Origin of the sequence: Sporanaerobium hydrogeniformans (assembly GCF_002735925.1) — a bacterium.
GTDB classification, from domain to species: Bacteria; Bacillota; Clostridia; order Lachnospirales; family Cellulosilyticaceae; genus Sporanaerobium; species Sporanaerobium hydrogeniformans.
The window spans coordinates 1-115,343 of the sequence record NZ_PEDL01000011.1 but is presented as its reverse complement, the minus strand read 5'-3'; the positions used below and the strand labels follow the sequence as shown (position 1 = coordinate 115,343).

Genomic DNA, 115,343 nt, shown 5'->3' with positions numbered 1-115,343 from the left:
CAAAAGCATAAGCTTTTTAGGATAGATAAAAACAATTTATTAGGAGGAAGTAAAAATGATATTAGAAAAATTACAACAAATCGTAGCAGACAAATTAGGAGTAGATACAAGTGAAGTAGTATTAACAGCAAGTTTTCGTGATGATTTAGGAGCGGACTCTTTAGACCTTTTTGAAATTGTAATGGGTCTTGAAGAAGAATTTGGTATCGCTATTTCAAATGAAGATGTAGAAGGAATTCAAACAGTAGAAGACGCTGTAAATTATATTACTGCAAGACAATAAGGAGTCAAGAAAGGAATTTAATTATGAATAGTATAGTAGATATGCTAGGCATTAAATATCCAATCTTTCAAGGTGGAATGGCGTGGATTGCAACCCACACCATCGCTGCGGCAGTTTCAAATGCAGGAGGCTTAGGCATTATTGCCGCAGGGAATGCTCCTTGTGACCTAGTAAGAGAGGAAATTAGAGCTTGCAAAAAATTAACAGATAAACCCTTTGGTGTGAATGTCATGCTTCTTAGTCCTTATGCTGATGAAGTGGCTACCATGATTGCCGAAGAAGGCATAGCAGTTGTTACAACAGGAGCTGGTAACCCAGGTAAATATATGGAGCTTTGGAAGTCAAAGGGCATTAAGGTAATACCAGTTGTACCATCTGTGGCACTTGCTAAAAGGATGGAAAAAGCAGGAGCAGATGCACTTATTGCCGAGGGGATGGAATCAGGAGGTCATATAGGTGAACTTACAACCATGGCACTGGTACCACAAATCGTAGATGCGGTAAACATTCCTGTTATTGCAGCAGGTGGAATTGGTGATGGAAGAGGTTTTGCAGCAGTGCTGATGTTAGGTGCTCAGGGCATACAGCTAGGAACACGTTTTTTAGTGGCTAAAGAGTGTAGTGTACATGAAGCTTATAAAGCGCGTATTATCAAAGCAACAGATATTGAAACAGTAGTAACTGGAAGAACGACAGGACATCCTGTACGTTGTCTTAGAAATCAGCTTACACGCCAATTTACAAAGTTAGAGCAATCAGGTGCGCCAGTAGCCGAATTAGAAGCCTTAGGTGCTGGTGGCCTTAGAAGGGCTGCACTTGAAGGGGATGTATTAGGTGGGACCGTCATGTCGGGACAAATTGCCGGACTTATTAAAAAGGAACAAACAGCAAGTGAAATCATTGAAGAACTTGTCACAGAAATGAAAGCAATTATTACAAATCAACAAGTGAATATATAAAAACAATCGCAATTATAAATGATTATTTAAGTAAGAAAACAGAACTTATAACATAAAAGTATACACACAATATATTTTTCAATCGTAGGGGTGGATTCCATATCCACCCGCTATGCTAAAAAAGTATAAAAGGTTTAAAATAAACCAGTAGTTAGAGAAAGAAGGAGTGGTAAAGATGAAGTGTGCATTATTATTCCCAGGGCAAGGTGCTCAATATGTAGGGATGGGTAGAGAAGTTTATGAAAAGCTAAGTGAAAGTAGAGTATTATTTGATAAAGCCAGTGAACTTCTCGATTGGGATATAAAAGAAGTTTGTTTTGAAGATAAAGAAGGTAAATTAAATCAAACACGTTATACCCAAGCGGCACTCTTTACCACTAACTGTGCCATTTATGAAGCACTTAAGACCAAAGGCATACAAATAGATGCCATGTTAGGTTTTAGCTTAGGCGAGTATAGTGCGCTTATGGCAAGTGGCATAGTAGACTTTGAAGAAGGCTTAAAATTAGTAGAGAAGAGAGCGTGCTACATGGAAGAATGCAGCCAGAGACATCCTGGTGGTATGGTAGCCGTAATCGGACTTTCCATAGATCAAATAGAAGAAGTATGTACAAAAGTAAATAGTCAGTGTCAACTGGTTCAAGTCGCTAATGACAACTGTGAAGGTCAGGTTACCTTATCAGGAACTAAAGAGGCGTTAAACCTAGCTACCGAAGAGCTTAAATTAAAAGGTGCTAAGCGTATTGTCCCTTTACAAGTAAGTGGTGCTTTTCATAGTGCCTTAATGGAAGAGGCAGCTACAAAGCTTCAAGGCGAACTGGGTACCATCACTTTTAAAGAAGCGGAGTACCCAGTTGTAAGCAATGTAACAGCAACCTTTATGAACAGTAGAGAAGCTAGAGAAAATATTCCTCTTCAAATTGTAAAAGGTGTACGCTTTAGAGAGAGTATCCTTTATCTCATTAAGGAAGGGTACGATACCTTCATTGAAGTAGGACCTAAAAAAACATTGACAAATTTAGTGAAAAAAATAAATAGGGATGTAACAGTCCTTCAAGTAGAGGATGAAAAAAGCTTGCAAGAAGCTATTAAAGCCTTAGGAGGTGGAACATGTTAAAGGATAAAGTTGCCCTTATCACTGGAAGTGTAAGAGGAATAGGAAAAGAAATTGCTAAGTTATTTGCTAGAAATGGTGCAAAGGTTGTGATTAACTATTCTTCACCTAATAGGCAAGAAGAAGCAAATAAGGTAGTAGCTGAGATAGAAGAAGAAGGCGGGATTGCCTATGCCCTTTGCGGGAATGTAGCGAGTTCTGAAGAAGCAGAAAAGCTTGTAAAAGAAACAGTAAGTTATTTTGGTAAGTTAGATATATTAGTAAATAATGCAGGTATTACAAAGGATATGCTTCTTCTTCGTATGAGTGAAGAAGAATTTGACAAGGTCATTGAAGTGAACTTAAAAGGGGTTTTTAACTGCACCAAGCCAGCTGTGCGCGCCATGCTTAGGACGGGAGGAAGTATTATTAATATGACTTCCGTTGTAGGGGTTATGGGAAACAAAGGGCAATGCAATTATGCTGCTTCTAAGGCTGGAATTATTGGCTTTACAAAATCAGTAGCAAAAGAGATGGCAACTAAAAATATTCGTGTTAATGCTATTGCTCCAGGTTTTATTGCTACAGATATGTCTGATCAGCTTCCAGAGAGTGTAAAGGAAAAGGTATTAGAAAATATTCCTATGCAACACTTTGGGGAGGCAAAGGATGTAGCCAATGTAGCACTATTTCTAGGAAGTGAACTTTCAAGCTATATCACAGGAGAAGTCATAAAAGTAGATGGCGGTATGGTGATGTAAATCCATCATAGAGAAGGAGAATAAGATGAGTCAAAGAGTTGTTATTACAGGAATGGGGGTCGTATCCCCTATAGGAAACAAGGTAGAAACTTACTGGGAAAGCTTAAAACAAGGTGTATGTGGTATTAAACCTCTTTCACCTCAAAATAAATTAGAAGATTTAAACATTCATGTAGCAGGTGAAGTAACAGACTTTGATGCCAGTTGTTACTTAGATAAAAAAGAACAACGTCGTCTTGCCCGCTTTTCTCAATTTGCCATTTACGCAAGTAAAGAAGCTCTTGCTCATGCGGAGATAGATATGGAGAAAGAAGATGCAACGCGCGTAGGTGTCATTATAGGAAGTGGTATTGGTGCTCTATCTATTATAGAGGAAGAAGCAGCAAAACTAAGAGAAAAAGGGCCTAAACGTGTATCCCCTCTTTTTGTACCTATGACTATTGTGAATATGGCAGCAGGAAACGTGTCTATTTATACAGGAGCTAAGGGGATTTGCAGCACCGTTGTCACAGCATGTGCTTCAGGGACACACTCTATTGGAGAAGCCTTTAGAGCTATTCAAAAGGGTGTAAATGATGTGATTTTAGCAGGGGGAGCAGAAGCGTGTATTACACCACTTGGTATTGCCGGTTTTAATGCACTTACTGCCCTTAGTACTTCTGAAAATCCAGACAGAGCATCCATTCCTTTTGATAAAGAAAGAAATGGGTTTGTTATGGGAGAAGGTGCAGGAGTGGTAGTGCTTGAATCCTTAGAACATGCACAAAAAAGAGGTGCCAAAATCCTAGCTGAAGTTGTAGGTTATGGTGCAACAGGTGATGCCTACCATATTACAGCCCCAGCAAGTGATGGGGATGGGGCAAGAAGAGCTATGGAAGAAGCAATTAAAGATGCAGGTATTACACCAGCAGACATTGACTATATTAATGCACATGGTACAAGTACACCTATTAATGATAAAGTAGAGACACTTGCTATTAAGTCTGTATTTGGAGAAGAGACGAAGGTAGCCATTAGTTCGACCAAATCTATGACAGGACACCTTTTAGGTGCAGCAGGTGGTATTGAGGCTATTGCGATCGTAAAAGCAGTAGAAGAAGATTTTATGCCTCCAACAATTGGCTATGAGGTAGCAGACGAAGAATGTCATTTAGACTATATTCCTAATAAAGGAAGAAGTAGTAAAGTACGTTATGCTATGAGTAACTCTTTAGGATTTGGTGGACATAATGGGACCATAATTGTGAAAAAGTGGGAGGAATAGACATGGAAGTAAAGGTTATAAAAGATTTGGTAAAAGAATTTACAGTAGCAGGACTTACTAAAATGTCTCTTAAATGTGAAGACTTTGAATTAGTTCTAGAAAAACAAGAGGCCAAAGAAGTTTATATGCCTGCACCTATGCCAGAGGCTAGTATAAAAATAAATACGATATCAGCTTCCTCAGAAAATAAGAGTGAAAGTAACAAGCAAGTGGCAGAAGAAAAAAAGACACTCAATTCACCAATGGTAGGTACTTTCTATGCAGCAAGCTCACCACAAGCTGAGCCATTTGTAAAAGTAGGAACGAAGGTAAAGAAGGGCCAGGTTATTTGTATTATTGAAGCGATGAAACTCATGAATGAAGTAGAAGCAGAGATGGACGGAGAAGTGATTGAAGTCTTAGCTTACAATGAACAAATGGTGGAATTTGGTCAACCCCTCTTCGTAATCAAATAAATCCCGTAGGGGTGGATTCCATATCCACCCGTTGTTTAATGGATTCCATATCCACCCGATATTTTAATGGATTCCATATCCACCCGATATTTTAATGGATTCCATATCCACCTATAATTTTAATCGTAGAGATCAAAATCATAAAGTATGTCATTTAGGATATGAAATAGGAGAATATGAAATAGGACGATAAGGAAGGGGACGATATGGAATCGTCCCGTACAGAAAGAAGGAGAGCTCGTTTTCTTTTTGAAGGGAGAAAGGGCTAGGTGATAACTTGTTATAAAAAGGAGTGAAACTATGTTAAATGCCAAGGAGATTATGGAGATTATCCCCCATCGTTACCCTTTTTTACTTGTAGATAAAGCTGAATTAATGGAGGATGGAAAAGGAGCTATTGGTTATAAAAACGTTACTATTAATGAACCTTTCTTCCAAGGTCATTTTCCAGGAGAGCCTGTTATGCCAGGTGTACTTATTATAGAAGCCTTAGCACAGGTAGGTGCCATTGCCCTTCTATCACAAGAAGAGCATAAAGGGAAAATTGCTTATTTTGGTGGTATTAAGGAAGCTAAATTTAGAAATAAAGTGTTACCAGGCGATACACTTAAGCTTGAATGTACAATTATTAAGCAAAGAGGCCCTATAGGCGTAGGCAAGGCCATTGCAACTGTAGAGGGTAAAAAGGTTTGTGAAGCAGAGTTGATGTTTGCTATCGGAGATTAAGGAGGTGAAAGTAGTGATTCAAAAAGTACTTGTGGCTAATCGAGGTGAAATCGCTGTTCGTATTATACGTGCCTGCCAGGAGATGGGGATTGAAACGGTAGCTATTTATAGCACAGCAGATAAAGAAGCTCTTCATGTCAAATTAGCGGATGAAGCAGTTTGTATAGGAAGACCTCTTCCAAAAGAAAGCTATTTACACATTGAAAATATTATTAGTGCAGCAGTACTTACAGGTGCTGATGCCATTCACCCAGGTTTTGGATTTTTATCTGAAAACACTAAGTTTGCTGAAATTTGTGCAGGCTGTGGCATTAAATTTATTGGTCCTACAGCTGAGATGATTAGCCTAATGGGAGATAAAGCAAGAGCAAGAGAGAAAATGATAGCATCAGGTGTACCTGTAGTACCAGGTTCAGAAGGAAAGTTGACAGATAGTAAAGAAGCAGTCTATCTGGCTGATCAAATTGGCTATCCCGTAATCCTTAAAGCTTCAGCAGGTGGCGGTGGTAGAGGCATGCGTATTGTCTGGAAAGAAGAAGACCTAGAAAAGGCCTTTTTAGCAGCCAGTAGTGAAGCGGCAAATGCTTTTGGAGATGGAAGTATGTACCTTGAAAAATACATCGTAAAGCCAAGACATATTGAGTTTCAAATACTTGGTGATAGCTATGGACATGTGGTGCATTTAGGAGAAAGAGATTGTTCTATGCAACGACGCCACCAAAAGGTATTAGAAGAAGCACCCTCTGCCTTTTTAAGTGAATCTTTAAGAGAAGAGATGGGAAGGGTTGCAGTTATGGCGGCTCAGGCAGTTCACTATGAAAATGCAGGAACCATTGAATTCATTGTAGATGCAAAGGGGCATTACTACTTTATAGAAATGAATACACGTATTCAAGTAGAACATCCCGTTACAGAAATGATTACTGGTGTTGACCTTATAAAAGAACAAATACGTATTGCTAGTGGAGAAGCATTAAGCTTTAGGCAAGAGGATATTCGTTTTAAGGGGCATGCTTTAGAGTGCCGAATTAATGCAGAGAATCCACATAAACAATTTAGACCTTGCGCAGGAACCATTGAGAAGTTACATCTTCCAGGAGGAAGAGGGGTACGTGTTGAAACTGCTCTTTATGAAGGATATCAGATACCACCTACTTATGATTCGATGCTTGCTAAAATCATTACCTATGGAGAGACAAGAGAAGAAGCCATTGCTATAATGGAAAGAGCCTTGGGGGAAATTGTTATAGATGGTATTGATACAAACCTTTATTTTGAATATCAGCTTTTAGGTACTGAAGCTTTTAGAACAGGAAATTTTGATACGGGATATATAGAAGCGAATTTAGCAGCTATCTTGGAAGAGGGAGTTGGAAGTGTATGACAATGTTAAGTAAATTACTCCCTAAAAAGAAACGGTATGCTATAGTTGGAGAGAAAGCTAAAAAGGAAGTTACTGTACCTGATGGATTATATATTCAGTGTCCCAAGTGTAAGAAAAGCCTTTATAAGCAAGATTTACATGCATCACTTGGCGTGTGCCCAGGCTGCCAGTACTATTATCCACTTTCACCTAAAGGGCGACTTTCTATTTTAGTTGATAAAGGAAGCTTCAAAGAGATGGATGCAGATATGGCAAGTAGTAATCCATTAGATTTTCCAGACTATGATAAAAAGCTTTCTATAAGTCAAGAAAAGACGGAGCAAAATGAAGCTGTTTTAACTGGTGAGGCGCAAATTAAAGGTAAAAAATTAATAATAGGTATCATGGATTCCCGCTTTATGATGGGAAGTATGGGCTCTGTAGTAGGTGAAAAGCTTACTCGGGCTATAGAAAGAGCAACTGAGGAAAAATTGCCATTGGTTATTTTTAGTGCTTCAGGAGGGGCTAGGATGCAAGAAGGGATTTTTTCTCTTATGCAAATGGCTAAGACCAGTAGTGCCTTAGCAAAGCATGATGAAGCAGGGTTACTTTTTATAAGTGTTTTGACAGACCCAACAACAGGTGGAGTTACTGCTAGCTTTGCTATGTTAGGGGATATTATTTTAGCAGAGCCAGGAGCATTAGTAGGCTTTGCAGGGCCCAGAGTTATCGAACAAACTATCAAACAAAAATTACCTGAAGGTTTTCAAAGAGCAGAGTTTCTCTTAGAGCATGGTATGATAGATGCAGTAGTACCACGTGAGCAGCTAAGAGATATACTGGGTCAACTTCTAGAATTACACCAAAAGGAGGAGACAGATAATGAGTAAGCTTAGTGAACGTATTGAGGCGATTTACAAGGCCATTAATGAACTCAGCCTATTGGAACAAACCAAGGAAATAGCAGAAGAGATTAATCGTTTAAAGGTATTAGTTTATAGTTTAGAAAAGCAAGCAGCTGATGAATATGAACCATGGGATAAGATTGTTATTGCTAGAAAGGCAGAAAGACCTCGCAGTCAATTTTATATACAGGAAATCGTTACTGATTTTATGGAACTCCACGGAGATAGAGCCTTTAAAGATGATCAGGCTATTATCGGCGGGATAGGTAAAATAGGAAAGCATAAAGTAACAATTATTGCTCATAATAAAGGCACTCATGTGAAAGAAAATATTGAACGAAATTTTGGAATGCCCCACCCAGAAGGATATCGTAAGGCATTAAGGCTTATGAAGCAAGCTGAGAAGTTTGGTAGGCCTATTGTTTGTCTCATTGATACGCCAGGAGCCTATTGTGGCTTGGGAGCAGAAGAAAGAGGTCAAGGAGAAGCTATAGCTCGTAATCTCATGGAAATGGCTCGTCTTAAAGTGCCTATTATTTCAGGGATTATTGGCGAAGGAGGAAGTGGAGGTGCCTTAGCACTTGGTATCTCTGATCGCTTCTTTATGCAAGAGAATACTACTTACTCTATTCTTTCACCAGAAGGGTTTGCTAGTATTTTGTGGAAAGATAGTACAAGGGCTAAAGAGGCTGCAAGCTATATGAAGCTTACGGCAAAAGATCTTCTTGAACAGGGGATCATTGATAAGGTTTTAGAAGAACCTGTAGGTGGAGCACATAGGGACCCACATTTAGCAGCTCATTTGCTTAAAAGCTATCTCATTAGTGAGCTAGAGAGTTTAAAAACACTCTCGATAGAACACAATTTAGAAAAACGGTATAGTCGTTTTAGAACAATTGGAGAATTTATTTAAGTATCAAGTCTCAGCTATAGGAAAATAAGACTTTCTTGTAGGTGAGACTTTTTAGAATAAGATTGTGAAAAAATAATCTATTCATTAACTTTTAAATAAATTTAAAATTTAATCTATTATATAATGTATTGTATTCTTTCTAATAAATAGGTTTAATAGATATATACTTATTACATACTTGGAGGTAAAAATCATGATTAGGGGAATGAGAAATACCGAAGAAGAAGTACGTGCTATTATGTCTATTTGGGAGGAAGCCAATATGAAGGCACATTCCTTCATACCAAAGGTCTACTGGAAAAGAAACTATAGCTTAGTAAAGGAAACTTATTTACCACTTGCAGTCACTTATGTGTATGAAGAGGAAGGGAAAATCAAAGGCTTTGTGAGTATTTTAGCTAAAAAATATATTGGTGCATTATTTGTAGCAAACGAATGCCAAAATCAAGGCATTGGTAAAAAGCTACTAAACTATGTAGCTAAAGAACATGGGCCACTGACTTTGTCAGTTTTCAAGAAGAATGAAAGGGCTCTTAAATTTTATCTTAATAATGGGTGTCAGTTAGGTGAGTTAGACATTAATGAAGATACCTTAGAAGAAGAGTATACTTTATATCTATCATAAAGGATAATAATTTTTTAAACGTACGAAATAGGAACTAAAAAACCCAAGGTCTATAAGTGACCTTGGGTTTTTCTATTAATGAATGTAAAGAGAGCTAACTAAAAGAGGCTCAATAACTTCTGTAGGAATTTCAAATTCTTGAATCCCCATAAAGCCAGGACTTACCTCATATTTATCAAAAGAGATAATAAGTTTACCTTCAGCTGTAATATAAAAGGGTTGATGCACATTAATACGGTCAAAGCCTTCGAGAGCACCTTCATCCCCTTCAATCCAGTAGACAAGATTTTCGTCTTGCTTCATACGCTCTTTCATTTGTGTTTTAATATTCTCAGAAATAATAGAGATATATTCTTCATCTATAAAGAGACTAGGAAGTGTAATCAGTATTTCATTTTTTTTGTCGATGGTATCATAGGTCATTGTTGTAGAAGAAGAACCAACTGTATTAACTACATAACGGGCAATAGAGAGGATATCTTCAGTATTTGTTTTTATTTCAAAGCCTGAATCAACACCTAAATGTCCAGGTGAGTCAAATTGCTCCATCTTAGCCACATCCTTTTCAAAGGCCTCATAGAGTTTTTTATTTTCCTCCAAGTATTTAGTGTTAAGAGATTTCTGTAATGCTTCATCCTCTAGACCTTCAATAACAGGTGCTTCTAAAGTAGCATTATAAGTGGATGCTTGGTATTCAAATTGCCTAAGATTTACAACCTTTACAAGGGAGCCTAGTAGAGGTAGGTCACTGATGGAACTGGCAAAAGTAGGACTTAGATTGACACTTCCTACAAAGCCCATAAGTCCAATAAAAGATGCGGCAATGGTATGTTTGGCGAATTTTTTCATATTCATATTCCTTTCTTTAAGGGGCTTAGTACGTTGAATAGCAGAATCAACTATAGCATTTAATTCTTCTGGGATTTCAATTTGATCGAGATAATCTGCAAAGGTTTCTGATAAGTCAGCTTGATTTTTTTGTTTAGACATAAGGTTCACTCTTTTAATCCTTTTCTAATAAAAGTTGTAATTTTCTTTGTGTGCGGTATAAGGTAGATTTCACCGTACTAAGATTTTGATGTAAGAGCTTTGCAATTTCACGAAGCTCTAAATCTTCTATGTAGCGAAGAAAAATAATTGTTTTTTCGTTATAGGACAAATGATTAAGCGCTTCTTCTAATAAAAGATTATAAGTAGGTTTTTCAGAATGTGAGGGCAATTTTTCTGGTGAAACTTCGTCAAGAGGAATAAAATGCTTTTGTTTTTTGAGAAAGGTTTTAGCTGTATTAATGAGAATACGGCAAAACCATGGGTGAAGCGCTTCTTTACTTTTTAAAGTATTTTGATAGTGAATAGCCTTAACGATACTATCTTGTACAATATCTAAGGCATCCTCCTTGTTTCTAGTATAACTATAAGCAAGGCGATAATGTAGTTCCTTGTGGGTAAGGATATAGTGAATAAGTTCTGTTTCCATGTTTTTTACCTTCTATACATATAGAAAAATTTTAGATCTATTTATTAGACTAATGAAGGAGAGGGAAAGTTTCAATACAAACTCACTTTATAAGATGAATAGGTAGGTAATGCTATTTTGTTTTAGGAGGAAATAACATCTTTTTCTTTAAGAGAAGTTATAAGTGAAATCATCTATTTGACAAGATGAATCACTTTATCTATAATAAAGGTATAGGTAGAATATCAAAAATAACGAGGTGTTTGATGAGCGCGGTAGTATCTAAATAGATAAATGAATACAGTAAATAGGATAAAAATGGAGGGGGACAGAGTCCCTTTATTTGAGTTATACCTATTTACCCATCTATAAAGATACGTCCTCTAATCCACTTTGTACCTAATAGGCTAGTCTATTAGGCATAAAATGTTAAATCATGCAGCGTGTAGGAAGTATAGGCTGCTTTTTTGTTGCCCAAAATAAGATGAAGGATAGTCTACCTCTTGGAGTCTGAGGGTTCTTTATAGACGTTTAGAAACAATAGTAAGGAAATAAAAACGTTAAGGAGACCAATCAAACTATGAATAATCACACCTTAGAAAAATTACAATATAATGAGCTTAAAGAAAGTATTAAAAGCTATTGTACCAGCAGTCTTGGTAAGAAGCTAATCGATAGGCTAAGTCCTGTTGGAAATAAAGGTATTGTTAAAAAACGTTTACAGGAAACAACTGAAGCAAAAGCATTACTTGCCTACTCAGGGAGTATTCCTCTTCAAGGGATTGTGCATATAGGAGGATTACTTGAGAAAATAGAAAAGGATATGATTTTAGATGCTGAAGAACTAAGTCATGTGGCTACCTTTCTTAGAGGATGTAAGAAAATTAAAACCTATATGAAGGATAAAGAGTTTTATGCTCCTACCCTTCAGAGTTATAGTTTAGGTATACAAGAGCTTCCTCATGTAGGGGAAGAAATTGAAAGGGCTATTCGTAATAATAAAGTAGATGATAGTGCCAGTAGTGAACTTAAAAAAATAAGAAGACATCTTCTACTTACAGAAGCAGAAGTAGAAGAAAAGCTTGATAAATTTTTAAAAAATCCTCATCATAAGTCTTATATTCAGGAATTTTTCATTTCAAGAAGGCAAGGAAGATTAACTATTCCTATTAAAGCGGCCTATAAAAATAAGATAGAAGGGACTGTGGTAGAGAGCTCTAATAAAACTGTTTTTATCGAACCACAAGTAGTCAGCAAATCAGCTGCATCACTTCTTACACTGAGAGTAGAAGAAGAAATAGAAATATACAAGGTGCTTAGTTATTTAACGGGTCTTATATATGATAATCTTATGGCACTAAAAAGCAATGTAGAAATCATGGGAGAGTACGATATGATTTTTGCTAAAGGCAAATATAGCCAGGCTATAGATGGTATCTCTCCAAAACTTAATGACTATGGGAAAATTCACTTGGTAGAGGGTAAACATCCTCTTTTACAAGGAAGAGTTATACCTCTTGATTTAGAAATAGGTACAGGTTTTAGAAGTCTTATTATTACAGGGCCTAATGCAGGAGGCAAAACATTAGTGCTTAAAACGATAGGACTAATGACACTAGCCATCCAATCAGGCTTTCATATAGCAGCAAAAGAGGGGACAGAATTTTCTGTTTTCGACAAAGTCTTTGTAGATATAGGAGATGATCAGAGCATTACTAATTCTCTTAGTACTTTTTCTTCTCATGTGAAGAATTTAGCTTCTATTATTAAGGAAACAGATAAACAAACTCTTTTGCTTTTTGATGAGATTGGAAGTGGTACAGAACCTAGCGAGGGAGCAGCCCTAGCCATTGCTATTTTAGAGGAGCTTTATCATAGGGGAGCTATCACCCTTGCTACTACTCACTATAATGAAATAAAAAACTTTTCTCAAGGACATCCCGATTTTGAGAATGCAGCCATGAAATTTAATCCAGAAACCCTCGAACCTCTTTATAAACTGATTATTGGAAAATCAGGGGAAAGTAATGCCTTATGGATCTCAAGGAAAATGGGAGTAGAAGATAAAATTTTGAAAAAGGCAAAGATGTATATGGAGACCAAGGATTATGGTAAAGAGTTAGTAGCTTTAGGACGTATTCGAACGAGGCAGGCTGAAATAGCAATAGAAGGTAGGGTAACTCCAGAAGATAAAAACTTCCAAAAGGGTGATAGAGTGTATCTTACAGAATATAAAGATTATGGTCTTATCTATATAGGGATAGATGAACATAACAATTGTCAAGTATTCTTTAAAGGAGAAATCATTGAGGTGCATCAAAGGCAGTTACGACTTAGTCTTAAAGCAAAAGATCTTTATCCTCCAGATTATGATTTAGATAGCCTCTTTATTAGCTTTCGTGAGAGAAAGTTAGAAAAGGATATTGCAAGAGGCTCTAAAAAAGTTTTGAAAAAAATTAGAAAGTATGGAAAGGTAGGGGACGATTCTATATTACCCTGAAATGTTTAAGGGTATGAGACAGGAGGTGGATATAGAATCCACCCCTACGATTATACGCATTTGAAGAGGAATAAGATGAAAACAAGAGTAGCATCGTATAGCTAAGTGAGAAAATGGACTATTGACATTTAAGAAGATTTATAAGACAATAAAAAAGTATGTTGTTAAGATGATTTATAATCTCAGTAAATAAAATAATAGAAAATAAAATAATAAATAATAAAAGGCAGATGGGCGGCTCCAACAACCCATTTGCTTTTTTATTGGATTTATTAAAGAAAAGGAGAATAGGGATGAAAAAGGTGTTTCAGGATCATGCGTTTTAAAAACGTTATGGCTATTAGCGGTACCTATTACTTTGCAAAGCTTTATTACTTCCTCTCTTAACTTAGTAGATAATATGATGGTAGGAAATTTAGGGGAGGCTTCTATTGCAGCAGTAGGTCTAGCTAATCAATATATATTTATTTTTACATTGTGTCTAATGGGAGTTAACGCAGGAGCCAGTGTTTTTATGTCTCAGCTCTGGGGGAAACAAGAGCTTAAAGGGATTAAGACCTTTTTAGGGGTTGACATGACTGTAGGTTTTATGGCCTCTTTGCTTTTTGGGATAGGTGCTTTTAGCTTTCCGGAAGTTATTATGGGGGTTCTATCAAAAGATAGAGAAGTTATTCGGCTAGGAGCAGATTACCTCCGTATTGTAGCGATGAGCTGCTTATTTATGAATTTTACACAAGGTTATTCCTCTGCTCTTAGGAGTACAGAGCAAACAAAAGTACCTATGTTTGCTAGTTTAATAGGGGTACTTGCTAATGCATTTTTAAACTGGGTATTTATTTTTGGAAATTTAGGAATGCCTAAAATGGGAGTAAAAGGTGCAGCGCTTGCGACTACTTTAGCACGTTTACTTGAAATGACCTTTATTATAAGTGTAGTGTACTTCAGCAAAAACAAAGTAGCAGCTCATATTAAGGAGCTGTTTAGTTTTAATATGGAATGCCTTAAAAAATACTTTATCACCTCTTGGTCTGTTATTGCTAATGAGCTTATTTTTTCTATAGGACTTACTTTTTACTCCATTGCTTATGCACGTATTGGTACCAATGCTGTAGCTACGATGCAGATAGCAACAACTCTTAATAATATGTTTATGATTTTCCTCATAGGGATTGCCACTGCAGCTGCTATTATGATAGGGAATAGCATTGGAGCAGGTAAAGAAGAAAGAGCAAGAACTTATTCTGTACATGTTGGTAAGCTGACACCACTTGTGGGAGTATTACTTGGCGTTTTCATCTGGTTTTTAGCACCTTTTATTGTAAGCTTTTTTAAGGTGCAACCAGAAACTTATAGGGATACTGTAAGTGTTCTAAGAATTATGGCTCTTTTCCTTCCTCTGCGTGCCTTTAATATGGTGATGATTGTGGGAGTCTTTAGAGGAGGTGGTGATACGCTTTATTCCATGCTTGTACAAGCAGGTACTATTTGGTTATATAGTGTACCACTCTCTTTTATAGGTGCATTGATATTAAAACTTCCTGTATATGGTGTTTTTTTCCTCATCTGTACAGAAGAAATTATTAAGATGCTATTTGAACTAAGTCGATTAAAATCAGGAAAGTGGCTAAAGAATTTAGTATAAGGAAACCTATTTAATAGTAAAAGGGCTATAAAGTGAGACTGGAAATTCTCACTTTATAGCCTTTTTATTTATCAACATCAAAAAGCCTATGCGTTATTTTTAAAATGAGTGTATTTCTATAATTTTAGACATAAAAAGAGCTAGTGACATAGAGAAAAATAGAATAAAACAATGATACTATTTTATTTGAAAAATTCATAAGCTATATGGATTAGAAATTAATTAAAAAATTTGCTAGTTATAATTTGGAATAACGCATTTCGTACAAAATTTATAAATGTTTATCGTATCAAAATTGCTATTTTCAACTAATTATTATAAAATATTAAGATAATAATTTTATAGAAAGAAGTGAGTGCGTGCAAAACTTAAGTGAAATATTTTTAGAAAGCATGCCTTATCCTTTATGGATTACAGATTTGGATTCTAATATATTATTTTTAAATAGTCCTTTTGAAGAGCTGTTTCATGTGAAATTTAATAGAGTAAAAGGAAGGAAAAGTAGCGAAATTTTTGGCCAGGAACAAGCAAGGCTCTATGAAGAACAAAAAATACAATGTATTCAGACGGGAAGGCTTTCGATTATAGAGGTACAAAATAATAGTGAGACAATAGGAGGATATATTTTTCCTTTAAAAGACAGGCTAGGTCAGATACAGGCTGTGGCAGGGATAGTAATGAATGTAAATGAAAGAAAAAGGCGAGAAGCTCAAATAGAACAGCAAAAAGATATACTACGAACCATTATTGATGCCATGCCACAGGCTATTTTTTATAAAGATGAAGAAAGTCGATTTAAAGGTTACAATAGAACTTTTGAACAGTTTTATAAAGAAAAAGGGATAACAGAAATACAAGGAAAAACAGACCTTGATATTTTAGAGGATAAAATACAAGCTAAAGTATTTATGGAGCAAGACCAAGAGATTCTACAAAGTAAGCAAACGAAGTGTTTTGAGTGTACAACTAAAAATGCCAAGGGCCAACTTCGCATAGAAGAAAATGTTAAAATTCCTGTCTTAAATAGCAAAGGTGAGGCCTATGGTATAGTCGGAGTATCACGTGATATTACCCAGCAAAAAACCCTTGAAGAAAAACTAAGATATTTAAGTGAAGTGGATATACTAACAGGACTTTACAATCGTCATAGTTTTGAGGAAAAAATAGAAGAACTTAATAAAGAAGAGTATATGCCTTTAGGAATTATAATGGGAGATGTAAATGGACTTAAGCTTGTAAATGATACCCTTGGTCATATGGAGGGAGATAAATTAATAAAAAGCATTTCAGAAGTGCTTTATAAAGTATGTGAAGGAAGAGGTTATGCTTTTAGATGGGGAGGAGATGAGTTTATTATCCTCTTACCGAATCATGATGAAAGTCAATGTGAGGAAATTATCAATACCATTTTAGAAGAGTGTAATCGTTATGAATATGAGTTTGTACAGCTTAGTGTGGCATTGGGGGAAAGTATAAAGCAAAAGGTAGATGAGGATATTTATACATGTATTAAAAAAGTTGAAGATAAGGTATATCGCCAAAAGCTTCTTGAGAAAAAAAGTATTCGTAGTTCAGTTATGTCTTCTTTACAAAAAAGTCTAGAAGAAAAAAACATGGAGACAGAGATCCATACAGAGCGAGTCACTGCTTATGCTCAAGCTATTGGTAAACTGCTAAATCTAAAAATTTCTGAGTTAGATGAACTGACGTTAGCAGCGCAGCTTCATGATATAGGTAAGATTGGTATCAGTGAAGAGATATTGTTAAAGGCAGAGCCGTTGACTGAAGAAGAGTTTAGAATTATGAAAACCCATGCAGAAAAAGGGTATCGTATCATCAATGCTTCCAGTGAACTTGTAAACGTAGCAACCTGTGTTCTTACACATCATGAAAGATGGGATGGTAAGGGGTATCCACTAGGGTTAAAAGGAGAAGAGATTCCACTACTAGCACGTATTATTCATATAGCTGATGCTTATGATACGATGATGCAAGAGCGAGTTTACAAAAAAGCAATGAGCAAGGAAAAAGCAAAAGAAGAACTTAAACGATGTGCAGAGACACAATTTGATCCTGGAATTGTAGGAAAATTTATAAATTATCTTGAAAATCAAGAATGAAAAAATATATAAAAAATCTTTTGTCTAAATAATTAGAAAAAACATCTGATAGATTTAAAAAAGAAAATAGAGTTATGTAAAATGAAAAATGGTAAGATTATTTCCTGGTATTTATTATAAATAATAAGGAAATAAGAACCATAGAAAGTTTTTACAAACTCTCTTTTTATTTATTTTTTTAAAATAAGGTTTACATATATCGACAAAAAATGTTATAGTAAATAAGAAAAAGAAATTTGAATATGAAAGATATTAAAATTATCAATCTATATTCTTGAAATTTGACACAATTTGACTGGAGATGAAGACATGAGAGAAATTTTACAAAAGATGATTTTACCAGAAGAAGTAAAAGCATTATTAAATTATAAAGAGAATTATATCATACCTACAAGTCGTGAACATTTATTTGAGTTAGCCATGGGGAAAGAAGGTCATACTACTTTTGAAGTGGCTTATGAAATAGAGGCAGGTAAAAGTATTACTGAGGCAGACGTTGTTAAATGTAAGAATGGTATCGCTGTTAACTATAGAGAGATGTATATGAGAAGAAGAGATCCAGATTGTGTCGTTATTGGAGATCAAGGTGAAACAGATAAGCCTACCTATGAAGCAAGATATGGCGAAAGCTTTGAAGGTATTAGAAAAGAAACCTTTGCTTGGTTAGCAAAGCAAGAGCTTATAGTTCTTCCTTTTATGGCTGGCGGAAATAAACTTGGCTATGAAGCATTAATGATTGGTCCTAAAAATGCAGCTTTTTTTGCAGCAGCTTTAGGGGACTTACAAGGTTTTGTAGCAGCTAAAGAAGTAAGGCAAGGCTTTACCCCACGAGCTATTGTTTATGTAGCACCGCCTTTTAGACACACGCATTTTAATGGCAAACAAGTCGTTGTTCATAACCGTTTAAAAGATGTGCATGAAGTTTTCTCTTACAATCTTTATCCAGGACCAAGTGCTAAAAAGGGGATTTATGGCGTACTTTTAAATATAGGGGAACAAGAAGGATGGGTAACACTTCATGCTTCAACTGTAAAAGTAATTACACCTTATGAAAATGTATTAACTATTATGCATGAAGGCGCCAGTGGTGGTGGAAAAAGTGAGATGGCAGAGCAAATGCATAAGGATAGTGAAGGACGTACTCTTTTAGGAAAAAATAAGATAACAGGAGATAAAACTTATATTAGTTTATCAGCAAGTTGTGAGCTTAAACCTGTTACAGATGATATGGCAATGTGTCGTCCAGATTTACAAGGTGAAAGTAATAAACTAGTGGTAGCAGATGGCGAAGAAGGGTGGTTTCTTCGTGTGAACCATATTAATGAATATGGGGTAGACCCACATTATGAAAAGCTGTGTACACATGCTAAAGAGCCGTTAATTTTCTTAAATATAGAGGCTATTCCCAATGCAACGTGCTTGATTTGGGAACATATTATGGATAAAGAGCTTGGAAAGCCTTGTCCAAATCCACGTGTGATTATGCCAAGACGTTTGGTTCCACAGATTGTGGATGAAGCGGTGGAAGTTGATATTCGTAGTTTTGGAGTACGTGCACCCCTTTGTACGAAAGAAGAGCCAACTTATGGGATTATGGGTCTTTTTCATATCCTGCCACCACCTCTTGCATGGCTTTGGCGTTTAGTAGCACCACGTGGTCATGCCAACCCTAGTATTTTGGATAGTGAAGGAATGAAGAGCGAGGGGGTAGGTTCTTATTGGCCTTTTGCAACAGGTAAGCGTGTAGATCAAGCCAATCTCCTACTTGAGCAAATGAAGGCTACACCAAGTACACGTTACATTCTCATTCCTAACCAACATATTGGAGCTTATGAAGTCGGTTTTATGTCCCAGTGGATTACAAGAGAATATTTAGCAAGACGTGGAAGTGTCAAATTTAATGAAAGCCAATTAGAAGAATCAAGGTGTCCTTTACTTGGTTACTCCTTAGAAAATCTTAAGGTAGACGGAACAGATTTACCTAAAGTATTTCTAAGAACACATCTTCAACCAGAAGTAGGTATAGAAGGCTATGATAAAGGTGCAAAAATCTTACAGGATTTCTTTAAGCAAGAATTAAAACAGTATTTAACACCAGAGCTTCATCCACTAGGTAGACAGATTATCGAATGTTGCCTAACAGATGGTGATTTACAAGCTTATAATGATTTATGGCCTATTCGTTTTTAATAGAATAAGCATGAAATAAATAAAAAAGGTAAATGCTAGAGTTATAAAGAAATAATAACTAAAGGAGCATTTTAGATGGAGCAAGATAAATTTAAAGAACTAAAAGATAAATATGCTGAGGGCTACCGTTGCATTTACCAAGATAAGAAAGAGGATGGTTTAACTTTAGAACTTAAAAATTTTACTTTAGAAAAGCTTTATACCATTCAAGTTAAAAACGATATGGAGATTGGAGAGATAGCAGATTTTCTTGACAAAATAAGTAAAGAGTCTCAAAAGTATGGTACGGATTGCTATGGTACAGAGAGAAATTTATAAAGCATATGGCTATATATTTTAAAATAAAAAAGAAGTTTGCAGGCATTTTTAGTTACAGCAGTAACCCTATTATATAGAGTTGCTGCTTTTTATTATTCTTAAGAAACCGTAAGAAATTCATGAAGTTATCTGTAAGATTTAGTAATTAAAATAAGGGAGAAAGAGAAAAAATGATGTATAATATTAAAGAGAGAAAGAGGAATGGGGAGATGTCATATGATTTATACACTATTAGTATGCGACGATGATGAGTTGATTGTGAGCTCTTTAGCAATGCACCTTCAAAAAGCTGGCTATCATGTTTTGAAGGCATATAATGGGGAACAGGCCCTAGAACTATTGGAAAAACAAGAAGTGCATCTAATACTTCTTGATGTCATGATGCCAAAGCTAGATGGGCTTTCAACAACATTACGAATAAGGCAGGAGAGAAACATTCCTATTATTATTTTATCTGCTAAAAGTGAGGAAACAGATAAAATAGCAGGTCTTAATTTTGGAGCAGATGACTACATAACAAAACCTTTTAATACCCTTGAACTTTTGGCAAGGGTTAAATCTCAACTAAGACGTTACACGACGTTAGGAAGCTTTAAGCAGGATGAAGAGGTATTAATAAATGGGGGATTATGGGTAGATACACGCAACAATAAAGTAACAGTAGATGGAGAACCAATTAAGCTCACCCCAACGGAGTATAAAATACTTGTTTACTTACTTAGGAACAGTGGACAAGTTTTATCCATTCATCAAATATACGAACAGGTATGGCAGGAGACAGCTTATTCACCAGAAAATACAGTGGCTGTACATATTAGAAGATTAAGAGAAAAAATTGAAATCAATCCAAAGGAACCAAAATACATAAAGGTAGTATGGGGGAGTGGTTATATTGTGGAGAAATATTAAAAGCAAGTTATATCTTATAATTCTTTTTTGTCTTGTATCATCAGTTATTTTTACATTGATAAACTGTACCTTAGGCTTTATGGAATATGGTATGTTACCTCAAAGTTACTATAATAGTCCCATTTGCAAAGAAGAGCTTTTAAATATAGGAACCTTTATGCAGCGTATACTCGTATCAAGCGATAAGCAAGGGGGCTTTGATGAAGAGAAGGTAAGCCAAAAAGAAATAGATGCTTATTATAGCAAGCAAACCTTCAAAGTAAAGCAAGAGACAGCTATAAAAGATATATTAGAAGCTAAAAAGCAAAGCTTTGAACAGTTGATAGAAAAGATAAGTAAGCTTGAAGGAGAAGTAACTAACCTAGAATACTGGGTTATTAACGAGGCTGAGGGAAGGATTATCAGTAATTTGCAAGAAGGTAACCTTTTAAAAGAAGCTCAGGTGACGGAATACTTTAAATCAAAGAAGGCTTATATTATAGGGAATGGACAATATATTTTAGAGCAAAATGGTAAAAGGCAAAAACTAAGTTGGGGAAATTTGCAAAAGTCCTTAGAGGAAGGTGAACTAGCAGAAAATTATAGACTCTATATAGGGTTAAAGCAACCTCTTCAAAGTAAAGATGACTTTTATAAGGCTAAAAGCTTTTACGATGAAAGAAATGCTAAAATCAATCTTTATTATAAATGGGGAGTGACTGCTTTTCTTCAATTAGTTGGTATAGGCATATGTTTAATGTGGAGAAAGAAGCTTCAAGGACCATCAAATAAGGAGCTTGAAACGCAAGAAGCAGGAAGTAAAATAAGAGAATGGATTTTACCTATAGATAGAGTAGGTCTAGTGGCACTCGTGAGTTTGAGTGGAGTACTATATCTTTATTTTAGTTGGAAACAGATTAACTATTGGGAGGGAAGTTGGCTACCTGCTGAGTTAGAGAAAGGTTATGAAGTAGAGAATATAAGTTTATTGGGTATAAGTGCCCTGGGAGCAGGAATAGGTCTAATGATACTTTCTCTGTTTAAAAAAGCTATAAAAAGGCCTGGATGGTATGAAGCAATCTATATTTATAAACTATGGGAGTGGAGTAAAAATAAAATAGTAGTTAAACAGTTTAGAGTAAAAGAAATAAAAGGAGCTTTAAAAAAGTGGCAACAAAAGATATCCAGTTACCTGCATTCGGAAAAGAACTATGTTAAATTAACTGTGCTAGTAGGTATTGGCATATTAGGGATAAAAGGGATACTGGTATATACTTTATTTAAAGAAAGCTTTAGCTATATAAATTTAACGGATAACAAGCTTGTATACATAAATAGTGTTTTGCTTATTCTTATAGAAATCTTTATAACAAGTATTATTATAAAGAGTGCAGTAGATTTTAGTAAGGCAATGGGTGTGGCAAAAAAAATAGAAAAGGGAGAGTTAAAAACTCAATTTAAACTTTCTTTAAGCTTACCTGCCTTAAAAGAGCTGAGCTATTGTTTAGGTCATATAGGTGATGGTTTAGAACGGGCAAAAGAAGAGAGTATTAAAAATGAACGTCTCAAAACAGAGCTGATTACGAATGTATCCCATGACCTTAAAACGCCACTTACCTCTATTATAAGTTATATTGATCTATTAAAAGAAGAAAAAATAGAAAACAAGGTAGCAAAAGAATATATAGAGGTTTTGGATGAGCGAAGTAATCGGTTGAAGCAACTGGTAGAGGATTTAGTGGAAGCCTCAAAGGCAATGTCTGGCAATATAAAGGCAGAACCAGAAAAAATTCAGTTTCATCAATTAGTAGAACAGGCTGTAGGAGAATATAGTGATCGCTTAGCAAGAAATAATTTAGAGGTAATCATTCATCAATTACAAGAGGCATATATTGAAGCTGATGGAAGACATCTTTGGCGCATTATTGAAAATCTTCTTTCAAATGTTAATAAATATGCAATGCCACATACACGGGTTTACATAGATGTGCTTAATAAAGGAGAGCAAGCTCAGTTTATTTTAAAGAATACATCTAGAGATTATCTTAATATTTTACCAGAGGAGCTTTTTGGTCGCTTTACTAGAGGGGATGCAGCAAGAAGTACAGAAGGTTCAGGATTGGGCTTAGCTATTGCACAGAGTTTGACAGCTATTCAAGGTGGTACCTTAGAAATTTTTATTGATGGCGATTTATTTAAAGTCATCTTAAGTTTTCCGATTAGTGTATAAAGTGAAGGTTTTATAAAAGCAGGCAATATAATTCCAATATTGAATTTTAGGATAAAATAAGATAACATAATAAAAAGAGGGGTTCTTGCAAAAGAAATGAAGCTACATTTATAGAGGGGAGAGAGAATGAAAAAATTTTTATTATGTTGGGCAAAAAGGCTCTTTGGCTATTTTTTAGGGCTTGGTATTGCTTGTGCTATAACGATACTTGGGACAAATGCGTGGATTTTATATATGAGCAAAGAGCGTATTGTAACGATTAGTGAAGTTGAGGATGCAGATTGTATCATGGTATTAGGAGCTTATGTGCGTCCTAATGGTGAACCTAGTAGTATGCTAACAGACCGACTGGAAAAGGCTTATGAAGTTTACGAAAATACCAATATTCCAAAGGTTCTACTTACTGGAGATCATGGTCAAAAAGAGTATGATGAAGTGAATAGTATGAGACGATTTATGGAACAAAAAGGTATCGCCAAGCAGGATATATTTTTAGATCATGCAGGTTTTAGTACTTATGAAAGTATTTATAGGGCATGTGAGATTTTCAAGGTGCATAATATGGTCATTGTGACACAAGAATATCATTTACCACGTGCACTCTATATGGCACAAAAATTAGGTATCGAAGCCGTTGGCGTAGCCGCTGAGCCTTATCCCTATCCAGGGATGTCACGCTATAAATTAAGAGAATGCCTGGCACGAACGAAAGATTTTATGCTTGTTAATTTTATAAAAACAAAGCCTACTTATTTAGGGGAAGCTATTCCAGTTACTGGAGATGGTAGGTTAAGCCAAGATAAAGACTAGTCTAAAAATTTAGTTGGTGCTCTGCATAAAGCTATGCTATACTAAATATAATAGGATAATGAAACTAATGAGCAACTGCTTATTAGCATAAAAGAATGGGTTTGATTTTTAATCAATTAAAAGAGAAGCTGGGTGTAAATCCCACACGGTCCCGCCGCTGTAAAAGAGGAGTCTTTTTTAGGATGCCACTGGGTAACTGGGAAGGCAAAAAAGATGATGAGACTTGAGTCAGAAGACCTACCTATTCAAAGAATACTAAAACTCTACGAGAGATAGGGGGTATTGTAAATGAAAATTATACAAGATGCGTATTTTAGCAATGTATAAAGCCCTTAACTCATTAAAAGTTAAGGGCTTTTTAATGCACAAAATAAGTGAGTTCATTGATGCTAAGACAGAAAGGAAGAAGAGGATGAAAAATAAAGTAAATAAAAATCTTCAAATTTTATCAGTATTTTGTGTGATGTCAGGTATTGCTACAAGTAGCTATGGAATGCATATTATGGAGGGATTTTTACCACCATTATGGAGCTTGTCCTGGAGCGTTATATGTATCCCTTTTTTTATAGCAGGTCTTTTATCTATGAAAAAAATTATAAATGAAGATAAGAAAAGTAAATTAATTTTAGCGATGGTGGGTGCTTTTGCTTTTGTACTTTCTGCATTAAAAGTACCTTCTGTAACAGGAAGTTGTTCCCATGCAACTGGGGTAGGCTTAGGAGCTATTTTATTTGGCCCCATGGTAATGGCTGTAATAGGTGCCATTGTTCTCTTGTTCCAAGCTCTTTTACTAGCTCATGGAGGAATTACAACACTAGGAGCTAATGTTTTTTCCATGGCGATTGTAGGGCCTATAGCTGCTTATGGCATTTATAAATTATGTAGAAAACTTAAAGCACCTCAATGGTTAGCTGTTTTTATGGGAGCTATGTTAGGCGATCTTTTAACTTATGTAACGACATCTATTCAGCTCTCACTAGCTTTCCCAGCAGAAGTGGGAGGTGTAGAGGCATCACTTATAAAATTTTTAGGTATTTTTGCCTTAACCCAATTACCACTTGCTATAAGTGAAGGACTTCTTACTGTGGTTGTGGTAAATAGTTTGAAAAAATATAGCGAACAAGGTCTTATTAATCTTGGCAGGTTATCTAAGGAGGGAAAAATATGTTAAAAGAGAAAAAAACATTTTGGATAAATGCAGGACTTATTTTATTAGTTGTTTTAATAAGTATACTTCCCTTATTTATTGTAAAGGATGCAGAATTTGGTGGAGCAGATGGTGAGGCTGAAGTAGCTATAACTGAAATAAATGCAGAGTATGAGCCTTGGTTCGAGCCATTTATAGAACCTGCTAGTGGGGAGATTGAAAGTTTACTTTTTGCACTACAAGCAGCAGGAGGAGCTGCTGTAGTAGCTTATGGCTTTGGCTATCTTAAAGGACGAAGTCAAAAAGAGAAGAAGGTTTCCTAAGATGAGAGAACTTGATTACTATGCTTACCACTCTCGCCTTAGAAGGTTTTATCCTGAGCAAAAGGTAATTTTTGCTAGTATGCTCCTTCTTACAACATTAATGACCAAGAGTTTTTTGCTTTTTATAAGTGTGAGTGTCTTAACTATGTACATAAGTATTCTAAAGGGGGGAATGCCTATGAAGCTTTATTTAAAGCTTCTAGGGCTTCCCCTTGGATTTTTATGCATAAGCGTATTGACACTCATGGTAGAACGAGCGGCAAGTCGTGAAGGGCTTCTGTTGGCACTACAGCTTCAAACGATCATAATAGGTATTTCAAAGGAAGGCTTAATAAAGGGAAGCCAACTTTTTCTTAAAGCCATAGCATGTGTGAATGTATTGTATTTTTTATGTCTATCAACGCCTTTAAATGATATCCTTCATGTCCTTCAAAAAGCAAAGCTTCCACAGCTTCTTATAGAAATGATGCAGCTGATTTATCGCTTTATTTTTATTTTAATGGATATGGCACTCACGACTCAACTGGCACAAGCTTCTAGATTAGGGTATAAGGATTTAAAAACAGGGCTGCGTTCCATGGGACAGCTTCTTTCTACCTTGCTTTATCGTGCTCTTAAAATGAATGATAAGGTATATACAGCTTTAGAGGCAAGAGGATACAATGGAACGCTTAGAGTATTAAGTAATGAACAGTATGAACGACTTAGCTTAATAAAGTTAGTTGCCATAGAAGTTATTTTAATAGGAGTAGCTATTTTGGAAAATTTATTAATAAGATAGGAGCATAAGATGGAAGAAATGCTTATAGAAGTCAAAAATGTGAGCTTTGATTATCCGGATGGGACACCAGCTCTCCAAAACATAGAGTTACATATTCCAAAGGGAAAGGTGATTGCTTTATTGGGGGGCAACGGGGCAGGTAAATCCACACTTTTTCTCCATCTCAATGGCATTTTAAAGCCTAAAGAAGGGGAAGTGTGTTATAAAGGAGAGGCCTATTCCTATAAGAATAAAGATTTGCATAAACTCAGGCAAAAGGTAGGGATTGTTTTTCAAGACCCAGACAGTCAACTTTTTTCTGCAAGTGTTTATGAAGATGTATCTTTTGGGGTGGTTAATCTTGGAATAGAGGAAAAGATAGCAAGAGAACGGATAGAAAGAGCATTAGAAAGAACAGGAATTAGTGCTATTAGTCAAAGACCTACACATAGTTTAAGTTATGGGCAAAAGAAGCGAGTAGCCTTAGCAGGTGTAATAGCTATGGAACCAGAGGTGCTTATATTGGATGAACCTACAGCGGGTTTAGATCCAGAAGGGATTAGTGAGATCATGGGGCTTATCGAAGAGCTGCAAAAAGAACTAAACATATCAGTTATCATTGCTACACATGATATCGACCTAGTTCCCCTTTATTGTCAATATGTTTATGTTCTAGAGAAAGGGACTATTCAATTAGAAGGAAGTCCAGAAGAAGTATTTAGTAAGCCACAAGAGCTTAGAAAAGTACATTTACGTTTGCCGCGTATTGCCCATCTTTTGGAAATACTAAGGAATAAAGATAAGCTTTCTATAAAAGAGGGAGCTACGACTATTTCACAGGCTAGACGAGCCATTTGTGAAATGATAAATCATATAAAATAATGGCTGTGTTAGACAAATGTGTTAATACTCAAATATAGTAATAGGACTTCCTAATGATCTAGGAAGTCCTATTACTATATAAAATAACTATTTGATTAAAAATTTAGCTTATCGACAACTTTGTATTATACTCATTTGACTTGCTATAAGATTAGTTGTGGATTAAGGTATTATATATTTATGGGGTGAGGTGGAATAGCCATTTTCATATCTAACAGTCATATACAAAGTTTTATCTCCATTTTCTAGTTTAACATAGCAGATATTGTTTTCAAATTTATCTGTAATATCAATCTTTTGATTGAACCAATACACCCAAACAGAACCATCTTCTTCATAGACAACATCAGGAGCTGCCATTTGTTCCATGAGTTCTTCTTCCGTCAAGGGACGTTCGTTGCCAAAAACATCAAATGCCACACCGCCACCACCTTGATGTTTACTGTTCCCCTCATCATCGATATAGTTCAGATCATAATTTCCATTTCCGTCAAATTGAATAGTTGCATTTGTTTGCTCTCCATGTATCCAGAGCTGTAAAGTACGCTGAATTCCGCAAAAATCAGTAGCGTATGCCATAGTGGCACTGCCTACAATCAATACAAAGGCAGCAATACTTGCAACCAATCGATTTAATTTTGGTTTTTTATTAGTAGTTATCATTTTTTTTACCTCCACAGAAAATTCATCAGAGATATGCATTGTAGAAAATGCTTGTTTGTATTTTTCTTTATTTGTCATCTTCCCATACCTCCTTCAATGTATTTTTAAGTAACATCCTTCCACGTGACAGTCGAACTTTTACATTACTTTCCGATATTCTTAGAATATCGGAAATTTCTTTTACAGAGTAGTCTTCATAATAAAATAGATGGATTACAATACGAAATTTTTCTGGTAGCTTCATTACCGTTTCAAACAATTCAGAGGACTCGTGAGATTCAAAAGTTAATGTCTCCATATACTCTTCTAAAGGAACTATGTTTCGTCTGAAAAAAGTCATATTCTTATTTTTAGCTTTATTAATTGCTACTCGTATAAGCCATGCACGGATGTGTTGCTCTGTTTCAAAATCCTTTTTTAATGATATGTATTGAATGAAAGTATCTTGAACCACATCTTCTGAGTCTTGCATATTTTTACAAATATTGAATGCAATTACAAACAAGTTGTTCTTGTACTTCTCAATCAGCACGTCTACTGATTCTCTCATAAAATCCTCCTTTACATTTGAAAAGCCTTTCACTAATAGTACAAATACGAATAGCAAGAGGTTACACAAAAAATAAAAATACTTAAAAAAAGCTGTTGCTGGGATAATAATTGGATTGCTTCTTTAATTTCTGCTGTACGTTTCATCATTTCTTCTCCTAAATAAGTATAATAGTTAAATTATACCAGAAATAGAGAGTTTTAAACAATGGCAACACTAATGTCTAATACAGTAAAATAATAAATTTATATAATATATTGAAAATTATATAAATTAATACTAATATAGATAATAGATAGTCTTAAGAAGAGGATGATGGGGATGCAAAAAGAGAGATATCTAGAAAACATTTCAGAGAAGTTAGCCTATTATTGTACAATAGAAAGAGAGAAACAAATAGGAAAAGAAATGCTAGATTTGTATGGGAGTTGTAGTTTAATGCTAGGCAGAACTCTCTTAAGTCCCAAAGATATCATTGACAAGTTTGAAACCAATGAACATATTTTGATTAAAACCTATGAAGAAATTGGACAAGAAGAAGTCAATCAATTTTTAGATTATTTAAAAGAGCTTCCTTCAGAATTAGTAAAACCACATGCATTTCATAAAAGTACATATATTAATGGAATAATGGTAGGAAGCACCTTGGGGGCGTCACTGGATAAAAAATTAGTAAAAAGGTTTAAATATGAGAAAATCTACACTTATTACTTAAAAGGGTTTTGCGAAATTCGTCTCATTGTTATTACATTAGATAATCAAGAATTTTTAACCAATAGGGCAGGTAAAAGGGTTAAAAGGATGTATCTACCTACATCTTTTTATAAATAAACTAATTATAGGGGGAAAGTTTATGAATTCTTTATTACTTCTTGTGCTAGCTGTTGTTATTTTTGGAGTAGCCTACATAGTATATGGGGGATGGCTTGTAAAAAAATGGGGGATTGATGTCAATAGGGAAACACCGGCAAAGACTAAATTTGATAATGTAGATTATGTACCCACTGATGCTAAAGTGTTAGTAGGTCACCATTTTTCATCTATAGCAGGAGCAGGTCCTATTACGGGTCCTATATTAGCCGCTGTATTTGGGTGGTTACCTGTTTATTTGTGGATTATTATAGGTTCTATTTTTATCGGTGGTGTACATGACTTTGGGGCACTCTTTGCCTCTATTAGGCATGATGGAAAAAGTATTGGGGAAATAATTAAAATCAATATTGGTAAAAGAGGGAAAATACTTTTTAATATCTTTGCTTATGCTACGCTTATCTTAGTAGTGGCAGCCTTTACAGATATTTGTGCAACAACATTTGCTTTTGATGCTACGCAAGCAGATAAACTTACAGGAGCACAATCAGGTACAGCATCTATTTTATTTATTTTTTTAGCAGTCTTTTTTGGAGTAGCAGTCTACCGTAAAAATGTACCTATCAGTATTGCTACTGTTGCAGGTGTCACTTTACTTTTCTTATGTATTTTAATAGGTTATTATTTCCCAATTCTTAAATTATCTAAGGGTATGTGGAATGTTATTTTAATTATTTATATTGCAGCAGCTTCTATTTTACCAGTATGGATTTTATTACAGCCTAGAGATTATCTTTGCTCTTTCCTCCTTTATGCGATGTTAGCAGGGGGGGTTATTGGTGTTATCCTTTATAGACCTCATCTTGTAACGAGTGCTTATAATGGTTTTACTGTTGGGGGACAAACCTTATTTCCATTTTTATTTGTAACAGTAGCTTGTGGTGCTATTTCTGGTTTTCACTCTTTAGTAAGCTCAGGGACAACAGCTAAACAAATCAAAAATGAAAAGGATGCCCAGCTTATTGGTTATGGTTCCATGCTCATTGAAGGTATTGTAGCTGTTATTGCACTCATTACCTTTGGATATATTTCTAATGCCAGTGAGTTAGGTGCACCAGCAGCTATTTTTGCAGCAGGACTCGCACAATTTATGAATCAATTTGGTCTTCCAGTGAATGTAGGGGTCGTATTTGTGACTTTATCTTTTTCTGCTTTTGCCTTAACAAGTCTAGATACAGCAACGCGTATTGGACGTTATTTGTTCCAAGAGATTTTTGAAGATTCGAATGAGAGGGTAAGAAAGTTCTTTGGGAATAGCGTAGTAGCCACAGTGATTACCGTAGCTCTTGCTAGCATACTTTTAGGCTTTGGCTATAAAAATATTTGGCCAATCTTTGGTGCGTCTAACCAGTTATTAGGGTCTCTAGCTCTTCTTGCCATTACTGCATGGCTTGCAAAATCTAATAAACAAACATTAATGACAGTTATTCCTATGGTGTTTATGTTCTGTGTGACAATAGTAGCCCTTATCTTAGTTGTTAAGAATAATATTTTAGCAGAAAAGCCTAATTATTTATTAGCCATAATTGCTGTTATTTTATTTGTGCTTGCCATTCTTATTGTTATAGAAGGTATTTCTAAACTGTTTAAAAAAGAAAAAGGAATAGAAAGTGTAGAACAAGTTACTGAATAAAGACTATTACTTTTTTAGAAGAGGAGTTAAAGGTTGTAAGTAAGGAAAAAAGCAAAAAATAAAAAATAAAAAAGGAATGATGCAAAACAAGTTAGTTAAGAGTTGCATCATTCCTTTTTTATTTATAAAAAGAAGTATCGTATTATCAAGGTTTTGTTCTAAGTTGATAGCATAATATGATTATTATTAATAATATAATAAATTAATTGAAATAATGTAAAAATATGGTATAATTGTCTCAAATAGTACGAATGATGAGGTGGGGAGAAAATATGTTAAAAGATGATTTTTTAACAGTAAAAGATGTGGCAGAGATGCTAGATACAGAACCATATGTGCTTAGATTTTATGAGAAAGAGTTAAATCTTGATATTAAACGTAATACAAAGGGACATCGGATTTATACGATGGAAGATGTAGAGCTATTTAAACAGGTTCAAGAGATGCGTGAACAAGGTTTGCAGTTAAAAGCGATTGAAAATATTGTTCATGAAGGCATAGACGAAGAAACAAAAGAAACGTATAGTCAACTTACCAGTGTACAACTTACACCCGTTAATAGTGTAAAGAAAACAGATACAACTATGTTAGAGGATGTGACAGGTGAGCAAGTCAAGCAGTTTTCTTTAATGATGAAGGATATGTTTAAAGAGGCTTTAATAGAGTATAAGGAGTTGACACAAAATGAAATACATAAAGAAATAGAGCAAAAGGTAGAAAATGTGGTAGATGAAAAATTAGAAGCTTTAGAAGCAAGACAAAAGGAAAAGGATGCAGAGTACTATAAGAAGTTAGATGAAACCATGCGTGAAGTGCAAAGAATGAGAAAAGAAATGGCAGAGAACTTTACTGAACAACCTAAAGTAAAGAGTTCTTTTTGGAATCGCCTTTTTAAAGAGAAAGCACAGTCTACACAGGTATAAAACAATTTTATAAATTAAAAAGGCTGATAGGGAAGTTATTAGGGGATTCTCTATCAGCCTTTTTGTTTTATAAATATACAAGGAGAGTTAGTGAACAGGAAGGTTATATTTTAGGAAAATTTCACGTGCTTTATTTACTTCAACTTGAGTAGGTTCTAGTGTATCAGTAAGTTCATAAGTATAACCTAATTGTTCCCATTTATATTCCCCCATCTTATGGAAAGGAAGAATATCCAAACGCTCTATATTAGGAAATGTGGCTAAAAATTTAGCTAACTGCTCAATGTCTTCTTGGACGTCTGTAAGTCCTGGCACCAATACATAACGTAGCCAAATAGGGATATTACGTTTGGCAAGATGCTGGGCGAATTGTAATGTAGGTTCAAGTGGCACACCTGTGAGTGTCTTGAAAGACTCAGGATTATAGCATTTAATATCAAGGAGAACAAGATCTACAAAATCTAAAACAGGATCAGCCTTTTCAATACTTACAAAACCTGAAGTATCTATTGCAGTATGCAGATTATTAGCTTTACATTTCTCTAGTAAATCTTTAATAAATTCAGGTTGTAAGAAGGGTTCGCCGCCACTAATGGTGACACCACCTTTTGAAAACTGCATAAAGGATTTATATTTTACAATGTCTTGGATTAAATCCTCTGTGTCTGCATCTTGCCCATCTTGCATTTTCCAAGTATCAGGATTATGGCAATATTTGCATCTAAGAGGACAGCCTTGAGTAAAAACAATATAACGGATACCAGGTCCATCTACTGTTCCACAAGTTTCAATTGAATGTATTTTGCCTTTCATGTCATACCTCCTGATTTTAATGTACTTTGAGTAATAAAGAGGACTCCAAGAATCCTCTTTATTGACTAATTATTTCAATATTTTTAATTAAACTCTTTCGTGGAAGGTTCTATTAATGATATCTAATTGTTGTTCTCTTGTCAAACGGATAAAGTTAACAGCATATCCAGATACACGTACAGTAAGTTGTGGGTATTTTTCAGGATGATCCATTGCATCAAGTAATGTTTCACGATCAAATACGTTTACATTTAAATGGTGAGCATTTTGAGCAAAGTAACCATCTAATAAACCAATAAGGTTAGTTACACGTTCGTCTAATGTTTTACCAAGTGAACCTGGAATGATAGAGAATGTATTAGAGATACCATCTTGAGAATCTTGATAAGGAAGTTTTGCAACGGATGCCAAAGAAGCAACAGCGCCTTTTGTATCACGTCCATGCATTGGGTTAGCACCTGGTGCAAAAGGTTGACCAGCTTTACGTCCATCTGGGGTATTACCTGTTTTCTTACCATAAACAACATTAGAAGTGATAGTAAGAACGGACATGGTTGGGTAAGAGTTTCTATAAGTTGGGTATTTTCTAATTTTAGCCATGAAGGTTTCAACAACTTTAATAGCAAGTTCGTCTGCTTCTTCAATATTGTTACCATAAGCTGGGTATTCACCTTCGATTTCATAATCAGTTACAAGACCAGCCTCGTTTCTAATGGTTTTAACTTTAGCATATTTAATAGCTGAAAGTGAGTCAGCAACTACAGAAAGTCCAGCGATACCTGTTGCAAAGGTACGAAGAATTTCTTTATCATGAAGTGCCATTTCTAATTTTTCATAGCAGTATTTATCATGCATATAATGAATTACATTTAGTGCATTTACATAAACACTAGCAACCCAATCCATCATTTGATCAAATTTTTCCCATACTTCATCAAAGTCCAGATATTCAGAGGTGATAGGAGCAAATTTTGGAGAAATTTGTTCATTATATTTTTCATCCACACCACCATTGATAGCATATAATAATGTTTTAGCAAGGTTAGCACGTGCACCAAAGAATTGCATTTGTTTACCAATTCTCATAGCAGATACACAACATGCAATACCGTAATCATCTCCCCAATAACCTCTCATTAAATCATCATTTTCATATTGGATAGAGCTTGTTTGGATAGACATTTTAGAACAGTAGTTTTTAAAGCCTTGTGGAAGACGAGTAGACCAAAGTACTGTTAAGTTTGGTTCTGGAGCAGGACCTAGAGTTGTTAAAGTATGAAGGAAACGGAAGCTTGTTTTAGTAACAAGTGGACGACCATCGATGCCCATACCACCTATAGATTCTGTTACCCATGTTGGGTCTCCTGAGAATAATTCATTATATGCTGGTGTACGAAGGAAACGTACCATACGAAGTTTCATGACGAAGTGATCCATTAATTCTTGAGCTTCTTCTTCAGTGATAATACCTGCTTTAAGATCTCTTTCGATATAAATATCAAGGAAGGTAGAAGTACGTCCAAGAGACATGGCAGCACCATCTTGTTCTTTAACAGCACCAAGGTAGCCAAAGTATACAGCTTGAATAGCTTCTTTAGCAGTTTGAGCTGGATTTGAGATGTCGATGCCATAACTCATAGCCATCGCTTTAAGTTCTTTTAAAGAAGTAATTTGTTCTGTAATTTCTTCACGAAGACGAATAACATCTTCAGACATAATACCTACTTCAAGAGAATCTTTTTGAGCCATTTTGTCTTTAATTAAGAAATCAACTCCATATAAAGCAACACGACGGTAGTCACCAATAATACGACCACGGCCATAAGCATCAGGTAGTCCAGTAATAACACCTGAGTGACGTACTTTTCTCATATCTGCTGTATAAGCTGCAAATACACCATCATTGTGTGTTTTACGATATTTTGAGAAAGTTTCAAGAGTCTGAGGATCTAACTCATAGCCATAAGCTTCAAGTGCACTTTTAACAGTACGTATTCCACCATTTGGCATAATATTTCTTTTTAAAGGAGCATCAGATTGAAAACCAACAATTTGTTCTAAATCTTTGTCTAGGTAACCAGGACCATGAGAAGTAATAGTAGATGGGATTTTAGTTTCAACATCTAAGATTCCTTTTTCACGTTCTTTTTTCATTAATTCTAAAGCTTCAGCCCATAATTTTAAAGTTCTTTCAGTAGCACCAGCTAGGAAAGAGTCATCACCTTCATAAGGTGTATAGTTTTTTTGAATAAAATCTCTTACATTAACTTCTCTTGACCATTCACCTTGTACAAAACCATTCCATTGCTCAAACATGAATATCATCTCCTTGTTGTGTTAAATAATATCTATAACATATAGTTATATACAAAATAATAAGACAGAATACTTTGGTTAAAGTACATTTACATTATACAATGTATACTGTATACACGTCAATAGTTTTTGATATTTTTTTAACAAAGAAAAAATATTAAAAATATATCAATTTTTGGTGTATTTTTGTGCAAAAACCCTATCAAAAAGTAAGTAATTTTTAATATATCAAAAATCTATTATATAAAGTAGGTAAAATAATATAATTTATTAAATGAATCCATATAATATAGATAACACATAGTAGCTGTTTGGGTACAAAAAAATTTTAAGCTTGCTACTTAAGGAGTGAGTGAACGTAATAGAACGAGGAAGAGAGTATCATAATAATTACAAATATTAGACTCTTTACATAGTAGGGGTATCTACATTATACTAGTCTATATAGCATGTAAAGAATGAAGTAAAAGAAAAAGTTAAAGGATAATGAAAGGATGTGATTTGAATGAAAATAGAAAAGATTAGCGACACGCAAATCCAAGTCACTTTAAATCACTCAGACCTTATGGATAGAAATATTAAGATTAGTGAACTAGCATATGGCTCTAAAAAAGCACAAGCGCTTTTTAAAGACATGATGGCACGAGCTTATGAGGACTTTGGTTTTGAAACAGAGAATGTACCTTTGATGATAGAGGCTGTGCCCCTTTCTACAGACAGCATCATGATTGTAGTAACAAAAGTGGAAGATCCCATGCAAATTGAACAAAAGCTAGATGCTATTGGCGAAAGGCCTACTCATCGTACCTTTAAGGAGCCGGAGGAGGATCGGATGACTGACCTAGCACTTATGGGTAGAGATGAGAAGTCTAATGACAAAAAGGAAAGTATAAATAAAGTAAAGTCACTGACTTATTTATTTGGAGACTTTGATACAGTGTGCATGGCTTCACATAGATTGCAGTCTTTGTTTATAGGTGATAGTTCGCTTTATAAATACAATGATAAATATTTCTTAGTTTTAAACAAAAACAAAAAGGCACATATGAAAGCCGAGGGTCTAGTAGGTATACTTGATGAGTTTGCATTAAGGTGTCAAAATACCGATTTAAATGAGTTGTTTTTAAAAGAACATGGGCAAGAGCTTATTCGTTTACATGCGATAGACGTCTTAGCAAAATATTTATAATAAGTAAAGCTAACTAAGGTTATTTAAGGGGAAAAAAGGTTTTAGAATGCAGGGCATTCTAAAACCTTTTTTTATTGCAGTAAGTAGACTTATTTACTACTATAGGAGAATAAATAGTCACATTTTTAGGAAAATAAGCCTGTATAGAATACTGGAACAGTTAAGGATAAGTATGCATAAGATGTACAAACATCGTTAATGTATAAGGTGGTGGAGTTAGTTGGAAAATGTAAATTTTAGTATTAACCTATCCAAAGAAGAAGGGCAAAAAGACAAATACCTCTTATTTTACTTAGGAAAAGGCCAATACATGCTAGAGATTCGGTATATTAAAGAGCTTATTAAGCTTCAACCAATCCTTTCTATGCCAGGGGAAGATTCAACTATGAAAGGGGTTATTAATCTAAGGGGGCAAGCTATTGTTATTAAAGATTTACACCAGAAGCTAAGACAAGAAAAGATACCTCTTACGCATGCAGGATGTATCATTATTGTACAGGTAGAGAAAAAACAAATGGGTTTTATCGCAGATAGAGCAGTTGAAATTATTGGTGTGGAAGAAAAAAATATTGAAAGTTTTTTGGATAGCCAACGTAATGAAAGTAAAGAAATAATTAGAGGAATAAGTATTATAAAAGATAAAATGAGTTTAATTATAGATGCTAAAAAATTAGTAGAGGGCTAATTAAGAATACGAAAGACTTATTAAGACATAAAAAAGTGCGTGAAGAGTAGTTAAAATAAGGGGATAGAAAATGAAAAGATTAAAGGATTTAAAGCTAAGTGTAAAGTTGATATTAAGTTTTGGGGTTATTATTTGCTTGAGTTCTTTGGTAGCATTATTAGGAATTAAGAATATAGCTGGCTTAGCAAAAGGAGATTTACAGCTTTATGAAGAGAAAATGGTTCCACTTGTTTGGTTAGGAGAGTTAACCACCTCTTTTCAAGAACAACGCGTACAAATAAATGAGCTCATTATTGAAAAGGTAGGTAAAGAAAAACAATTAAAATATGAGGCAATACTAGAAACACAAAAAAAAGTAGATGAACTTATAGAAAAATTAGATAATGCTTATTTGGATAGTACAAATAAGCAAAGATTCGAGGAATTTAAGGCCTTAAATAAAGCGTATGAAAAAGAGATAGATAAAGAGGTTTACTTTTTTTTAGAAAATGATGTAGGTACTATTCAAGATTATCTAACTCAAAATACAGAAATGCTTAAGATGACCAGTGAGGTGCAAGAGCTTATAGGTAAGATAAGAGATCATAAATTAGAGGATGCAAAATTAAAGGTAGTTAACAATCAAAATATTGCTCATAAAGCGCAGTTATTTATGACTGAAGCTCTAGTAGGTATTGCTTTTATTTCTATTTTACTTAGTCTTGTTTTGGGAAGAGCTTTAACAAAACCTTTAAATAAACTTGTTAGGGGAGCAGATAAAATAGCAGAAGGAGATTTAAGCATAGCTGTTGAAAGTGATGCAGAAGATGAAGTAGGTAAACTAGCAATTGTTTTTAATCATATGTCTCGTAATATAAGTAATATTATGCAAGATATTAATGGGGCAGCAAAGCAGATAAGAGAAGGGTCTAAGCAGGTAGCAGATGCGAGTGAGGCCCTATCACAAGGGACAATTGAGCAAGCTAGTGCTGTTGAAGAACTTAAAAAATTAATTACTTGTATTAAAGCAGACACTCAAAGAAATGCTGAAAATGCTAATAAGGCAAATACTTTAACAAGTGATGTAGAAACCAATGCTCTAAAGGGGAATGAACAGATGCAACAAATGCTGAATGCTATGGAAGAAATTTTAGCAGCTTCTAAAGACATATCTAAAGTTATTAAGGTGATTGATGAAATTGCTTTCCAAACTAATATACTCTCTCTTAACGCAGCAGTAGAGGCAGCTAGAGCTGGACAACAAGGGAAAGGTTTTGCAGTAGTAGCAGAAGAGGTACGTAATTTAGCAGATAGAAGTGCAAGTGCAGCCAAGGAAACGACTCTCTTAATAGAGGGATCTATGCACAAGTCAGATATAGGTATGAGGCTTGCTCGTGATACAGCAGAAGCACTAAAAAATATTGTTGAAGGTGTACAGCGCACAGCACGTCTTGTGGAAAATGTAGCAGAGGCATCAAATGAACAAGCAAAGAATATTACACGTATTAATAAAGGCATTGAACAAGTAGCAGAAGTGATACAGACAAATTCAGCCACAGCTGAAGAAAGTGCAGCAGCTAGTGAAGAACTTTATGGTCAAGCTGAAATTTTAAAGAGTAGGGTAGATCAATTTAAACTAAAAAATGAATAGATAAGGCCAACTAGGATTTTACTATAAATAAAGAAGAAGTGAGACTTGAAAATACTCACTTCTTCTTTTTTAGGAGAATGCTATTTAGCTTTGAGCTGCAATCATAAGTTTAGGGATGATTTGTTTTTTACGTGAATAAACATCTGCTAAGAAAATACTTTCATCTGACTTAGAGAAATCAAAAGCACGCTCAGCTAACCAACGTTCATTCCCAACGGCCATTATCTCAGTTCCACCTATAATGATATCTGTTACCATTAAAATAGAAAGATCTAAACCTTCTCTAGTAGCTAATTCACGCATTTCAACTAAGAGATCAGCTTTCATAGAAAAGAGGCTTTTGAAATCTCCAGTATTAACTTGAGAAACAGAAATATTATATTTACCAAGTGTGAAATTCTTTTTATCAATATAAAGAATTTCAGAAGCGGAAACACCTTCTAAGGAAGAACCAGCAATGAGTAATGCACGCCCATATTCATAAAGATCGACTTCAGCAATTTGTGCCAGCTTCTTAGCCATATGAATATCATCAGGGGTACAGGTAGGTGACTTAAAGATAAGGGTATCTGATAAAATAGCACTGAGCATAAGTCCAGCAATTTGCTTAGGGGGCATCATATTATTAAGTTCATACATTTTACCAATAATAGTGCTTGTACAGCCTACAGGCTCAGCACGTAAATAAACAGGTGCACCTGTATCAATATTAGCAATGCGGTGATGGTCAATGATCTCAAGTATTTCAGCTTGTTCAATACCAGAGGCACTTTGAGATTTTTCATTATGGTCTACCAAGATGACTTGCTTCTTTTGAATATCGATTAAATGCCTTTTTGAGATAACCCCTTTTACTTTGCCTTCTTCATCTAAAATAGGGAAGTGACGATGGGCTGTATCAAGCATCACTTCTTTTACTTCATCAAGGCGGTCATCCGTTTGGAAATAAACTACATCTTGATTTCTAATGAGATTTTTAACAGAAATACTTTGAGAAATTAATTTAATCGTTTCAAAGAAGGAGTAGCCTGTACACATGATGGCACAGTTTGTAGGTTCAGGTAAATCTAATTTTAAAAGCTCCATATTTTGGTCTGTAATAATAATACAACCTGCGCCAGAATGAAGAGCAAGGTCAATATGCACCTTATTACTACCTGCAATAACAATATCTGTTTCAGAAAGCATAGTATCTTCGGTCATTGAAGCTGTGGCATAGACGTTTCCAGAGACATAAGCATCTGGATAACTTCCTTTAACAATTTTACCATTTAAAACAGCTGCGATATTGATAAAGGGAGTTTTATGTTTTTTGAGAACACTCTCATCCGTAAGACCGATATATGTTTTTGCAATATCAGAAATAGAGATAACACCTGCTAATTTTTGATCATGGTAAAGCACAGGAATCATTTGTCTTTTATGAGAAGTCATAATGTCCCAAGCTTTTTTTACCGAGTCTGCTAAATAGATGGGAGGAACAGTGTAAAAGTCCATATCTCCAACTTGAGGTTTAACATTGTCGATAAAAAGAGGAGTTTCTACTCCAAAATAATCAAGAGCATATTGTGTTTCTTTATTAAGTTTTCCTAAACGTGCGGCAACTACATGAGGGGTTCCTAAGGCTCTTTTAAGATGAGCGTAAGAAATAGCAGAGCAAATGGAGTCCGTATCAGGATTAATGTGGCCAAAGACATAAATTTTTTTTTCCATAAGGTTACCTCCTGGATTGTACATATCGAAGGAATGCTTCAGATTGTCAATAAGTTTATTTTAAGTAAATATCCAGTAATTTATTACATTCATTTATAAAGAAAAAGTAAATTAACTTCTTCTATGAATATTTAGATGAGAATGAATGTAAAATAAACATAACAATAGGAAGAGAAGTTGTCAACTCATAAATGGCATAAACTTGTAGAAACTAATCCATCGAACATTAATATATAAAAACATAAAAACGTTCGATAAATCTCTTGATTTATGGTCTTCAATTTGTTATGATAAACATGTTTCAAAAATAAATGGAATTTTAAGGATACGAAAGGACGTGTAAGCCATGCCAACTAAAGTGATAATAGGTGCCCAATGGGGAGATGAAGGAAAAGCAAAAATCATAGATATTTTATCTGAGAAAGCAGATGTTGTTGTACGTTGCCAAGGTGGTAACAATGCAGGACATACTGTAGCAGTAGATGGAGACGTTTATAAGTTCCAACTTATACCTTCGGGCATATTATACAGTGGCAAAAAATGTGTAGTAGGCAATGGTGTAGTTATCGATCCAGAAGGTATCTTAAGTGAAATAGATGGCTTAGTTGCCAAGCACATTGATGTAAGTACTTTAAGAATAAGTTCAAGAGCACATCTTGTTATGCCCTACCATAAAGCACTTGATAAAGCAAAAGAAACGATTGCTGCTCAAGATGGCAAAGATATTGGAACAACCATGAAGGGAATTGGGCCTTGCTATATGGATAAAGCAGAGCGTTCAGGGATTCGTGTGTGTGATTTGTATCATGAAGAAGTATTTGCACAAAAGGTAAGAGAAAATGTAAAAGTAAAAAATGCTATGCTCAAATATGTTTATAATCAAGAGATACAATTTGATGCAGAAGAAATCATCACAAATTATAAAAAGTATGCAGAGCGTTTAAAACAATATGTAGATGATACCACGGTAACAGTGTATGAAGCTATTAAAGAGGGCAAAGAAGTATTATTTGAGGGCGCACAAGGCACACTTCTGGACCTTGACCTTGGGACGTATCCTTATGTAACTTCCTCACATCCCATTACAGGTGGTGCTTGTATAGGGGCAGGGATTGGCCCCACTATGATTGATGAATGTATAGGTGTTATGAAAGGGTACATTACCCGTGTAGGGAAAGGACCTTTTCCTACAGAGCTTCATGATGAAATTGGTGACCGCATTAGAGAAGAAGGACATGAGTTTGGAACGGTAACAGGTAGACCTAGAAGATGTGGATGGTTTGATGCAGTTATTGGGGAATTTGCTGTAAGAACAAGTGGTTTGACACAAATTGCACTTAATAAAATAGATGTCCTTAAAGATTTGGAAAAAGTTAAAATCTGTGTAGCTTATGAATTCAATGGTGAAAGAATTAAGTATTTTCCAGCAAGTCTTGAAGATTTAGAGCTTTGTAAACCAGTTTACGAAGAGTTGGAGGGTTGGGGAGATATTTCTCATATCCGTACGTATCAAGAACTTCCAGAGTCAGTTAAAAAGTATTTAACAAGAATTGAAGAGCTTTGTGGGTGTAAAATTACAATGGTAGGTGTAGGACCTAATAGAGATCAAAATATTATAATCGAATAAAAAGAGCAAACAAAGAGCCTGGTACTTCACGAGTGTTATGAGAGTACCAGGTTCTTTTTTAGTGTAGACCTATGAATTTAAGATTGGAAATATAAAATATATGGTATACTACATAGGTGAGGAGGAAGAGATATGCTGAAAAAATTATTAATAGGTGGTATTTTGGTAGTAGGGGCTATTTTTATAGGTATAAAAATGATGCCTGTGGGAGAAAAAATAGATCCACTTGTATATTTTGACGAATTTAAAAATAATGGAATCAATCTAGTATATAAAGATCAACGTATTGATTTAGAGGAACCAGTATTATTAGAAGATGCTAAGATTTATGTTTCTTATGACTTTGCTAGAAATTATGTAAGTGACACCATTTACTATGATAAAACAGAAAAGATACTGACTATCACAACACTTGAGGAGCTTTTACGTATGACTCCGGATAGTAAAGAAGGGGTATTAAATGGTGAAACGATTAGTTTAGAAGCACCTATTATCGAAAGAGGTGGAAAGCTCTATTTACCAGAGAGTTTATTGGAAGAACGTTTTAAAGTGGATGTGTATGTCACTTTAGAAGATCAATTATTTGTAGCAGTAGATTTAAAAGAAGCGAGGGAAACAGCTAAAGTAAAAAGTAAAACAGAACTTAGAACGCATCCACAGTATAAATCGACTTATATGGATAACCTCCAAAGGGGAGAGCAAGTCGTTATTTATAAAGAAGAAGGGGAATTTTTAAGAGTACAAAGTGAAAAAGGCTTTATAGGTTTTATCCCAAAAGGAGCTGTGAAAGAGAGGACTCAGCAAGCAGGTTTAACTGTAGAAGAGGAAATCCTTCCTAAACCATCTAATCCTCTTAATGAAAAAGTTAAGCTTGTATGGGATCAATTAGGAAGTAAAAACCCAGGTAATTGGGGAACTTCTAAATACGATCATGTTACACAAGCGAATGTGATTTCACCTACTTGGTTTGAATTTGCAGATGAAAAAGGGAACTTAATAGATAGAGGCACTGTGGAATATGTGCAAGAAGCTAAAAAAAGAGGGCTTCAAGTATGGCCACTTATAAGTCATAATTTTACAGAACCGGCTCTTACACGAACGATCTTAACGAGTACCAAAAAGAGACAGCATGTCATTGATCAACTTATAGAAAAGGCTGAATTTTATGGTGTAGATGGACTTAACATTGATATTGAAAATGTGCAGTCTGACTTTAGTGCAGAATGGATTCAATTTATGAGGGAGCTTTCTGTTCAAGTTAAAAGTAAGGGGTTTACTTTATCAGTAGATATCTATATGCCATCTAATTGGTCCAATCATTATGCGAGAGTAGAGTTAGCACAGGTATGTGACTACTTCATTGTAATGGCTTATGATCAGCATTGGTCAGGCTCTGAAGTAGCTGGTTCAGTGGCAGAGTTGCCTTGGGTAGAAGAAGGCTTACAAAAAAACCTAGAAGAAGTACCCAAAAGTAAGCTTGTTTTAGGCATTCCTTTCTTTACAAGAGTATGGGAAGAAACGGCAGAGGGACTTAAGTCTGTGCCTTATGGCATGGCTCCTGCACAGAATTTGGTCAATAACTGGGGGGTTGAACCTGTATTAGATCCAAATAGTGGACAGCGTTATGCGCAGGTGCAGAAAGAGGGAAGTCTCTTTAAAGTATGGCTAGAGGATGAGTCTTCTATTAAGCAAAGAATAGGCCTTGTTAATGAGTATGATTTAGCAGGCTATGCAGCTTGGAAGTTAGGTTTAGAAACACCAACTATTTGGAATATACTTGCTGAGATAGAGTAATAAAAATAGACATGTTTTACTAATCTCTTTAATAAAATAAAAAAGGACATAATTTATTAAAGGGGTGAGTGAAGAATGAAACGAAGTAAGATGACAATCCTGATGTTTACATTAGTGGGAATGATTTTTATGGCCTCCTATTTTAAATACGCTACTCAAGCTGTTGAAACAATAGGTCTTGCAACAGCTTCAAAGATTATTATTATTGACCCAGGACATGGAGGCTTTGATCCTGGCAAGCAGGGGATTCAAGGAGAAAATGAAAAGGATCTCAATCTCAAAATTGCTCTTAAGCTAAGGGACTACTTGGAACAATCAGGAGCGGTAGTGGTTATGACACGGACAACGGATGATGATACAGATGGGATGGATGGTGTAAAATATAAGAGTAAGGATATGAAAGAGCGTAAAAAAATTGCAGAAGGTGGAGATATTTTGATTAGTATCCATCAAAATTCTTTTACTCAGCCAAGTGTAAAGGGTGCTCAAACTTTTTATAACAAGAAATCAGATAAGGCAAAGCTCTTAGCAGAACTTATTCAAAGTAGTATTAAAGAGTATGTGGATACCAGTAATCGGAGAGAGCCTAAGGGGAATACAGATTATTATGTACTAAAGGCCACTAGCATACCCTCTGTTATTGTAGAGTGTGGTTTTCTAACTAATCCAGAAGAGGAAAAAAAGCTTAATACAGAAGCCTATCAAGAGGAGATGGCTTGGGGAATTTACCATGGTATTGTAAAATATTTTGAAAAACAAGAAATAAATTAAAATTTTTGGTTTAACAGTATACTATATGTTTCAAAAAAATTTAACCACTTGTGCAGATTTTCGACCACTTGATCAGAATTCATTGAAAACCTCTTGACAAAATGCTAACCTAATAAAAACTACCAGACTTCTAAAAAAGGAGTCTGGTAGTTTTTTATTCATATGGAGAAGAGGCGGTGGTGTGAACAGTTTTTTACGCAGACCGGTATCCGATACAAAACTGCAAGAAGCGGTAACGGGCTACCTAAAACTTTCACAAAAAGGAAGGGGGGAAACGGAAGTAAAACAGATAATAAGGCAATATTGTTTTGAGAAAAGATATGGAAAGTGAGGAGCTTATGAAAATAAAACGAATGGCAAAACCCCTAAAAAGCGTTTCTATCATAAAAAAAGCAAAGAGGCTATTGGCGGTAACGTTGGCTATGCTGATGGTGAACCCGCTTACAAGCTACGGTGCTACTACCTATGCGCAAGAAGCGAAAATCATTACAGCCTTTGCAAAGCTGCCTACAGAGATTGCTAACCAACAGCTGACGGTAGGTATGGAGGAAACAGACATCCGACTGCCAGATACGGTAGATGTGACAATCGGTGCAGAGAACTATATGGCTACGGATAGCGAAGCTGCAGTGATTTTGGACAGTGGTGAGGTGTCTTTAGACGCAAGCACCACCAATTCAGCAATTAGCTTAGATTTAAACGGTGCGGATACCAAACAGAAAGAAACCGAGGAAACTGTTTTGGAAGAGCAGACACTGATGGGCATTACATGGCAAATCAATGCACAGCGCAGCAGTTCGGATACCTTTGATTCCAAGAAAGTAGGGGCGATATTTTACTATGAGCCTGTTTTGCCGGTAGGTTATACCATCTCGGATGGCGTGAGCCTGCCACAAATCACCGTGACGGTAGCGGGGATGATGGCAAGATCAACGATGGGTACAATGTCGTTAGAGTCAGGTGAGGGCTGGTCTTTTGATTCTGCAACCGGTAAGCTCACCATTACATCAAACAATGGAGCTGCAAACTGGTACTTGGATTTCGTTGATAATTCTAGGATTATCAGCATTGAAATTGAATCCCCGGTAACAATTATTTCAATGGAAGCATTTAGTTATTGCTTTAACCTTTCAAGTGTAACCATCTCCGGTTCGGTACAAACGATACAAGACAGTGCGTTTGCACTGTGTGTAAGGCTTAAAAAGATTACGTTTCTTGGGGAAACCCCACCAGTATTCATGAGTAATGTTTTTGAATCTTGTGGGACATTGACTATTATGGTTCCTACTGGGAAAACATCTGTATACACAACTGCCATTGGAGATCAGCTTCCGACTGGTTCGACTATAACGGACGGAATAAGAGTTACAGAAGTAAAGCTGAACAAGGACACATTGAGATTTGATTCTCTCGGAGCAGAAGAGACCCTTATGGCGACTGTGTTGCCTGAAGATGCAACCAATAAAAGCCTTACATGGGATAGCACTAATCCAGCGGTTGCCACAGTAGATGCGAATGGAAAGGTTAAGGCTATTGCAAAGGGAAATACAACAATTTCAGCCACAACCGCTGATGGTATAGGTAGCTCTTGTTTCGTAATTGTACAGCCTCCAACGGTCAAAATCACCACGCAGCCCCAGAGCACATCTGTAATCTATGGTTACACATCCCCCCCTACCCTAAGCGTAGAGGCAGTAAAATTAGATGGTGTACCAGCTGATAAAGAGATTTCCTATAAGTGGATCAAGACTGATTTCCCCCCTATTTTTAGTGAAATTAATGCAAGCTATACGCTTCCCACTGGTCTTGGTGTAGGCACATATGGTTATTACTGCCAAGTCTCATGTGACGGCTATACCGTCAAAAGTGAAACAGCCACTGTCACTGTGGATAAGTCCAGCACAACCTTTGATGGGGGTATCAAGACCTACAAGGGAGCAACGGAAACAAATACCTTTACCTATGGTGATACCATCACCGTGAAAGTAATACCAAAGGCGACCGGCATAGCTCCCCAAACATTTGCCTTGACCCCACCAGTGGCGAACCAGATGGCACTGTTTGTAGGCACTACGCAAATCTCCGACCCTGTGAACGCGGATTGGAGCGGTGTTTATACCATGACCTATGACACCAAAGGCAAGGCTCTTGCTATCGGTAGCAATACCATCACCGCAAAATATGTAGGCAATGTAAGCATGGCAGATTTCAGTGCTGATGTGATGGTGAGCCTAAACAAAGCACTATTATCCATAACGGCTATAGGTAGCCACACATATAATGGAACAAATAATTTCTTGACTGAATTTAGTGGAGAGTCTGGGCTAGATGGTCTTCGTTCCAACGACCAAGTAACGGCTCTTATGTCGATCAGTGTATCAGATGCTAATGTGGGTACAAATAAGCCATTTACAATCAATACTGTGGAGCTAAGAGGCGCAGATAAAGGTTTTTACAGCCTTACCTTCGATGCTGTCTTGTATGTTGTAAATATTACCAAGAAACTGCTTACCTCCGATATGATGTCAAATGTTGATGATGTCACTTATACTGGCACAGCGCATCAGCCAGCACTGAGCGTAACGGATAGAACTCCCACCATCATCAAGCCCAGTGATTATACCGTTTTTTATGGTGAAAACATCAATGCCGGACTCAGCACAGTAACGATTACAGCTACAGAGAACGGCAATTATTATGGCGAGACATATCAGGTATTTACCATTAAAAAGGCTGTACCAGCACTTGAAATATTAGAAGCAAATATGAATGATAAAGTCTTTGGAGATACAGTTCAAGTTGCAGCATCTGTTTCTGGTGTTAACAGTGAACTGCCAACAGGTACCCTGACACTAAAAGAAGGTAGTACTGTTATAGCAACTGCTACTCTTAGCCATGGTTATGGCATTTTGAGCTGGGCGAATGTCCCAACAGGTGACCACAGTGTTATTGTAGAGTACACCGCTGCACCTGATGGTATAGGCAAGAACTATACAGATGCCGAAAGCAGTATAATTACCTTTAATGTTGCCAAGGCAAACCAGAGTGCTCTTAGTATCGATGAGGTTACTGGTAAAAAGTATCTTAGTGATAATTCATTTGCATTGTCAGCCACTGGTGGTAGCGGAATGGGTGGTGTAACCTATTCTGTGCCTGAAGATAACGGCGTACTTTTAATAGAAGGCAACATGGCTATCATTATCGGTGCAGGCAAAGTGACCGTTACGGCTATCAAGGCTGGGGATGACAACTACAACAGAACTACCACAACCCGTGAAATCACCATTGCGAAAGCACCAGCTCCGATCATCCTCTTCCCAACCGCAAGTAGTATCATTTATGGACAGAAACTGTCCGAAGCCGCACTCATAGGTGGCAGTTTTGGGTACGGCAGCTTTGCATGGACAAATGGCGATGCCGTTCCGACCGTAATAAACAGGGGCTACGAGGTAACCTTTACTCCCAATGCAGACACGGTGAAGAACTATGAAACTATTACTAGCACTACTGGAAATGTTGCTGTTACTGTAAGCAAAACCACCCCTGCTGTGACCGTAAATGCGACTGTTTCTGGCGATACAGGAAGCCGTAAGGCTATACTGACAGCTACTGTGGATAGTGTAGGCTATGGCGAAACCCCTACAGGAACTGTGCAGTTTGTGGGCAGCACAAGCGGTAGCGATGTAGAGATTGCAGGAGCAACCGCCATCACTATCACAGATGGTAAGGCATCCTTTAAATGGACGGGGCTTGTTGACCAGATTTATAAAGTCAAAGCAGTTTACAGTGGCAGTAGTAACTACAACACTGCTACCAGTGAAGAAATTAGCTTTGATACCAGCAAAAAAAATCAAGATGTACTTTCAATCAATGAAATCGAGGCTAAGATCTATGGTGACAGCAACTTTACCCTATCAACCAATGGCGGCAGTGGTAAAGGAGCAGTCAGCTACACAAGCTCTGATGACACCATCGTCAGCATTTTCGGTAGTACCGCAACCATCCATAAGGCAGGCACTGTGAGCATTACAGCAACTAAAGCAGAGGATAACAATTATAACGAGGCGAGTACCTCAGTCAGCCTGACGATAGGTAAAAAGGCGGTGACTGTTCGGGCGGACGACAAGCCAGGCATTGTCAAGGGATCGGCAATGCCGGAGCTTACTTATACTGTAACAGGGCTTGTGGAAAGCGACACCTTTACTAGATCCACCATATCCACCACAGCGACAGATACCAATACGGTGGGCGAATATGATATTCTCATCAGCGGTGGAACCCTTACTAATGCCGATAGCTATACGGTTACTTATATAAAAGGTAAACTGACGGTGGTCAATGCGATCTATACGGTGACCGTGGCAAATGGAACTGGAGGCGGCAGTTACAGCGAGGGGCAGACTGTGACCATTACGGCAGATAATCGCAATGGCTATACTTTCACCGGCTGGAGTAGCAACGACAGCGTAACCTTTGCAAATAGTAAGGCAAGCACAACAACCTTTATTATGCCGGGCAAGGCAGTTACTGTCACGGCAAATTACAGCAAAAACAGCAGTGGTGGGGGTTCCTCAGGCGGTGGTTCTTCCTCCGGTGGAAACGGAGCACCGACAACTACCACAACACCGGAAAAGAAGACAAACCAGCCGGTAACAGCAATGGTCCCTATCACAGCAACATTAGGGGCGAATGGTGCGGCAATTGCCTCTATCCCGGATAAAGTGATAAACGATGCCATTACCAACGCACAGTCCGAGGCAATTAGCCAAGGCAAAACTGCAAATGGCATTTTTGTGGAGCTGAACATCACCATGCCCAAGGGTACAACTTCTCTGACGGTAAACCTTACCCGTAGGTCTTTAGAGAGTCTTGTGAGCGCTGGGGTAAGTAGCCTTAAAATCAATGGCTCCCTTGTAAAAGTAAGCTTTGACAAAAAGGCACTGGCAGAAATTCAGAAGCAAAGCACCGGCAATATCAACATTGTCATTGCACCCAAAACAAACCTCTCCGATGCGGCAAAAAAGATAATCGGCAAAAGATCGGTATATGACATTACGGTAGGCTATGGAAGCGGAAAAACAGTATCCAGCTTCGGAGATGGAATTGCAACGGTATCCATCCCGTATACGCCGAGCAAGAACGAAGTAGTTGGAGGCCTATATGCCGTTTATGTAGACGAAAAGGGCAACGCTACTCCCATTGAAGGCTCCGTATATGATGTAAATATGGGCTGTGTGATTTTCACCACCACACACTTCTCCCTGTACGGTATCGGCTACACGGCTCCGTCAGAGAAATTCACGGATATTACAAATCATTGGGCAAAGGAATCCATCGACTATGTGGTGGGCAGAGGACTTCTTTACGGAACCTCCGAAACAACATTTTCACCCAATTCTGCTATGACGAGGGGAATGCTGGTAACAGCTCTTGGCAGGTTGGCTGGTGTGGACACGAAAGTTTATGCTACCAACAGTTTCACTGATGTGAAAACGGACAATGCATTCCGCCCTTACATTGAATGGGCGTATAAAAAAGGTATCGTGCAGGGCACAGGAAACGGCAAATTTGAACCCGACCGTGCCATCACCCGTGAGGAAATCGCAGTAATCTTTGCAAACGATGCAAAGGCAACCGGCTATACCCTGCCAATTACCCGTGAAGCTACAACTTATGTAGATGCTTCTAGCATCGGTAGTGCTTACAAAGACGTTGTAAAAGCCATGCAGCAGGCAGGGCTTATGATGGGCGACAGGAACAATAAGTTTAATCCGAAATCCAGCGCCACCCGTGCGGAGTTTTCCTCCATGCTGAGTCGTTACAGCAAACTGACCATCGACCCTGTCACCGCACAGAGATAGGCACTGAAGAATACTACTATTGAGGGGCATGAGGCGGATGAGAATGGGACAAGAAAAATAAATAGTAGTAAAAAAGTAGCAGGGGCCATCGTTGGCTCTTGCTACTTTTTTACTTTTTAATTTAGCAAAGAATACTTAGAAGTATTTGAAGAAGTTCCTGGGTTTCAGAATAGGTAAGATGAGAGAAAGATAAGCGTATATAAGGACTCGATTCAATAGAAGTGAAGAGACTACCAGGAGCTACTAGTATTCTTTTTTTAATAAGTGCATGAATAAAATCTTCAGAGGTTAAACAAAGTGGTTTAAGCCAGAGAGAAAGACCACCTAGGCTAGGAGAAATTGAAAGCTGATGAGGTAAGTGCTTGAGGGCATTGGCAAGAAGGAGCCATTTTTCTTTATTTTCCTTAAGGAGTTGTTTGCGTGTTGTTTCAAAAAGTGTAGAGGTAAGATAAGTATGCAAAAAACGTTCATTGAAACTATAAGAATTACGTCCTGTAAGTGGGCGAATAAGTTGAAAAGGAAGTGCAACAAAGGAGTAAGATAGTGGGGGTAAATAAACTTTAGAAAACTGATAAAGGTAAATAACACGTTCTTTAGAGAAGTGGCTAAAAAGGGGAGAAGGCTCTGGGGCATGGTATAAAAAGTCACTATAAGTCCCTTCTTCAATAAGGTAACAATCATACAAGGTAGCAAGCTTAATGAGTTGTCTTTTATTAGCATCACTGTAAGTAAGACCCGTTGGATTGTGAAGATTAGGTGAGACAATGATATAGCTAATAGTACCTGTTCGTAAATATTTTTCTAAAACACTTAAATTGAGCCCTTCAGAAGTAAAGGGGACTTCATAAATCTTAGCACCTAAACCTGTTAAAGTAGAAGAAAGTTGTAAATCCCTAAAGGCTTCAACACATATACCAGGTTTAGGATAATGGTGTAAAAGCTCAATAAAAAAGTTTTCAAGCGAATCAGTGAGTCGAATTTGAGCAGCTGAAGCATGGACTGAAAAAGTGGATAGGAAAGAGCAAATGGTTTGTCGTAAACTATTTTGCTCACGGTGCAAGGTATCACTAAAGACATCCCAGCCCTCTTTTTGAATAAGGGAGGTAGCAATGGCTTCACAAAGGCTGGAAGGAAAAAAACTTTGTGAAAATTTTAAGTGAGTGCAATAAAGTGGATTTTCTAACGGAGTAGGAGAGAAGGAAGGTGAAGCTTGAGTATGGGCCACATAGGTACCTTTTCCAATGTAAGCTTTAGCAAGTCCTTGACTTTCTAAAACATTATAAGCACTTACAACGGTATCACGATTGATCCCTAATTCTTTAGCTAAAATGCGGATGGGTGGAAGCTTTGTACCTAGGGATAAGGTGTTATCTTGGATAAGCTGTGCGAGTTGGGTGGCTAATTGTATGTAAAGAGGTGTAGGATTCGTCTTGGAGAGCTGAAGTGTATTAAACATAACTATTTCCTCCTGCTTATAATATAATGTACATAAAATATATATTACAAACAAGCTTGAAATATCAATAGAAGATAAAAAAAAGTGGACTATCTTAAGATAATCCATTAACGGTGGTATTTTTTGAGAAAGCGTATATCTGTCCCAAAGAAAGGGAAGGCAATATAATTACCAATAATGCGTGAAACAATACGATCAGAGTAATAGTTATTCCACTCGTGAGGTTCTAAGTTCGTGGAGATAATGGTAGAAAGCTGATTAAGAAAACGCCCATTAAGAACATCGAATAAGTCGGGACCAATAAAGGTAGAAGAGGATTCTGTTCCAAGGTCATCAATAATAAGTAAATCTACCGAAAAGAGGGTACTTAATAAATCTTTTTCAGTTTCTTCCATATCTTCTCTATGAAAACGTGATTCTTGAAAGAGCTTAAATAACTGAGTGGCTGTTAAATACAACACAGTAAAACCTAGATCAAGTAGCTCTTTTGCAATACAATTGCAAAGAAAAGTTTTACCTAATCCGGTTGGACCATGAAAAATAAGATTTTGTTTGTCTGTATCAAATTTTTCAATAAAAGCAACACAAAAATCTCTAATAGCAGCCATATTTTGATAAGGAGAAAGATTGAATTTTGGATTTATTTCCTGTTCATAGTATTTAAGAGAAAAGGTATGAAAGTTTTCTACTTGTAAAATATTTTTGATATTAGATTGTTCATAAGCAATGGAGATAAGAGCTTGTTTAAAACAAGTACACTTTTTATCACCGATAAAGCCGGTATCCTTGCAATGGGGACAGTGATAATGTACATCCAGATAAGCTTCATTATAACCTGCTTCTACAAGAAGCATTTTTTTTGTAAGGAGCAAATCCTCACTTTGGCGACGAAAATCTTCAAGTGCGGAAGCATTTTGGGCATTTAACATGGTACGTACAAGTTTAATACCACTATTTTGAAGCTTTTCATCAATTGCTTTAATTTCAGGAACCTTTAAATAAACTTCTTCAGCACGTGCTTTTTGAGCTTGAATGGCACGCATGCGCTTTGTATCAAAATCTTTAACTACTTTTTTATACTGAAAGACTTTACTATCCATTTTAAGAACCTCCATTTAATTTACGTTGGACATACTCACGTTCAAGTTTTTGTATTTCATCGAAGTCCCAATTATGTGAATAGATATTGGTGAATTTAGTAGCCTTGTTAGGTGGTTTATTAGGTGAAGGAGAGGTCATGCCAAGTTGTTTTTTAGCTTCCCTAGCCTTGTCAATCAGCGAAATGTCCTCTAGTGACTTCACTTTAGCTTCTGACCAAGAGCGGAGAATGGAGTCTACATAATTAAGACTTGGCTTATTAGTCTGCATAACAGCTCTTTTACAAGCCTCTAATATAAGGTCTGTAGACATACCGTATTCATTAAGCCAACGGTCAATACATTTCTTTTCTGCTAAAGTAATATTGGTTTTAGAAGAGCCTAAAGAGGCTAAAATTTTAAAGTACTTCTTATCTAAAATACCCTTCTCTTTAGCTTGTTCCAAAGTTGTAATGCCATCATCTAACCAGCTGATAGCAACCTTCTCGATATAACGCATAGTAACTTTGGAGTTGGTACTAGCACAGTATTCAATCAGGTATTCAATAAGCTCAAAGGGCATATGTAACCAGTCATATAAGCTAAAGAGTATCTTTTGGTCTGTAAAGGTAAGGAGTCTACCTAAATATTCTTCAGCAATTTTAAAAAGGCGAGGAATATCAGGATCCTTTTCTATATAAATGTTAATTTCCTCAGGGCGATATTCTGGGCGAGAGGAAGAAATAATAGTTTTAGTAAGAGGAAGCTTATTAGCAGAGGTAACAATCTCGGGCTTAATTTGCTTGAATTCTAATTCGAAACATTCACTAGATTCTTCTTTGAAAATAATGACACCTTCTGCATCCCAATAACGTAGAGCTTGAAGAACTTCTGAATAGAGCATGTTAAGTTCCTTGGCTACTTGCTCTAAAGAAAGAGAATCTTTAATAGGTGTTGTACAAAGCGCTAATAAATAAAAATAAACTTTTGAGTATCCGTTAAGTGCCTTAGGCATATAGTCCATAATAAACCAACTAGGTACAGGGACAAAATTTAAATCTGAAGCCACATATTTTACATAGGCCATAGGGCATCTCCTTTACAAAATAATCCTTGTTATGTGTTAGTATTATAGCACATAACAAAGAAAATATGACAACAAAAATAGAAATCCTCTCTTGAAAGGAGAGGATTTCTGAGGATAAGTTGGGGATAAACAGCTGACTTATTAACAAATTTTAAAATAGGAAAATGGGGATACTGTGGATAGCTAATTGTTTAATAAAATATCAGCAATTTGATTAACATTGCCAGCTCCCATAGTGATGACTAGATCACCTGATGAAACGTGACTTGAAAGATAGTTAGCGACTTCTTTAAAATCAGGCATATATAAAGCTTCTTTTCCTAAGCTGTGGATTTTATCAGCAATATCTTTTGCGGAGATATCCCCAGGATTTTTTTCTCGTGCAGCATAAATATCTGTAATAATCACATGATCAGCATCTGAAAGTACGGTAGCAAATTCATTTAGAAAAGCTTTTGTACGTGTATAGGTATGAGGTTGAAAGACGAGGTAAAGCTCATTATGTGGGTATACCTTGGAGATATTTAAAGTGGCACTGATTTCAGTAGGGTGATGTGCATAATCATCAACAACAGTAACATCCTTAAATTTACCCTTTATTTCAAAACGTTGATTCGCCCCAGTAAAAGCCTTTAATCCCCTATTTAGAATATCAAGTTTGATGCCTAAGAAGTGACAGACGCTACAAACAGATAAGCAGTTTAAAATATTATGAGGACCTGGAGAATGAAGGGTAATACGTTCCATAAGAGTCCCTTTATAATAGACATTAAAAGAAGCACAAGCTTCATCATCAAAAGTAATGGCATCTGCATACCAATCTGCAGAGGAATCAAGCCCAAAGGTTTCTACCTGACAAGTTAATGGACGAATAAAGTCTTTTACCTCATCAATAGTAGCATTAATTGCAAGAAAGCCATCAGAAGGAATAGAGGCTGCAAACTTTTGAAAAGAAGTACGAATTTGATGAATATCCTTAAAGTAATCTAAATGGTCTTCTTCAATATTTAAGATGACTCCAATTTTAGGAAAGAAGTCCAAGAAGCTATCACAGTATTCGCATGCTTCTGTAAGAAAGTATTCAGATTTACCTGTACGAATATTACCATTTAAGGTTTTTAAAATACCTCCAACAGTAATAGTAGGGTCTAGATCGGCTGCTAATAAGCCATGACTTAACATAGAGGTTGTAGTGGTTTTGCCATGAGTACCTGCTATACAGATGGGATAGTTATACTCTTTCATCATAAGACCTAAAAACTGTGAACGTGTAACAAGTTTAAGTCCTTTTTGAATGCAAGCTTGAAGCTCAGGATTATCTTGGCTAATAGCGGCAGTATAAACCACAAGTTCTGTATCATCTGCTACATTTTCAGGTGAATGTCCATAATGAACAGAGATACCAAGACTCATTAAATGTTTAGTAGTGAGTGATTCCTTGATATCTGAACCAGTTACAATAAAGCCCTTTTTATGGACGATTTCTGCAAGTCCACTCATGCTAATACCACCGATACCGATGAAGTGAATTTTCTTTTGATATAAAGAGTTAAGATGCGTCATGGGATTAATCCTTTCGAGTGAGAAAAGTTTTATTTGAAATGATAGTAGTATACTCATATCATATGTATGCAGTATATGCTTCTCTCATTATATACCACAAATAAAAAAATTAACAAATCTTTTTTTAGAAGGGTGCAAATGAATGTTTTCTTAAAAGCACTTTTAAATATTCACGTTTTTGCGTATAATAAAGTTAATAAATATCATAGGAATAAAGGAGAAACAAATGATAAAAAAAGTCCAAAAACACGAAAGAATTAGTGTGATTACTAATATTTTAACGAATAATCCGAATAAGATTTTTACTCTTGCTCATTTCTGTGATATTTTTAATTGTGCGAAATCCACAGTTAGCGAAGACCTTGATATCATAAAAGATATTTTTAATCAATACGAGCTTGGTTTTATAGAGACAGTATCTGGAGCAGCAGGTGGTGTATATTTTAGCCCACTTATGACGAATGAGCAAATTCAGCGTTTTACAGGTGAACTTTGTGAGCTTATCAATACTAAAAGTAGGATTATTCCAGGTGGTTATATTTATATGAATGACCTTTTATACTCACCTACTATTTCGAAAAATATAGGAATTGCACTTGCAAGCCTATTTAAAGATACAGAGATTGATTATGTTATTACTGTAGAAACAAAAGGGATTCCTATAGCCTTAATGACAGCTATGGTGCTTAACAAACCAATGGTAGTTGTTCGTAATCAAAGTAGACTTACTGATGGGACGGTTATTCATATGAACTATATTACAGGAAGCAACCATCGTATCAAGACAATGTGTTTATCTACAAAAGCTATTAAAAAAGGTTCAAAAGTGCTGTTTATTGATGACTTTATGAAAGCAGGAGGAACAGCTAAAGGAATTATTGATTTGATACAAGAGTTTGAGTCAGAGATTGTTGGGGTAGGTGTGCTTATGGCTACACAAAAACCGGAAGAAAAATTAGTACAAGATTTTAAAACTTTATTATGGCTTGATACAGTGGATGAAAGTAATAAAGTAGTTGATATTTATAGTGTAGGCACACCTTCTGAACATTAACAACCAAATTGGTTATATAATTTGAATATTGTAAAAAATGGAATAGAATGTTAAAATGATAAATATAGTTTTTAATTTACTATTTCAACAGTACACTGAGGATTTGTATGACATGGTGAGGAGGGGTTGCATGAATAAAGAAGAGATGCTTGCTATGCTATTAGCAGGTGGACAAGGAAGTAGATTGGGTATTCTTACAAAGCAAATTGCAAAACCAGCTGTTATGTTTGGAGGGAAGTATCGTATCATTGATTTTCCTTTAAGTAATTGTATTAACTCAGGAATTGATACAGTAGGAGTATTAACGCAATATGAACCTTTACTATTAACAAAGCATATTGGTATTGGTATTCCTTGGGATTTGGACAGGAAGACAGGAGGAGTAACCATTCTTCCACCTTTTTTAAAAAAAGGAAATGAAGGGTCTTGGTATTCCGGCACAGCAAATGCTATCTATCATAACATCAGATACATTGACGAACAAAATCCAGAATATATTTTGATTTTATCTGGGGATCATGTTTACAAAATGGATTATTCAGCAATGTTAGAAGAACATAAGAAAAATCAATCAGATGCAACCATTGCAGTTATTGAAGTGCCTTTAGAAATGGCCAATCAGTTTGGGATTATGAATACGAATGAGGCAGGGCGTATTATTGAATTTGAAGAAAAACCAGCTAGCCCTAAGAGTAATCTAGCTTCTATGGGAATCTACATATTTACATGGGAGGTTTTAAAAGAAGCTCTCATAAAGGATAATGCGATTCATTCAGATAGTGATTTTGGTAAACATATTATTCCAGATATGATTAATACAGGCAAAGATGTATATGCTTATCATTTCAATGATTATTGGAGGGATATTGGTACCATAGAAGCCTATTGGAAAGCCAATATGGAGTTAACAGACACTGTTCCTATTTTTAATCTATATGATGAATTCTCAAAAATTTATACGAATATTGAGCATCAACTTCCTCAGTATATGGGAAAAAAAGCATTACTTCATCAAGCACTTATTTCAGAAGGATGTGAAATTTACGGTCAAGTATATAATTCCGTTTTAGGTCCACGTGTCATTATTGAAGAAGGTGCCACTGTTCATCATTCCATTATTATGGCAGATACTGTAATTAAGAAAAATGCACACCTAGAAAAATGTATTATATCAGAAAAATCCCAAATTGGTGAAAATACTCAAATTGGAGTAGGAGAGAATATAGTACATATAACAAAACCATACATCTATTCCAGTGGTATTACGGTTATTGGGGATAATACAATCATACCTGATAACATTACAATCGGTAAAAACTGTGAAATAGGTGGACATACTTTGCCAGAGCATTATCCAAATGGAAAATTAGAGAGCGGTCATTCGCTTATCATCTAGGGGGGAAGAACAGTGAGAGCTATCGGTATTATATTAGCAGGAGGCAAGAGAAATACTCTTGGTGTACTTACAAAACAAAGAAATTTGGCAGCTATGCCAGTAGGAGGGTCTTATAGGGCCATCGATTTTGCTCTTAGCAATTTAAGCAACTCAGAGATTAAAAAGGTAGCTATTATTGCCCAATACAGTGCAAGGTCACTTGCTGATCATATTAGTTCTTCTAAATGGTGGGATTTTGGAAGGAAAAAGACAGGGCTTTTTTTATTTACACCTAATATGAGTAGTCAAGAAGGCTTTGGTTTTAAAGGAACAGCAGATTGTATTTTTCAAAATATTGAATTTCTTAAAAAGAGTAATGAGCCTTATGTAGTGATTACTTCTGGAGAACAAGTTTATCGCATGGATTATGAAAAGGTTATTAAATACCATGAAAAAAAGGGAGCAGATATTACCATTGTATGTAAGGATATGAATTCTTACAACGTAGAAGATTATGGAGTTATAGGGCTCGACTATGACAATAAGATGATAGAGTTTGAAGAAAAGCCTCTTAATCCCCAATATACCACTGTATCATTAGGAATCTATGTAATAAGTCGTGAGTTACTTATTAAACTCTTAGAAGAGTTAGAAGCAGATGGTAGGTATAGTATAGTAAATGATATTATCATCCGTTATAGAAAGAAATTAAAAATTTATGGGTATATGTTTGAAGGCTATTGGAGAAGTATTAGGGATATTAATGAGTTTTATCGATTAAATATGGACTTTTTAACACCAGAAGTAAGAAAACTCTTCTTTAAGACCTATCCTTATATTTCTACAAAGGCAAAGGACGAGCCACCGGCAAAATTTAATTCGCAGGTGCATGCAACCAATAGCATTATTAGTGGAGGGGACATTATTAATGGTAAAATAGAAAACTCTGTTCTTTTTAGAAAAGTATTTGTAGGAGAAGGGACAATTGTTAAAGACTCGATTATTATGGAAGGAGTAACAATTGGAAAAGGTTGTGTTATTGAAAATGCCATCCTAGATAAACAGGTATTTGTATCAGATGGACAAAGGGTAGTGGGAACAAAAGATAAAATTATTTTGCTAGAAAAAAGAAATATTGTATAAAATCACTAGTGCCAAGCATACCTATATGCATCATTTATTGAAAAAATTACTTTTAAATGTAAAAAAGTAAAAAAATATTGACTATTTTTTTGAAGTATCATATAATTCAAATAATAAAGCTACTATTAATAGGAAAGCCATCAAGGCACTAGTTAATAACAGGAGGGGTTTTGCTAATGGAAATCACAGATATTAGAGTAAGAAAAATCAATAAGGATGGAAAGATGAAAGCAGTCGTTTCTGTTACTTTTGATAACGAATTTGTGGTACATGATATTAAAGTAATTGAAGGTGACAAAGGTCGTTTCATCGCTATGCCTAGCAGAAAAACATTAGATGGGGAATTTAGAGATATCGCTCATCCTATTAATTCTGAAACAAGAGACCGTATTCAAAACCAAGTTCTTGAAAAGTATGAAATGGTACTCTTATCAGATGAAGTAGCTGTTATTTCAGATGATGAATATGCAGAAATAGGAGAATAGGCAAGTAAAGTTTTAGGTGTTCTTTTATAAGAAACACCTTTTTATTGTTGCATAAATAGACCTAAAGTGAGAGAATAACTAAAGAGAGTAAGTCGAAAGGAAGATTAGAAATGAAAACAAAAGCACTAATACTTGCTGCAGGTCAAGGAACTCGTATGCAATCTGAAAAGTCCAAAGTACTTCATAAAGTTTTGGATAAGACCCTCATCGAATACCCTATTTTAGCTTCTAAGCAAGTAGGCGTTACGGATACCTGTATTATTGTTGGTCATAAAGCAGAAGAGGTTAAGAAGGCACTAGGAGATGAGGTCAGCTATGTACTTCAAAAAGAGCAGTTAGGAACAGGACACGCGGTCATGCAGGCACTTGATTTTATAGGAGATGAAGGGGAAATACTGATTCTCTATGGAGATACCCCTCTTATTACAGGAAATACCCTTGAAAAAATGCTTATTTTTCATCGTGAAAATAAAAATGCTGTAACTGTTTTATCAGCACAAGTAAATAATCCACAAGGCTATGGACGTATTGTGCGAAACAAGGCTTCTGACTTTATAAAAATTGTGGAGCAAAAAGATGCCAGCGAAGAAGAAAAACAAATCAAAGAAATCAATGGTGGCATGTATGTTTTTGAAGCAAAATTGTTAAAACTAGCTTTATCTCAATTAACCAATGATAATGCACAAAAAGAATATTATCTTACAGATACCTTAGAGATTTTATTAAGGGAAGGTTATAAAGTAGATGCAGTTGTAGCAGATGAGATGACAGATATTTTAGGAGTAAACTCTAGAGAGCAATTAGCTGAAGTAACTGAATTAATGAGGAAACGAATTCATCTAAAGCATATGCAAAATGGTGTAACTTTGGTTGACCCTTCCCATACCTATATTGGTATAGAAGTAGAGATAGGAAAGGATACAGTTATTGAGCCGGGCTGTATATTAGAAGGGAAAACAAGTATAGGCGAAGGATGTCGTATTGGTTATCACTCTCGGATAACGAATACCATTCTTAGAGCAGGCGTGGAAGTAGACATAAGTGTTATTACAGATAGTTTCATAGATGAAGACACTCATGTAGGTCCCTTTGCTTATATTAGGCCCAATTCTCATATTGGTAAAAACATTAAGGTAGGAGACTTTGTGGAAATTAAAAATGCTACTATAGGTGATGGAACAAAGATTTCTCATCTTACCTATATTGGTGATGCAGATGTAGGAGAAAAGGTAAATTTTGGATGCGGAACAGTAGTTGTTAATTATGATGGACAAAAGAAGCATCGTACAACAATTAAAGACAATGCATTTATTGGGTGTAATACTAATTTAGTTTCACCAGTAGTTGTAGAAGAAGGTGCCTATACTGCAGCCGGTTCTACGATTACGAAAACAGTTCCAAAGGATAGTTTAGGAATTGCTAGGGCAAAACAAGAGAATAAAGTAGGTTGGGTGGCCAAAAAAAGACAAAAATAATCATAATACATTGCTTTTTATGGATAATGTGATATAATGTTTTGCGAAAAACATGGTGGTATAATATTAAGGAGGACTAACTCAAATGATTAGAAATTACACTGATATTAAGGTGTTTACTTGCAATGCCCATCCGGAACTTGCGAGAGAGATAGCGGAAAAGTTAGATATAAATCTTGGAAAATCGGAAGTGACACGCTTTAGTGATGGCGAAATAGGTGTAAAAATAGATGAAAAGGTACGTGGTACAGACGTTTATATTATTCAACCTACTTCCAGTCCAGCGAATGAACATCTAATGGAGCTACTTATTATGATTGATGCCATGAAAAGAGCATCAGCAGGGCGTATTACAGCAGTTATTCCTTATTATGGGTATGCAAGACAAGATAGAAAAACAAGAGCAAGAGATCCAATTAGCTCTAAGCTTGTGGCAGATATTATCCAAACAGCAGGTGCAGATAGAGTACTTACGATGGATTTACACTGTGCACAAATTCAAGGCTTCTTTAATATTCCAGTAGATCATTTAGTTGGTATGCCTTTATTAACTAAATACTATGCTGATAAATTAGGAGATAATACAGGTGATGTAGTAGCAGTATCTCCAGATTTAGGAAGTGTAGGTCGTGTACGAGCTTTTGCAACGAAGCTAGATACTCCTTTAGCTATCATTGACAAGAGAAGGCCTAAAGCCAATGTATCAGAAATTATGAATATTATTGGAGATGTTAATGGTAAACGTGTTATTTTAGTAGATGATATGATTGACACAGCAGGAACTATTTGTAATGCAGCCAATGCTCTTAAGGAAAGAGGTGCTACAGCAGTTTATGCATGCTGTACACATGGTGTATTATCTGGCCCAGCTATGGAAAGAATACAGGCCTCTGCTATTGAAGAGTTAGTTGTTCTTAATACAATTGTTATTCCGGAAAGCAAAAAAATTGATAAGGTCAAAGAAATATCAGTAGCACCTATTTTTGCAGATGCTATCAGACGTATTCATGAAGACTTATCAGTATCTAAATTGTTTGACTAAAAAGATGGCCTTGTGCCATCTTTTTTTATAACAAGATAAGAGCCCATACGATTTGGTTAAAAATTGCCCATGCATTAAAGAGCTAGAGAGTATAAATTCATGGAAGAGGAAATAATGAATAAGAATTATTTCAAAAAGGAAATAAAATAATGAGAATAGGTATATTGCTTATTAGAGTAAGTCATCAGTATAATAAAATAGGTTACTTGCTAGATAGAAAATGAAATATAAAACATGAAATAATAAATAGTGGAGGAAAAGATGAAACTTATAGTAGGACTGGGTAATCCAGGAACACAATATATGACAACAAGACATAACATTGGCTTTGAAGCAGTAGATACCTTAGCTGAATTAAAAGGCATTGCTATGCAAAAAAATAAATTTAAATCTATAATAGGGGAAGGAACTATTGGAGGAGAAAAGGTTATTTTAATGAAGCCTCAAACCTATATGAATTTAAGTGGTGAAGCGCTAAGGGCATGTATGGATTGGCATAAACTGACGTCAGAAGACATACTTGTTATATATGATGATGTATCTTTGGAAGTAGGACAACTCCGCATCCGAAAGTCAGGAAGTGCAGGAGGACATAATGGTATAAAAAGTATTATTTCACATCTAGGTGGGCAAGAATTTTTGCGCATTAAAGTAGGGGTAGGAGAAAAACCGGCAGGATGGGATTTAGCCAACTATGTATTAGGTAGGTTAAGTGAAGAGGAAATGAAAGTTTTAGGACCGAAATTAAAAGATATTTGTGATGCCATAGAGATGATCCTTATTAAGGGACCTGACCAAGCAATGAATACTTATAATTTAAAAATGAAACGGTGATGAATATGGATGGTAAGCATCAAGGGTTAATTGAGCCTCTTAAGGCGTTAGAGGGGATGCAAGAGCTTTTACAAGCACTACTTAAGAAACAAAATGTTAAGGTTATAAATATGGTAGATGCTTGTAAGGCGCATTTTTTATATGCAATAAGTGAGTTCGTAAAAGCTTCACCTATTATTATTACTTATGATGAAGGAAGTACAAGAAGATTAACAGAGGACTTACAATTTTTAATAGGTAGTGAGAATATTTATGTTTATCCAGCTAGAGATATTCTCTTTTATAGCGCAGATGTACACAGTATGGATATTACCTCTGCACGGATAAGAGTTATAGAGGCTTTAAACGAACAAAAGAAAGGCGCCTTTATTATACCTATTGAGGCACTTCTTAATCCTCTTTCCCCCCAAGAAACATGGAGGACTTATAGTAGAACACTGCATGTAGGAGATGTAATTGATTTAGCCAAATTAGAAGCCTACTTAGTAGAAATAGGCTATAGTCGGGTAGCAAAGGTAGAAGGGATGGGACAGTTTGCTGTTCGAGGAGGTATTATTGACATTTATACTCCTATTGATAATGAACCTTATAGACTAGAACTGTGGGATGATGAACTAGATTCTATAAGGGCTTTTAACGTGCAAACACAGCGCTCCATTCATAAGATAGACTCTCTTAAAATAGTACCTAATCAAGAAATTATATTTCCACTAACTCTTTTGCGAAAAGCTATTCCTTCTATTCGAGAGGAAATGAAGCTTGTAACTAAACGTCTAAGAGAAGAAGGACATAGGGAAAGTGCGATAACTTTAGAAGCACATGTAAAGGAGAGTATTGAGCAGATAGAAAATGATATAAGTCCCAAAGGTTTAGAACTTTATGTCCCTTATACGGAACTAGCTACAGTATCTTTGCTTGATTATATAAAACCTCAAACTATTCTTTACCTTGATGAACCACTTAAAAGTGAGGAAAGGGCAAATCGTATCTTAAAAGAATATGAGGAGAGCATGAAAGATCGTTTGCAGTATGGGCATATTCTTCCCAAACAAATTGAACTCATGTTTACCTATGAAGATATTGCCGAGAAACTAGCTCACTTTCCAAATCTACTTCTTATGAATTTAGATAGGGAAATTTCAGGGGTTAAAATAAGTAAAAAGATGAGTCTTAAGGTCTATGAGAATAATACTTTTTATAAAAGTCTTGATTTATTAGAGAAGGATATAAAAGAGTGGAAAAGAAAAAGACAAAGAATAATTATTCTATCAGGAAGTAAGACAAAGGCTCAAAAGTTAGGGGAAGAGCTAGAAGACAGAGGGGTATTTACAGCTTACAGTGAAAGCTTACAAGAAGCACCTCTAGAAGGACAAATACTCATTGCAAAAGGAGCTTTAGGAAAAGGATTCTTTTATGAAGAGATAGGTCTTCACATTGTGGCAGATAAAGATTTGTTTGGCAAAGAGAAAAACAAGAAACCTCGTAAAAAATATCAAGGAGCTAAAATCCAAAGCTTTTTGGAGCTAAACCCTGGTGATTATGTAGTAGATGAACTGCATGGAATAGGAATATTTAAAGGGGTAGAGCAAATCGTAATAGAAGGTATTAGTAGAGATAATTTAAAAATTGAATATGCAGATAACAGTACACTTTACGTTAATATTAATCAGATGGATAGAATTCAGAAATATATAGGGGCAGAGGGGAAAGTACCCAAACTAAATAAAATAGGTAGCTCAGATTGGAAAAAATCTAAAGCAAAAGTGAAAAAAGCCATTCAAGATATTGCTAAAGATCTTATTAAGCTTTATAGTACGAGACAACATTTACGGGGATTTGTTTATGATAAAGATACTCTTTGGCAAAAAGAATTTGAAGAAATGTTCCCCTATGAAGAGACAGATGACCAGCTTCAAGCAGTAGAAGAAGTTAAAACAGATATGGAAAGTACGAAGATTATGGATCGACTCATTTGTGGGGATGTAGGCTATGGTAAAACAGAGGTGGCTATACGTGCAGCTTTTAAGGCTGTGCAAAATAATAAACAAGTAGCTTATCTCGTACCTACTACTATTTTGGCACAGCAGCACTATAATCGTTTTTTAGAGCGTATGGAGGGATACCCGGTTAATGTAGGTTTATTATCTCGTTTTAGAACACCTAAGCAAATGAAGGAGACTTTAGAAGGCTTAAATAAAGGATTAGTAGATATTGTAATAGGGACACATAGGCTGTTATCAGCAGATGTGAAGTTTAAGGATTTAGGTTTAGTTATTATTGATGAAGAACAACGTTTTGGAGTAACACATAAAGAAAAGCTAAAGCAAATGAGACATCAAGTAGATGTGATGACTTTAACTGCTACACCTATTCCTAGGACACTTCATATGAGTCTCATAGGTGTTAGAGATATGAGTGTGTTAGAGGAAGCACCTATGCAGCGCAAACCTATACAGACCTATGTCATAGAATACAGTGAGGATTTTATAAAAGATGCTATTAATAGGGAGCTTTCTAGAGGGGGGCAGGTATATTTTTTGCATAATCAAGTCAAAAATATAGAAGAAAAGACTGAGCGCATCCGTGAACTGATCCCTCATGCGAAGATAGCCTTTGCACATGGGCAGATGAGTGAACGTGAGTTAGAGAAAATTATGCTGAATTTTATTGAAAAGGAGATAGACATCTTGGTCTGTACAACCATTATTGAAACGGGTTTAGATATTTCTAATGTGAATACCATTATTATTAACCATGCAGACAAGATGGGACTTAGTCAACTTTATCAACTAAGAGGAAGGGTAGGACGTTCAGATAAAATGGGATATGCCTATTTGATGTATGAAAAAAACAAAGTGCTCAAAGAAATTGCAGAAAAACGCTTACAAGCTATTAAACAATTTACAGAGCTAGGAGCAGGCTTTAAAATTGCCATGCGTGATTTGGAGATTAGAGGAGCTGGTAACCTTTTAGGAGCCCAACAGCATGGTCATATGGAAGCAATTGGTTATGATTTATACTGTAAAATGTTAGCTCAAGTAGTAAGTGAAGAGCAAGGAGAAGTGATAGAAGAAGAATTTGAGACCACAATAGAGATTAAAATAGATGCCTATATTCCTAGTGACTATATTTTCGATGAGGTACAGAAATTAGATATTTATAAAAAAATAGCTTCTATTCAAAATGATAAGGATTACTACGATATTCAAGAGGAAATAGAGGACAGGTATGGTAACCTTCCCTGTAATGTTCAAAACTTATTAGATATAGCACTTATTAAAGCTTTAGCACATGAATTATACATTGTAGCAGTTTCAGAAATACAACAGGAAGTATGCTTTAAATTTAAACCAGATGCAAAGCTTAATCCTGATAAATTATTAGAAGTAATGCAACTTTATCCAAGAAAACTTAAATTTGTAGGAGGCAAGGAACCTAGCTTGAAATGGGATTTAACAGGCGAAAATCGTAAAGATCTCCTCGTTTATATTAAGAATATATTACAAGAGCTCAAAAAATTGAAGAGTTAGTTTTTTTAAGCTATAATAATAGCAATAACTTGGCAAGATGCGATAAGACGAACTATAAGGAGAGATCGAAGTGAAAAAAGTGAAGAAAATAGTTGCTACAATGTTAATGAGCATTCTATCAATGAGTCTTCTAGTAGGGTGTGGAGGTAGTGAAAAAGCTGTTTTAACTGTAAATAATGAAAAAGTTACTGAACCTGTGTATAGACTTTATCTATGGACAATTCAACAACGTTTTGAAAGTTTAACACCTAATATTTGGGACATGGATTTAGAAGGCAAGAAGACGGAAGATGTAGCTAAGGATAGAGCATTAGATTCCATTAAGGTATCTATAGCGGCAAAGGAAAAGGCAAAGGAGCTTGGAGTCGAGTTGTCAGCAGAGGAAAAAGACACTATTAAATCTAATGCTAAAGAAATTATGACGACACGAACAGATTTAGTAAAAGAACTTAGTTTAAAACAAAGAGATGTAGAAACTTTTCTTAACTATGGTGTTCTTATAGATAAGGTAACAGAAAAAATAAGTGAGAGCTATGTACCAAATGAAAAAGAAGTAGAAGACGAAGTCAATCTTATAAAAGAACAATATGAAACGGCTACAGCTAAACATGTATTAATTAAAACACAAGACGATCAAGGAAATATGCTTCCTGAGGCAGAACTGGCAAAAGCAAAGGCTTTAGCTGAAGAGGTTCTTGCAAAGGCACTAGCAGGGGAAGATATGGCAGAACTTGCTAAAACTTATTCAGAAGATGGGGGGTCTAAAGATAAAGGGGGAGAATATACCTTTGGAAAGGGGAAAATGGTACCTCAATTTGAAGAAGTTGCTTTTGTAACAGGAAAAGTAGGAGAAGTTTATCCTAAACTTGTAGAAACAAGCTATGGTTATCATATTATGAAGGTAGAAGCACGTTCCACAGGGGATGCTGAAACGATTAAAAAGGATGCAGAAGCGAATGTTAAAGCTCGTTTTGCTCAAACTGAGTTAACAGAGTTAAGTGAAAGTATGAAAGTAGAAAAGACTGAAGCATACGAGGCTATTCGAATTAATAGAAAAGAATCTGCACAAACAACACCACCAGAAGGAACTCCAGCAACCCCAGAGTCTACACCAGCAACGAATAAATAAGTAATAAGTAGGGCACTCTATCGTAAGATAGAGTGTCTTTTTTTGTGGTGAATGAAACAAAAACTTATTGGCAATAATTAGCTTGAAAAGATAATTCGTAAAAAAATAAGTGCATATAATCAGAAATTATGTAGCATAATAATTGTAAATTATAGTTAATGCTATATATCATTTAGACATTAAGGAGGTTGTTTTGTTTGAAAGCAACAGGCATCGTTAGACGAATAGATGATTTAGGTCGAGTAGTTATTCCTAAAGAAATACGCAGAACTTTACGCATCAGAGAAGGGGATCCTTTAGAGATATTTACAGACAATGAGGGACAAGTTATTCTCAAGAAATATTCACCCGTGGGAGAATTAAGTTCCTTCGTTAAAGAATATGCAGATGCCTTAGCGCAAGCCACTGGTCATATTACCTGTATTTCAGATAAAGACCAGGTTATTGCGGTGGCTGGTGGTTCTAAAAAAGAATTTCTTGATAAAGGAATTAGTAGTAATCTTGAAAAAATTATAGAGAGTAGGACTTTGTTTAAAGCAACTAAAGGTGACAATAAGTTTACACCTATTTTATCAGAAGGAAGTACGGATAGTTATTACTCCGAAGTTATTTCACCCATTATATGTGAGGGAGATGCTATAGGAGCAGTTATTTTCTTATCAGCTAATAAAGGAAATGCTATGGGTGAAGTAGAAGAAAAACTTGCTCAATCTGCATCTGGTTTTATTGGTAAACAAATGGAACAATAAAAAGGAGTAAGAAGCCATTAGCTCTCAAAAGTTATTGGCTTTTTTCGTTCTCATAGGGTACACTCATATTAAGAGAAAGGATGATCGGTAATGGAGGATAAATATACATATAAACAGTTAGTAGACATTGTAGAAAGATTAAGAGGAGAAAATGGATGTCCATGGGATCGTGCTCAGACGCATATTTCTTTACTTCCCCATTTAATGGAAGAAAGCTATGAGCTAATGGAGGCTATTAAAAAGCAAGATATTCCTAATATGAAAGAGGAATTAGGAGATGTATTCTTACAAGTACTACTCCATAGCCAAATTGCAAAGGAAGAGGGAAGTTTTACTATGGAAGAGGTTATTCATGAATTAGCCTCTAAATTAGTTTATAGACATCCTCATGTATTTCAAGATGTCCCAGGGGCAGATACACCTGATAAGGTATTAGTAACCTGGGAAGCACTTAAAAAGATAGAGAAGAACGAAAAATCTGTAACTGAGTCTATGGAGCGTGTTGCCAAAGCTCTACCAGCACTTATAAAAGCCCAGAAGGTACAGAAAAAAGCTGCTAAGGTAGGTTTCTTTTGGGAGGATGCAGAAGGTGTGATAGACAAGATAATGGAAGAACTTGAAGAGGTAAGAGAAGCTATGCGACTTGGTAATAACACCAAAGTAGAAGAAGAATTAGGAGATTTGCTATTTTCTGTTGTTAATTTATCTACCTTTTTTGATTTAAATCCTGAATTTGCCTTGACAAAGTCACTGGAAAAGTTTATAAATAGATTTAGATATATTGAAAACACAGCGTTTTCACAAGGTAAAGAGCTTAAAGACATCTCTTTTGAAGAGATGGACAGGTTATGGGATGATTGTAAAAAGTTAGAGTAACCTTACGCTAGTTTTCAATACATATATCATGTTTGTATATGTATAGAGGAGGAAAAATAATGAATAAGTCTGAATTAGTAGCAGCTATGGCTGCAAAAGCTGAAATTAGCAAAAAAGATGCTGAAAAAGCTCTTAAAGCATTTGAAGATGTAGTTATGGAAGAGCTTCAAGCAGGTGGCAAAATTCAACTAGTGGGCTTTGGAACATTTGAAGTTACAGAACGTAAAGCACGTGTAGGTAGAAATCCAAAAACAAACGAAGAAATGTCAATTCCAGGTGGCAAAGCACCTAAATTTAAAGCAGGTAAAGCTTTAAAAGATGTTGTTAAAGGTGAATAATCAATAAAGATATTTAAAATCTACACATCTGGTGTAGATTTTTTTTGTTTTTTACAAATAAGATAGACTAGAAAGGAGTAATGAAATGCGTATTGATAAATATTTAAAGCTGTCACGTATTATTAAGAGACGTACAATTGCCCAGGAAGCTTGTGAGAGTGAACGTGTCATGATTAATGGGAAAACTGCTAAACCAAGTTCAGAGGTAAAAGTAGGAGATGTACTAGAAATTCGATTTGGCAGTCAGACTATGAAATACGAGGTACTAGGTATTAAAGAACATGTGAAAAAAGAAGAAACAAATGACTTGTACCGTATTCTGTAATAAATCTTCAATCCTCTCATATAAATAGTTATAGAAAACTATTTGTATAAAGAGGGTGAGTTAGATGGATGAAAAAATATCTAGAAAGCACGTAGTAACGTTAACAGATCGACACAAATTAACTCTTACAGGAGTTACAGATGTCTTTTCTTTTGATGAGGAGGCAGTGGAGTTAGAAACGATTGAAGGCTACATTGAAATAAAAGGTGAAGATTTACACATTATAAAAATGAACATAGATGATGGTGAAATGATTATTGAAGGACTTATTGCAGAACTTATTTATCATGAAACCCAAACGAGTAACAAGAAAAAAAGCTCAATTATGTCAAAACTTTTTAAATAAGTTGGTGAGGATAAAATGAATCCAATTGTAAGTAGCCAGACTCTTTTGTTCATAACATGTATAGAAATAGGCATCTTAATGGGTACCTTGTTTGATCTTGTAAGGATATTTAGAAAGTTGATCAAGCATCCTAATTTTCTTGTTCAAATGGAGGATGCTATTTATTGGGTAGGATGTGCCTTCATTAGTTTTTATCTGTTATATATTACTAATTATGCTGCTATAAGGCCGTTTGCATTTATTGGGATGCTCCTTGGAGGTATATTCTACTTTTCTACCTTTAGTATTATTTTTATGAAAATTGCTACGGCGGTTATTGATTATATGAAGAAGCTTATGACCGAAATGATAAGACTCCTTCTTATTCCTGTTCAAGCTTTTATAAGATGGTTAAAAGGACCTGTAGGCTATGTGAATAAAAAGGTAGAAAACATACATAATTACCAAAGACGTAAAGTAAGGAAGTTAAAACGTCAGTGGTATCATAAAAAGGCAGATATTAAGACAGATAAAAAAGTAAGAAAGCAAATGAGAAAGGCAAAAGTAGAAAAGAAACTTTTAGAGAGATGAAAAAAAGGATTTACAACCTATTAAGGATTAGGTAATATAGTATTAAAAGGTATATAATTACCTGTATGAGGTTGAAGTAGGGATACAAATGAAAAAGAATAATCGCTTATTTTATATAGTAGTCATACTAAGTACATTGATTGTGACAAGCTTAGGGGTAAAAGGTTATCAAGTAAATAACCTTATTAAGCGTGTAGAAAGGCAAGTAGAAGAGGATAAAAAGATTCTGCAAGAAGAGCAAGAAAAACTGAGTGAATTGCAAAAAGAAGTCACAGAAATTGATACACCTGAATATATTGAAAAGGTAGCAAGAGAACAACTTGGTATGGTACGTAAAGAAGATATTATTTTTAAAGAAAAGCAATAGCCTTGACAGCAACATAAGAGTTGTTATACTAAAAATAGAATAATAGCGCGGAGTGGAGCAGCTAGGTAGCTCGTCGGGCTCATAACCCGAAGGTCATAGGTTCAAATCCTATCTCCGCAATTAAAAAACCATAGGATGTTATATACAACATTTCTATGGTTTTTTGTTATATACTTGAAAGATAATAAGATAGTTCTATCACATTTTCTTTAAAAAAGAGTTGAATAGATAGGGTATTTGCATATATGATAGGAGTATAAAGGAGTGATAAAAATGCTAGAGTTAGAACAATTACAAACGACGATTGAACCCTATAAAGCAAAATTAATAGAAATGGGGAACTCTCTTTGACATCGATCGTTTAAGAGAAAAAATAGAAGACTTAGAACATCTTTCTATGAACAATGCGTTTTGGGAGGATATAGAGAAAGCACAAAAAGTACTTCAAGAATTAAAGAACTATAAGGATTTAGTAGAAAAGTACGATAGATTATGCATAGACTATGAAGATATCCTCGTACTGATTGAAATGAGTAATGAAGAAGAAGACTTAGAGTTAGCACAAGAAGCCAAGGTAAGTGCTAAAGCCTTTGAGGAAGCCTATAATATTATGCGAGTGGCCACGTTATTAGATGGACAGTATGACAAAAACAATGCAATCTTAGAACTCCATCCTGGAGCAGGTGGTACAGAAGCCTGTGACTGGGTAAGCATGTTACTTCGTATGTATACAAGATGGGCAGAAAAAAGAGGCTACAAGGTAGATGTTTTAGATTACCTGGATGGTGAAGAAGCAGGTGTGAAGTCAGTTACACTTCAAATAACAGGTGAAAATGCGTATGGCTACTTAAAATCAGAAAAGGGCATCCACCGTTTAGTACGTATCTCACCATTTGATTCTTCAGGAAGGCGACATACCTCATTTGCTTCATGTGACGTGATGCCTCAAATTACAGATGAGATAGAGTTAGAGATACGAACAGAAGATTTAAAGATTGATACGTATCGTTCCACAGGAGCAGGGGGACAACACGTTAATACAACCGACTCGGCTGTACGTATTACTCATATACCTACAGGCATTATCGTTCAATGTCAAAATGAACGCTCTCAAATCCAAAATAGAGAAAAAGCTATGCAAATGCTACGTGCTAAACTCTATGAAAAACAGCTAGAAGAACGCCAAGAGACTTTAGATGGTATTCGTGGAGAGAAAAAAGATATTGCGTGGGGTAGTCAAATAAGATCATATGTTTTTCATCCTTATAACTTAGTAAAAGACCATCGTACTTTAGAAGAAACGGGGAATACAGGTGCTGTAATGGATGGGGATATTGATCGTTTTATGAATGCTTATTTAGGTTGGATAAATAAGCGGGATTAATAAGGGGGAAGCGGTTATGTTAACAAAGCAGATTGTAATTTTTAAATTATGTAATCAAGAATATGGTATTGACATCATGAAGGTTCTTGAAATAAGTAGCTATGAGCCAGTAAGGCAAGTACCAGATGTACCCAAGTATATTGAAGGGATCATTAATGTGAGAGGTACTATTTATCCTATATTGAATTTAAGAGAAAAGTTGCACCTAGCACCTCATCCGAAAGTAGAAGAATCTAAATTTATCTTGATGAATCTTGAAAGTTCAAAAGTAGGTTTTATGGTAGATAATGTATGTGAAATTCTATCAATTGCGCAAGAAGAAGTGGAAATGACACCTCAAATGCTTCGTAAATATGAAAGTAAATATATTGAAGGGGTTATAAAAAAGGGTGAGAGGATTATCCTTATTTTGGATGTAGATCTCCTCTTGAATGATCAAGAAGAAAAAGCAAAAACAACCACAGATAAAGCATTGCTAGAAGGGAAGTAAAATGAAAACATTAATAGTAGCTACACAAAACAAAGGAAAAGTATTAGAAATCAAAGAAATGCTTCGCGATTTAGACTGTGAGGTTATGACTATGGGCGAAGCAGGATTAGATAGAGAGATTGAAGAAAATGGGACAACTTTTGAAGAGAATGCAGTGATAAAAGCAGAAGCATTAAAAGCCTATACAGATGCTATTATTTTAGCAGATGATTCAGGATTAGAAATTGATTATTTAAATAAAGAACCCGGTGTTTATTCTGCCAGATACTTAGGGAAAGATACTCCTTATACGGTAAAAAATCAAATGATTTTGGAGAGACTAAAGGATGCTTCACCAGAAGAACGTACAGCAAGATTCGTATGCGCTATGGCTATTGCGGGTAAAAATATAGAGACACAAGTAGTAAGAGAAACCATAGAAGGTTATATTGGTTATGAAGCAAAGGGCGAAAATGGCTTTGGATATGACCCGATCTTTTATGTATCAGAATATAATATCTCTACTGCTGAAATGAGTAGTGAACAAAAAAATGCTATTAGTCATAGGGGCAAGGCATTAAGAGCAATTACAGAGAGATTAAAAGGAGTAATGTAAGTACCATGTCAAAAGTATTAGTAATCAGCGACACTCATAGAAATATAGCCCATGTAGTAGACATTATTAATAAAATACAGCCTCATGGTTTAAAGGCTATTATTCATTGTGGAGATAACAGAGAAGATGCCCAAAAGCTTCAAAGCCTCTATCCAGAATTAGCAGTATATGGTGTGTGTGGCAACTGTGATAGCATGGCTTATGGAGAGGAAGTATCTAAAGTTATTACACTGGAAAATGTGAATTTTTTTGTGACCCATGGCCATCGACATAGTATAAAGTGGGGGGATTATGAGGAGCTTGTTAGTGATACTTTAGCACATGAAGCACAAGTTGCACTATGTGGTCATTCACATAGTGCATATCTTAATAAAATTCAGGGGATACTAGTCATGAACCCGGGGAGCATAAGTATGCCAAGAGATTACCCGTATCCTTCTTATGGTATAATAGAAATAGGGAAGGGACAAGTTAAAGAGAGTAGTATTATGCAAATAACGTATACAGGACAAATAGCGATACATCCTGCAACTTATCAAAATAGATTCCAATAAAAAATAAAAAAACCACTAAAAAGTGTTGACGTATGCAAAGAAGTTATGTATAATACATTTTGTCAGTCGGCGCTGGACACAGTTAAATGCCGACAAACAACAAAGTAATCACATTTTTAATGTAATTGCGGGTGTAGTTCAATGGTAGAACTCCAGCCTTCCAAGCTGGCCACGTGGGTTCGATTCCCATCACCCGCTCTGTGTATCCATAGCTCAGCTGGATAGAGCAACGCCCTTCTAAGGCGTGGGTCCGGGGTTCGAATCCCTGTGGATACGGTATGGTGGGTGTAGCTCAGTTGGTAGTAGCACTGGATTGTGGTTCCAGGTGTCGTGGGTTCGAGCCCCATCTCCCACCTATACAGGGTTATCGCCAAGCGGTAAGGCACGGGATTTTGATTCCCGCATTCCAAGGTTCGAATCCTTGTAGCCCTGCTTGAAATTTTAAATTTCATAGTTACTCTATAAGAGTATGGGTCACTAGCTCAGTCGGTAGAGCACTTGACTTTTAATCAAGTTGTCCCGGGTTCGATTCCCGGGTGGCTCATTTATATGCGGGCGTGGCGGAATTGGCAGACGCACTAGACTTAGGATCTAGCGCCGCAGGGTGTAAGGGTTCGACTCCCTTCGCCCGCATATCTAATTGCATAACCTTTTATGCGGGTGTAGTTCAATGGTAGAACTCCAGCCTTCCAAGCTGGCCACGTGGGTTCGATTCCCATCACCCGCTTTTATGTATCCATAGCTCAGCTGGATAGAGCAACGCCCTTCTAAGGCGTGGGTCCGGGGTTCGAATCCCTGTGGATACGTATATAGGGTTATCGCCAAGCGGTAAGGCACGGGATTTTGATTCCCGCATTCCAAGGTTCGAATCCTTGTAGCCCTGATAAAAAACTCTCAAACACTAAGTTGTTTGAGAGTTTTTTAGTTTTATAATAATCGTTTTTTAAAGAGGCAAACCATAAATAGCTAAATGATTATTTTTATAACGATTATCGTGGGTGATATCTTTTCCAAACCAGCTAGGCACCTCAAAGTTATGGGCAGCTGCAGAAGAATTAAACTCGACCTCTACAGTAGTAAGCCCATGGAGTGAGCCTGTAAATACATCTAATTCAGCTATTAAATTATTTTCTAAGGGGATATAGTAGCGTACTTTTTCAATAGGAGGACACTCTAGTTTGCAAAGGAGAGATTCATATTGTTCCTTAGTAATAGGGAGGTCAAATTCTTCACGGATCATATGGCCTTGAGATTTGACGGTTAAAAAGTAGCTATCACCCATTTGGCGTACGCGAATAACAGGATCTGTTGAGATGTAGCCTTGAGTGAGTTTTTTATGTTTATAATGTGTTAAATCTGGTAAGCAATCTACCAAGAATTTGCGTTCAATTTCCATGAATAAACCTCCTTGATTCTCTTTGGTTTCGTAAACTCTATCTATTTTAACACAAATTTTCTGAAAAAAATATATAGATTTAGACTAAAATAATAAAAAAGATATGATACAATACTATAAAAGTAAATGTTAAGAAGTGATTTTAAAATAATAGAAAGGAAGGAATAGAGATGAAAATAGCAGTATTTTTTGGGACAGGTTATGAGGAAATAGAGGCCTTAGCTGTTGTTGATGTACTTAGACGAGCAAAGGCAGAGGTTGTGATGGTAGGTGTCTCAGGGCCAACAGTAGTTAGTTCGCGAAAGGTAAGCATCAATATGGATACAACAATAGAGGCTTTTGATGCTGAGGATGTAAATATGCTTGTCTTACCAGGTGGTGTACCGGGAGTGGATCATCTTTATGCTTCTGAAAAGCTTAGAGAACTAGTAAAGGCATTTAAAAAAGAAGGTAAATGGTTAGGAGCAATTTGTGCTGCACCAAGCCTTTTAGGAAGGTGGGGAGTTTTAGAAGGTGAAAAAGCAACCTGTTATCCAGGTTATGAAAAAGAACTAAAGGGTTGTGAGGTTGTTTCTAGTAGAACAGTTGTGAGCCATAAAATAATAACAGGGATAGGTGCAGGAGCCTCTTTAGAATTTGCTCTTACTATTGTAGAAGAGTTAATGGGTAAGGAAAAAGCACAAGAAATTAAGATGGGAATGCTTATTGGATAAATAAAAGGGCTTGTTGCAGGACTGAAAAGTTAAGAACTTAAGTCTTACAACAGGCCCCTTTTATGTTCCTGCAAAAATTATCTATGAAAAAAGTAAAAGAGTAGTATGTATTCTTTTAAAAACTTCATGAAGTCTATCAGGCTTAACATATTCAATATCCAGTTCTTCAAAAGCTTTAGTGACTTTATGAATATTAATTTGATAGATAGCCGCAATATGCTCAGCTGTATAATAATTTAAATGGCTATAACGCCACTGTCTTTTAATAAGCTGGCAAATAGGGCTAGATAAATGAACAATCAAATGAAAGAAACTCATTTGATTAAGCACAGGAATTTGAAATTTTTTCATAGTATCTAATACTTCACTTGGCTTTACAGAAAGTAAAAAGGCTACTTCGTAAGCATTATAGGGAGGTATGCTAGATTTTAAGTAAATATCTATTTCCTCTAGTTGAGGGCGTATATTTTGGTCATATATCTTGTCAAAGCTAACAAGGGATATACACTCACTGGAAAATTGATCCATAGGCATAAGTCCTTCCTGTGTAAAATCATATATTACAAACTATTAGATAGCTTCATTATAAGATACTTTACAAGATAAATACCATATGTAATACTTGGAATTAAAAATACATTACCTGATTAAGCAAAAAAACGTATTTTTATGGAAAGAATATTATAAAATACAATATAGCATTTAGAAAGAACCTGTGATATAATAATTGAATGTTAGCTTAAAATGCTATAGTTATGCGTAGGCATAGTGAACATAGACTGAAAAACTAAGGAGGAAAAAATGAGTACATTAGTAGAAAAAATGGAAAAAAGTCAAGTTAAAATCACAGTTGAGGTAGCTGGTGAAAAAGTAACAAAAGCTATTGATAAAGCTTATAACGCAATGAAAGGTGAAATTAAAATACCTGGATTCCGTAATGGTAAAGTGCCACGTACTATGATTGAAAAAACTTATGGTATTGAAATATTCTTTAATAAAGCTGCTGATTTTTTAATTGACGAAACATTATGGGATGCAATTGAAGAAAACAAAATAGAAATTGCAGCACGTATCCGTCCTAATGAATTAGAAGTAGTAGATATGACAAAAGAATCAATGAAATATACAGCAATCATTACTGTAAAACCAGAAGTGACACTAGGTGATTATAAAGGTGTAACTATAGAAGTAGAAGGTACAAAGGTAACAGAAGAAGAAGTAGATCAAGCTGTTGCAGCTGAAGCTGAAAAAAATGCACGTGAAATCACTGTTGAAGATAGAGCTGTAGAACCACAAGATAAAGTAACATTAGATTTTGAAGGTTTCATAGATGGTGTACCATTTGAAGGTGGTAAAGCAGAAGACTATTCTCTTGTTATTGGTTCTAAATCTTTCATTGATACCTTTGAAGACCAATTAATTGGTAAAAAAATTGGTGAAGAAAGTGAAGTCAATGTAACATTCCCAGCAGAATACCATGTACCAGAGCTTGCAGGTAAACCAGCGGTATTTAAAGTAGTTATTAAAGGGATTACAGTAAAAGAATTACCAGAAATTAATGATGATTTTGCAGCAGATATATCTGAATTTGATACATTAGCTGAATACAAAGAGAGCATTAAGGTAAAACTTGAAAAAGATAAAGAAGCAGCTAAGACACAGCAAGTAGAAAACAAAGCAGTAGAAACAGTTGTAAGTAATGCAAACATTGAAGTACCAGAAGCAATGATTGAAGAACAAGTAGATAAAAATGTAAAGAACTTTGCTAGCCGTATGAAAGCTCAAGGTTTAGAATTAGAACAATATCTTCAATTTGCAGGTCAAACAATGGATGCATTTAGAGATAACTTCAAAAAAGATGCTGAGATGCAAATTAAATCTCGCCTTGTACTTGAAAAAGTAGGAGAAGTAGAAAATTTAGAAGTTTCTGAAGAAGAAGTGGAAACAGAATTAAAAACTATTGCAGATATGTACCAAATGCCTTACGAAGAACTTAAAAAATCTTTTGGAGGATATGAAAAAGAAGCTTTAACAGCAGACCTTAAGGTTCAAAAGGCAGCTAAGCTCATTGTAGATTCTGCAGTAGTAGTAGAGAAATAATAAATGATTAAGGGAGGCTACTAATAATGAGTTTAGTTCCAGTTGTTGTAGAACAAACCAATAGGGGAGAACGTTCATATGATATTTATTCACGCTTATTAAAGGATCGCATTATTATCCTAGGTGATGAGGTGAATTCTGTTACTTCCAATCTTGTAGTGGCACAGCTTTTATTTTTAGCAGCAGAAGATCCAGACAAAGATATTATGCTTTATATTAATAGTCCTGGTGGGTCTATCACAGATGGTATGGCTATTTATGATACAATGCACCATATCAAACCAGATGTTTCAACTATCTGCATGGGTATGGCAGCAAGTATGGGAGCCTTTTTATTGGCAGGGGGAGCAAAAGGTAAACGTTTTGCTCTTCCAAATGCTGAGATTATGATTCACCAGCCACTTGGTGGAGCAAAGGGTCAAGCAACAGATATTCAAATTCAAGCAGAGCATATTCTGCGTATCAAAGACCGTATGAATAAAATGTTAGCAGAAAACACAGGGCAACCCCTTGAAAAGGTTAAACAAGATGTGGAAAGAGATAATTATATGACAGCTCTTGAAGCACAAGCATATGGCTTAATCGATAAAGTTATAGAACCACAACAATAGTAGAGGAGGTGTACAATGCCAACTAAATTTGATGACACAAAACAATTGAGATGCTCTTTTTGTGGGAAAACGCAAGAACAAGTAAAAAGACTTATTGCAGGTCCTAATGTCTATATCTGTGATGAGTGTGTGGAACTATGCTCTGAAATCATTGAAGAAGAGTTAGAGGATGCTTATGATGATGAAGTGATGGAAATGCCTAAGCCTAAAGCAATTAAAGAACATCTTGATCAATATGTGATTGGTCAAGATGATGCAAAAAAAGCTTTAGCAGTAGCGGTTTACAACCATTATAAAAGAATCAATAGACCTTCTAATAAAAACAGTGATGTTGAGGTGCAAAAAAGTAATATTTTACTTTTAGGACCTACAGGTTCTGGTAAAACGTTACTTGCCCAAACACTCGCTAAAATGCTGAATGTACCTTTTGCTATTGCCGATGCTACCTCTTTAACAGAAGCAGGTTATGTAGGTGAAGATGTAGAAAACATTCTTCTTAAACTGATTCAAGCTGCTAACTATGATGTAGATAAAGCTCAAATGGGAATCATTTATATTGATGAAATAGATAAGATTTCTAGAAAGTCAGAAAATCCATCTATTACAAGAGATGTAAGTGGAGAAGGTGTACAGCAAGCACTTCTTAAAATCTTAGAGGGGACTGTTGCTTCTGTTCCACCTCAAGGTGGTAGAAAACATCCTCATCAAGAATTTATCCAAATTGACACAACTAATATTTTATTTATCTGTGGTGGAGCATTTGATGGTATTGATAAAATCATTGAAAATCGTACAGGTAAGAAAACTATTGGGTTTGGATCTACTAATGTGAGTAAAAAGGAAAAGAATATGGGTGAGCTTCTTAAACTGGCAGAGCCACAAGACCTTATTAAATTTGGATTGATCCCAGAATTTGTAGGTCGTGTACCAGCCGTTGTTTCTTTAAATAACCTTGATAAAGAAGCACTTATTCAGATCCTTACAGAACCTAAAAATGCTTTAACTAAACAGTATAAAGAGCTATTTGAGCTAGACGGCGTATGCCTTGAGTTTGATAAAGAAGCACTTTTAGCTGTAGCAGATTTAGCTATTGAAAGGCAAACAGGTGCCAGAGGACTTCGTGCAATTCTTGAGTCAAGTATGAGAGAAATCATGTATGATGTACCCTCTTCTTCTGATACAATTGAAAAGGTTATTATTCATAAAGAGGTCATTAAAGAAGGTAAAGCACCAACTATTGTTTACAAAGATAAGACGAAAAAAGAAAAAAATAAAAAAACAGGCAATGAATCAGCCTAAGCTGTTAGTTTATACTAGCAGCTTTCTTTATTTAATAAGGTGTAGACAAATAAGAAAAAAATAACTGAAAGAAGTATCCTTTTGAGGAGTATAGGCAATACTTGGAAAGTATATGTAGAATACTCAGGAGGATAGATGATGATACAGTTTTTTTTGGTAGGAGTTCAACTCTTTTTTTCATTTGTTATAGGACTTTATTTTTTAATGCAGCTTAAAGGGCAAACCAGTTCTAAGAGTAGCATCCATAAGGATTCAGTTATTCAATATGAGAGGATGAATGCCCTGCGTAATATTTCTCTTACAGAGCCTTTATCTGAGAAGCTAAGGCCTAAAAATGAAGAAGATATTATTGGGCAAAAAGATGGAATGAAAGCCCTTAAAACTGCTTTATGTGGAGTGAATCCTCAACATATATTAATTTATGGCTCACCTGGAATAGGCAAAACAGCGGCAGCACGTATTGCCTTAGAGCTTGCTAAAAAGTCATCAGGTTCTCCCTTTAAAAGGGATGCAAAGTTTGTAGAGATTGATGCCACAACGTTACGTTTTGATGAAAGAAGCATTGCGGATCCTTTGATTGGCTCAGTTCATGATCCTATTTATCAAGGAGCAGGTGCCTATGGGCCAGCAGGTGTGCCACAACCTAAGCCAGGAGCTGTCACAAAAGCTCACGGAGGTATTTTATTTATTGATGAAATAGGAGAGCTTCACTCTGTGCAAATGAATAAACTTCTAAAGGTTTTAGAAGATCGCAAAGTGTTTTTGGAGAGCTCCTATTATTCAAGTAGTGATGAAAATATTCCAAAGCATATACATGATGTTTTTAAAAATGGATTACCCGCAGATTTTCGTTTAATTGGTGCAACTACTAAAATGCCGGAAGATATTCCCCCTGCCTTAAGATCACGTTGTGTGGAAATCTTCTTTAATGATTTATCTTATGAAGAGATTATTGCCATTGTAGATAATGTAGTAACAAGGGAGAATTTACCTATGACAGAAGAAGCTAAAGGATTTTTAGGTAAATTCTGCCAAAATGGGCGTGATGCTGTAAATATGTTGCAAACAGCGTATAGTTTAGCTACTTTAGAAGGCCGTCGAGAGATTTCTAAAAAAGATGTAGAATGGGTTGTTCAAACCGGTAAGTATTCACCTCGTTTAGAACAAAGAGTTAACCCAGAGCCTCATATTGGTAAAATAAATGGTTTAGCTGTTTCAGGAAGAGGAACAGGACTTCTTTTGCAAATAGAAACAATAGCTAATTTAGTGGGTAAGGATCAGGGAACTTTAAAGGTAACAGGCATTATTGAAACGGAAGACTTGCATATGAAAAACAGTACCATTAAGCGAAAAAGTATGGTTGCAAGTTCCATCGAAAATGTATTAACTATTCTTAAAATACGATATAATATAGAGGTGAATGATTACTTCATCCATATTAATTTCCCTTCAGGTATGCCAATTGATGGACCTTCAGCAGGTATAGCTATTTTTTCAAGCGTATATTCTGCTATTTGCAATAAAAGTGTGTCAGGAGAAATTGCCATGACAGGAGAGGTTTCCATACAAGGGGATGTATGTCCTGTAGGAGGCGTTTATGAGAAAGTACTAGCTGCAAGCAGGGCAGGTGCTAAGAAGGTCATTATACCTAAGGCGAATATGCAAGAGCTTCTTTTAAATCACGGAGTTGAGATAGTGGCAGTGGAGCGTATTGAAGAGGTAGTAGAAGCTGCCTTTGATGAAGCGTTAATTGATAAAGCAAACACTATAATGCATGCATAGTTAAGAAAGACAAGATAAGAGGGTGATAGGATTGAATAAAGAAATTAAGCGTGTACCTATACTTCCTTTAAGAGGTATTACAGTGTTTCCAGAAACAGTAATGCAGCTTGATGTAGGGCGAGAGAAGTCCCTAAAGGCTATTGAAGAATGTATGAAGGAAGATGAAAGATTATTGGTAGTTGCTCAGAAAGATGCAGATGTTCATGAGCCTACAGAAGAAGATATTTATACAATTGGTACTTTAGTAGAAGTAAAGCAAGTAACGAAGTTAAGAGAAGGCCAGGTGAAAGTCTTTATTAAGGGTGAAGCTAGGGCTAAGATTTTAACAGTGGAAAAGGATTTTGTATGGGCTGAAATTGAGCTTTTAGAAGAGCAAGAAGAAGTTTTAGATGCACATCATGAAGCGATGTTAAGGACACTAGGAGAAACCTTTGAGGAGTATGCCAGACTTAATTCTAGGATATCAGAAGAGATGCTACTTGGTATTTTAGGGCTAAAAAGCACGAGTCAGATGATGGATGTTATTATTGCCAATATGACACTTGAAGTAGATAAAAAGCAAGATGTATTAGCTTGTACGAATAAGCTTGAGCGTATGTATAAAGTGATTTCTATCTTGGAAAATGAGATAGAAGTCTTAAAGGAACAAAACAAAATCTATGCAAAGGTTAAAAAGAATATAAATGCCTCTCAGAAGGAATACTTTTTAAGAGAGCAGATTAAAGTTATTCAAGAAGAGCTTGGAGAAAAGGATAGTAATAGTCAAGAAATTGAGATTTATCGCAAGCGACTAGCACATCTTAATCCACCTCAAGAGGTTTTAGATAAGCTAGAGAAGGAATTTAGTAGGCTCACAAAACTACCTCCTACTTCTCCTGAAAATGGCTTTATTAAAAATTATATTGAAAGTGTCCTAGACATTCCTTGGGGACAGCTTACATCAGAGGAAGATTCCCTTAAAAAGGCGAGCTCCCTATTAGAAAAAGAGCATTTTGGTTTAAATAAAATCAAAGAGAGAGTAGTGGAGTATTTAGCTATTAAAAAGCTTTCACCAGATATAGAGCCTCCTATTTTATGTTTGGTAGGGCCACCAGGTGTAGGGAAAACGTCCATTGCACGCTCTATTGCTGAGGCAACAGGTAGGAATTATGTGCGTATTTCTTTAGGTGGCTTAAGAGATGAAGCAGAGATAAGAGGGCATAGAAGGACTTATGTAGGAGCTATTCCAGGGCGTTTTGCCTATGGACTTAGTCAGGCTAAATCCATGAATCCTGTAATGGTACTAGATGAGATTGATAAGATGATGGGAGATTTTAGAGGAGATCCAGCAGCAGCACTTTTAGAGGTTTTAGATAGTGGGCAAAACAGCCATTTCAGAGATCACTATATAGAATTACCTATTGATTTATCAAAGGTATTCTTTATAGCAACAGCCAACAGCTTATCTACTATTCCAAAGCCACTTTTAGATCGGATGGAAATCATCGAAGTAACAAGCTATACACTCCTTGAAAAAATGCAAATTGCTAAAAAATATCTTCTTCCTCGTCAACTAAAAAAACATGCTTTACAAAATGTAAAAATAAGTTCTGCTCAATTAGAATATGTGATTGAGCACTATACAAAAGAAGCAGGTGTAAGGAATTTAGAGAGAATACTAGGCAAGCTGTGTAGAAAGGCTGCTAAGGAACTTGTAGAAGCTAATCTTAAGCAGCTCACCATTACTCAAGCTAGAATAAGAGCTTACTTAGGTCAAGAAACGTATATGTATGAAAAGAAAAATGAAAAGCCAGAGATAGGAATTGTGAGAGGCTTAGCTTGGACTGCAGTAGGGGGTGATACCCTTTCTATTGAAGTAAATGTGATGAAAGGGAAAGGGCAATTAGAGCTTACTGGACAAATGGGAGATGTAATGAAGGAATCAGCTAAGGCAGCCATGAGCTATATTCGTTCTGTTGCCACTACGTTGCAAATCCAAGAGAATTTTCATAAGGAGTATGATATACATATTCACATCCCAGAAGGAGCAGTGCCTAAGGATGGTCCTTCAGCAGGCATTACAATGGCAATAGCAATCATATCAGCACTTAGCAAAAAACCAGTAAGAGCGGATGTGGCTATGACTGGTGAAATTACCATCAGAGGGCGCGTATTAGCTATTGGTGGACTGAAAGAAAAGCTTTTAGCAGCTAAGAGAGCTGGTATAAAGCTTGTGATTTTACCTAAGCAAAATGAAAGAACTATAAAAGAGATAGATGCAAGCATTTTAGAAGAACTAGAAATTGTTTATGCAAGTACGATGGATGAGGTACTTGAGCATGTATTTATTTAAAAAGGAGCTTTAAGATGAATGTAACAAAAGCAGAAATGATCATAACAGCTGGAAATAAGAGTCAATTTCCAGAACACGATTTACCTGAAATTGTATTTGCAGGTAAGTCGAATGTAGGAAAATCTTCCCTTATCAATACCCTTGTTAATCGCAAGGCTCTTGCGAGAACGAGTTCACAACCTGGTAAAACGCAAACAATTAACTTTTATAAGGTACAGGATCAGTTTATGTTTGTGGATTTGCCTGGTTATGGCTATGCCAAAGTTTCTAAAACAGAAAGAGAAAAATGGGGAAAACTTATTGATGGCTATTTACAAGATAGGCAGGAGTTACAAAAGGTCATCTTGCTTATTGACATCAGACATGAGGTTGGAGCTAATGATAAGATGATGTATGAATGGATTTCGCATTATCACAAAGGGGTTATTGTAGTAGCTACTAAAATGGACAAAATAAAAAGAAGTCAGGTTCAAAAGCATCTAAGTATGATTAAAAAAGGTCTGGGACTTACGCAAGCAGATAGCTTAATAGGTTTTTCGGCTGAAACGAAGCAAGGGAAAGAAGAGTTATGGGAAATAATTGAGAAGAATCAATTAGAAGACTAGTAAGAATAAAAAGAGAAGCTGCTGTGCATTCAATAAGTATCAAACTAACAAAAATTGTAAAAAAACATAATATTTGTTAGTTAGCTATTGAATTTTACAGCAGTTTTTCATTATAATAAAAAGAGAAGGATGAAAAAAGTAAGGAGGTGGCAAGAAATGAAAGATGGCTATTATTTAAAGAAAGGGAAATTAGAGCTATCGGTACTTGATGAAGAGATTGAAGAGGAAGAAATAGCTTCATTAAAAGTATCAGATGAAGTTTATAGTACTTTAAAGTCAATGGGGGAATTCCTTACTCAAGATACCATAGAAGTAACAGATGAAGAAAAACTTCTTTTAATAGGGAACATAGAAGAGATAACTTGTGAAAAAGAGATAGATATAGAAAGTAAAGATGAAAAGCATCTTTTAAAAGCCACCCAAGAAGTGCGTGGAGGAACAATGCAGCAACAAGCCATTGATCAATTATTAGATGAGCATTTTGGAAAGGTAAAACCAACCTTTAAATACGCAGCAGAGCTAAAAAGCAAGATTGATGCACGTATTGCATGGATAAAATCTTATTCTTCTCAAATAAAATAATCATTTCAACTTAATGGCAAAATTTACACATAAAGAGGTTGACACTCTATGTAATGTGTGATATCATAATTTTCGTCGGAATGGTTCGACAAGCATATTATAAGTGATATGCGCGAGTGGCTCAGTTGGTAGAGCATCTCCTTGCCAAGGAGAGGGTCGCGGGTTCGAGTCCCGTCTCGCGCTTATCGGGGTGTGGCTCAGTTTGGCTAGAGCGCCTGATTTGGGATCAGGAGGTCGCAGGTTCGAGTCCTGTCACCCCGATTTTTTTTGCTTTTTAAAAGGTATTACGGAGTATCTATGGTTTATATAAAGAAGATGTCAATCAAGCGATTGGCATCTTTTCTTTATGTGTTCATTTTTGCAAAAAAATGTATTGTCGATTTATAAAATTTATTGACAAATTTTAAATAAATGATAGAATGAAGGTGCTATGTAAGAGTATGCAGCTTATGCTGCTAGGAAAGTTGGGTGAGAATCCCACACGGTCCCGCCGCTGTAAATACATTGGTACCTTCATATGCCATTGGGAAAGCTTATTCCTGAGAAGGCGAAGGTATGTATCTGTATGAGTCAGAAAGCCTGCTTACACAGTTTGAATTCTAGTTTGCTGCGTGGAGACAGCTTGGCTGGAGACTGATTAAAATAATGATACTCAAAGATAGGATAAAAGACTTTTAAGTAAACATATCCTTTTTTGGGGTGTATTATTGCGACCATTCTTTCTGTCAAGATGCCCTTCTAGGGTTCAGTCAGAAAGGATGGTCGTTTTTATGATTTCAAAAAAAATTCAAACAGAGACTGGGAATGCATGGCGTGCTAAACTGAAACTTCCTGATGGAAAACTGACATTACGTGCGCAAAGTGAGGAGGTTGAAAAAGAATTTTGGCGTTTACGACAAAAAACAGGACAACTAGCTTTGGATTCTTATAGAGAGCCTATTTGTAAAGAATTACTCCAACTTCTTCAAACGTATAAGATTCATTCAGCCCTTGAAATGGGTCCTGGATGGGGTAATTATACCTTTTTTTTAGCAAAGCATTGTAAACAACTTACTTGTGTAGATATTTCTCAAGATAACTTAGATTATTTAAACAAAGAAGCTAAGGAAAAAGGATTATTAGTTCCTCACCTGCTATGTAGCCCTTGGGAAGAGGTGGATATAAGTGTACCTACCTATGACTTAGTATTTGGCTATAACTGTTTTTATCGTATGACACATATTGAAGAAAATCTCCTTAAAATGCATCAGGCTGCATCGCGTTTATGTGTAATTGGTATGAACTCTCCACCAGAATTACCTTGGTTGCCAGCATTAGAAAAAGAGCTTCATCTTCCTGTACGTTATACTCGAGTTGGATGTAAAGAGCTACAGAAGATTTTAAGTGAGCTAGGAATCCAGGCAAGACGAATAGAGATTCCTAATCAAAGGAACTATGTTTATTCTTCTATAGATGAACTCGTTGCTAATGCAGAAAGGATGATTTGTGGTACATATGACAGAGAAAGCTTGGAAACAGTGTTACTCCAATATCATGAACCACTTGCTGATGGAGCCTTAATATGTCGTTACGTATTTACATCAGAGTTGTTAGTTTGGGAAACATTCAAGAAGTAGCAAAAAATAACTGTAGTTTAAACATAAGAGGAGGAAAAGAAGCAATGAAATTTTTAAGAAAAAATTTATTAAAGTCAATAATGGCTAGCATAATGGTATTAATAATGTTATTAGGGAGTATAGGATGTAATAAAACTAACGTCAATAATAATGCATCCAAGGAAGCCGCAGAACAAACTCAGAAGCCAGCAGAGTCTAATGAGCCCCAAGTGGATAATGATACAGAGATTGTACTGGCAGGTTACCGTAATTTAGCACCAGGTGAAAAAGATGGTTATTATTGTAGTAAAATTCTCTATGTATGGGAGCCTTTAATTACTCAAGATGAGAATGCTGCTCCTATCCCTTGTCTAGCAGAAAGCTGGGAAATGAGTGAAGATGGAACAAGATGGACATTTAACTTACGTCAAGGTGTTCAATTTCATGATGGTACAGACTTTAATGCAGATGCAGTTATTGCAAACTTTGATCGTATGAAGATGGGGATCAAAAAATCCTCCTTTTACCCATTGGATATAGACTCTCACTATCCTAACTTAACAGGTTATGAGAAGACAGGAGAGTATCAAATCTGTTTAACCTTCTCTGTACCTTCTCCTACACAGCTTTACAATATGGTGAATTTTGGAAGTGCCATCTTTAGTCCTACTGGCTTTGATGAAGAAGGCAATTTTAAAGGTATTGTACAAGGAACAGGACCTTTTAAAATGAAGGAAAATGTGCTCAATGAATATGTTCTTTTAGAACGTAATGAAGATTATTATGGTGAAAAAGCAAAAGCTAAAACAATGCGTATAAAGGTAATACCTGATGCGGATACACGATTCTCAGCACTTAAAGCTGGAGAAATAATGGGAGTCATTGACCTTAATGCTATTCCGGCTGCACTTGCTGTAGAATTAGAAGGCAGTGAAGATTTTGCTTTAACCACCACTAAATCTACTATGATTCGCTTTTTAGCTGTTAATGGAACAACTTTCCCTTTCAATGATGTACGTATGAGACAAGCCCTTAGTCTTGCTCTTGACCGCAATATGTTGACAGATGAACTTTACTATGGTTTTGCTACACCAACTACTAATATTCTTAATTATGCCACTCCATTTTACAAAGAAATTCCAGTTAATGAAAATATGGAGCAGGCAAAAGCTCTCGCTCAAGAAGTTCTAGGAGATGAAAAGATAACAGTAACTTATCTGTATAACAGTGGAGAAGCTACCCAAAAGGCAGAAGCAGAGCTGATTTCTTCTTGGCTTTCTGAAATAGGTATTAACTGTGAGCTTCAGCCAATGGAAATGGCTACAATGAAAGAAGAAATGAAGAAAGGGGAGTATGGTTTAGCGCGTTTACAGCAAGGGTTATCTAATTCTGAGCCTGCTACCATTTTCCGCCGTTTTATGCTTACATCAGGTGATCATAATCAAAATTATGTATTAGGCTATCAAAGTGATGAAGTGGATGAACTAATGGCAAAAGCCTCAGAAGCCCTTGATATGACAGTACGCACGGAGTGCTATAATCGTATCCAAGAAATATCTACCAAGGAACTTCCAGTCATTCCATTGTTTAATGATACAACATTAATGGCTTATAGTACCAAGCTAACAGGTTATGAAGCTAAACTATATGGCATTGAATTACCACAAGTTACTTGGAGCGAATAAAACGATGAAACACTATCTCTTGCAAAAGTTATTTTCTTTATTTCTCGTGCTGTTTGGTATTTCTCTTGCGGCATTTGTTTTAGGTATACTTACACCAGGTAATCCAGCAGAATTAGCCCTTTCTAAAGGTGGCTATAGTCCTACACCAGAGCAAATTAAAGAAATAGAAATTGAAATGGGGTTAGATGTCCCTTATCCTGTGCAATATGTAAAATGGCTAAATCGCGTATTACATGGAGATTTAGGGACTTCCTATGCCAGTAGCCGTCCAGTTCGTCAAGAATTGATAGAAAGAATACCAATTACTCTTAAGCTGGGAAGTTGCGCTATGGTCGTTACTTGTATAAATGGGATACTAATAGGTTGCATAGCAGCAGCCTTTAGAGGAAAAGGGATAGATAAAATCGTTCAACTTGGTATTAACATTTCACTGTCTTTACCTGCCTTTTGGTTTGCACTACTACTTATTTTATTTTTTTCAGAAAGCTTAGGTTGGTTACCAACCAGTGGAAATGGCGGTATACGTTTTTTAATTATGCCTACTACGGTACTTGCTCTTCCAGCTTCTGCTACAGCAGCCCGTTTAATGCGCTCCTCCCTCCTAGCAGAATTTGGAAAACCTTATTATTTGGCAGCTATTGCAAGAGGAACAAATCGCTTTGAGCAGATTATAAAAAATGCTTTACCTAATGCTATTGTGCCAGTTATTGCCTTAATGGGAAATACTTTAGGTGGCTTATTAGGAGGCTCTGTTATAGTAGAGACAATTTTTGCTTTGCCTGGAATTGGAAGCTATGCCATAGAGGCCATTTATGGGAGGGATTATCCTGCTCTGCAAGGCTATGTTTTAGTAACAGGTTGTGTTTATGTGCTTGTTTCCCTTTTGGTAGATGGCATAAGTCTTTTATTAGATCCTAAAGTTCGCGTGGGAAGGAGGAGGCTATGAAGAAAAGTGATTTTCAAATGAAGATAGCTATAACACTCCTAAGTTTTATTATATTATCTGGCTTATTAGCACCTTGGTTAGCTCCTTATGATCCCAATGAAATCCATATGGCAGTACGCTTACAGGGGCCATCTAAGGAGTATTTATTTGGAACAGATGCCCTTGGAAGGGATATGTTAAGTCGCATCTTGTACGGAGGACGGGCTTCTATTTTATTAGCCTTAATTGCCACAACATTATCTATGACATTAGGGATGATAATAGGTGTATGTGCAGGTTACTTTACAGGAGTATGTGATATAGTCTTAACAGTAGTTACCCAAATTTTTCAGGGCATTCCAGGGACATGCTTAATGATTGCTATTGCAGGTATTTTAGGACCTGGCATGAATCATTTGTTACTAGCATTAGTAGTCACTTCTTGGGCTGGATTTTCAAGGATTGTTCGTACTGAAACCTTACGTATTCGTGAACAGCCATACATGGAAGGACTTCGTGCTTTAGGGGCAGGAACATCTACCTTATTATTAAAGCACCTTATCCCTAACATGTTACCTAATGTGGTAGTTTTATTTACCACTCGGGTAGGTAGAAGTGTACTTTCCATTGCTTCTTTAAGTTATTTAGGACTAGGCTTACAACCACCTCATCCTGATTGGAGTGTAATGATTAGCGATGCACGTTTGCATTATCGAAGTGCACCTCATTTAATTATCGTACCGGGACTTTGTATGTTTACTCTGTTATTTGCCATTAATCTCTTGGGAGATGCTCTTAGAGATAGAATGGATGTGCGTGAGGAGGAGGTAAAGGAGTGGTAGGAAAGAGTTTATTCATAGAAGAATTATCTGTAGATTTTATGATTTCAACAGGTAAGGTACGGGCAGTAGATGGAGTGAGTGTAGTATTTGAATCTGGCAAGATTACAGGTCTAATTGGTGAAAGTGGTTGTGGTAAGTCCGTTTTAGGGATGGCTATTTTGGACTTATTACCAGCTTATGCTACGCTTAATGGAAAAATTGATTGGGGGGAGCAATCCTTAAACGAATATTCTATTCGAAAAAGAAAACTGTTAGGACGTGAAATCGGACTTATTCCTCAAAGTCCTTCAGAGTCTCTTAATCCCAGTCGCAAGGTAAAAGCACATCTTAATGAAGCGCTTAGACCCTTAGGGTTAAAACGTCAAGAACGCTATAAAAAGGCAGAAAAATTACTAAGAGATTTTGGATTTAATGAGCCTAAACGTATTTTAAAAGCTTATCCTCATGAATTAAGTGGGGGAATGCAACAACGCGTACTTTGTGCGATTGGGACAGCTTGCTCACCAGAGTGGATTATTGCAGATGAACCTACTAAGGGGCTTGACTCAGAGCTTTGTAAGCAAGTACAACAAACACTTCAATCACTTAGGATACAGGGGATTAAAAGTATGCTTGTTATTACCCATGATTTGCAGCTAGCAGAAGATCTATGTGATACCATAGCTGTTATGTATGGGGGGCAAATCGTTGAGATGGGAGATGTACTCCATCACCCTCTCCACCCTTATACAAAAGCCTTCTTAGATGCTTTACCTAAAAATGGGCTACATCCTATTTCACAGATAAATAAGGGAGTAGAACAATACTCCAAAGGGTGTTGTTTTGCAGCGCGTTGTTTAAAAAGCAGACCAAGATGTTTTCAAGAAAAGCCGCCTTATAAGGGCGATAAAATGCACTGGGTGAGGTGCTTCGATGCAGGATAAAGCTAAGATTTTAGAAGCCAAAAATATTACCAAAATTTTTCAAAACGGGTTTGGAAAAAAGTCTATATGTAGTTTAAAAAATGTGGATATCACACTGAATGAAGGAGAAATTTTAGGCTTAATGGGACCATCTGGCTGTGGGAAAAGTACGCTAGCACGTATCTTACTTAGACTCCTACCAACAGATAGTGGAGAAGTTTTATGGAAGGGAGAAGCTATTACTAAAAAGTGTGGGCATCAGTTATTAGCTTTTCAAAGAGGTGTACAATTCATTCCTCAAAGGCCAGAATCTTCCTTTGACCCACGTTTGCGACTAGGGAAAAGTGTGGTGGAGCCACTTAGTTTTTTTAAGGAATCGTGGTCAGAAAAAAACAGAAAGCGTTTACAAGTACTTCTTACACAGCTTTCCATTTCAGAGGAACTTTTAGGGCGTTACCCCCATCAAGTCAGTGGAGGAGAGATTCAAAGATTAGCACTTTGTAGAGCGTTGCTGCTACAACCTGAGGTTTTGATTCTCGATGAGTCTACTTCCATGCTAGATGTTTCTGTTCAGGCGCAAATGATACAAATCCTAGCTGATCTTCAAGAGAAGCATCATTTATCTTATTTATTTATTACACATGATAGAGAACTTGCAAATTACTTTTGCAATCGGATAATCGTTATGGAAAAAGGAGAGATACTTAAAAAGGGAATACTACAAAACTAGTTAACTGGTTTTGTAGTATTCCCTTTATTGTGATAAAAGCTCTAATATTTGACTGTATAAATCGCTGGCGTTATTTTGCCATTTGTTACAAAGCTCGATAGCTTGTTTTTTGGAGCCTACATTGATACTAAGCTCCATAAGAGTGGATTTGTTTTCTGTTACCTTACAATGTACCATGTATTCATTGTCTTTATGAGGTAAGTATTCAGCGTGAATATCTAATTCACTTCTAAACTTACGCCAATTATTTTGAATGAGTAAATCCAAATCTTTTTTCGTGAAGTCCGGTATTCTAGAAGAAAAGAATTCTAAAGTTTGTAAGCCTTTATCTGTAATCTCAAAGTAAGAGGTATTGTTTTGCTTAGAAGTCATTAATAAATTTGATTTCTCGAGTTCATTTAAATATTGTTGGAGAGAAAAATAGTTGGTATACCCTTTGTCTAACATAATCTCTGTAACCTGAGAGAGGGAAAGGGGCATTTTTACTTGAGATAAAAGATAAAGTATGATGAGTTTATTAACAGTAAAATCTTCATGGATATTAATCATAGCTTTCCTCCTCACACCATTTCTTTCATTGTATATTAAAACAGATGTAAACTCAATATTTGTTTAGAATTTCCCTTGATAGATGTCATGTAATTTTAAATAATGATTTAAATGATTAAGAACTTGTTTTTTATTTCTAGTCCATAAGGGAGCTAAGAGGTGATCACCTGCACCATCCCCTGTTAAACGATGAATCACAAAATGAGAAGGTAATAATTTAAGGATTTCTCCTACGGCAAAAATATATTCTTCTTCTGTTAAAAGGGGAAAAGGATTTTTTTGATAAATTCTACCTAGAGGTGAATCATCTAAGATATGGAGCATATGGATTTTCACACCCTGCAGAGGAAGTTGACCAATAAAACGGGCAGTAGCAAGATAATCTTCGAGCGTTTCACCCGGTAATCCAATAATAAGATGCGCTACTACTTCAATACCATAAGATGCCAGTTTAAAGACAGCATCTTTAAAGCAGTCTAAGGTATAGCCTCTATTCATTTGCCGAGCAGAAGCTTCATTACTAGTTTGTAGACCTAATTCTATCCAAAGATGTGTGCGCGTACTTAATTCTTGCAAATAAGCCACTGTCTCATCTTCTAAGCAATCTGGCCTAGTAGCAATAGCTAGTCCAACGAGCTGAGGAAAGGCAAGAGCTTCTTCATATTTAGCCTTTAGAGTAGCTAAAGGAGCATATGTATTGGTATAGGATTGAAAGTAGGCTATATATTTTGTAGATTGGGGCCATTTTTTACTGACCAGGTCTAAAGCCGAGTGAAGCTGCTGAGTGATGCTAAGCTGAGCACTTGGGGTAAAATCACCACTCCCTTCAGCACTACAAAAAAGGCAACCTTTGGTGGAGAGCTTTCCATCTCGATTTGGACAAGTAAAACCACCATCAATAGAAAGCTTAATGACTTTACTGCCATGAGCTTCCCTTAAAAAACGATTTAAGCTATAAAAGTGTTCAGTAGAAGACATAAATACCTCTTTTAATAACAAATGTTTCAATAGATAAATAAATATTCAAACCATCAATCAACGCAATAAAAAAGCTTATAGTGTATATAATAAAAAGTATAAGATAAAAAAGAGAAGATAATATAAGCTTAATAACTTATATTATCTTATAGAAGCTATTGGATTGCAAGGAGCATTTCTTCTTTTCGTGTACGAATTTCCTCACAGGTCCTAAGGATTTCTTCCCACCCTACATCTGTAGTCACTGTTCTTGTAAATTGGATAAAATCTTGGCGAAGTTTACCTGTATACTCCTTCTTTATAGTTTCTACTTCTTGGTCACTAGTAGCTGTAGATAAAGCATCTAAAAAATCTTTTGCACGCTTTGAAGACACAAAGGGCAAATAAGGCTGAATAGCATCAAGCTCTTGTTGAAGTGCTTTATACTGAAGTTGAAAAGGATTACCCTCTACATGATCCATATAGGCATAAAAGGCATCCAAATTAAGAAAACGAATATTGCCAAGTGAGGAGTAGTCAAAGTCACTTAAAATACTTCTAAAGCGTTGCAGATGCTGCTCAAGTTCTAGTCTAGTAAGCAAAGTTGCCATTTTAAAGTCCCCCTTAATAAGGAATTAAGAATCAATCTTGTGTATCTACAAATTAGTATATCCAGCATAAATTAAAAAAGTGTATGTAAATTTTGCTTTGAAAAAAATTTAAAATAGCATATATTATAGATAGTGCAAGTAAAAAATGCACAGAATCAAGGAGGAAAGTATGGAAAAAAAACATATTGTGGTTATTGATGATGAAGAGCATATTCTAGAACTTGTTTCCTACAATTTAGAAGCGAATGATTTTCACGTCTCTTGTTTTACTAGTGTAGAAGATGCGCTAGTGAGTCTAGAAAATGAAAAGATCGATGCAATACTACTAGATGTGATGTTACCAGGTATCAATGGAATGAATGCACTAGAAAGATTTAGAAAATCCTCTCACCTTAAAGATGTACCTATTTTATTAGTAACTGCTAAAAGTGAGGAAATAGATAAAATATTAGGTTTAGAGTTAGGTGCAGATGACTATATTACAAAACCATTTAGTGTGCGTGAGCTGATTGCTAGAGTGAGGGCTGCTGTGAGACGTAATGAAAGGCAAGCAGCACCTTCTCGTGAAGAAGCGACCTCTACACTTTCATTTAAGGGTTTAGCCTTAGACAGTGAAAGTCATAGTGTAACCTATGAAGGTCATCCTATAGAGCTTACCTTTAAAGAATTTGAAATGTTAAAGCTTCTTATGACCAATAGAGGGAAGGTCTTAACAAGAGAAGTTATCCTAGATAAGGTATGGGGATATGATTATTATGGTGAAACACGAACAGTGGACGTACATATTCGTTATTTGCGTTCTAAGTTAGATACCTATCATATAGGTGAGTATATTGAAACAGTAAGAGGTGTGGGTTATAAATTTATAAAGGAGTAAGACATGAAAAAGCAGATTATTCTTCCTGTTATTACGACTATCTGTTTAATTGGACTTATTATTTGTTGGGAGACCTTTATACTAGCCTTTAAACTGAGTAAGGGGGGAACCATTAATCATTTAGAAAGTAGTATTTATATACAAACGATTTATAAAATCATAGGAGTATTAATAGTGGCTGCTATTGCAATAGCCTGGCTACTCTCACGTATTATAGACCAAGTAATAGGGCCTATGAAGGAGCTTAGAAGAGATGCCGCTTCCTTTAGAGCAGGAGAGTATAATCATCAACTACGTTATTATAGTATTGAAGAGGTACAAGCTTTAGCCAATGCTCTGGATAATATGGGAGATGAGTTAAACGGAACCATTAGAAGGTTGAAGCATCAAATAAATAAAGCAGAGTCTGTTCTTGCAGCACTAGATGAGGGCATGGTTGTTATGGATACAGAAGGCTATGTTACAGAGGTAAATGCAATGGCTAGTGAACTTTTAAACTTAAGAATTGCTAAATACTATAAAAACCATGTAACAACTATTATACGTCAGGAGAAGTTAAAACGTCTTATTGACAATGCAGTAACTGCAAAGAAGTACGATGGGATGGAGATAACTTTAGGGGAAAAGATTGTCTATGCTACGATTTTACCAGTAGGAGAGGGAGAGCGTGTAGATGAATACCTCTTAATTCTAAGGGATATTACACAGATTAAGGCACTAGAAGAAGTTAAGTATCAGTTTGTGACCAATGTTTCACATGAGCTTAAGACGCCCCTTACTAGTATACAAGGCTTTATTGAAACGTTAAAGGATGGGGCAATTGAAGATAAAGTAGTTGCCATGCGGTTTCTCAATATTATTGATATTGAGGCTAGAAGACTTTATCGGTTAATTCAAGATATTCTGCTCCTTTCAGAAATAGAGAATAGGGAAAGGCGTGAAGTGGGAGATGTAGTGGTAGAGGATGCCATTAGACATGTTCTTAATATGGTTAGTGAACAAGCACAAGCCAAGGGACTTCAGCTCGTTTATAAGCAAACCGAACCCATTATTTTAAAGCAGATGAGTGAAGACCACTTTAAACAGCTCCTTCTTAACCTGATTACGAATGGGATTAAGTATACGGACCAAGGGGAAGTGAGCGTTGAAGCTTTTTTAGAGAGAGGCTCCTATATTTTACGTATCAAGGATACAGGCATTGGAATTCCTAAGGAAAGCATGAACCATATTTTTGAACGCTTTTATCGGGTAGATAAAAGTCGTTCGAGAAAAAGTGGGGGAACTGGCCTTGGGCTATCGATTGTAAAGCATATCGCTCAGCTGTATAATGCAAAGATAGAAGTGGAAAGTGAAGAAGGAAAAGGAACTTGCTTTACCTTAACCTTTAAATAATAATGCTTGTGCTTTATAATTAGAAAACTATAATGACCACAGTCTTGAGAAAAACAAGCTCGATGACTGTGGTCAATTTTTTGCGACAATAAGAGGTACAGATGATAAAAAAGAAAGTTAAAGTTATGAAGTTGCATCTCCTTGAGGTAAGGCTTTAAAATTTTCACCATCTTTAGGGGGTCTAGGACCAAAATATTGATAAAAGTTAACCTGTAGATTCCCATTAAAGAGTTTGCGGGTTTTATTTGCTTTTTTACCAAAGTCTTTTTCGAAATTAGGAGCAGAAGTTACTGCATAGAAAGACCAGGTAGGGTTGGTGTTCATCAGCTCCCTTAAATCCTTGTGAAGGCGTATAACCTGCTCTTTGTCGCTAATACGTTCACCGTAAGGAGGATTGGAGAGAACAACACCATAATCACCATGAGGAAGGGAGGTTTTGTGAAGGGGTTTAGCAAAAAATTGGATATATTCCCCAACACCTGCTGCCTTAGCATTTTCACGTGCACTCATAATAGCATTACGATTGATATCAGAAGCATAAATAATAGGGCTCCCTTTTTGGTCGATAGCTTCTCTTGCCTCTTGTCTTAGTTCCTCCCATAAATCTTTAGGGATCTGTGGCCAACGACAAGAGGAAAAAGAACGGTTAAGACCAGGCGCTATATTTTTAGCCATCATGGCAGCCTCTATAGCAAAGGTTCCAGAACCACAACAAGGGTCATAAAGAATACGTCCTTTTTTCCAATAGCTGATTTGAAGAAGGGCAGCAGCTAAGGTTTCTTTAATAGGTGCCTCCACAGAGCTGACACGGTAGCCTCTTTTATGAAGGCCATCAGGACCGGTGGTATCAATGGTTAAAGTAGCAATGTCTTTTAATAGGGCTACTTGCACGGTATAAGAAGGACCTGTTTCAGGGAACCAGTCCATATTGTAATGTGCCTGTAAGCGTTTAACAATAGCCTTTTTAGTAATGGCTTGACAGTCAGAAATACTAAAAAGAGCAGATTTAACAGATTTACCATTGACAGTAAACTTCCCATCAGGTGTAATCCATTCTTCCCAAGGTAAGGCAGTTACCTTATTAAAGAGCTCCTCAAAGGAAGTAGCCTTAAACTCTCCCATTTTAATATAAACGCGATCAGCGCTACGGAGCCACAGATTAGAAAGAACAATTGCCTCAGCATCTCCGATATAAGTAATCTTGCCATCAGATACAGAGGTAATCTCATAGCCTAAATCTTCCACTTCTTTCTTTACCATGGCTTCAAGACCAAAGGTAGAAGTGGCAATTAACTCAAAAGTTTTCATAAAAATCTCCTTATCTTTCATGAGATAAATCTATTTTACCTTATACCAAAGCTTATGTATAGAGGAAAGGACTTAACATAGATTTAACATGACTCCAATACAAACTCAACAATGAGGGTTTATGATAAGCCTGTAAGTAAGGTAAGCTCTTAATATTAAATAAGATAAATATATCAAAACAATTTAAAAAATGAGGAGGATTTAGAAATGAAGAAAAAATTATTAGCAAGTATCGCTATTTTGGCATTAGGAACAATGGTATTTACAGGTTGTGGCTCAAAAAAAGTAGAAGAAGCTTCCACTGCAACAGCTGAGACTAATCAGCCTATAAGCGCACAAGAAACTAAAAAAGAGGGAGTAAAAATCTCTATCGTAGGTTCTACAACAGTAGCAGAACCTATGGAAAAATTAGTAGCTAAGTATAAAGAAATGGGTAATACAGATAATCTAGAAGTACAAGGAAATGGTTCTTCAGCAGGGATTAAAGCAGCTATGGAGGGTACAGCAGATATTGGTATGAGCTCGCGTGAACTAAAAGAAGAGGAAAAAGCATCTGGGATAGAAGAAACAGTGATCGCTTACGATGGTATCGCAGTAGTTGTTCATCCTTCAAATGGTGTAGAAGACTTAACAAAAGCTCAAATTAAAGATATTTTTGAAGGAAAAATTACGAACTGGAGTGAAGTAGGGGGCATTGATAAAGACATTGTTGTTGTAACAAGAGAAGCAGGCTCAGGTACAAGAGGGGCATTTGAAGAAATTTTAAAGCTTCTTGATGAAAACAAAGCTTCTACTATTACAGAAGTAGCCCTCGTAGCAGAAGGTACAGGAACAGTTATGAAAACCGTAGCAACGAAAGAAGCATCTATCGGTTTTGTATCAGAAGGTTTCCTAGATGATACAGTAAAAGCTTTAAAGGTGGACGGCACCCCATGTACAGTAGAAAATGTAAAAGGTGGTACCTACGCTATTTCTAGGCCACTTATCCTTGTTAATAAATCAGATGTTAAACCAGAAGCAAAAGCTGTTATCGACTTTATCTTAGGCAAAGAAGGTCAAAGTATTATGGCTGAGAAATATATTCCTGTTAAAAACGATTAATAATCCTAACAAATCTTAACTTAAGGTAGATGGTGTGTAAAATGGAAAAGATAATGAAGAAAGTATTTTGGCTTTGTGCAGCTATTATGATTATAGTCATTGGTTTTATGGGAGCTTATATTGTTATAGGGGGGCTCCCCTTTTTCTCCCATACAAGCCTTATAGATTTTTTGTTAGGGAAAAAGTGGAATCCTTCAGGAAATCTATATGGAGTTTTCCCTATGTTAGTAGCAAGTCTTTATGGAACCATTGGAGCAACCCTCATTGGAGTCGTAGTTGGAGTAAGTACAGCTATTGTTTTAGTAGAGGTTTTACCTCGAAAAATAGCAAAAGTTTTTTCAGCAGCTATTGACCTTCTAGCAGGTATCCCTTCAGTTATTTATGGATTTTGGGGATTAGTTGTTATTGTTCCACTTATTGATAAGTTTTGGGGGGGAAGAGGTGCTGGTAGCAGTTTGTTAGCTGTCATTATCATTCTCTCTATTATGATTTTGCCTACTATTATTCGTATGACAGAAGTAAGCCTTCGCGCTGTACCACATGAGTACAAAGAAGGAGCGTTAGGACTTGGTGCTTCTAAATATCAATATATCTTCCGTGTACAATTAGGCGCTGCTAAATCAGGTATTTTAGCAGGGATTGTTTTAGGGATAGGCCGTGCATTAGGAGAGACCATGGCGGTGATCCTTGTAGCAGGAAATGCACCTATTATTCCAACTACATTAGTAGACCCTGTTCGAACACTTACAGCCAATATTGCTATAGAGATGAGTTATGCAGCAGGTACACATCAACAAGCCCTATTTGCAACAGGGATGATTTTATTCCTACTCATTATGTTTATCAATTTTGCACTTACTCAATTTGTAAAAAAAGGTGGAAGGAGAAGTAGAAATGAAAGTAAAGCATAAAGACAGTCTAACACGTACACTTTTAATAAGTATTTCTCTTTTAACCATTGGTATATTACTTTGGATTATAGCCTATATATTTGTAAACGGTATTTCCCATATTGATTTAGTCAAATTGTTTCCGCCTATGGTTTCTACGTTATTTATTGTAGTCATAGGGCTTGCGATTTCAGCACCTATTGGCATTGGGGCAGCCATTTATCTCAATGAATATGCAAAGGACGGTAAATTTGTAAGAGGAATTCGTTTTGCCACAGAAAGTCTTGCAGCAGTACCTTCTATCCTTTTTGGACTTTTTGGAATGATGTTTTTTCAAATTAATTTGAAGCTAGGTTTTTCCATGTTGTCAGGAGCACTTACCGTTTCGATGATGGTACTCCCAACCATAGTTAAGACAACCGAGGAGGCCTTAAAGACAGTTCCAACAAGTTATAGAGAAGGATCTCTTGCTTTAGGAGCCACGAAATATGCAACCATTGCAAAGGTTGTACTACCCAGTGCTCTTCCTGGTATTTTAACTGGGATTGTTTTAGGGATGGGAAGAATTGTAGGTGAAACAGCTGCTATTTATCTTACAGCAGGAACGATGTATCGTTTGCCACTTAGTGCAATGGAGTCAGGAAGAACCTTAGCTGTGCATCTTTATTTATTAGCTAAAGAGGGGATATCCTTTGATGAAGCTTATGGAACAGCACTTGTTCTGCTCGTCGTTATACTCTGTTTAAATTTAACCACCTATTTTATAGGAAATAAACTAAACAAAAGTAGTAGCAAATAATAAGGAGAAGCATAATGAATAAGATAATGACTATAAAGGACTTAAACTTTTTTTATGGAGACTTTAAAGCCTTAAAAAATATTAATTTAGATGTGGTAGAAAATGAAGTATTAGCCTTTATTGGGCCTTCTGGTTGTGGAAAATCAACACTACTACGTATTCTTAACCGCATGTGTGATTTAGCAGAAAACCCAAGAGTAGAAGGAGAAATCTCTTTTAAGGGTCAACCACTTTTTGAGATGGATACCATTGAACTACGTAAAAAGGTGGGGATGGTATTTCAAAAACCTAATCCATTTCCCATGAGTATTTATGATAATATTGCCTATGGACCTAAAATGCAAGGAATGAAGAAAAAGGCAGAGCTAGACGAGATTGTAGAAGATAGCTTAAGAAAAGCTGCTATTTGGGAAGAAGTAAAAGATAAACTAAGGAAAAATGCCATTAGCTTATCAGGTGGACAGCAACAAAGAATTTGTATTGCACGCTCTATCGCCATGCGTCCAGATGTTCTTTTAATGGATGAGCCAACATCTGCGTTAGATCCTATTTCAACCTCTAAAATTGAAGATTTGATTAGTGAACTTAAAAAACAGTATACGATTGTTATCGTTACACATAATATGCAGCAGGCAGCACGTATTTCAGACCGCACAGCTTTCTTTTTGTTAGGAGAGCTCATTGAGTTAGATGCAACGCAAACTATCTTTAACACACCACAGCAAAAGAAAACAGAAGATTATATTACTGGACGATTTGGTTAAGAGGGGGAACGAGTTAACATGCTTAGAAAACAATACGAAAAGAATTTAAAAGAATTAAATCAAAACATTGTAAAGATGGGACAGATTACAGAGCGTTTAATTGACCAAACCATTAAAGCAATTACACAAAACAATCAAGAATTAGCAAAAAAGACTATTGCAGAAGATGACATTATTGATGCAATGCAGTTAGAAATTGAGAAGGAGTGTGCTTTGCTTATTGCCCTTCAGCAACCTGTAGCAGGTGATTTGCGTTTTATCATTTCTACTATCAAGATGATTACAGATATTGAGCGTATTGCAGATCAATGCTCGGATATTTGCCAGTACATCTTAAAGATGGAGGAAGGTAGCTGGAAGCAGCAAGTAAGCTACCAAAGACACATTGAAAAAATGGCACTCAGCACCAAGAAGATGCTAGAGCAGACCCTCACAAGTTACGTAACAGGTGACCAGGATTTAGTAAAAGAAGTCTTAAAGTCAGATGATGAAATAGATGAAAACTTTAAAAAGATATGGAAAGAGATAAAAGCTGAAATGCAAGCACGCCCAGAATTCATTGAAACAGGCATGCAGTATATCATGATTATCAAATACCTTGAACGTATTGCAGACCATATCACCAATATTGCTGAGTGGATTCTTTACAGCAATACAGGACAATACCTTATTCACTATACTTCCCAACAACTAACGTAGGGGCGGATTCCATATCCGCCCTTATATTTTTCTATCCCTTCCCTATTAATAACGCCCAAATAACGCTCAAAAATATCTTTAAGGAAGTAATAAATCGAATATAAAGAAGAGCCCCAAAATCGCTGGAATATGTAATAGATAAATCAGTAAGGAATGTTTACCCATAAAGGTGAGTACAGGGAGTGGATAGCGGGGAACCTTGTTTTGACGAGGACGTTCCTTAAGAACAAGACCTATAAAGGTACCAGAAAGAAAAAGAAAAAACCACGGAATAAGTGGAAAGTAATCTGCACTTCCAAAGGTAAGAGAGGGAAAACCTAGTACGTTAAAGCTTCCCTTTTCCCATAGATGCTGCACCCAAGTATTTTGAACCATGTACTTAATATAGTAGCCCTTATAAATAAAAGGATAGAGAAGACTAAAAGTTAAAAGACAAAGAAAACTTCCTAAATAAGGTTGAACACGAACAACAAGGGGCTTAATGAGGCTATAGAGGATAATGGCTGTTCCTAGAAAATGGAGGATGCCAAACACAATACGTTCCTCGGGAAAGAAGGTAGAAGTAACAAGAGTAATGATAAGACCATAACCTAAACAGATCCCCCCTCTTTTCCAATTACTTTTGCTAAAGGAACAAGAAATACCAGAGATACTGATAAAGAGGAGCTGTGCTCCCAACTGGAAAAAGCGAACAAGAGGTAAAGCGAGCACATCTGGAGAAAGTGAAAACCAAATGACACGCTGATAAATCATATGATAGATAATCATAAAAATAATAGCGATACCTCGTAGCCAATCCAGCCAATAAATACGTTTATTCATAACAAGCTCCTTTTAACTATGTATTCTTATATTTATCATTTATTATAACATAGGAGTTATTGAAAATCTCTAAGTACCTATAGGCTATTACAGGGAAATAAGGTATAATCAAAAGGTAAAAAATATAAAATTCTAGGCCTTTAAGGCGTTTATGGAGGAATAATGGTTTTTAATTCATTTCATTTTTTGCTCTTTTTTCCAATTGTAACAGTGATTTATTTTCTCATTCCTCACAAGGTAAGATGGGCGTGGTTACTGATGGTCAGCTATTATTTTTATATGTGCTGGAATCCAGTCTATGCTTTACTTATTTTGTTATCTACGCTGCTTACTTATTTAAGTGGTCTTTTAATTGAGCAGGCAAAGGAAATAAAAAAAGAGAAAAAGGCAATACGTTTGCAAAAATTATGGGTGATACTGAGCTTTAGCTTAAATTTAGGAATTTTATTTTTCTTTAAGTACTTTAATTTCTTTATAGAAAATATTAACAAAATCATAGAGAGCTTATCCATTCAGCTAGTAGTACCTTCCTTTGATGTGCTTTTACCAGTAGGGATTTCCTTTTATACGTTCCAAGCGCTTAGTTATACCATGGATGTTTATAGGGGAGAAATCAAAGCAGAAAAACATTTTGGGAAGTATGCTCTTTTTGTATCCTTCTTCCCACAACTAGTGGCAGGACCCATTGAGAAATCCAAAGCTTTGTTAGGACAATTTAATGAGGTTCATTCTTTTGAATACGAACGGGCTAAAAGAGGACTCCTCCTTATGCTTTGGGGACTTTTTCAGAAGCTAGTTATTGCAGACCGAGTGGCTATAGTGGTGAATACGGTATATAACAACTATATGGAATATGCAGGTATTCCAGTGATAGTAGCAACCCTATTGTTTGCAGTGCAAATTTACTGCGATTTCTCATCTTATTCGGATATTGCTATAGGGGCTTCAGAGGTAATGGGATTTAAGCTAATGGATAATTTTAAGCGACCTTATTTTTCGAAGTCCATTGCAGAATTTTGGCGTAGGTGGCATGTCTCCTTAGGAAGTTGGTTCAGAGACTATCTTTATATTCCATTAGGAGGAAGCAGGAAGGGGACCTTTAAAAAGTATCGTAATATTTTAATTGTATTTTTATGTAGTGGGTTATGGCATGGTGCTAGCTGGAACTTTGTGATTTGGGGCTTTTTACACGGTTTTTACCAGGTTCTAGGTATGAGCTTAAAACCAGTTAGAGATTATATAGTAGCAAAGTTACATATTAAAAGAGGAAGCTTTTGGCATAAGCTTTATCAAATAAGTGTAGTGTTTATTTTAGTAGATTTAGCATGGATTTTCTTTAGAGCAGCTACCTTTAGTCAGGCTTTAGGGATTATTAAACGTTTATTTGTCTATAATCCTTGGACACTTTGGGATGGAAGTCTCTATCAGCTAGGTCTAGATCCATTAGATTTTATAGTAGGTCTCATAGCTATAGCTCTACTCCTTAGTGTGAGTTTGTTAAGAAGAAAGATGAGTCTTAGAAATTGGTTACTGGTACAACCAGTAGTGATACGTTGGACAGCTTACTTCACTTTTATTTATATGATTTTAATCTTTGGGATTTATGGGCCAGGCTATGAAGTCCAACCCTTTATCTACTTTCAGTTTTAAAGGAGAACAGCAGGGTGAAAAAGATTTTAGGAAAATGCATTTTATTTAGTCTCATATTCATTGTTTTTACTTTAATGCTGGGGCAGCTTTTTGGTGGAACGAAAAATGATACTTTAGATGGCTTTTATTATGAAAAAGAAAACACAATGGATGTACTTTTTTTCGGGAGTAGTCATGCTTATTGTGGTATGAATCCCCATATTTTGTGGCAGGAGGCAGGGATACCTAGCTACAACTTAGGGCAACCTGAGCAACAAATTTGGACCACTTATTACTATATGAAGGAAGCTTTTAAGCACCAGCGTCCCAAGGTGGTATTTTTAGATGTACTTACAGTTAACTACGACGAACCTTATCGACCTTTAGATAACAGTAATATTAATCTGGATGATTTAAAGTTAAACTTTACTAAGCTTGAAAATATAAAAGCCAGTGTAAGAGCCAGTGAAAGACCTTACTTTGTCTTTAAGCTTCTTAAAAATAAAGGAAATTGGAAGCACCTTAAAAAAGAAAATTTTACAACCCACTTCATTCACTTAAAGCATCCGAATAAGGGCTATCGGGAAGAGTTTGGTATTTATGAAAATAAAAAGCCAGAGCTTCCAACGACTCAGGAAATCGGTATACTACCAGAAAAAGTGGAGCACTATCTTAATAAGATCATTACCTTATGTGAAGAGGAAGGTATCCAATTGGTGCTCATGAAAACCCCTATTTATGTGTCAGAGGAAGCGCAGCTAAGATATAACAGGGTAAAAGAGCTAGCCAAGAATAGAGACGTACCTTTCTTAGATTTTAATGAAAAATATGAGGAGTTAGGCTTAAATTTTAAGGAAGACTATTTAGACGAACTGAAGCACCTTAATTTTAGAGGGGCCGAGAAGCTTACAAGGTATTTAGCAGGTTATTTAAAGGAAAACTTTAACCTTCCAAATCATAAAGAGGAACAGGCTTATGCTTCTTGGAATGTAGACCTTGAGCGTTGGTTAAGACGAGATGAAGAGCTACGTCTAAGGCAAGAAAAGGATTTAAAGACTTATTTAGAAAGGCTTATAGCCTCTCCTTATAAAGAAGACTATACCCTTGCTCTTACCCTTCAAAGGGGAGAAGGAGATACTTGGCAAAAGGAGCTTAAAGAGCAAGAGGGAATAGCGCAAGAACTTGAAGCCATAGGGTTTGAAGGTTTTACAACAAAAACAATCTCAGAAAGTGACTATTATATAGGCGTGATACATGCGGGTGAGCTTATTTATGAAGAGGGAGGAGACCAGCTGCTAAGTTTTGAAAAAGAACTAGGAGGCATTCCTTGGCATATTCAATTTCTAAATGAGCAAACAAGCATCAAGGTGGGAGAAAATGAAACAGCTAAAAATAAAGGACAGATCCAGTTAGTGGTTTATGATAAAAACGTAGAACGCATAATAGATAGTAGTAGCTTTGAATTACAAGGAGAAACGGTAAAGCGTTAATTAAAAACATATAAGAAAAGCGGATGATCTTTGCAACTTTTACGTTGTGAGATAATCCGCTTTTTTAATTAGGGAAAGCTCTTTGCTTTTTGTTAGAAGGATATGACAAAAGTCATAGTAGAAGATGACCTTTGCTACTAAAAGAGGAGTTTGTCCATTTGGCATACTAGAAGGAGAGAGAAGGGGGGATTAACCTTGTATAGTGTAGAACTGAAGGGACTCAAAAAAGCTTATGGAAAGCAAATAGCTTTAAAGGAACTTAATTTAAAAGTAGAACAAGGTGTAATTTTTGGTTTAGTAGGACCAAATGGTGCGGGTAAGAGCACAACGATACACATTTTAAGTGGGCTTTTAAAACCCGACAAGGGAGAGGTTTTCATTTTTGGAGAGGATCTTAAGACTCATGAAACTTCTATTAAAAGGAAACTAGGGGTTGTATCTCAAGAGCTAGCACTCTTCGAAAACCTAAGTGCATATGAAAATGTAAGTTTTTTCTTAAAGCTTTATGGTATAAGAGGAAAGGAAAACAAATTAAAAACAGAGCAGGCTCTAGAGTATGTAGGGCTATCAGATAAGGCTAAAAAAAAGGCTAAAACCTTTTCAGGAGGGATGAAAAGAAGGCTTCATATAGCTTGTGCTATTGCACATAAGCCACAGCTTATCATTATGGATGAGCCAACAGTAGGGATAGATCCTCAATCCCGCAACCATATTTTAAGCACCATAGAATTACTAAATAAAGAAGGAGCTACAGTGATTTATACGACTCACTATATGGAGGAGGTAGAAGCTATTTGTAATCCTATTGCCATTATAGATCATGGGAGTCTTTTAATAGAGGGAAGTAAAGAGACGCTTAAAGAGGAAATTTATGAAAAGCAACAAATTAGTTTAGAGATGAAGGAATGGGATGAGAATTTGTTAACAAGCTTAAGGGAAGTGAGGGGAATAGAAGAGGTTGCTTGGCAAGGAAATGTACTAGAGCTTACCTTTCCCAAAGAGATAAACTGCCTGCCAGAGATAATTAGAAAAATCGAAAAAAGTAATAAGGAAATAAAAATGCTTACTACTAAGGTGCCCAATTTAGAAGATGTTTTTTTAAAGCTTACCGGTCGCACCTTGAGGGACTAGGAGAGGATAGATGAATGTATGGGATATAGTACAAAACAGTCTCAAGCAAAAGTTAAGAGATAGAAAAGGTATTTTTTTTCAAATAGTTTTTCCTTTTATCTTAACAGCTTTATTTATTGTTGTTTTTTCAAGTGTAGACAACATGCAAATGAAGGAAGCTCCTAAATTAAGGGTGGCTGTAGTAGGGGATAGTGAAGATATTTTTACCCAAGACTATAAAGCCTATATGGAAGCAACTACTAAGATAAAAATAGTCTTGTTTCCACAGTTAAGGGAAGCACGTAGACTTTTTGAACGAGGGGACCTAGATGTGCTCATTAGAAATGAGAAGGGACAACGTATGACTTATGAACTAAGAGACAGCGAACAAAATTTAGGAGCCTTTGTGCTACTAAGTGAGCGTTATATGCAACAGAAAGCGCTTATCAGTTGGCACTATAAAAGAGAGGGACAAAAAAGTGCTTCTATAACACCTATAGATTTTATGCAGCTTCAAAGCTATAAAGCAACTAAGTTCTATAGACTCCTTACCTTAAAGGGAGAAGGAGGTAAAGAAAATTTCGCCTTATCCATAGGAGTGACCATGATTGCCTTTACCATTTTGTTAGCAGCTAGCTATGGGGCTGAACAAGTGGCATATATGAGAGAAGCTTTAGGACAGAGACTACTAACAACTCCTCTTTCTAAAAAGAATCTTTATTTAGGTGAATATTTAGGAGGAGCTATAATGGCTTTTTGGCAAGGCTGCTGTATTGTTTTAGCTATAGAAATATGTTTTGGTCTGGGTTTAACTAAGAATATAGGACAGCTTTTAGGGATTCTTTTAAGCACCAGTTTTATGAGTATTGCTATGGGCATTGCCATTGGAATGCTTATCCCTAATAAAGGATTAAGTAATGGTGTTGTTTCTATGCTGGTACTTATTTTTTGTTTTACTTCAGGGGGGATGGTTCCTACTTCAGAGGTTAGCCAGTTGGCAAGTCTTTCACCTGTTACTTTAATGAATGAAGCTTTTATCGCTATTTGTCAAAAAGGAGTTGTAGCACATTTTAATAGGTTTCTTTTGAAAATAGGGGGAATTACAGTGGGAGTATTTTTTGTAGCTTGGAGCATTCTAGGTTTACAAACGCTTAAAAGGAGGTATAGGGGAGTGAGCAAAAAACAGGTTATTTTAGGGGGAGCTTTTTTGGTAGGGATTACCGTGATTGGAGGAGGGCTCCTAGTTAAACAGCCTATAACCTTGGCAAGGACTCTTATAAAAGCTAATCAAGAAACCTCCCAACATCTTTTAATTTTTGAAAATCAATTAGCTCCTACCACATTGTATAAAGAACAAATACTTAAGGAATTAAGCACCTTATCAGAAGTAAGTAGTGTGGGAGAGTTACTAAATACACATGAAATCACCGTAAAAACTTGGAAGGATAAAGAGACAACTCTTTTTCTTACAGGGATGCAATATCCTTTAGAGGCAGAAAGCTATTTACCACTGGAAGCCGGGAGATTCTTTTCAAAAGAAGAAGAAAGGCAGGGAGCCAGTGTCTTAGTCGTTTTAGATACCTATGCTAAAATCATGTGGGGAGAAGAAGAACCTTTAAGTGTGCTTAATAAGCAAGTAGTACTAGAAATTGGTGGAGAAAAAAGACCCTTTCATATTATTGGTATTTTAGATACAGGAACAGACATGGAAAAGGAGTTAGGACCTGATGTGAAACTAGGAGCTTATATGAGTTTAAAGACTTACAGAGCAGTATTTGGGGAAGTTCGAGGGGGAAATGGTTATACAGTTCATCTCAAGGAAGGTGTGAGTATAGAGGAAGGGTATCGTGTGATTAATGCATGTCTTAGGCACTATGGAAAAAAAGAAGACTATACGATTATGCCTTATTTAGGAAAATTAGTGAGATAGAAGGGGAGAAGAGATGAAAAATATAGGAACGATCTTTAGTCAGCATTTAAAAGTTTTTTGTTATTCACCTCTAGCTTTTTTACTCCTTGTACTACCTATTATAAGTAATTGCTTTTTAATGGCAGTAGGACAGAAAGAGGAAGTAACCCTACGTCCAAAGGTTGGTTTTGTGTCACCTATTTTTTTAAGTCAAGATGCCTTAGATGACGTGAAAGCTATAGGGCTAATAGCACTTAAAGAAGAGCTTGAGCCTTTTTTGGATTTAAAAGTGCTATCCCTTAAACAGGCGCAGGAGCAATTGCAAAAAGGAAAGCTAGAAGCCTTTCTTTTTATAGAGGCAAGCTCCTTTTGGGAAGCTTTAAAGGAAGGGAAAAAGATGTGTACTCTCATGGTAAATGAAGAGAGCTTTTATAAAGGGAGCATCGAATTAAAAGTACAAGATGCTTTACAGGTTATAGGAGAGCTTGCGAGTGATGCAGGAACAGAAAGGCAATTTATAAAAGACTATAGGGCTTATACCTTGGAAAGAGGGCGTTTTACACAAGCTAAAGAAAAACTAAAAAATCAGTTAGATGCTCAAAATTTTGGCATGTTTGTTTATATTTTTATGTTTACCTGTATTTTTAGTTTAAATAGTGTTGTAGAGGAGAGAGAGAAAAAGGTTTATGAACGTATTTGTACAACACCTCTACAAAAAAGTCATTATTTAATGGGACACCTATTAGGTGCTTTTATGATTCTCTTTCTTCAAATTTTAATAGAAGCCTTTGTTTTTAGAATAATGGGCATTGAAGTGGGACTTACTCTATTTAGCTTTATAGTGCTCTCTCTTTTGTTTGGCTATATAGGGTTAGCCATTAGTTTTTTTGTTATGGCCTATACTCCTACTGTAGGAGCTTATACTCAGGTGGCTACCTTCATAGTCGCACCACTTTGCATGATAAGTGACTGTTTATTTCCGATGTCCTTCTTGCCAGATGGAGTAGTGAAGCTTTCTTACCTTTCCCCTATTCGTTGGGGAATGATGGTTTATCGCAGTTTGTTAGAAGGAGAAGCAACAGGTAGGGTTGCTTATAAGGTTTTAGGAGCACTTGTTTTAGCCAGTTGTTTTATTTTACTAAGTGTTGGAGATAAAATTTATTCTTATTGCTATTTACAAGTAAAGTTATCTATAATAGGAAGGAATCATAAAATAGAGCAAGACGATAGCAAGTGAGGTGGGCAAGAAAAACATAAAAGACACAAACAAAAGACAACACTAGTAGGGTAGAAAGGAAGCTGGAGAATAGACATGGGTAGATGGAAAGAGAAAGCAGCTGTTTGTCTGATGGCAGGTGCCTTTTTTATAATGAATGTAAAAGCCAATACAGGGGTATATAACGGAAAAATAGTAGATACAATAACAAAGGATATTAAAAAGATCAGTCAGGAAAAAAAGTTTACACAGTACATACAAGTTGGTTATAGTCAGGTTGAAAACAAAGAACTTGCAGGGATAAAAGTCGGAAAAGGTGAGAAGGCTATTTTGATTAATGGTGCCCATCATGGCAGAGAAAGCATGACAGGGATGCTGGTTTATGAACAAGCAAAGCGTATGATCCAGATGTATGAAAGTGGTGCTACTTATCAAGGGCAGCGTGTGAGAGATTTACTGGACCGAGTAGCCATTGTATTTGTGCCCATTGTCAACCCCGATGGCGTAACCATTGCCATGAATAAGGATTCAAAATGGAAGGCAAATGGGAGAGGGGTGGATTTAAACAAAAATTATCCTACAGCAGGAGCCACACAAAAAACAGTAACAAAGCCTGGTGCCCTTAATTATGCAGGAGAAAAGCCTTTTTCAGAAAAAGAGACACAAGCCATAAGAGACTTATGCGAGCAGTATCATTTTGAAACATCGATAGCCTATCACTCTGCGGGAGAGGTCATCTATTGGTGGTATTATCAAACTGGGCAGCTAGAAAAAAGAAGTATCGATCTAGTCAATAAGGTGGCTAAGGCCACACAGTACAAGAAGGTTTCACCTGCTAACTCTACAGGTGGTTTAGGAATGACGGATTGGTTTATACAAAAATACAAAAAACCAGCTATGACCATAGAGATTGGTAAAACGGTGAATGGAAAAACTCTAAGTATCAAAGAGTGGAATGCCATATGGGATAAGAATAAAGATATTCCTTTGCTACTTTGTAAAGATATATGGGATCAATTACCACAAGACATCCATTTAACAGTAACACAGAGTCTAAACATAAAATAAACCTCAAAGAGCAGAGTATAAAGCAACATAAAGACAAGTGGAAAAGTCATAAAGGTAAAGGAGTTTATCCCTATTTTTAGGACTTTTTCAGTTGTTCTTAATTTATTTTTAAATATTATGTTGACAAGTTATGAAATAAGATATATACTAAGTGAGTATTAAGTAGTTGTTTATAGCTTTAAAAGATAGTGATATTCACATGTTATTAGAGATTATATGCAGCACGAAATGTAATCTGTAATAGTATGTGAATTTTTTATTTGCAACCATTACAGAAATTCATATTAAATAGGAGGTACCGCACATGACAGGTACAGTTAAATGGTTTAACGCAGAAAAAGGATTTGGATTTATTTCAAGAGAAGATGGAGATGATGTATTCGTACATTTCTCAGCAATCCAAGGAGATGGCTTCAAATCTCTAGAAGAAGGTCAAAGAGTAAACTTTGATATTACACAAGGTCCTCGTGGCGCTCAAGCAGAAAACGTTACAAAAGCATAATTCTTAGGGGTTAAGAAAGAGCTGTTGTAGTAGTGATTACCAATCATTACTATAACAGCTTTTTTTGTTCCTAAATTTTAAGGGGGACTTATTAAAAGATTGTAGAATTATTGACAAAGCGTAGCATATCTGTATAATGAAGGTAGAATTACTTGTAGTATTTTGAAGAAAAAGCATATTTTTTGTACAAAACAAAACAACTAAACAGGAGAATGACGCTATGTTAAAAGGAAAAGTTGCAGTTATTACAGGTGGAACAAGGGGAATTGGGTTAGAAATTGCTAGAAAATATCTTCAGAATAATGCCACTGTCATTGTTTTTGGTTCACGTCAAGAAAGCGCAGATCAAGCTTATGCTTTGCTTTGTGAAGAATTTCCCAATGCATCCATTGGTGCGATGGCACCTAACCTTAGTGACTATAATAGTATGAAAGAAGCACTTACTGAAATCAGAGCTACATATGGTTCTTTAGATATTATGGTAAATAATGCAGGGATCTCTGCAAGTGATAACATTTATGAATACGACCCAGAAAATTTTGAGAACATAATGGATCTCAATGTAAATGCTGTCTTCTATGGTTCTAGAGTAGCAGCAGCTATTATGAAGGAGCAAGGGGGCGGTGTCATCCTAAATACAAGCTCTATCGTGAGTCTTTATGGACAGCCTAGTGGCTGTGGATACCCAGCATCAAAATTTGCGGTAAATGGCCTTACTCAGTCACTTGCCCGTGAACTAGGGAAAGATAACATTCGTGTTAATGCCATTGCACCAGGTGTCACTGAAACAGATATGATGAAGGCAGTACCACAAGAAGTCATTAAGCCTATTCTTTCAAAGATTTCAATGGCTCGAATTGGTAAGCCAGAAGAGGTAGCCAATGCCTTTTTATTTCTTGCAAGTGATATGGCTTCCTATATAACAGGTGTTGTATTACCTGTTGACGGAGCAACCATTATTTAAAGTCTCAAAACGCTCATCCAGTACCGAGTGTATTGGGTTGAGCGCTTCTTAACAAAGGTTGCATTATTTTTAAATATTATGTTGACAAGTTATGAAAAGTGATATATACTAAGAGAGTATTAAGTAGTTGTTTATAGCTTTTAAGAATAGTGAAATTCACATGTTATTAGAGATTATATGCACCGCTCAATGTAATCTTGTAATAGTATGTGAATTTTTTTTTGCAACCATTACAGAAAATCAAATTAATAGGAGGTACCGCACATGACAGGTACAGTTAAATGGTTTAACGCAGAAAAAGGATTCGGATTTATATCAAGAGAAGGTGGAGATGATGTATTCGTACATTTCTCAGCAATCCAAGGAGATGGCTTTAAATCTCTAGATGAAGGACAAAGAGTAAACTTTGATCTTACAAAAGGCCCACGTGGCGCACAAGCAGAAAACGTTACAAGAGCATAATCTGCCAGCTCTTAAAATCACTAATAGATATTAGCAAAAAAGTAGTACGCTCATGAAAGAGTGTACTACTTTTTTTAGTGTAATCATTAATAGGCATTTTCAAAAATCTTAATGATGTCCTCTAACGTACCCACAACTGGATTGGTTGCAGCACAAGCATCTTTTAAGGCATTGGTTGCTAGAGTAGTGAAGTCCTCTTTTTTAACACCCAGTGTGCTAAGTCCTACAGGAATACCTACAGAGGCAGAAAGCTCTTTAATGCGGCGGATACATGCCTTAGCACCTTCTTCATCACTCATTTCACTTACATCAACCCCCATAAATTTGGCGATGCATTTGAGTCTTGGACCAGCTTCCTTAGCATTAAAGGTCTGAACGTGTGGCAGCAAGATCGCATTACATACTCCATGAGGTAGATCGTAAAACCCACCCAATTGATGGGCCATTGCATGAACATAGCCTAGGGAAGCATTATTAAATGCCATGCCTGCTAGGTACTCCGCATATGCCATATTTTCACGGGCTACCATATCGCCTCCGTCATCAACAGCTCTTTTGAGGTAGCAACTAATAAGCTCAATAGCTTTAATGGCACAAGCATCTGTAATAGGCGTTGCAATAGTGGAGACATAAGCTTCTATAGAATGGGTAAGGGCATCCATCCCAGTGGCTGCTGTAAGGCTCTTAGGCATAGCTACCATTAAAACAGGGTCATTAACTGCAACAATAGGTGTCATATGCTTATCCACAAGAGCCATTTTAATATGCCTCTCTTCATCGGTTATGATAGAAAAGATCGTCATTTCTGAGGCTGTTCCGGCTGTGGTATTAATGGTTATTAGTGGGAGCTGTGGCTTTTGGGATTTATTAACGCCTTCATAGTCCCCAATATTGCCTCCATTAGTGGCTAAAAGAGCGATGCCTTTAGCGCAGTCATGAGGGGAACCTCCACCAAAAGAAATTACAAAGTCACAATGATTTTCTTTCAGCATAGTAAGGCCATGATTAACATTAGTTACTGTAGGATTAGGCTTGGTTTCATCATAAATCACATAATTTATTTGATGGGAAGTAAGGAGCTTTGTAAGCTTATCAACAAGACCAATATTTACGAGTACCTTATCCGTTACAATAAGACATTTGGTAAAGCCCCTAGAAGATAATTCATTAGGTAAATCTTGAAGACAGTTTTCACCCATTAAGCTAATGGGTGGCATATAAAATTTATAGGTCATAGATACCTCCTGCGTAATAGATAGTCATAACTAATATGTCTCATTTTTAGAGGGAATATGCACCTAGGGGATTACAAGCTATTTGCAGCACCTCTATTTTTTATAACATTATCTGAAGAGTGTGCTAAAATAGTATAAAGATGCTATAGTGAATGGTTTATTTCATACTATACGAATGGGAGGTTAACAGATGATATTTTATTTTTCAGGAACAGGTAATTCGAAATGGGTAGCAGAGCAGCTCGCAAAGAAAACAAATGACAAAGCTAGGGATATGATGAGTACTAATCAAGATAGTCTGACTAAAGAGGAGGTGATCGGCATTGTTTTCCCCATCTACGCATGGTCACCACCAGAGCCGGTTATAGACTTTGTGAAGACATTACAGGCTTCAGGGAAGTTTACCTTTGGGATAGGTACCTGCGCAGATGAGGCAGGCCTTGCTATGGAGCAACTTCAAAAACATTTCCCATTAAACAGCAGCTATTCCATTAAAATGCCCAATAACTATATTATTGCCTCCAATGTTGAAAGTGATGAAGTCATCAAAGGCAAAATAAAAAAAGCTGAGGTGCAGCTTGACTTAATTGCAGAAGAAATTCGTAGCAGAAAAAGTGTTAGCCGTATCACCAAAGGTAAAATGGCTACACTCAAGTCAAGTGTGATTGCTTTTGGATTTAATAAGTTTGGTAGAACCACTAAACCTTTTAAGGTAACGGATGCTTGCGTAGGCTGTAGCCAGTGTGCTACAACTTGCCCGGCTAAAACCATTGAGATGATAGATGGAAAACCTAAATGGCAAGAAAATTGCTACCAATGCTTAAAGTGTATTCATACATGTCCTGCTCAAGCTATTGAGTATGGAAAAGGAACAGTGGGCAGAAAAAGATATGATTTAGAGCGCTATTTGTAAAACTTAAGTCTATACGCTTAGAGGGTGTTAGCTAGTAAGGATATGGGGTATACTATATGCCACCATGTTTAATCGTGGAGGTGATTTCCCCTACTAGCATCAAAAGAGATAGAGAAACCAAATTTCATAAATATGAACCCTATGGTGTTTAGGAATATTGGATTGTAGATCCTCTTAATAAATCAATAGAACAGTTCATTTTACAAGAAGGAAAGTATAAACTTAATGGTGTTTGCACTCAGTTAGATAAAGTAGAAAAAGAAAGAGTTTATGACGAACAAGGATGGATAAAACAATTCAAAACAAGTATTTTTTCGGAGCTTACAATCAATATAGATGATATTTTTCAATCCTAATAAAAAAGCGATTACCGAGTATAAAGCATGATGTGACCCCAATAAGTTAGACTTTTTTGCGTAGTAGTTTTTAACTGCTACGCAATTATTTTATGCTGCCAAGAGACTGAGCCTATATTCTACAGGA

General features: G+C 36.1%; 104 protein-coding genes, 12 tRNA genes and 2 riboswitches. Of the genes, 97 read left to right on the top strand and 19 right to left on the bottom strand.

Translation table 11 applies throughout. The features are described 5' to 3' along the window. Positions 1-58 precede the first annotated feature (58 nt). From CS063_RS11125 to CS063_RS11075, 11 genes are all read left to right on the top strand, one after another. Positions 59-283, top strand: a complete 225-nt coding sequence (locus CS063_RS11125; RefSeq protein ID WP_456300488.1) for an acyl carrier protein — start codon at positions 59-61, stop codon at positions 281-283. Positions 284-306: 23 nt separating this feature from the next. After that, positions 307-1,242, top strand: coding sequence for an enoyl-[acyl-carrier-protein] reductase FabK (gene fabK, locus CS063_RS11120; protein ID WP_099449766.1), 936 nt, complete (start codon positions 307-309; stop codon positions 1,240-1,242). A gap of 175 nt (positions 1,243-1,417) precedes the next feature. Then, positions 1,418-2,359 (top strand): ACP S-malonyltransferase, encoded by a 942-nt coding sequence (gene fabD, locus CS063_RS11115; RefSeq protein WP_099449765.1) that lies wholly within the window; start codon positions 1,418-1,420, stop codon positions 2,357-2,359. Continuing rightward, positions 2,353-3,096 (top strand): 3-oxoacyl-[acyl-carrier-protein] reductase, encoded by a 744-nt coding sequence (gene fabG, locus CS063_RS11110; protein WP_099449764.1) that lies wholly within the window; start codon positions 2,353-2,355, stop codon positions 3,094-3,096. The genes fabD and fabG overlap by 7 nt, the downstream gene beginning before the upstream one ends. A 25-nt stretch (positions 3,097-3,121) precedes the next feature. Beyond that, entirely contained in the window at positions 3,122-4,360 is a 1,239-nt protein-coding gene (fabF, locus tag CS063_RS11105) for a beta-ketoacyl-ACP synthase II (RefSeq protein ID WP_099449763.1), read from the top strand. A 2-nt stretch (positions 4,361-4,362) separates the two neighbouring features. Beyond that, positions 4,363-4,815 (top strand): acetyl-CoA carboxylase biotin carboxyl carrier protein, encoded by a 453-nt coding sequence (accB, locus tag CS063_RS11100; protein ID WP_099449762.1) that lies wholly within the window; start codon positions 4,363-4,365, stop codon positions 4,813-4,815. Between the two features lie 300 nt (positions 4,816-5,115). After that, positions 5,116-5,541 (top strand): 3-hydroxyacyl-ACP dehydratase FabZ, encoded by a 426-nt coding sequence (gene fabZ, locus CS063_RS11095; protein WP_099449761.1) that lies wholly within the window; start codon positions 5,116-5,118, stop codon positions 5,539-5,541. Between the two features lie 13 nt (positions 5,542-5,554). Continuing rightward, entirely contained in the window at positions 5,555-6,925 is a 1,371-nt protein-coding gene (locus CS063_RS11090) for an acetyl-CoA carboxylase biotin carboxylase subunit (RefSeq protein WP_099449760.1), read from the top strand. Further along, positions 6,922-7,794: an acetyl-CoA carboxylase, carboxyltransferase subunit beta gene (gene accD / locus CS063_RS11085; protein ID WP_330401008.1), complete on the top strand. Its 873-nt coding sequence runs from the start codon at positions 6,922-6,924 to the stop codon at positions 7,792-7,794. Before CS063_RS11090 ends, accD begins: the two co-directional genes overlap by 4 nt. After that, positions 7,787-8,722 carry an acetyl-CoA carboxylase carboxyltransferase subunit alpha gene (locus CS063_RS11080; protein ID WP_099449759.1) on the top strand — a complete coding sequence of 312 codons (936 nt, stop codon included), beginning with the start codon at positions 7,787-7,789 and terminating at the stop codon, positions 8,720-8,722. Before accD ends, CS063_RS11080 begins: the two co-directional genes overlap by 8 nt. Positions 8,723-8,915: 193 nt before the next feature. Beyond that, entirely contained in the window at positions 8,916-9,347 is a 432-nt protein-coding gene (locus tag CS063_RS11075) for an N-acetyltransferase (RefSeq protein WP_099449758.1), read from the top strand. Positions 9,348-9,422: 75 nt separating this feature from the next. Here CS063_RS11075 and CS063_RS11070 read toward each other — a convergent pair whose 3' ends face one another. Both CS063_RS11070 and CS063_RS11065 read right to left on the bottom strand, forming a co-directional pair. Beyond that, positions 9,423-10,337 carry an RsiV family protein gene (locus CS063_RS11070; protein ID WP_099449757.1) on the bottom strand — a complete coding sequence of 305 codons (915 nt, stop codon included), beginning with the start codon at positions 10,335-10,337 and terminating at the stop codon, positions 9,423-9,425. 13 nt (positions 10,338-10,350) lie between these two features. Next, complete coding sequence (locus CS063_RS11065; RefSeq protein WP_099449756.1) at positions 10,351-10,824, bottom strand: RNA polymerase sigma factor; 474 nt, start codon at positions 10,822-10,824, stop codon at positions 10,351-10,353. A 559-nt stretch (positions 10,825-11,383) separates the two neighbouring features. Between CS063_RS11065 and CS063_RS11060 the strand changes: the two genes are divergently transcribed. The 12 genes from CS063_RS11060 to CS063_RS11005 all read left to right on the top strand — a co-directional run bounded on the left by CS063_RS11060 (position 11,384) and on the right by CS063_RS11005 (position 26,613). Further along, positions 11,384-13,303 (top strand): endonuclease MutS2, encoded by a 1,920-nt coding sequence (locus CS063_RS11060; RefSeq protein WP_099449755.1) that lies wholly within the window; start codon positions 11,384-11,386, stop codon positions 13,301-13,303. A gap of 400 nt (positions 13,304-13,703) precedes the next feature. Next, positions 13,704-14,945: an MATE family efflux transporter gene (locus CS063_RS11055; protein ID WP_308415494.1), complete on the top strand. Its 1,242-nt coding sequence runs from the start codon at positions 13,704-13,706 to the stop codon at positions 14,943-14,945. A 359-nt stretch (positions 14,946-15,304) separates the two neighbouring features. Beyond that, a complete protein-coding gene (locus CS063_RS11050) occupies positions 15,305-17,065 on the top strand; it encodes a sensor domain-containing diguanylate cyclase/phosphohydrolase (RefSeq protein ID WP_308415493.1) in 1,761 nt (586 codons plus the stop codon). A 309-nt stretch (positions 17,066-17,374) separates the two neighbouring features. Next, complete coding sequence (locus tag CS063_RS11045; RefSeq protein ID WP_099449753.1) at positions 17,375-19,255, top strand: DUF4914 family protein; 1,881 nt, start codon at positions 17,375-17,377, stop codon at positions 19,253-19,255. 75 nt (positions 19,256-19,330) lie between these two features. After that, complete coding sequence (locus tag CS063_RS11040; protein WP_099449752.1) at positions 19,331-19,573, top strand: hypothetical protein; 243 nt, start codon at positions 19,331-19,333, stop codon at positions 19,571-19,573. Positions 19,574-19,792: 219 nt separating this feature from the next. After that, complete coding sequence (locus CS063_RS11035; RefSeq protein WP_334293221.1) at positions 19,793-20,482, top strand: response regulator transcription factor; 690 nt, start codon at positions 19,793-19,795, stop codon at positions 20,480-20,482. After that, on the top strand, positions 20,466-22,691 hold the full coding sequence (locus CS063_RS11030; RefSeq protein ID WP_099449750.1) for a sensor histidine kinase: 2,226 nt from the start codon (positions 20,466-20,468) through the stop codon (positions 22,689-22,691). The genes CS063_RS11035 and CS063_RS11030 overlap by 17 nt, the downstream gene beginning before the upstream one ends. Positions 22,692-22,817: 126 nt before the next feature. Next, entirely contained in the window at positions 22,818-23,501 is a 684-nt protein-coding gene (locus CS063_RS11025) for a SanA/YdcF family protein (protein WP_099449749.1), read from the top strand. An 80-nt stretch (positions 23,502-23,581) separates the two neighbouring features. Beyond that, a riboswitch (cobalamin riboswitch) is annotated at positions 23,582-23,760 on the top strand. 153 nt (positions 23,761-23,913) lie between these two features. After that, complete coding sequence (locus CS063_RS11020; protein WP_099449773.1) at positions 23,914-24,672, top strand: energy-coupling factor ABC transporter permease; 759 nt, start codon at positions 23,914-23,916, stop codon at positions 24,670-24,672. Further along, positions 24,666-24,971 carry an energy-coupling factor ABC transporter substrate-binding protein gene (locus CS063_RS11015; protein WP_099449748.1) on the top strand — a complete coding sequence of 102 codons (306 nt, stop codon included), beginning with the start codon at positions 24,666-24,668 and terminating at the stop codon, positions 24,969-24,971. The genes CS063_RS11020 and CS063_RS11015 overlap by 7 nt, the downstream gene beginning before the upstream one ends. Further along, a complete protein-coding gene (cbiQ, locus tag CS063_RS11010) occupies positions 24,919-25,752 on the top strand; it encodes a cobalt ECF transporter T component CbiQ (RefSeq protein ID WP_099449747.1) in 834 nt (277 codons plus the stop codon). The genes CS063_RS11015 and cbiQ overlap by 53 nt, the downstream gene beginning before the upstream one ends. A 9-nt stretch (positions 25,753-25,761) precedes the next feature. Next, a complete protein-coding gene (locus CS063_RS11005; RefSeq protein ID WP_099449746.1) occupies positions 25,762-26,613 on the top strand; it encodes an ATP-binding cassette domain-containing protein in 852 nt (283 codons plus the stop codon). A 162-nt stretch (positions 26,614-26,775) separates the two neighbouring features. Here CS063_RS11005 and CS063_RS11000 read toward each other — a convergent pair whose 3' ends face one another. Together CS063_RS11000 and CS063_RS10995 are read right to left on the bottom strand one after the other, a co-directional pair. Next, positions 26,776-27,354, bottom strand: a complete 579-nt coding sequence (locus tag CS063_RS11000) for a hypothetical protein (protein WP_099449745.1) — start codon at positions 27,352-27,354, stop codon at positions 26,776-26,778. Continuing rightward, positions 27,344-27,826: an RNA polymerase sigma factor gene (locus CS063_RS10995; RefSeq protein WP_099449744.1), complete on the bottom strand. Its 483-nt coding sequence runs from the start codon at positions 27,824-27,826 to the stop codon at positions 27,344-27,346. The genes CS063_RS11000 and CS063_RS10995 overlap by 11 nt, the downstream gene beginning before the upstream one ends. A gap of 321 nt (positions 27,827-28,147) precedes the next feature. Here CS063_RS10995 and CS063_RS10990 point away from each other — a divergent pair, with 321 nt between their 5' ends. The 3 genes from CS063_RS10990 (at position 28,148) to CS063_RS10980 (ending at position 31,252) form a co-directional block, all read left to right on the top strand. Then, positions 28,148-28,657 carry a hypothetical protein gene (locus tag CS063_RS10990; RefSeq protein WP_099449743.1) on the top strand — a complete coding sequence of 170 codons (510 nt, stop codon included), beginning with the start codon at positions 28,148-28,150 and terminating at the stop codon, positions 28,655-28,657. 22 nt (positions 28,658-28,679) lie between these two features. Continuing rightward, complete coding sequence (locus CS063_RS10985) at positions 28,680-30,329, top strand: carbon starvation CstA family protein (RefSeq protein WP_099449742.1); 1,650 nt, start codon at positions 28,680-28,682, stop codon at positions 30,327-30,329. A 272-nt stretch (positions 30,330-30,601) separates the two neighbouring features. Next, the gene (locus CS063_RS10980; RefSeq protein WP_180270763.1) at positions 30,602-31,252 is read left to right on the top strand and encodes a helix-turn-helix domain-containing protein; all 651 of its coding nucleotides are present in this window, start codon (positions 30,602-30,604) and stop codon (positions 31,250-31,252) included. 87 nt (positions 31,253-31,339) lie between these two features. Here CS063_RS10980 and pflA read toward each other — a convergent pair whose 3' ends face one another. Beyond that, positions 31,340-32,065, bottom strand: a complete 726-nt coding sequence (pflA, locus tag CS063_RS10975) for a pyruvate formate-lyase-activating protein (protein WP_099449740.1) — start codon at positions 32,063-32,065, stop codon at positions 31,340-31,342. A gap of 87 nt (positions 32,066-32,152) precedes the next feature. Next, a complete protein-coding gene (gene pflB / locus CS063_RS10970; RefSeq protein WP_099449739.1) occupies positions 32,153-34,381 on the bottom strand; it encodes a formate C-acetyltransferase in 2,229 nt (742 codons plus the stop codon). A 505-nt stretch (positions 34,382-34,886) separates the two neighbouring features. Here pflB and CS063_RS10965 point away from each other — a divergent pair. From CS063_RS10965 to CS063_RS10955, 3 genes are all read left to right on the top strand, one after another. After that, the gene (locus tag CS063_RS10965) at positions 34,887-35,570 is read left to right on the top strand and encodes an adaptor protein MecA (protein ID WP_099449738.1); all 684 of its coding nucleotides are present in this window, start codon (positions 34,887-34,889) and stop codon (positions 35,568-35,570) included. Positions 35,571-35,790: 220 nt separating this feature from the next. Continuing rightward, positions 35,791-36,255, top strand: coding sequence for a chemotaxis protein CheW (locus CS063_RS10960; protein ID WP_099449737.1), 465 nt, complete (start codon positions 35,791-35,793; stop codon positions 36,253-36,255). A gap of 70 nt (positions 36,256-36,325) precedes the next feature. Continuing rightward, positions 36,326-37,885 (top strand): methyl-accepting chemotaxis protein, encoded by a 1,560-nt coding sequence (locus tag CS063_RS10955; RefSeq protein ID WP_099449736.1) that lies wholly within the window; start codon positions 36,326-36,328, stop codon positions 37,883-37,885. 84 nt (positions 37,886-37,969) lie between these two features. Here CS063_RS10955 and CS063_RS10950 read toward each other — a convergent pair whose 3' ends face one another. Beyond that, positions 37,970-39,598 (bottom strand): putative manganese-dependent inorganic diphosphatase, encoded by a 1,629-nt coding sequence (locus tag CS063_RS10950; RefSeq protein WP_099449735.1) that lies wholly within the window; start codon positions 39,596-39,598, stop codon positions 37,970-37,972. Between the two features lie 346 nt (positions 39,599-39,944). Between CS063_RS10950 and CS063_RS10945 the strand changes: the two genes are divergently transcribed. From CS063_RS10945 to CS063_RS10930, 4 genes are all read left to right on the top strand, one after another. Further along, on the top strand, positions 39,945-41,225 hold the full coding sequence (locus CS063_RS10945) for an adenylosuccinate synthase (protein ID WP_099449734.1): 1,281 nt from the start codon (positions 39,945-39,947) through the stop codon (positions 41,223-41,225). Between the two features lie 132 nt (positions 41,226-41,357). Then, on the top strand, positions 41,358-43,019 hold the full coding sequence (locus CS063_RS10940) for a glycosyl hydrolase family 18 protein (protein ID WP_099449733.1): 1,662 nt from the start codon (positions 41,358-41,360) through the stop codon (positions 43,017-43,019). A gap of 75 nt (positions 43,020-43,094) precedes the next feature. After that, a complete protein-coding gene (locus tag CS063_RS10935) occupies positions 43,095-43,790 on the top strand; it encodes an N-acetylmuramoyl-L-alanine amidase (protein WP_099449732.1) in 696 nt (231 codons plus the stop codon). A gap of 338 nt (positions 43,791-44,128) precedes the next feature. Beyond that, positions 44,129-49,651, top strand: a complete 5,523-nt coding sequence (locus tag CS063_RS10930; protein ID WP_180270762.1) for an S-layer homology domain-containing protein — start codon at positions 44,129-44,131, stop codon at positions 49,649-49,651. A gap of 121 nt (positions 49,652-49,772) precedes the next feature. On the opposite strand, the gene CS063_RS10925 is transcribed toward CS063_RS10930, so the two are convergent. From CS063_RS10925 to murC, 4 genes are all read right to left on the bottom strand, one after another. Continuing rightward, the gene (locus tag CS063_RS10925) at positions 49,773-51,107 is read right to left on the bottom strand and encodes an aminotransferase-like domain-containing protein (RefSeq protein ID WP_180270761.1); all 1,335 of its coding nucleotides are present in this window, start codon (positions 51,105-51,107) and stop codon (positions 49,773-49,775) included. 107 nt (positions 51,108-51,214) lie between these two features. Next, the gene (locus tag CS063_RS10920; protein WP_180270760.1) at positions 51,215-52,207 is read right to left on the bottom strand and encodes an ATP-binding protein; all 993 of its coding nucleotides are present in this window, start codon (positions 52,205-52,207) and stop codon (positions 51,215-51,217) included. Between the two features lies 1 nt (position 52,208). Beyond that, positions 52,209-53,270 carry a DnaD domain-containing protein gene (locus CS063_RS10915; protein WP_099449728.1) on the bottom strand — a complete coding sequence of 354 codons (1,062 nt, stop codon included), beginning with the start codon at positions 53,268-53,270 and terminating at the stop codon, positions 52,209-52,211. 183 nt (positions 53,271-53,453) lie between these two features. Next, a complete protein-coding gene (gene murC, locus CS063_RS10910) occupies positions 53,454-54,833 on the bottom strand; it encodes a UDP-N-acetylmuramate--L-alanine ligase (RefSeq protein WP_099449727.1) in 1,380 nt (459 codons plus the stop codon). A gap of 226 nt (positions 54,834-55,059) precedes the next feature. Between murC and purR the strand changes: the two genes are divergently transcribed. From purR to CS063_RS10760, 30 genes are all read left to right on the top strand, one after another. Continuing rightward, positions 55,060-55,887: a pur operon repressor gene (gene purR, locus CS063_RS10905; protein WP_308415492.1), complete on the top strand. Its 828-nt coding sequence runs from the start codon at positions 55,060-55,062 to the stop codon at positions 55,885-55,887. 130 nt (positions 55,888-56,017) lie between these two features. Then, entirely contained in the window at positions 56,018-57,283 is a 1,266-nt protein-coding gene (locus CS063_RS10900) for a glucose-1-phosphate adenylyltransferase (protein WP_099449726.1), read from the top strand. Positions 57,284-57,295: 12 nt separating this feature from the next. After that, positions 57,296-58,405 carry a glucose-1-phosphate adenylyltransferase subunit GlgD gene (gene glgD, locus CS063_RS10895; protein WP_099449725.1) on the top strand — a complete coding sequence of 370 codons (1,110 nt, stop codon included), beginning with the start codon at positions 57,296-57,298 and terminating at the stop codon, positions 58,403-58,405. Positions 58,406-58,581: 176 nt separating this feature from the next. After that, positions 58,582-58,890 (top strand): septation regulator SpoVG, encoded by a 309-nt coding sequence (gene spoVG, locus CS063_RS10890; RefSeq protein WP_099449724.1) that lies wholly within the window; start codon positions 58,582-58,584, stop codon positions 58,888-58,890. A gap of 110 nt (positions 58,891-59,000) precedes the next feature. After that, the gene (gene glmU / locus CS063_RS10885) at positions 59,001-60,365 is read left to right on the top strand and encodes a bifunctional UDP-N-acetylglucosamine diphosphorylase/glucosamine-1-phosphate N-acetyltransferase GlmU (protein WP_099449723.1); all 1,365 of its coding nucleotides are present in this window, start codon (positions 59,001-59,003) and stop codon (positions 60,363-60,365) included. An 85-nt stretch (positions 60,366-60,450) separates the two neighbouring features. After that, on the top strand, positions 60,451-61,407 hold the full coding sequence (locus CS063_RS10880) for a ribose-phosphate diphosphokinase (RefSeq protein ID WP_099449722.1): 957 nt from the start codon (positions 60,451-60,453) through the stop codon (positions 61,405-61,407). A 261-nt stretch (positions 61,408-61,668) separates the two neighbouring features. Then, positions 61,669-62,241: an aminoacyl-tRNA hydrolase gene (pth, locus tag CS063_RS10875; RefSeq protein WP_099449721.1), complete on the top strand. Its 573-nt coding sequence runs from the start codon at positions 61,669-61,671 to the stop codon at positions 62,239-62,241. A 5-nt stretch (positions 62,242-62,246) separates the two neighbouring features. Further along, on the top strand, positions 62,247-65,771 hold the full coding sequence (gene mfd / locus CS063_RS10870) for a transcription-repair coupling factor (protein WP_308415491.1): 3,525 nt from the start codon (positions 62,247-62,249) through the stop codon (positions 65,769-65,771). Between the two features lie 70 nt (positions 65,772-65,841). Continuing rightward, positions 65,842-66,900 carry a peptidylprolyl isomerase gene (locus tag CS063_RS10865; protein ID WP_099449719.1) on the top strand — a complete coding sequence of 353 codons (1,059 nt, stop codon included), beginning with the start codon at positions 65,842-65,844 and terminating at the stop codon, positions 66,898-66,900. Positions 66,901-67,097: 197 nt separating this feature from the next. Further along, on the top strand, positions 67,098-67,649 hold the full coding sequence (spoVT, locus tag CS063_RS10860; RefSeq protein ID WP_099449718.1) for a stage V sporulation protein T: 552 nt from the start codon (positions 67,098-67,100) through the stop codon (positions 67,647-67,649). Between the two features lie 90 nt (positions 67,650-67,739). Next, positions 67,740-68,525, top strand: coding sequence for a nucleoside triphosphate pyrophosphohydrolase (gene mazG, locus CS063_RS10855; RefSeq protein WP_099449717.1), 786 nt, complete (start codon positions 67,740-67,742; stop codon positions 68,523-68,525). A gap of 59 nt (positions 68,526-68,584) precedes the next feature. Continuing rightward, entirely contained in the window at positions 68,585-68,863 is a 279-nt protein-coding gene (locus CS063_RS10850) for an HU family DNA-binding protein (protein WP_099449716.1), read from the top strand. Positions 68,864-68,948: 85 nt separating this feature from the next. After that, positions 68,949-69,188 carry an RNA-binding S4 domain-containing protein gene (locus tag CS063_RS10845; protein ID WP_099449715.1) on the top strand — a complete coding sequence of 80 codons (240 nt, stop codon included), beginning with the start codon at positions 68,949-68,951 and terminating at the stop codon, positions 69,186-69,188. 64 nt (positions 69,189-69,252) lie between these two features. Beyond that, the gene (gene yabP / locus CS063_RS10840; RefSeq protein WP_099449714.1) at positions 69,253-69,534 is read left to right on the top strand and encodes a sporulation protein YabP; all 282 of its coding nucleotides are present in this window, start codon (positions 69,253-69,255) and stop codon (positions 69,532-69,534) included. Between the two features lie 15 nt (positions 69,535-69,549). Beyond that, positions 69,550-70,104, top strand: a complete 555-nt coding sequence (gene yabQ / locus CS063_RS10835) for a spore cortex biosynthesis protein YabQ (protein ID WP_099449713.1) — start codon at positions 69,550-69,552, stop codon at positions 70,102-70,104. Positions 70,105-70,192: 88 nt separating this feature from the next. Next, positions 70,193-70,471, top strand: a complete 279-nt coding sequence (locus tag CS063_RS10830; protein ID WP_099449712.1) for an FtsB family cell division protein — start codon at positions 70,193-70,195, stop codon at positions 70,469-70,471. Positions 70,472-70,517: 46 nt separating this feature from the next. Continuing rightward, positions 70,518-70,591, top strand: a tRNA-Met gene (locus CS063_RS10825). Positions 70,592-70,744: 153 nt separating this feature from the next. Then, positions 70,745-71,855 (top strand): peptide chain release factor 2 gene (gene prfB / locus CS063_RS10820; protein ID WP_180270759.1). Its coding sequence is split into 2 segments (ribosomal slippage): positions 70,745-70,819 and positions 70,821-71,855, totalling 1,110 coding nucleotides; the frame shifts between segments, so codons are not numbered across the junction. Between the two features lie 16 nt (positions 71,856-71,871). Continuing rightward, entirely contained in the window at positions 71,872-72,345 is a 474-nt protein-coding gene (locus CS063_RS10815) for a chemotaxis protein CheW (protein WP_099449710.1), read from the top strand. A gap of 1 nt (position 72,346) precedes the next feature. Continuing rightward, a complete protein-coding gene (locus CS063_RS10810) occupies positions 72,347-72,940 on the top strand; it encodes an XTP/dITP diphosphatase (RefSeq protein WP_099449709.1) in 594 nt (197 codons plus the stop codon). Positions 72,941-72,945: 5 nt separating this feature from the next. Continuing rightward, positions 72,946-73,494 carry a metallophosphoesterase family protein gene (locus tag CS063_RS10805; RefSeq protein ID WP_099449708.1) on the top strand — a complete coding sequence of 183 codons (549 nt, stop codon included), beginning with the start codon at positions 72,946-72,948 and terminating at the stop codon, positions 73,492-73,494. A 127-nt stretch (positions 73,495-73,621) separates the two neighbouring features. Beyond that, positions 73,622-73,692, top strand: a tRNA-Gly gene (locus tag CS063_RS10800). Between the two features lie 4 nt (positions 73,693-73,696). After that, positions 73,697-73,770 (top strand) — tRNA-Arg (locus tag CS063_RS10795). A gap of 4 nt (positions 73,771-73,774) precedes the next feature. Then, a tRNA-His gene (locus tag CS063_RS10790) sits at positions 73,775-73,850 on the top strand. 4 nt (positions 73,851-73,854) lie between these two features. Further along, positions 73,855-73,926, top strand: a tRNA-Gln gene (locus CS063_RS10785). Between the two features lie 39 nt (positions 73,927-73,965). Continuing rightward, positions 73,966-74,038 (top strand) — tRNA-Lys (locus tag CS063_RS10780). 7 nt (positions 74,039-74,045) lie between these two features. After that, positions 74,046-74,127: transfer RNA gene (locus tag CS063_RS10775), tRNA-Leu, on the top strand. 23 nt (positions 74,128-74,150) lie between these two features. Continuing rightward, positions 74,151-74,221, top strand: a tRNA-Gly gene (locus CS063_RS10770). A 5-nt stretch (positions 74,222-74,226) separates the two neighbouring features. After that, positions 74,227-74,300: transfer RNA gene (locus tag CS063_RS10765), tRNA-Arg, on the top strand. A 5-nt stretch (positions 74,301-74,305) separates the two neighbouring features. Then, positions 74,306-74,377: transfer RNA gene (locus tag CS063_RS10760), tRNA-Gln, on the top strand. Positions 74,378-74,437: 60 nt separating this feature from the next. Here the strand turns inward: CS063_RS10760 and CS063_RS10755 are convergent. Next, positions 74,438-74,890, bottom strand: coding sequence for a CYTH domain-containing protein (locus tag CS063_RS10755; RefSeq protein WP_099449707.1), 453 nt, complete (start codon positions 74,888-74,890; stop codon positions 74,438-74,440). Between the two features lie 170 nt (positions 74,891-75,060). On the opposite strand from CS063_RS10755, the gene CS063_RS10750 reads away from it, so the two are divergent. Continuing rightward, complete coding sequence (locus CS063_RS10750; protein WP_099449706.1) at positions 75,061-75,603, top strand: DJ-1 family glyoxalase III; 543 nt, start codon at positions 75,061-75,063, stop codon at positions 75,601-75,603. An 81-nt stretch (positions 75,604-75,684) separates the two neighbouring features. Here the strand turns inward: CS063_RS10750 and CS063_RS10745 are convergent, their stop codons facing one another. Further along, positions 75,685-76,137, bottom strand: coding sequence for a hypothetical protein (locus CS063_RS10745; RefSeq protein ID WP_099449705.1), 453 nt, complete (start codon positions 76,135-76,137; stop codon positions 75,685-75,687). A gap of 267 nt (positions 76,138-76,404) precedes the next feature. On the opposite strand from CS063_RS10745, the gene tig reads away from it, so the two are divergent. The 15 genes from tig to CS063_RS10670 all read left to right on the top strand — a co-directional run bounded on the left by tig (position 76,405) and on the right by CS063_RS10670 (position 91,593). Beyond that, entirely contained in the window at positions 76,405-77,703 is a 1,299-nt protein-coding gene (gene tig / locus CS063_RS10740; RefSeq protein ID WP_099449704.1) for a trigger factor, read from the top strand. Positions 77,704-77,729: 26 nt separating this feature from the next. Continuing rightward, entirely contained in the window at positions 77,730-78,314 is a 585-nt protein-coding gene (gene clpP / locus CS063_RS10735) for an ATP-dependent Clp endopeptidase proteolytic subunit ClpP (RefSeq protein WP_099449703.1), read from the top strand. A 15-nt stretch (positions 78,315-78,329) separates the two neighbouring features. Further along, positions 78,330-79,613: an ATP-dependent Clp protease ATP-binding subunit ClpX gene (clpX, locus tag CS063_RS10730; protein WP_099449702.1), complete on the top strand. Its 1,284-nt coding sequence runs from the start codon at positions 78,330-78,332 to the stop codon at positions 79,611-79,613. A gap of 135 nt (positions 79,614-79,748) precedes the next feature. Next, positions 79,749-81,395, top strand: a complete 1,647-nt coding sequence (gene lonB / locus CS063_RS10725) for an ATP-dependent protease LonB (protein WP_099449701.1) — start codon at positions 79,749-79,751, stop codon at positions 81,393-81,395. A gap of 22 nt (positions 81,396-81,417) precedes the next feature. Beyond that, positions 81,418-83,727 carry an endopeptidase La gene (gene lon, locus CS063_RS10720; protein ID WP_308415490.1) on the top strand — a complete coding sequence of 770 codons (2,310 nt, stop codon included), beginning with the start codon at positions 81,418-81,420 and terminating at the stop codon, positions 83,725-83,727. A 14-nt stretch (positions 83,728-83,741) separates the two neighbouring features. Further along, positions 83,742-84,332 carry a ribosome biogenesis GTP-binding protein YihA/YsxC gene (gene yihA / locus CS063_RS10715; protein ID WP_099449699.1) on the top strand — a complete coding sequence of 197 codons (591 nt, stop codon included), beginning with the start codon at positions 83,742-83,744 and terminating at the stop codon, positions 84,330-84,332. A gap of 156 nt (positions 84,333-84,488) precedes the next feature. Further along, positions 84,489-84,914 (top strand): hypothetical protein, encoded by a 426-nt coding sequence (locus tag CS063_RS10710; protein ID WP_099449698.1) that lies wholly within the window; start codon positions 84,489-84,491, stop codon positions 84,912-84,914. 110 nt (positions 84,915-85,024) lie between these two features. After that, positions 85,025-85,097: transfer RNA gene (locus tag CS063_RS10705), tRNA-Gly, on the top strand. Positions 85,098-85,100: 3 nt separating this feature from the next. Continuing rightward, positions 85,101-85,175, top strand: a tRNA-Pro gene (locus CS063_RS10700). A 145-nt stretch (positions 85,176-85,320) separates the two neighbouring features. After that, positions 85,321-85,515: riboswitch (cobalamin riboswitch) on the top strand. 169 nt (positions 85,516-85,684) lie between these two features. Then, complete coding sequence (locus CS063_RS10695; RefSeq protein WP_180270758.1) at positions 85,685-86,530, top strand: class I SAM-dependent methyltransferase; 846 nt, start codon at positions 85,685-85,687, stop codon at positions 86,528-86,530. A gap of 44 nt (positions 86,531-86,574) precedes the next feature. Continuing rightward, positions 86,575-88,194 (top strand): ABC transporter substrate-binding protein, encoded by a 1,620-nt coding sequence (locus CS063_RS10690; protein ID WP_180270757.1) that lies wholly within the window; start codon positions 86,575-86,577, stop codon positions 88,192-88,194. After that, positions 88,157-89,140: an ABC transporter permease gene (locus tag CS063_RS10685; RefSeq protein ID WP_308415489.1), complete on the top strand. Its 984-nt coding sequence runs from the start codon at positions 88,157-88,159 to the stop codon at positions 89,138-89,140. Before CS063_RS10690 ends, CS063_RS10685 begins: the two co-directional genes overlap by 38 nt. Next, positions 89,137-89,961: an ABC transporter permease gene (locus tag CS063_RS10680; RefSeq protein ID WP_099449694.1), complete on the top strand. Its 825-nt coding sequence runs from the start codon at positions 89,137-89,139 to the stop codon at positions 89,959-89,961. The genes CS063_RS10685 and CS063_RS10680 overlap by 4 nt, the downstream gene beginning before the upstream one ends. Next, complete coding sequence (locus CS063_RS10675; protein WP_099449693.1) at positions 89,955-90,884, top strand: ABC transporter ATP-binding protein; 930 nt, start codon at positions 89,955-89,957, stop codon at positions 90,882-90,884. Before CS063_RS10680 ends, CS063_RS10675 begins: the two co-directional genes overlap by 7 nt. Then, complete coding sequence (locus CS063_RS10670) at positions 90,874-91,593, top strand: ABC transporter ATP-binding protein (RefSeq protein WP_308415488.1); 720 nt, start codon at positions 90,874-90,876, stop codon at positions 91,591-91,593. Before CS063_RS10675 ends, CS063_RS10670 begins: the two co-directional genes overlap by 11 nt. A gap of 24 nt (positions 91,594-91,617) precedes the next feature. Here the strand turns inward: CS063_RS10670 and CS063_RS10665 are convergent, their stop codons facing one another. The 3 genes from CS063_RS10665 to CS063_RS10655 all read right to left on the bottom strand — a co-directional run bounded on the left by CS063_RS10665 (position 91,618) and on the right by CS063_RS10655 (position 93,710). After that, complete coding sequence (locus CS063_RS10665) at positions 91,618-92,142, bottom strand: DUF4364 family protein (protein WP_099449692.1); 525 nt, start codon at positions 92,140-92,142, stop codon at positions 91,618-91,620. Positions 92,143-92,205: 63 nt separating this feature from the next. Then, complete coding sequence (locus CS063_RS10660) at positions 92,206-93,120, bottom strand: TIGR01212 family radical SAM protein (RefSeq protein WP_099449691.1); 915 nt, start codon at positions 93,118-93,120, stop codon at positions 92,206-92,208. 155 nt (positions 93,121-93,275) lie between these two features. Beyond that, positions 93,276-93,710: a hypothetical protein gene (locus CS063_RS10655; protein ID WP_099449690.1), complete on the bottom strand. Its 435-nt coding sequence runs from the start codon at positions 93,708-93,710 to the stop codon at positions 93,276-93,278. 169 nt (positions 93,711-93,879) lie between these two features. Here CS063_RS10655 and CS063_RS10650 point away from each other — a divergent pair, with 169 nt between their 5' ends. Both CS063_RS10650 and CS063_RS10645 read left to right on the top strand, forming a co-directional pair. Continuing rightward, positions 93,880-94,587, top strand: coding sequence for a response regulator transcription factor (locus CS063_RS10650; RefSeq protein WP_099449689.1), 708 nt, complete (start codon positions 93,880-93,882; stop codon positions 94,585-94,587). A 3-nt stretch (positions 94,588-94,590) separates the two neighbouring features. Then, complete coding sequence (locus CS063_RS10645) at positions 94,591-95,979, top strand: ATP-binding protein (RefSeq protein ID WP_099449688.1); 1,389 nt, start codon at positions 94,591-94,593, stop codon at positions 95,977-95,979. A gap of 123 nt (positions 95,980-96,102) precedes the next feature. On the opposite strand, the gene CS063_RS10640 is transcribed toward CS063_RS10645, so the two are convergent. After that, positions 96,103-97,287, bottom strand: coding sequence for a THUMP domain-containing class I SAM-dependent RNA methyltransferase (locus CS063_RS10640; protein ID WP_099449687.1), 1,185 nt, complete (start codon positions 97,285-97,287; stop codon positions 96,103-96,105). Positions 97,288-97,494: 207 nt separating this feature from the next. Here CS063_RS10640 and CS063_RS10635 point away from each other — a divergent pair, with 207 nt between their 5' ends. From CS063_RS10635 to phoU, 5 genes are read left to right on the top strand one after another with little or no spacing between them, the layout of a single operon-like run. After that, on the top strand, positions 97,495-98,388 hold the full coding sequence (locus tag CS063_RS10635; protein WP_099449686.1) for a phosphate ABC transporter substrate-binding protein: 894 nt from the start codon (positions 97,495-97,497) through the stop codon (positions 98,386-98,388). Between the two features lie 41 nt (positions 98,389-98,429). After that, a complete protein-coding gene (gene pstC, locus CS063_RS10630; RefSeq protein WP_308415487.1) occupies positions 98,430-99,299 on the top strand; it encodes a phosphate ABC transporter permease subunit PstC in 870 nt (289 codons plus the stop codon). Continuing rightward, positions 99,283-100,077, top strand: a complete 795-nt coding sequence (gene pstA, locus CS063_RS10625; RefSeq protein WP_099449684.1) for a phosphate ABC transporter permease PstA — start codon at positions 99,283-99,285, stop codon at positions 100,075-100,077. Before pstC ends, pstA begins: the two co-directional genes overlap by 17 nt. Before the next feature lie 14 nt (positions 100,078-100,091). Continuing rightward, entirely contained in the window at positions 100,092-100,841 is a 750-nt protein-coding gene (gene pstB, locus CS063_RS10620) for a phosphate ABC transporter ATP-binding protein PstB (protein ID WP_099449683.1), read from the top strand. A gap of 18 nt (positions 100,842-100,859) precedes the next feature. Beyond that, positions 100,860-101,540 carry a phosphate signaling complex protein PhoU gene (gene phoU / locus CS063_RS10615; protein WP_099449682.1) on the top strand — a complete coding sequence of 227 codons (681 nt, stop codon included), beginning with the start codon at positions 100,860-100,862 and terminating at the stop codon, positions 101,538-101,540. Between the two features lie 78 nt (positions 101,541-101,618). Here phoU and CS063_RS10610 read toward each other — a convergent pair whose 3' ends face one another. Next, positions 101,619-102,362 (bottom strand): heparan-alpha-glucosaminide N-acetyltransferase, encoded by a 744-nt coding sequence (locus tag CS063_RS10610; protein ID WP_099449681.1) that lies wholly within the window; start codon positions 102,360-102,362, stop codon positions 101,619-101,621. A gap of 162 nt (positions 102,363-102,524) precedes the next feature. On the opposite strand from CS063_RS10610, the gene CS063_RS10605 reads away from it, so the two are divergent. From CS063_RS10605 to CS063_RS10565, 9 genes are all read left to right on the top strand, one after another. Then, entirely contained in the window at positions 102,525-104,012 is a 1,488-nt protein-coding gene (locus tag CS063_RS10605; RefSeq protein ID WP_099449680.1) for an MBOAT family O-acyltransferase, read from the top strand. A 14-nt stretch (positions 104,013-104,026) separates the two neighbouring features. Next, positions 104,027-105,481 carry a hypothetical protein gene (locus CS063_RS10600; protein WP_099449679.1) on the top strand — a complete coding sequence of 485 codons (1,455 nt, stop codon included), beginning with the start codon at positions 104,027-104,029 and terminating at the stop codon, positions 105,479-105,481. Positions 105,482-105,676: 195 nt separating this feature from the next. Next, the gene (locus tag CS063_RS10595) at positions 105,677-106,612 is read left to right on the top strand and encodes an ABC transporter ATP-binding protein (protein WP_099449678.1); all 936 of its coding nucleotides are present in this window, start codon (positions 105,677-105,679) and stop codon (positions 106,610-106,612) included. 10 nt (positions 106,613-106,622) lie between these two features. Beyond that, a complete protein-coding gene (locus CS063_RS10590) occupies positions 106,623-108,521 on the top strand; it encodes an ABC transporter permease (RefSeq protein ID WP_099449677.1) in 1,899 nt (632 codons plus the stop codon). A gap of 13 nt (positions 108,522-108,534) precedes the next feature. Beyond that, positions 108,535-109,737, top strand: a complete 1,203-nt coding sequence (locus tag CS063_RS10585; RefSeq protein WP_099449676.1) for an ABC transporter permease — start codon at positions 108,535-108,537, stop codon at positions 109,735-109,737. Positions 109,738-109,812: 75 nt separating this feature from the next. After that, a complete protein-coding gene (locus tag CS063_RS10580) occupies positions 109,813-110,784 on the top strand; it encodes a M14 family zinc carboxypeptidase (RefSeq protein ID WP_099449675.1) in 972 nt (323 codons plus the stop codon). 304 nt (positions 110,785-111,088) lie between these two features. After that, complete coding sequence (locus CS063_RS10575; protein ID WP_099449674.1) at positions 111,089-111,286, top strand: cold shock domain-containing protein; 198 nt, start codon at positions 111,089-111,091, stop codon at positions 111,284-111,286. 220 nt (positions 111,287-111,506) lie between these two features. Then, a complete protein-coding gene (locus CS063_RS10570; protein ID WP_099449673.1) occupies positions 111,507-112,250 on the top strand; it encodes an SDR family NAD(P)-dependent oxidoreductase in 744 nt (247 codons plus the stop codon). Positions 112,251-112,514: 264 nt separating this feature from the next. Continuing rightward, positions 112,515-112,712, top strand: a complete 198-nt coding sequence (locus CS063_RS10565) for a cold shock domain-containing protein (RefSeq protein ID WP_099449672.1) — start codon at positions 112,515-112,517, stop codon at positions 112,710-112,712. Positions 112,713-112,798: 86 nt separating this feature from the next. Here the strand turns inward: CS063_RS10565 and yiaY are convergent, their stop codons facing one another. Further along, positions 112,799-113,947, bottom strand: coding sequence for an L-threonine dehydrogenase (gene yiaY, locus CS063_RS10560; protein WP_099449671.1), 1,149 nt, complete (start codon positions 113,945-113,947; stop codon positions 112,799-112,801). A gap of 190 nt (positions 113,948-114,137) precedes the next feature. Here yiaY and CS063_RS10555 point away from each other — a divergent pair, with 190 nt between their 5' ends. Beyond that, complete coding sequence (locus tag CS063_RS10555) at positions 114,138-114,860, top strand: EFR1 family ferrodoxin (protein ID WP_099449670.1); 723 nt, start codon at positions 114,138-114,140, stop codon at positions 114,858-114,860. Positions 114,861-114,916: 56 nt separating this feature from the next. Further along, positions 114,917-115,012, top strand: a complete 96-nt coding sequence (locus CS063_RS18215) for a Uma2 family endonuclease (protein ID WP_143452459.1) — start codon at positions 114,917-114,919, stop codon at positions 115,010-115,012. The last annotated feature ends 331 nt before the right edge of the window (positions 115,013-115,343 follow it).

Coding starts and splice junctions, on each gene's coding strand:
- fabK (WP_099449766.1), top strand. CDS start 307: ATGAATAGTATAGTAGATATGCTAGGCATTAAATATCCAATCTTTCAA.
- fabD (WP_099449765.1), top strand. CDS start 1,418: ATGAAGTGTGCATTATTATTCCCAGGGCAAGGTGCTCAATATGTAGGG.
- fabG (WP_099449764.1), top strand. CDS start 2,353: ATGTTAAAGGATAAAGTTGCCCTTATCACTGGAAGTGTAAGAGGAATA.
- fabF (WP_099449763.1), top strand. CDS start 3,122: ATGAGTCAAAGAGTTGTTATTACAGGAATGGGGGTCGTATCCCCTATA.
- accB (WP_099449762.1), top strand. CDS start 4,363: ATGGAAGTAAAGGTTATAAAAGATTTGGTAAAAGAATTTACAGTAGCA.
- fabZ (WP_099449761.1), top strand. CDS start 5,116: ATGTTAAATGCCAAGGAGATTATGGAGATTATCCCCCATCGTTACCCT.
- accD (WP_330401008.1), top strand. CDS start 6,922: ATGACAATGTTAAGTAAATTACTCCCTAAAAAGAAACGGTATGCTATA.
- CS063_RS11080 (WP_099449759.1), top strand. CDS start 7,787: ATGAGTAAGCTTAGTGAACGTATTGAGGCGATTTACAAGGCCATTAAT.
- CS063_RS11075 (WP_099449758.1), top strand. CDS start 8,916: ATGATTAGGGGAATGAGAAATACCGAAGAAGAAGTACGTGCTATTATG.
- CS063_RS11070 (WP_099449757.1), bottom strand. CDS start 10,337: ATGTCTAAACAAAAAAATCAAGCTGACTTATCAGAAACCTTTGCAGAT.
- CS063_RS11065 (WP_099449756.1), bottom strand. CDS start 10,824: ATGGAAACAGAACTTATTCACTATATCCTTACCCACAAGGAACTACAT.
- CS063_RS11060 (WP_099449755.1), top strand. CDS start 11,384: ATGAATAATCACACCTTAGAAAAATTACAATATAATGAGCTTAAAGAA.
- CS063_RS11055 (WP_308415494.1), top strand. CDS start 13,704: ATGATGGTAGGAAATTTAGGGGAGGCTTCTATTGCAGCAGTAGGTCTA.
- CS063_RS11045 (WP_099449753.1), top strand. CDS start 17,375: ATGAGAGAAATTTTACAAAAGATGATTTTACCAGAAGAAGTAAAAGCA.
- CS063_RS11040 (WP_099449752.1), top strand. CDS start 19,331: ATGGAGCAAGATAAATTTAAAGAACTAAAAGATAAATATGCTGAGGGC.
- CS063_RS11025 (WP_099449749.1), top strand. CDS start 22,818: ATGAAAAAATTTTTATTATGTTGGGCAAAAAGGCTCTTTGGCTATTTT.
- CS063_RS11020 (WP_099449773.1), top strand. CDS start 23,914: ATGAAAAATAAAGTAAATAAAAATCTTCAAATTTTATCAGTATTTTGT.
- CS063_RS11015 (WP_099449748.1), top strand. CDS start 24,666: ATGTTAAAAGAGAAAAAAACATTTTGGATAAATGCAGGACTTATTTTA.
- cbiQ (WP_099449747.1), top strand. CDS start 24,919: ATGGCTTTGGCTATCTTAAAGGACGAAGTCAAAAAGAGAAGAAGGTTT.
- CS063_RS11005 (WP_099449746.1), top strand. CDS start 25,762: ATGGAAGAAATGCTTATAGAAGTCAAAAATGTGAGCTTTGATTATCCG.
- CS063_RS11000 (WP_099449745.1), bottom strand. CDS start 27,354: ATGACAAATAAAGAAAAATACAAACAAGCATTTTCTACAATGCATATC.
- CS063_RS10995 (WP_099449744.1), bottom strand. CDS start 27,826: ATGAGAGAATCAGTAGACGTGCTGATTGAGAAGTACAAGAACAACTTG.
- CS063_RS10990 (WP_099449743.1), top strand. CDS start 28,148: ATGCAAAAAGAGAGATATCTAGAAAACATTTCAGAGAAGTTAGCCTAT.
- CS063_RS10985 (WP_099449742.1), top strand. CDS start 28,680: ATGAATTCTTTATTACTTCTTGTGCTAGCTGTTGTTATTTTTGGAGTA.
- CS063_RS10980 (WP_180270763.1), top strand. CDS start 30,602: ATGTTAAAAGATGATTTTTTAACAGTAAAAGATGTGGCAGAGATGCTA.
- pflA (WP_099449740.1), bottom strand. CDS start 32,065: ATGAAAGGCAAAATACATTCAATTGAAACTTGTGGAACAGTAGATGGA.
- pflB (WP_099449739.1), bottom strand. CDS start 34,381: ATGTTTGAGCAATGGAATGGTTTTGTACAAGGTGAATGGTCAAGAGAA.
- CS063_RS10965 (WP_099449738.1), top strand. CDS start 34,887: ATGAAAATAGAAAAGATTAGCGACACGCAAATCCAAGTCACTTTAAAT.
- CS063_RS10955 (WP_099449736.1), top strand. CDS start 36,326: ATGAAAAGATTAAAGGATTTAAAGCTAAGTGTAAAGTTGATATTAAGT.
- CS063_RS10950 (WP_099449735.1), bottom strand. CDS start 39,598: ATGGAAAAAAAAATTTATGTCTTTGGCCACATTAATCCTGATACGGAC.
- CS063_RS10945 (WP_099449734.1), top strand. CDS start 39,945: ATGCCAACTAAAGTGATAATAGGTGCCCAATGGGGAGATGAAGGAAAA.
- CS063_RS10940 (WP_099449733.1), top strand. CDS start 41,358: ATGCTGAAAAAATTATTAATAGGTGGTATTTTGGTAGTAGGGGCTATT.
- CS063_RS10935 (WP_099449732.1), top strand. CDS start 43,095: ATGAAACGAAGTAAGATGACAATCCTGATGTTTACATTAGTGGGAATG.
- CS063_RS10930 (WP_180270762.1), top strand. CDS start 44,129: ATGAAAATAAAACGAATGGCAAAACCCCTAAAAAGCGTTTCTATCATA.
- CS063_RS10925 (WP_180270761.1), bottom strand. CDS start 51,107: ATGTTTAATACACTTCAGCTCTCCAAGACGAATCCTACACCTCTTTAC.
- CS063_RS10920 (WP_180270760.1), bottom strand. CDS start 52,207: ATGGATAGTAAAGTCTTTCAGTATAAAAAAGTAGTTAAAGATTTTGAT.
- CS063_RS10915 (WP_099449728.1), bottom strand. CDS start 53,270: ATGGCCTATGTAAAATATGTGGCTTCAGATTTAAATTTTGTCCCTGTA.
- murC (WP_099449727.1), bottom strand. CDS start 54,833: ATGACGCATCTTAACTCTTTATATCAAAAGAAAATTCACTTCATCGGT.
- purR (WP_308415492.1), top strand. CDS start 55,060: ATGATAAAAAAAGTCCAAAAACACGAAAGAATTAGTGTGATTACTAAT.
- CS063_RS10900 (WP_099449726.1), top strand. CDS start 56,018: ATGAATAAAGAAGAGATGCTTGCTATGCTATTAGCAGGTGGACAAGGA.
- spoVG (WP_099449724.1), top strand. CDS start 58,582: ATGGAAATCACAGATATTAGAGTAAGAAAAATCAATAAGGATGGAAAG.
- glmU (WP_099449723.1), top strand. CDS start 59,001: ATGAAAACAAAAGCACTAATACTTGCTGCAGGTCAAGGAACTCGTATG.
- CS063_RS10880 (WP_099449722.1), top strand. CDS start 60,451: ATGATTAGAAATTACACTGATATTAAGGTGTTTACTTGCAATGCCCAT.
- pth (WP_099449721.1), top strand. CDS start 61,669: ATGAAACTTATAGTAGGACTGGGTAATCCAGGAACACAATATATGACA.
- mfd (WP_308415491.1), top strand. CDS start 62,247: ATGGATGGTAAGCATCAAGGGTTAATTGAGCCTCTTAAGGCGTTAGAG.
- mazG (WP_099449717.1), top strand. CDS start 67,740: ATGGAGGATAAATATACATATAAACAGTTAGTAGACATTGTAGAAAGA.
- CS063_RS10850 (WP_099449716.1), top strand. CDS start 68,585: ATGAATAAGTCTGAATTAGTAGCAGCTATGGCTGCAAAAGCTGAAATT.
- CS063_RS10845 (WP_099449715.1), top strand. CDS start 68,949: ATGCGTATTGATAAATATTTAAAGCTGTCACGTATTATTAAGAGACGT.
- yabP (WP_099449714.1), top strand. CDS start 69,253: ATGGATGAAAAAATATCTAGAAAGCACGTAGTAACGTTAACAGATCGA.
- yabQ (WP_099449713.1), top strand. CDS start 69,550: ATGAATCCAATTGTAAGTAGCCAGACTCTTTTGTTCATAACATGTATA.
- CS063_RS10830 (WP_099449712.1), top strand. CDS start 70,193: ATGAAAAAGAATAATCGCTTATTTTATATAGTAGTCATACTAAGTACA.
- CS063_RS10815 (WP_099449710.1), top strand. CDS start 71,872: ATGTTAACAAAGCAGATTGTAATTTTTAAATTATGTAATCAAGAATAT.
- CS063_RS10810 (WP_099449709.1), top strand. CDS start 72,347: ATGAAAACATTAATAGTAGCTACACAAAACAAAGGAAAAGTATTAGAA.
- CS063_RS10805 (WP_099449708.1), top strand. CDS start 72,946: ATGTCAAAAGTATTAGTAATCAGCGACACTCATAGAAATATAGCCCAT.
- CS063_RS10755 (WP_099449707.1), bottom strand. CDS start 74,890: ATGGAAATTGAACGCAAATTCTTGGTAGATTGCTTACCAGATTTAACA.
- CS063_RS10750 (WP_099449706.1), top strand. CDS start 75,061: ATGAAAATAGCAGTATTTTTTGGGACAGGTTATGAGGAAATAGAGGCC.
- CS063_RS10745 (WP_099449705.1), bottom strand. CDS start 76,137: ATGCCTATGGATCAATTTTCCAGTGAGTGTATATCCCTTGTTAGCTTT.
- tig (WP_099449704.1), top strand. CDS start 76,405: ATGAGTACATTAGTAGAAAAAATGGAAAAAAGTCAAGTTAAAATCACA.
- clpP (WP_099449703.1), top strand. CDS start 77,730: ATGAGTTTAGTTCCAGTTGTTGTAGAACAAACCAATAGGGGAGAACGT.
- clpX (WP_099449702.1), top strand. CDS start 78,330: ATGCCAACTAAATTTGATGACACAAAACAATTGAGATGCTCTTTTTGT.
- lonB (WP_099449701.1), top strand. CDS start 79,749: ATGATGATACAGTTTTTTTTGGTAGGAGTTCAACTCTTTTTTTCATTT.
- yihA (WP_099449699.1), top strand. CDS start 83,742: ATGAATGTAACAAAAGCAGAAATGATCATAACAGCTGGAAATAAGAGT.
- CS063_RS10710 (WP_099449698.1), top strand. CDS start 84,489: ATGAAAGATGGCTATTATTTAAAGAAAGGGAAATTAGAGCTATCGGTA.
- CS063_RS10695 (WP_180270758.1), top strand. CDS start 85,685: ATGATTTCAAAAAAAATTCAAACAGAGACTGGGAATGCATGGCGTGCT.
- CS063_RS10690 (WP_180270757.1), top strand. CDS start 86,575: ATGAAATTTTTAAGAAAAAATTTATTAAAGTCAATAATGGCTAGCATA.
- CS063_RS10685 (WP_308415489.1), top strand. CDS start 88,157: ATGGCATTGAATTACCACAAGTTACTTGGAGCGAATAAAACGATGAAA.
- CS063_RS10680 (WP_099449694.1), top strand. CDS start 89,137: ATGAAGAAAAGTGATTTTCAAATGAAGATAGCTATAACACTCCTAAGT.
- CS063_RS10670 (WP_308415488.1), top strand. CDS start 90,874: ATGCAGGATAAAGCTAAGATTTTAGAAGCCAAAAATATTACCAAAATT.
- CS063_RS10665 (WP_099449692.1), bottom strand. CDS start 92,142: ATGATTAATATCCATGAAGATTTTACTGTTAATAAACTCATCATACTT.
- CS063_RS10660 (WP_099449691.1), bottom strand. CDS start 93,120: ATGTCTTCTACTGAACACTTTTATAGCTTAAATCGTTTTTTAAGGGAA.
- CS063_RS10655 (WP_099449690.1), bottom strand. CDS start 93,710: ATGGCAACTTTGCTTACTAGACTAGAACTTGAGCAGCATCTGCAACGC.
- CS063_RS10650 (WP_099449689.1), top strand. CDS start 93,880: ATGGAAAAAAAACATATTGTGGTTATTGATGATGAAGAGCATATTCTA.
- CS063_RS10645 (WP_099449688.1), top strand. CDS start 94,591: ATGAAAAAGCAGATTATTCTTCCTGTTATTACGACTATCTGTTTAATT.
- CS063_RS10640 (WP_099449687.1), bottom strand. CDS start 97,287: ATGAAAACTTTTGAGTTAATTGCCACTTCTACCTTTGGTCTTGAAGCC.
- CS063_RS10635 (WP_099449686.1), top strand. CDS start 97,495: ATGAAGAAAAAATTATTAGCAAGTATCGCTATTTTGGCATTAGGAACA.
- pstC (WP_308415487.1), top strand. CDS start 98,430: ATGGAAAAGATAATGAAGAAAGTATTTTGGCTTTGTGCAGCTATTATG.
- pstA (WP_099449684.1), top strand. CDS start 99,283: ATGAAAGTAAAGCATAAAGACAGTCTAACACGTACACTTTTAATAAGT.
- pstB (WP_099449683.1), top strand. CDS start 100,092: ATGAATAAGATAATGACTATAAAGGACTTAAACTTTTTTTATGGAGAC.
- phoU (WP_099449682.1), top strand. CDS start 100,860: ATGCTTAGAAAACAATACGAAAAGAATTTAAAAGAATTAAATCAAAAC.
- CS063_RS10610 (WP_099449681.1), bottom strand. CDS start 102,362: ATGAATAAACGTATTTATTGGCTGGATTGGCTACGAGGTATCGCTATT.
- CS063_RS10605 (WP_099449680.1), top strand. CDS start 102,525: ATGGTTTTTAATTCATTTCATTTTTTGCTCTTTTTTCCAATTGTAACA.
- CS063_RS10590 (WP_099449677.1), top strand. CDS start 106,623: ATGAATGTATGGGATATAGTACAAAACAGTCTCAAGCAAAAGTTAAGA.
- CS063_RS10585 (WP_099449676.1), top strand. CDS start 108,535: ATGAAAAATATAGGAACGATCTTTAGTCAGCATTTAAAAGTTTTTTGT.
- CS063_RS10580 (WP_099449675.1), top strand. CDS start 109,813: ATGGGTAGATGGAAAGAGAAAGCAGCTGTTTGTCTGATGGCAGGTGCC.
- CS063_RS10575 (WP_099449674.1), top strand. CDS start 111,089: ATGACAGGTACAGTTAAATGGTTTAACGCAGAAAAAGGATTTGGATTT.
- CS063_RS10570 (WP_099449673.1), top strand. CDS start 111,507: ATGTTAAAAGGAAAAGTTGCAGTTATTACAGGTGGAACAAGGGGAATT.
- CS063_RS10565 (WP_099449672.1), top strand. CDS start 112,515: ATGACAGGTACAGTTAAATGGTTTAACGCAGAAAAAGGATTCGGATTT.
- yiaY (WP_099449671.1), bottom strand. CDS start 113,947: ATGACCTATAAATTTTATATGCCACCCATTAGCTTAATGGGTGAAAAC.
- CS063_RS10555 (WP_099449670.1), top strand. CDS start 114,138: ATGATATTTTATTTTTCAGGAACAGGTAATTCGAAATGGGTAGCAGAG.
- CS063_RS18215 (WP_143452459.1), top strand. CDS start 114,917: ATGCCACCATGTTTAATCGTGGAGGTGATTTCCCCTACTAGCATCAAA.